Origin of the sequence: Poseidonibacter lekithochrous, from assembly GCF_018861145.1 — a bacterium.
Taxonomy (GTDB): Bacteria; Campylobacterota; Campylobacteria; order Campylobacterales; family Arcobacteraceae; genus Poseidonibacter; species Poseidonibacter lekithochrous_A.
The window spans coordinates 37,093-134,119 of record NZ_JAHKQT010000001.1; the positions used below are offsets into that span (position 1 = coordinate 37,093).

Below are 97,027 nucleotides of genomic sequence, written 5' to 3' on the forward strand. Positions count from 1 at the left end.
AATTACTTTTATAAGAATAAATTTGATCAAAAAAAAGCTATAAAACTCTCTTTGATCTAATTTATTTATAGATAGTTAAAATACTAACTATATTTTTTAATTTCGCCTGAGTCAACTCTAGCAATAAAAGATTTTAATTCATCTTTAACAATTGGCATAAGATAGTATAAACCAATAATATTAAAAATAGACATAGCAAACATTGCAGCATCTGAGAAGTCAATTACTGCACTAAAGCTAATACTTGTACCAACAATCACAAATAAACAAAAAATTCCTTTATAAGCTAATTCAGTAGTTTTACCTTCACCAAATAGATAAGTCCAAGCTTTAAGTCCATAATATGACCATGAAATCATAGTTGAAAATGCAAACATAATTACAGCAAGTGCTAAAATATATTCAAAAATAAATGAAGTTTCTGAGAAAGCAGCAGCTGTTAATGTAACACCACTTAATTCACCTGTGTTCATACCTGAAATGATAATAACTAAAGCTGTCATTGTACAAATTACAACTGTATCAATAAATGGTTCTAATAATGAAACAAAACCTTCTGTTATAGGTTCTTTAGTTTTTACAGCTGAGTGAGCAATTGCTGCTGATCCAACTCCTGCTTCATTTGAGAATGTTGCTCTTTTTAAACCTTGGATTAATGCTCCAATAAAACCACCAGCAACTCCAGCACCTGTAAATGCTCCAACAAATATTTGTTCAAAAGCAGCACCAATTTGATCATAATGAGAAATTAATACAATAAGAGCCATACCTAGATATAAAGTAGCCATAAATGGAACTAATTTTGAAGTTACGGAACCAATTGATGGCATACCACCTATAATAACACCCGCAACAAGTACAGCAAAGATAATACCAGTAACCCATCCATAACCAGCATCAACACCAAATGTCTGTACAATCATTGCATTTGCTTGATTACCTTGGAACATATTTCCTGCACCTAGAGCTGCAAATATTGTCATTATAGCAAAACCAACAGCTAAAACTCTACCAATTTTTGCATGACCTTTTTCTTTAAATGCTTTTGATAAATAGTACATTGGACCACCAGATACTGTTCCATCTGGATTTTCATTTCTATATTTCACACCTAATGTACATTCAGTAAATTTTGATGCCATTCCAAATAAACCACAAACAATCATCCAAAAAGTTGCACCCGCACCACCAATTGCAATAGCAACTCCAACTCCCGCAATATTTCCAAGTCCAACAGTTCCTGATAAGGCAGTTGTTAATGCTTGAAAGTGTGAAACTTCACCTGGTTCTTTTTTATCTGGATTTGAAAATTTCCCTCGAACAATATCAAGTGCTAAACCTACTTTTCTAAATTGTATAAACCCAAAATAAAAAGTAAATACAATTGCTGCAACAAGCAACCATCCTACAATTAATGGAAATGTTACACCATCCTCAATTTTTATACCATAAAAAATTGTACTTGCAAACCAACCAAAATAAGTAGTAAAAAATTGATCTATTTTTTGATCAATTCCTATAATCTCTTCAGCAAAACTAATACTTGGTATACTTAACATTGTTATGTAAAACAGCATATTCTTAAACATTTTCATAAGTCTTTCCCCTTTTTTGTATAATGTAGTACGATATTACATTATTATTTTTAATCACGTAGCTAACTAAACCTTTGTTTAATTACTAAAATAATCATTAATTAATTTAGTAATTAAACATTTTTAAACTAAAGAAAGAGAGAACTCTTTCTTTAAAATTTATCCTTGAAAAAATGAAGAGAATAATAAAATATCAGCATTTGTTTCATTTTTCTTATCAATTGTAATTACATCACTTATAATTTTTCCAATTGAAGGAGCAAATGTGATTCCAAGCCAACCTAAACCAGTAGCATGAACTAAATTGTTATAATTTTCATCATATCCTAAAATAGGAATGTCATTTGGAGTAAGGGGTCTAAATCCTGCCCATTCAACAACATCTCTTCTTTCAAAGTCATTTGTATATTGTGCTAAGTTTTTATTCATACTATCAATTTGTTTTTTAACAATTGAAGGGTTAGTAGTCCCTAGTTCAAGTTTTGAAGTCATTCTTAAAGTATCTCTTCTTGGAGTCATTGCAATAAATAAATCAGCAAATAAAGATGTAGTTTTAGGCATTAGTTCTTCATTCATTTTAAATGTAAGACTATAACCTTTTGCAGGAGTCATCATAAATTTGTTTTTAGCTTGTCTTGCTAATTTATCATCAGCTCCAGTTGAAAGAATAAATGTTTCAGCTTCATAAACATCTTTTGATGTTCTAATTTTACTAACTTTTGAACCTTCAAATTCTAATCTTTCAACTTCTTCATTTAAAAGAAACTCTACACCTTTTTCTTCTAAATATTTTTTCACTGTAAGCATCATTTCACCTGGATCAATATGCCCATTTTCTTTTAAAAGAATTGAGCCAATTACTTTATCATTTAAAATTGGCATATATTCTTTAGTTTTTTCTTTTGAAAGAATTTCATAAGCTTTTGGATCATTACAATGAGCAGCTTTTGCATCAAATGTAGCTTGTTCTGTATAAATCATTAATAAACCATCTTTTCTAAAATGGAAATCTATCCCATCATCATTAACCATAGATTCATACATATCTAAACTAACTTGTCCATATCTTTCAAATAAAGCTAATGTTCTTTTTAATCTAGCTTCAGTTGAACTTGCTGCAAATTTTAAAAGCCATTTATATAAATGTAGATTTAATGTAGGATGAACACTTGCAGGTGATTCTCCTTTTAGCATTAATTTAAGCGTATCAGGAATTGCTCCAGGTGCACTTAAAGGAGCTTTTTTAAAAGCAGATAATAATCCTGCATTACCAAAAGACGTTCCATTAGTAATATCATTTTTTTCTATTACAGTAACACTTCTACCACTTTTTTGTAAACAATATGCCGACATAAGTCCAATACAACCACCACCTACAATTACAACATCTTTTTTCATCTTACTTCTCCATTAATATATAATAAATTTATTTTACTTTACTTTTTTGCAATAGATTCTATTTCAATTAAAGCATCTTTTGGTAATCTTGCAACTTCATATGTTGCTCGTGCTGGAAATGGTGCTTGAAAATATTCTCCATAAATTTCATTTACTACTGCAAAACTTTCAATATCTTTTAACAAGATTGTAGTTTTGATAATATCATTCATATCTAAACCAGCTTCTTCTAAAACATATTTTGTATTTTCTAAAGATTGTTTAGCTTGTGATGCAATATCACTTCCTGGAAATTCTCCTGTAGTTTGATCAATTGGTAATTGACCTGATACATATATAAATCCATCTTTTTCAATAGCTTGTGAATATGGTCCAATTGCACCAGGTGCTTTATTTGAATTAATTGCTTTTTTAGAGTTCATTTTTTTCCTTTTTTGTAATAATTTTTTTTCATTAAAAGCAGTATATAATAAAATTTTATCAATGTAAAGAGTTTTCTGTATATTTTTAATACAAATTTATTACTATGAGAATAATTTATTATTAATTGACAATTATTTATTATTATTCTATAATAATTTACTTATCAAATTATTTAAGGATTTTCTTGAATCAATATATTAAAAAGTTCATATCAATTGCCGATTTTCTAGGAGAAATTCTAGGAACAAATACCGAAATAATACTTCATGATTTAACAAACTATAAGCACTCAATTGTTCATATTATAAATGGACATATAAGTAATAGAAAGATTGGAGATTCAATAACTGACCTTGTTTTAGAGTTTATGCTAACTGAATCAAAAGGGAATAAACAATATATATGTAATTATAATTCAAAAAACATACAAGGAAGACTTCTTTATTCTTCTACTTATTTTATTAGAGATGATTCAAATAAGATAGTAGGAGCCTTATGTTTAAATTCTGATTATCATGATGTAAAAAAATCTTTATCATTTTTAACATCTTTATTACCAAATTATGTTGATGATAAAATCATCTCATTAAATAATATAAAAGAAAACCTAAGCTCTGACCCACAAGAATTAACACTTAATAAAATTGATACAATTGTAAATCAATTTAATGTTATTCCAAATAGAATGACAACAGAAGAAAAAACGGAAGTAATTGCAGCACTTGATTCTTGTGGAATTTTTAATATAAGAGGTTCTGTTCAAGAAGTAGCAAAAAAGTTACAAATGTCAGAACCTTCAATTTATAGATATATTAAAAAAATCAAAAGCTAACTTTTCAGTTATACTAAAATAAAAAGGAAAGCAAATGTCTGGAAAAATAGAAAACTTACTTATATCACAAAATCCAAATAGTAATATGCAAGAGGTAACTCAAATCATTTTAGAAGAAGGAAAAGGTATTTATGGAGATAGATATTACTCGCAAGAAGGAACTTTTTCAAAAAAAGATGAAATACAAGCAGATAGAGATGTTACTTTAATAGAAATAGAAAAGATAACTGCTTTTAATACTGAATATTCTCAAAATTTAACTGCCTTAGATTTAAGACGAAATATTGTAGTTTCAAATTGTAATTTAAATGATTTAGTAGGTAAAGAATTTCAAATAGGAAATGTAATATTAAAAGGTATTAGACTTTGTGAACCTTGTAAATATTTATCTGAAAAATTAGAAAATCCAAAAGTATTAAGTGAACTTGTTAATAAAGCTGGATTGAGAGCACAAATTATTAAAGGTGGAAGTATAGATAAAACTTCACAAATAGAAATATAAAAGTTAACCTAAAAAGGTTAGCTTTTACCCTATTCTATTTTTTATTTCTCTTTTTTGAAGCTTTTGCCATTTTAGCTTTTTTCTTAGCTTTTGCTTTTGCTAAAGCTACATTTGCACCTTTTCTAGCATTTATTACTTGTTCATCTGCTTTTTTATGGTCAAAACTTACAGGAATAGCATTTTTTATTTCCCTAGATTTTCTTGCGATTTTATCGCCTTCTGTTGTGTCTACACTTGAAGTATTTTTTCTTGACATATTTTACCTTAGTTTATAATTCCCGTATTCTATAAAAATTTTAATTATAAAGACTTAATTCTAGTAGTAATTTCATTTTCTTTTGGAAATCTCTTATGAATCTCTAACTTATCGAAGATAATAAAGCCATCTACAATCACTTTAAAGATACCACCTGAACCTTTATTTAATTTTATCTTTACATTTGAAAAATTACCTGTTAATTCATCTTCTAACCTAGAAGCTTCTGGTAAATAGTTTCATTCTCCGCAATAGTGTATTTCTATATTCATTTTAAATCCTTATATATTTACATATAAATGATTATATAGTATTTATTTTTAGATAACAAGTTTTATTTTTTTCTATACTCTATTAATAAATCTAATGTTCTCAAGTCCTTGGTAGTTCCTCTTTGTTTTAAGTGCTCACATACACGAGTGAATCTTTCTTCATTATAATCTTGTCCTAAATGAAACTTTGCACTTCTTAGTCTAGGAACTAGTTTATACAAAAATGTTGCGTTTATTATCTTTTTATACATTTCATCATTTAAAGGTTTATATCCACCCTCTTTTTGATACTTTTGCATTAGAAATTCTAAAGCATTTGCTTTTTCTTTGTAATCTTCCACAAACTCTATAGTCCCATCTATTATCAAAGATTTAAACATATGAGTTGCAGGTGAAGCATTTCCAGTGTCCGTACTAAAATATGAAGGAAGTTGGGAATAAGACTCAACCACTGAAAAACTAGCATGGTTATTATTCTTCATAATATCTATTTTTTTACCTTTTTTTGCTCCATGGAAGAAAATCTCTTTATTTATTGATACAAAGTTTAAAGGCAAGGAATAAGGTATATTATCATTACAAATTGCTAATGTTCCATATTCAACATCTTCTAAAATATTTTCTATTAAATTTTCATCTTTTATTTCATAAACTTTTCTCATTTTAACTATTTTCACTCCAATCAAATTGCATTTGTTTTGCTAACTTATAATTTTCAAGTTTTGAAACCATAGGATGATTATTGAAAGTATTAAATTTTTTATCCTCATTTAAAAACCTTGAAGCAACAGAAAAATCTAAAACTTCCGCATCATCATAAATATAAATTCCAACATTCATTAGTCTTTCCTTTTAATCTTTTTTTAGTACTATATCAAATATCTGACATTGTCACAAGTGCCAATTTTTGAAAATATTATAAGGACAATTATGTATCATATAAATCAAAATAGTAAAATAGCACTTCATAAACAACTTTTTGAAGCTTTAAAACAAGATATTATAGATAACTATAAAATAGATGAAAAGTTGCCATCTATAAGAAAAGTTATGTCTATGTATAATCTTAGTAAAAATACTGTTGAGTCTGCCTATTCACAACTAGTTGCAGAAGGTTATATAGATAGTATTCCTAAAAGTGGTTATATCGTAATTGAAAATAACTTTACAAATTTCAAGGATACTTTTACAAATAAAAAAGTAAAAAAAGATGAAGATATTTTATATGATTTTTTTCCAGCAAGACTTCAAAAAGAAAGTTTTCCTTTAAAGATATGGAAAAGACTGTCTTCTAAAGTTATTGATGACTCCTTAGATTTAGGAAGATATTCTGATAAACAAGGAGAAATTGATTTAAGAATAGAGATTGCAAAGTATCTAAATACATCAAGAGCTGTAAAATGTTCTGAAAATCAAATAATTATAGGTAATGGATTTATAAACTCTCTTAGTCTGTTAGCTTTAATTTTAAATAAAGAGCATGATACCTTAGCTATAGAAGAACCAGGTTATCATGTGGCTAGAAAAGTATATGAAAACCATAAATATAAAATAGAAAGAATTGAAGTAAATGAAAATGGAATAAATATAGAAAAATTAGAAAAAAGTAAAGTAAGACTAGTTTATCTAACACCTTCTCACCAATATCCAACAGGTGTTTCAATACCTATTTCAAATAGACTTAAACTAATACAATGGGCAAATAGAAACGATGGAATTATTATAGAAGATGATTATGATAGTGAGCTAAATTATGTAAATAAACCTATTCCTTCCTTGCAAGGGCTCGATACAGATAAAAGAGTTGTTTATATAGGAACATTTTCAAAAGCTCTCTCCCCAGCTTTAAGAGTTAGTTATATGGTATTACCAAGCAACATACTTAATATCTACCAAAAAAACTATTCTTATTATGATTCAGGAGTATCACTTCTTACTCAAAAAACTCTTCATAGTTTTATAAAAGAAGGATATTGGGATAAACATTTAAGAAAGATACGAACCCAAAATAAAAAGAAACATAATCTTTTAAAATTCCTATTAAAAGACAAACTTAATTCTAGTATGAAAATAGTAAGTCAAGGTGGAGGATTAGCTATTTTAATACAGCCTACAGCTAGTTTTAATTGGAAAATGCTTGAAGATCTAGCACTTGAAAAAAAGATAAAAGTTTATTTTACAAAACCTAGATGTGGCGGAATATATCAAGCTGTGATGATGGGATTTGGTGGTATAAAAGAAGAAGAATTGGAAGATGCTATAAATATTTTTTCAAAGATTTGGTTTAAATGTTTTATAAAAGAGAAAGAAAAGTCTGATTAACTCTTTTCTTTTCTACTCTTTTTAAATATTATATAGCAGTGGTAAAAGCCATGAAAAAGTAATCCACATGATAAAAGTCAAAGGAATACCTACTTTTAAGAAATCTCCAAAAGTATATCCACCTGCTGTCATAACTAGTAAATTTGTTTTATATGCCATTGGTGTCGCATAACTCATATTTGCTCCAAAAAGAACAGCTAAAACAAAAGGTTCTGCTGGCAAGTTTAATTGTTGAGCAATTCCTATTGCTATTGGAGTTCCAATTACAGCTGCTGCATTATTTGACACGATATTTGTCATAATTGCCATTAAAAGCATTAAGCCACTTAACATAAAAGTCGTAGACATTCCATCCATAGATATTACAAAAAGATTTGCTATATATGAAGCTGCCCCTGTTTTTAAAAGTGCACCTCCAAGTGCTAAAGAAGCTACAACTATCAATATAACTTGTGTATTTAAAGCAGCTGAAGCGTCTTTCCAATTTATACAATTAGTTAAAAACATCAGAAAAACTCCAAGTGTTGCACTAATAGCAATAGGAAGTATTCCTAAAGCTGCAACAGCAACTATTCCAAACATAATAAAAAATGCTATTGGCGCTTGTTTTGTATGTGTTAAATCAGAAGTTGCATCTAAAACTAATAGTTCTCTACTTTGTTTTAATTCTAATATATGTTCATTTTTTCCTTGAATTAATAAAACATCACCAATTTTTAGACTAATTTGGGCTATATCTTTTAAAATTGTTTCTGTTTTCTTTCCCGAACGATGTAAAGCTAGGGCTATTAAATTATGTCTTTGTAAAAATCTACTTTGTGAAAGAGTTGTATTATTTAGTTTTGAGCCTTGAGAAATTATCACCTCAGCTATTTGCTGTTCTTCAGCAAGTAAAGGATGATCATCATCAACAGCACCTAAACTTGAGTATAAAACTGCATCAAGAATTTTCTCATAACTTTTTAAATTTTCAGGTGTATCTTCAACAACTAACATATCTTCTGCTTTTATAATTGTCTTAGAATTTGGTAAAACATACATATCATTACTATTTCTATGTATTCTTAAAACCTTCATCATTCCATCTGTTTTTAAAATAAGTTCATCCAAAGGTTGATCTTTGGAAGCTGATTCTTCTGTAATCATAAGTTTAGCAGTAAATACTCTTGGTGAAGTATCTGAAAAAGGAGCTTGTCTTTCTTTAATAAAATATGGTACAACTAACCATAAATAAAGCATAGCAAAAGCCCCAGCAATTAAAACAGGTAAAAAGAAATCAAACATCCCAAAATCTTTCATACCCATATCAACTGCAACAGAAACAACAAGTAAGTTTGTAGAAGTTCCTATTGTAGTACTCATTCCACCTATTAGTGTTGCAAAGCCCATTGGCATTAAAACTTTTGAAGCAGATGTTTTTGTTTTAATTGAAACTGCTGTTAATATTGGCAATAGTAAAATCACAATTGGCACATTATTAACAAAAGCACTCAAAACAGCACCTACTATTAAAGTAAGAAGAAGTGATAATTTTGGATAACTACCCCAAATTTTCGATAAAACCCTACCAACTGGTTCTAGTGCACCTGTTCGCACCAATCCTTGTCCTGCAATCATTAAAGCACAAACAGCAATTAAAGCTTCATGTCCAAATCCTGAGAAGAAATCTATTGCATGAAGTTCTTTGTTTTCATACTCATAAGGAAATATTGTAAAACCCACTGTTAAAGCTACAATAATAAAAAGACTTGAAGTTTCTAATGGAATTTTTTCTCTTGTAAAAAGGAAAAGTGCTAAAACAGTCAAAAGCATCACTGCTATTGAATGATTATTAACAGTTGTGATTAATTGCATAAAATACCTTTTTTATTTATTACTTTGATTATATCAAATATAGATATAAATAGAAATATTTGTTATAATCATTTTTTTAAATATATACTCAAGGATATAAATGAAAATAGCTATTTTATCTGATATCAAATCTAATGTTTATGCTCTACAAGCTGTACTAGAAGATATAAAAACTAAACAAATTGATGTTATGTTAAACCTTGGTGATTCTTTTTATGGACCAATAGAACCTAAAGCTACCTATGATTTAATAAGATAAAATCAATTTATCAATCTTTTAGGAGATGAAGATAGAAAGATTTTAGAATCAACACTTGCTCAACTTGAAGAAAATGAGACATTAAGATATGCCTACAATAATTTAGGAGATGATGTTTTATATTGGATTCAAGATTTACCTTTTGAAAAACTAGTTGGATCAGATTATTATATGATTCATGGAACATATTTAGATGATAGTGTTTATATGATAGAAGATATTACAAGTGGAAAAGCAATTCTAAGAGATGACAAAAAAATATTAGAAATCATAGATGATATAAGCTCGACATTTGTACTGTGTGGAAATTCATGCCTACCTAGATGTATAACTTTAAGTTCAGGTCAAGTTGTAATAAATCCAGGTTCAGTTGGACTTCAAGCTTTTAAAGCTGAAAATCCAAATGAGTATTCAATAGAAAATAACACTCCTCATGCTTCTTATGTTATTTTAACAGTTGAGGATAATACATATGCAGTTGAACCTGTACGAGTCGCTTATGACTATGAGAAGGCAGCTTTAAAGGCAGAAGAAAATAACAGACCTGATTGGGCATATAGTTTAAGAACAGGAAAAGTTTTAAACAAATAGTTAGTTAATTATTTAATAAGTAAATGAAGTCTCTTTGGCTATCATACAAAAAAGTAATCTGATAATAGGAATTTTAAATATAATGCAAAATATAAGTGAATTAGTAGAACAAGTAATAAATGAAGAAAATATAATATCTGCAGTTTTTAGTGGTATTCAAAAAAAAGCTATTAAAACTTTTAACAAAGTTACAATAAAAAAAGTAACAATCCAAAATGAAGTAAAATATCAATTTGAGTATTTTTATGATAAAAATGTTGAGCATAAAAACTTAGAAGACAATGAAACAAAAGCTGAAATAAGTAATTTACTTGAAACATATTTTAAACAAGCACTTATAAATACTACTCATTCAGATTATCACATACTAATAAATAAAAAAGGTGAGGCAAAAATAAATAAAAAAGCACCTACAAAAAAGTTTGAAGAAGTATCTCACAATAGAAAAAAAAAGTATATTCTAAATGAAGGTGAACTATCGCCCTTTTTAATTGAACTTGGAATCATGACTAGTGAGGGTAAAATTGTAAACTCAAAATATGATAAGTTTAAACAAATAAATCGTTACTTAGAGTTAGTATCTGACTGTATTCCTTACTTAGATAAAAATAAAACTATTAGAATTATTGATTTTGGATGTGGAAAAGCATACCTTACTTTTGCACTTTATGATTATCTTGTACTAAAAATGGGATATAACGTAGAAATTGTTGGATTAGATTTAAAAGAAAATGTTATCAAGTTCTGCTCAAACTTAGCTAAAAAATTAAATTATGATGATTTAAGATTTGAACAAGGCGATATTAAAGGCTTTGATCAATTTGGTGATGTTGATATGGTTATTTCACTACATGCTTGTAATACAGCAACAGATGAAGCACTAGCAAAAGCAGTTAACTGGGGTGCTAAAGTAATCTTAGCAGTTCCATGTTGTCAACATGAATTCTTAAAGAAAATCAAAAATGATAAAATGATTCCTATGATGAAATTTGGAATCATAAAAGAAAAATTAGCTTCATTACTAACAGATAGTGTTAGAGCAAATGTGTTAGAAATTATGGGTTATCGTACTCAAGTTCTTGAATTTATAGACATGGAACATACCCCTAAAAATATAATGATAAGAGCTTTTTTTGAAGAAACTTCTAATATTGACAAAGTTGTTAATCAATATAAAGAGTTTAAAAATGAATGGAGTATTTCTCCATATATAGAAGAAGCTTTTGGAAAAAGTTTAACAGATAAATTATAAACCCAAGTTATTTAATTAATAACTTGGAAATATATTTAACTTACACTACATGTACCATCAGAACATTTTTTCTCTGTATCATCATCCCAACTAGATAATGCTGTTCTTGCTACAACACCAGCATTAGTTAGTGCAACAAGATCTGTTAACTCTATAAGTTCTTCTTTTGTAATACCATCTTCTAATGCATCTTTAAATCTTCTATTTGAACAAACTGTACATCCTACTGTAAGAGTTACAGCTAAACCTATTAAGTGTTTTTCTCTTTTTGAAAGAGATAAACTCTCACTTGTTTCATTTAATGCTTTTACTGTTTTTAAATCTTGTCCTGTCATTTTATAGCCTTTTATATAATATTTTTTAGATTGTAGAATAAATATTCTACAATGTCAAGACTTTAATTAGCTATTTTTATAAAATAGAAAATACTTACTTACAAATGTCCTGAGTGATTACTACGCTGTTATTATCATCGATTAAAGTTAGTTCATTATCAAGTATATTGCACTGAATCTTCATAGAGCGATTATATAGTAATTCAATATCACCATCAATATTTAAATGTATTATGTGAAGATTTTTAAAACGAAAAAGTGAGTTTTCTATTTGTTTAAACCATATACTAGCTAGACTCTCTTTGAAAGTATATATTATTACTTTTTCAGAACGTCCACATGCTTTTTTAATTCGTTTTTCATCAGGTTGACCTAAATCTATCCACATTTCAATATCATCACCAAATGATTTTTGCCATAAATCAGGCTCATCATCAGTAGATATCCCTTTACAGAACATCAGTGTATCATTTGCATTTAATACAAAAGCCACTAATCTAATCATTAGTCGTAAATCATTTTCTGATGGATGCTGAGCTATTGTTAAATGATGTTCTTCATAATAGTTTTCATCCATATTTGATATATTTAGTAAAGCTTTGTTAATAGTTGCGTTTGCAGCCATTGATATCCTTTTTCATATCTAGTTTGACTGATTATAGCCAAATAGCTTAGATATTACTGAAACTTTGTAAGAGATTTCCATGTTCCTGCATTATGAACATTGTCAAATCCTATTGCTTTTAAGTTACGTTTTGCAGCGGCACTTCTACTTCCACTTGCACAACAAAGAATTATAGGTTTTGTATTATCAAACTCTTTCATTCTTTTTTCTAGTGAGCCTAATGGAATATTAATACTTCCATCTTTATGTGCACTTGCAAACTCATCTTCAGTTCGAACATCAATAATTTGTCCACCTTGTTTAAGTAGAGAAGGAACAAGCTTCAATACTTTATAGGTAGTGTATTTTCTATATCCTATAAAAACTGCCAATGCTAAAACTGCATAAATTATATTTTCGTTCATAAACTTTTCCTTATTCTATTTCATCTTTGTAAACTATAGAGTTATATTCTTTTGAATAAAAAAGCTCACCTGAATTTAACTGATTAACATATTCTTTAAACCATTGAGAAAAACTCATAGCTACTATTTCTCTTTGCTCAACTTCATACCATAAAGTAATAACTTGACCTTTTGTTCCAGAAGAATTTGGGTCTAAATCAAGACAATAGTGATCTCCACAACCATCACTTGTAAAGGGAATCCAACATTTATTCCACCAGTCATTCTTTACACCCTCATCGGGTATTGATACTTTATTTATACGGTCATTTTCAAGTAAGTTTTTCCAAATATTAAATTCTTCAATAATACGATGCGTTGACAAAAATTCCTGAGAATCAAAAAGCCAAGCAGCCTTTCCTTTTTGACCATTATGTATTTTTAATATTTCAAGAAAGTCATCTGGTAAATCTACACCAATTGTAAATGTAAGTTCTTCTATCTCAGCAGTTGTAGCTGGTGGATTTAAATCTAATAAACCATCACTATAATTGAAAGAAAGCCATTGTTTAAACTTGTCAAATTCTTTATTCATTTAAATCCTTATTTTTTAAAACTTGTTTTATTTTTCCCAGAATTTTTTGAATTATAAAGTAAATCATCAAGTCTCTTTAAAATATTTTCTGTTAAATCTTCATCATTTTTTTGTACTACAGAAAGACTTATTGTCATATGCCCTACTGTTTTAAATACATTTTTATCTATTAATAATCTTAATTTTTCTGCTAGTTTCAATGCATTATCTAAATCTGTTTCAGGAGCAAGTATTAAAAATTCTTCTCCACCCCAACGTATAAGATAATCATTTTCTCTTATGCTTTTATTTATTAATTCACACATTGATACAAGAACATCATCTCCAACTAAATGTCCATAATTATCATTAATCTTTTTAAAAGAATCAATATCAAGCATAATCATAGAAAAGGGCCTATTATATCTATCACATCTTTTTGTTTCAAGATCATAAATATATTGAAAACCATTTCTATTATATGTTTTAGTTAAATTATCATACATATGTTTCTTTTCCATTTTTCTCATAAAAAAAGTTACTACTAGAGATATAACACAAGCTAAAACTATCAAATATAAAAGAATTTTATAAATTTTTAATATATTTTCATATTTAGTTTGATCAAAAAGTATTGAATACATTATTTTTGCATTTGAAGAAATTGGACTCTCTTCAATAATAAAAACTTCTCTAAATACATTATTCTCTTTTTTTATAATCTTTGAAATAGAATTATTAAAATCTAATTTAGAGAGTCTATTCCCTTCTAAAATTCTATGTTTTAATTCTTCAAGAGAGGGCTTTAATCCTTTATATTTTTTAAAATAAAAATCTGCCGTAAACTTTTCATCTTCAAGATATAAATAAACTTTTAATCCTTTTATATATTTATACTTATCTACATTCGCATGCAATTTTTCTAAAACATTATCAAAGCCTTCATAAGTATAACTTACTTGCAATATTTTTTTATCATTAGGAGAATTAAGATATGAGTCAGAAAAACTAAAAAATCTATTAGTGCTAGATTCGATAGTAGGAGCAGAAACACCTATCTTTTTATCTTTTTTATGTTTTTTAAAAGTATCTTTTGCAAATGATATATCAAATCCTATATCATTTTTAAATGTAGTATTTCTTATTATTAAATTATCATCCGAAATGTAAATATTGTATCTGTTATTATTATCATTGATTTTATTGTAGATTTCTTGTAAATCAATATTTAATGGATCTTTTTGTTTATTAATATAATCTAATACAATTTGATGTTTTTGTTTCAATAATTGTTTTTGCTTTTCATATTTATATAAAACTTTTGCAAATATATTTGAAGTGTCTCTTTGTATTGTATTAAATACAATTTCTTGTTCTAACTTATTTGATACAATTAAATTACTTCTTAGAAAAAATATACTAATAAATGAGATAACAGCAAATAAGAGAAGAAACAATCCAAGATATGTTGATAAATTTAGTTTATTTAATCTTTTAACCATAATATATATTCTATCTTGTTTTCACTGATTTAATTCGAAGTTATTACTGAAGCTAATTTTTTTTCAACAAATTTTATAAAAGTATCAAATAATAAACTTGAAGTTTTATTTTTATTATAAATAAGTGAAAACTCTCTTTTAAAAGATATATTTGTTAATTTAATTTCAAAAAGTTTTTTTTCTTCCAATTCTTTTTTTACAGCAAGTTTAGATATTGCAGTTATAGTATTTGGATTATCTAAAATAATTGTTTTAATCTCTTGAAAACTGTGTAATTGCATAAATATATTTATATTTTTTGCATACTCACCTAAGGAATCTATAAAAATTTCTTTTGTTCCAGACCCACTCTCTCTTAAAATCCATTTTTTATCTATAGTATCTATATATTTCTCTTTTTCATAATTTTTGTCTGATGTAACTATAATAAGTTCGTCATCACAAAGATATTTTTTTATGATACTTGAATGAGTAAGATTTGTTTCAATAAGTCCAATATCTAAATCTCCATCAACAATTTTTTCGATAGTTTCTGTTGAATTAATTGAATCTATTTTAAATGATACTTCAGGATATATACTTAAAAATTCAAAATATATATCTGGCATGACATAGTTTGAAATTGTTTTACTTGCTGAAATTTTTAAAGTACCTGCTAATTTGTTCTTTTGGAAAATAGTTTGTGCATCTTTAAGTGCTATATAGTGTTGATAAGTTTGTGCTTTAAAATATCTTCCTCTTTCATTTAAAAGAAGTTTTTTTCCTATTCTATCGAAAAGCTTTTCATTGAGTTTCTCTTCTAATGATTTAATAGCTATAGAGATTGCTGATTGGCTTATGTCTAATTCTTGTGCTAGTTTAGTTACTTGTGGATTGTCACACAAGTGATAGAAAAAATTCAATTCTTTAAATGTCATATCTATCCTTATATAAAATATATATTATTATATTAAATTTAATATATTTTACATATTAATTTAAAAGAGTTATACTTCAAAAAATAAAGGAAGATTATGAAAATAGAAAAAAACTTACTCTATGGCTTACTAATAATAGGCTTAGGTACAGGTATTTCAATTTTAATTGCAAATATAGAAGTAATCAGAGTTTTAAGTATTAGTCCACTTATAATTGCTATTTTTTTAGGAGCAATACTAACACATATTTTAAATCAAAAAACAATGGATTATCTAGAAAGTGCTATTGGTTTTAGTACAAAAAGAGTTTTACGATTTGGTATTATCTTATATGGTTTTAGGCTAACTCTACAAAATCTTGAAGAAGTAGGATTAGAAGGTTTTATATTTGCTGTTTTTATTGTAGCTAGTACTTTTATCATTGGTTATTTTATAGGGACTAAAATACTTAAAATGGATAAAGAAATCACTATTTTAACAAGTATAGGAAGCTCAATTTGTGGTGCAGCTGCAGTCTTAGCAACTGAATCAGTTATAAAAACACCTGCATATAAAAGTGCAGTTGCTGTATCAACGGTTGTAATATTTGGAACATTTGCAATGTTGTTGTATCCATTTTTGTATAAATTAGGTATTTTTGATTTAAGTCCACAAGACTTTGGAATCTATTTAGGTGGAACATTACATGAAGTTGCACATGTGGTAGCTGCCGGTAATGCTGTTGATAATGAAGTTGCAAGTTATGCTGTTATTGAAAAGATGATAAGAGTGATGATGCTTGCACCTTTTTTAATCATACTTGGCTTTTTTTGGATAAAAAAAGAAACTAATAAAATAAAACAAAAAGTAGTTATTCCATGGTTTGCAGTTTTATTTTGCGTAGTTATTGTATTTAATTCTTTTGAGTTTATCTCTGCAGAAAATATTATTTTGATAAATGATTTTGATACTTTTTTATTGGCTATGGCAATGTTTGCCTTGGGATTACAAACACATATCTCAAAATTCAAGAAAGTAGGTGCTAAACCATTTTATTTAGCATCTATTTTATTTATTTGGCTTATTGTTGGGGGATTGAATGGTTTAGAGTTTATAGTAAATGTTATGCATTAAAGGGCTTGAGTACATCATCAAAATTAGGAAGAGGAACAACATCACCAGGAATCATACTATCAATATGGATATTACCAATCCTAATTCTTACAAGTCTTAAGGTAGGAAAACCAACAGCAGCTGTCATTTTTCTTATCTGACGTTTTTTCCCTTCACTAAGAGTGATAGATATCCAAGAAGTAGGACCATGTCTTGCATCACGAATATTACGACCGCGAGAGGGAAGATTTGGTTCATCTTCAAGAGCGAATGCTTTACAAGGGAGTGTTTGATATTTAGTACTATTAACAGTAATTTCAACACCATTTTGTAGTGCTAAGATAGCATCTTCTGTAATCTCTCCATCAACTTGAACATAGTACTCTTTTTCTATACCTTTATCTCTTATTTGAAAGCTTTTCATACCATCAGTTGTAAGTAATAATAAGCCTTCAGAGTCATGATCTAAGCGTCCTATAGCCATAGTCTTTTCTGGAAAATCAGATAAATCACCTAATAGTTTTTTCTTTCTTTTAGCTTCTTGTACAAACTGACTTAAAAAACCATGAGGTTTAAATATTTTGAAATGATAGTGATTTCCAACCTTTGACTTGGCCATTGATATTAACTCTGAACTTTGGGATTCATAGAATATGTCCCTACCCAAGAATTTTCTGCAAGGATATGACCTTCCATAGCTTTGATTAGATCATTTGCATCAAATATCTCATTTAGTTCTAGACTAACTTCATCTAAAGCATAAACAGTAAAATGATAATGATGAACTATAGAGTCATTCCAAGGAGGACATGGACCATCATAATCAGCATAATATCCTCCCATATCCAAATCACCTTCAAACCATTGTGTATAGTTATTTAGACCTGCCAAACCATATTCTTTTTTACCTGGTGATTTACCTTTAGCAGTTACACCAGAAGAAGCTTCACCTTCAGTTAAACTTGTGATATGTACAGGAATATCTGCTAATACCCAGTGATAAAAATCAACTCTAGGTAAATCAGAAGGAATAACTTTCCCTTCTTGGTTAACATCATCACCAATAGAAGGTACATCAGGATCATGACAAATAATAGCAAATGATTTTGTTTCCTTTGGTGCATTCTCCCATGATATAGAGGGACTTATATTCCCACCAAGTTCAAAGTGTCCAGTTTTTGGAATTTGACCAAAAGCATATTTAGAGGGTATTTGCTCACCATTTTTCCAACTATCAATTGATACAATAAAAGATTCTTTCATTATGATTTCCTTCGTTAATATATTTTTTAGTTAACTAGATAATAGTAATATTTTACAAAATTCAGACTTAATTAAAACTTGCCATATTTTTAGTCAAAGGATGTTATCTTACGCTTAATATAAATATCATTTAGAATATGATTATAAGGAAAATATATGAAGAAATCTATTGGAATGAAAAGTTCTTATGTTTTAACACAAAAAAGTGTAGATTATGAAATCACAAAAATATCAGCTGGTAACTTTGCTTTAGGATATGAAACTAAAAGTGGATTATTTGTAGTTCAAAATTTTGGTCGTTCTGACACAGATTTAAATTCAGAAATTAAAAATTGGATTGGTAGATATGAAAGATTTAAATTCTTTTATGCAACAAGTCCCAAAAGTGCTTTTATAAAAGAGTGCAAAAATTATCATGCTTTTGATAAAAATAAAATAGATAATAAAACACACCCTATAAAACCTGAAAATACGGATTATACCTGTCCTTATTGTTAATAATGAACTTTCTTAAATAAAAAACAGTAAATTCCGGAGATTCCGGAATTTTATTAATCAAACCAAATTTTTGAAATTAGTTCATAAGATTTTATTTTATCTTCTGGATTATGTATCATGGCATTTATCATAACTTCATTTGTTTGAGTTCTCTCAATTAGTTTTTCAAGTCTTTCTTTAACAACTTCAGGTGTTCCCCATATTGACTCTCTTGCCTTATGTCTTATACTTTTTTCTTCCCACTCTTCCCATAAACCACTCATATTTTTTATAGGTTTTGGTAATTGCCTATTATCACCTCTTTGCAAATAAAGAAATTTCTGAAGTTCTGTAGTAGCTAAATATTGAGCTTCTTCATTTGTTTTCGAGCATACAATATTTATACAAACTATTACATATGGCTCTTTTAACTGATTAGAAGGCTTAAAATTAGCATGATATATTTTAATAGCATCATCCATTGAATCAGGTGCAAAGTGTGAAGCAAAAACAAAAGGTAAACCTTTTTGTGCAGCTAATTGTGCACTAAAAGTACTAGAACCAAGTAGCCAAATAGGTATATCTAATCCATATCCAGGTACTGCTTTTATATCTTTATCACTAGCTTCATTAGATAAATAGTATTGTAATTCTTGAAGCATCATAGGAAACTCTGAACCATCATTATATATATCGCGTCTTAAGGCTAGCATTGTTTTTCTATCCGTACCAGGAGCTCTTCCTAAACCTAAATCTATTCTATTTGGGTATAAAGATTCTAAAGTTCCAAATTGTTCAGCAATAATCAATGGTGCATGATTAGGCAACATAATTCCACCAGAACCTATTCTAATTTTTTTAGTTTTCGCTCCAATATAACTTAATATTACAGATGTAGCAGCACTTGCTATTCCACTAAAATTATGGTGTTCTGCTACCCAGTAACGCTTATAACCAAACTCTTCAACAGCTTGGGCTAGTTTTGTACTATTTTCTATTGCTTGAGGTATCGTAAATCCCTCTGCAATTGGAATTAAATCTAATACAGATAATGGTATTTTTTTATTCATATTTTTTCCATTTATATAAAGAATATTAACTCAATTTTTTATTAAAAAACTCAATAGTTCTTTGCCATGCGAGTTGCGCATTTGCTTTATCATATCGACCTGTTGAGTCATTATGAAAACCATGATTAGCATTTTTATACATATGCATTGTATACTCGACATTATTCGCTTTTAAATCTTCTTCATATTCAGGCCATGTAGCATTAACACGTTTATCGAGTTCACCTAATTGAATCATAAGAGGTGCTTTAATATTTTTACGTAAGTTCTGGCTTGCTGGAGTACCATAAAAAGGAACACCTGCATTAATAAGCTTAGAATCAACAGCAGCTAAATAATTTACAATATAACCACCAAAACAAAAACCAACAGCACCTAAGTTACCATTACTATTTGGATGTGATTTTAAAAACTGTGCCGCTGCTACAAAATCATTTTGGATTTTAGCTCTATCCATAGTTTTTTGCATAGCACGACCTTCATCATCGTTTCCAGGATAACCACCTAAAGGAAATAATGCATCAGGAGCAAATGCAATAAAACCTTCTTTTGCAAGTCGTCTTGCAACATCTTTAATATATGGATTTAAACCACGATTTTCATGTACAACTAATACAACAGGAAGTTTCTCATCTAAATTTTTAGGAACTACAAGATAACCTCTTCCTTTGCCATAACCTTCAGGAGAATTAAACTCTTCGTATGTAGCTTTTATACCTTCGTCATTAAACGATACTTGTTCTGCTAAAAGATAATTAGGTAATAAAGCAGAAGTTAATACACTCATAGAAAAACCAAGAGCAGTTAATCCGCCAAGTTTTTTCATAAAAGTACGTCTATCAATTATTCCATGTGCGTATTCATCATACCAATCAAAGGCTTCTTGAGGAATATTATCTGTTTGTTTAGTATTCATATTTAATCCTTTATTTTTTATATTATAGTATATCAAAAATATCTAATTATTTCTTTTTAGAGAAATAATTAAAAAAAAAGCTAACAAAATAAATTGTTAGCTTTTAAATAAAGGAGAGGGTTAGAAAGTTTAAATTGTTAACTACTTAACAGCTAGATTGAACTCTAGTATCAAGACCTTCTTCAGGATAGAATGAAGCTAATGAACAATGAGAAATTCCAGATGCAGCTAAAATAGCAGTACTAGCTTTTGATGTTTGTGTATTATTATAAGCTAAATAATCTGGAGAATCGTTATTCTCAGCAGGATAAAAAGATGCAAATACTTTGTTATCTGATGTTGCTACTGCTAAAGTTTGATATGTACTTGAATCACTCTTAAGAGATGAAAGATAACTTGGTGTATCATCATTTTCAGCTGGGTAAAAACTTGTAAATGTATCTTGTGCTGATAATGCACTTCCTGCTAATAAACTTAATCCGATAATTGTTGTTGATAATTTTTTCATTGTGTAAATCCTATTTTTTATTAATTTTTTAATTGTTCGTTTGTTTTGTAGTTGAATTATAGGATTTTACTGTGTATCTTGTATAAAGGGTTCGTTTATTGTTTGTGTAGTGAAGATTTTTAAGTGAATAAAGAAAATCGTCATTTTTCTTTATTCTCTTTTTTATTTTAAGTAAGTCAAAATCTCTTCATTGATATTAAAAGATTTTGGTTTAATATCTTTCATTAAATTCTTAAAATTTAATTCTATTTCATCTTTATTTTGCAAAGTTACTTTTTGATTAGATTTAATTAAATAAATAGTAAAGTCACTTAGGAATAAATTGATAAAAGACATCCATTGGGCTATTAGTCCTTTAAAATCTAAAGATTTAATATTTACATTTGGAACATCATTATTAGCAATGATAGCTTGATATTCTTCTAATTTATAGTAAGTTCTTAAAAAACTTGAAGCTCTATTTTTAAGTTTATTTTTTAAATCCTTGTTATTTGAAACATCTGCTAAAAGTAAAAAGTAACCCATATGGTAAAGAGGAGTTAGAAATGAAACTAGACGTGAAGGCTCTTCTTCCCATTGATTAAATATATTTTCAATAGAACTCTTTTGAAAGTATAATTCTTTCATTTTGTCAAAATAAGAAACTATATTCATAGAATCACCTTTGTGAACTATTTCTGGCATATATCTTGTTGTTTGTGAAATAAGTACAAATTTCTCTGCCGATTCTTTCATCACACTTTCTTTAAATTCAGAAGATTTAAATAAAACACTATTGTTGATTTCTAGATGATTTTTTTTTGAATAACTTGTTTCCATTTTAATATTTCCTTGGTATTTGTATTACTAACTTTTTTATTCTCCATAATGAGACCACATTCTATGTATTCTTATCTTCTTATCTTCTTCTCTTACTTCGTAGACTAATCTATGTTGAATATTTATTCTTCTTGAGTATACACCTGTTAAGTTACCAACTAGTTTCTCGTAAGGTGGTGGATTTTCAAATGGATTTTTCTTAAGGATTTCTAGTAAAACTTTTGCTTTTTCACTAAGATTAGAACTAGATAGTTTTTTAGCATCTTTTAAAGCTAATTTACTATAAAGAATTTTATATTCTACCATTCGATAGTTTCACTAAATTCACTATCATCCTCATTCATTGAATCTTTTATTGAAGATACCATATTAGGTATAGAATTTAAATATAGTGTTTCTTCTATTGCCTTCCAATCTTCTTCTGAAAGCATCACTGCATTATTTCTTTTTCCAGTAATAAGAATAGGTTCATGAGTTAAAGCTGTTTCATCCATCACATTATAAATATTTGCTCGAACTTGACTTACGGACATTGTTTTTGTCATTTTTAACCTTTGTATTCATTTTTTTAAATTGTACTTAATATCGTACGTTTTGTCAAGATTGAATATTTTTATGTTTTTGAAAGTGGAAATTCATGACCTGACCCCTATTTTCATAGATTTTTCATTTACAGGTTCAACATCCGCTTCTGTATCAATATCTTCTAAATTTGTATTCATTGACTTCCTTTTTTATTATTTCAATTGAAACATAACGCATGAAGTGAGGGACGATGTAACCCTAGTGACATTTTAAATTACTTTCTCACTAACTTTTATAAAGATAGCTTGACCCTACTTAAAAGCCGATGGGTTACTCGTTCCTCTCCTCTGTTTTGTTGTACTTTTAATTATGTGATAGTTCATCTTTTACAATATATGGTGTTATTGTTTCTACTGCTTCTTCAATATTTTCTCTTGAAAATGCCCTAAAGTCAGAAGCACCATTAAATCCAGACAAATTTATATTTTCACCTAATCTTAATATTTTTGTTTCTAAATCAGAAGCTTTACAAGTTACTTGTGAAATTATTATTATTTCAACTTCAATTTTCGCTTCATTTGCAACAAAGTGTATTCTTTCTTCACCTAGTCTTGCTGATGTTTTTCCAATTTTATAAATATCTTTATCATTCCATTGTCCTAAGCCAATTGCTTTCCATATATAAATAACATTGTTATCTGTTTTTGCCTTATCGACCATGTGATTACAGATTTCATCTAAATAGCCATTTCTGTATGCGAAGCAATATGCTCCACAAGAATTTCTTTCAAAGTCTTTTCTTGATTCATATTTTATTGCTTCTTTTTGAGCAAGGGATATAGTCCAAAAACCATATCCTATTACCATATGTGAACATACTTCGTCAAGTATTCCTTTATTTAAAGCATAGCTATATGCTCCGTTAGGAGCATTTTGAAAATCTACTTTTCTTGTATATTTTAATGCCTCTTCATGTGTAAGTAATAAATTCCATTTACCTCTTCCTGATTCCATATGAGAACAAATATCATTAATTATATTTTTACTATGTGAATAAAAATATTCACGAGGGCTTCCATTTTCAAATTCTTTTTTTGTTTTATATTTTAGTGCTTCTTGTGTTACTATTTCTATAGTTAAATCAGTATATCCTGATTTCATATGAGAACAAGCACTATCAATGATATTATTTCTGTGACACCATGTATATGCACCACATGAATATTTTCTAAAATCTTTTTTGTATTGATATTTTAAAGCTTCTGCAGTTGCTGATTCTACATTCCAGTCTTTATTTATTATTATCATGTGTGAACAAATAATATCGATAACATTATTTCTATGTCCCCATGAATAGGCACTATAATTATTTTTTCTAAAGTCTTTTTTATATTTATATTTTAAGGCTTCGTTATGAGCTTCGTTTAATGTCATTTATTATTCGCATCCATTTTAATTATTTTAAGACTGTAGTACAACGTTTGAGTTGAGAAATATTTGAGCCGCAGGGTCAAATATTTCTCTCCAAAGTTTTGTTATATTTGTAAATTACTAAAAAATATATGATAACTCTTTTTTAGTAATTTTTTCTGAATAATGTTTTTCAATTTGCTCTTTAACAAAATTTGCGTCCTTTGAAGCTATATCTATATATTTATTTAATGCCCATTTTGCTTTTTTTATTTTACTAAGCTTTAGATATGCAATTATTGCAAGAAAATATGCATTTTTAGCATATGTAGTATCTTTAAAAAGATATTTTGCATACTTTAAACCTTTATTATACTCACTATTGTGAACAATTGCATTACTCATAATTGAGCTTGCAACAGAATAGTTATGTGAAAAATTATCTACAAGATATGCATGAAGTGTATGATATATTAGGTGAAGTTGATAAAATTTGTTCGAATGTTCTGAAATATCCATATCCTGATAAGGATGTATTACACCATACCTTGTAACGGGAGGAGTTGTGTTATATTCAATCAACCAACGGTCAAACATTTGCTTATTTTCAATACTAGAAATTATATTAATAAGTTTTGGATCTAAAAAAACTATAATAGCCATCAATCCTTCTACTGAAGCATTAATTTTACGCATACAATTCGCTACTGTTTCGCCAACGATTCCTGTATGTGATGGTATTGGACTTTTGTAAAATACATTTTTCATATTATTTTTGATAATTTCTTCCGATAAAATGCTAAATTTGATTTTTGTTTGAGGAATACGATTAAGTGTTGATTTTTGAATTATATGAATATGATTTGATAAAATAGAATTTATTAATGAAATAACACGTTCTTCAAGTGCTTTTGTTTGATTATACTGCGAACGCTGAGATATGGAATTTAAAAATAGACCAATGAGGACTATTCCTAATACCGCTTCCGAGGCAGAAGTTAATTGTGAAATTGCATTATTTGGACTAATGTCTCCATAGCCTAAAGTTGTAATAGTTACAGCACTAAAATATATAGATTGATAAAAATTTAATAAAGTTTTTCCATCATTTAATGTTAAAGTATTATATATGTCAGGGATATACTGATATATAAGTGCATATATAGGAATTAGCAGTAGATAAAATACTCCAAAGAATAAAGGTGACCGCATTATTTTTTTTATCGTATTCAATATTCCATTAAGTTTTCTTAAAATAGCACTACTTATTTATCACAGATATAATTTAGCCAGTTAGAATTGTGATTTTAGATAAATACTCTCGTTAACTTCTAAGAGCATCCTTTAAATTTATTAGCTATAATTCTGCTTAATTAAGCAAGTATGAATTATTAAATCATTAAAATAGTAAAATTTATTTTACCAAATATAATAATATGCAATTTTTGCATATTAAGTATTTATAATGTTTTATAGTACATAAATTAGAATTATCTATATTATTCTAAAAATAGTAAAATCTATATTACCAAATTTAATTTTATAAAAAGGCAGAGAATGAAAAAAAGTTTATTTCTAATAACATGTATTAGTGCTAATGTATTATTAGCAGATAATGTATTTACTTTAGGAGAGATATCAGTTGTAGACAAGAAAAATGAATACCTTGACATTAAAAAGATTGAATCTAAAGATTTAGAGTCAAATTCTAAAAAAGATATAGCATCTGTTTTAGATGAAGTCTCTGGTTTATCTATTATCAATCGTGGAGGTAGAGGAGAAAAAGCAATTGGTATAAGAGGTTTTGCAACTGGAAAAACTGGAGTTTTTTTAGATGGCATACCAATTTATGTTCCTTTTGATGGACAGTTTGATTATTCAAGAATATTAACAACAAACCTTTCTTCTATTGATGTTGCAAAAGGTTTTAGTTCAACTTTATATGGCCCAAATACAGGGGCTGGAGTTATTAATTTAATATCAAAAAAACCTGAAAAAGAGTTTGAAGGAAGTTTCTCATCTCAAGTTAATCTTGATAATGATGCCGATTATGCAAGTACAATTAATACATTAAGTCTTGGTTCTAAAAAAAAGAATTATTATCTTCAACTTGATGCAACAATCAAAGATAGAGATCATTGGAATTTATCAAATGATTACAATCCAACTGTAACACAAGATAGTGGAGAAAGAAACAATAGTGACTCTCAAAGTAAATCTATAAGTTTAAAGGTAGGATTAACACCTGATGATTCAAGTGAATATGTATTTGGATATTCTTATTTAGATTCAGAAAAGAGTCAAGCTATTATTACTGATAGTACAAAGAATACAGAAAAGTTTTGGGAATGGCCACAATGGGATAAACAAACTATGTATTTTATAGCAAATAAATTATATGACTCAGGAGATATAAAATTTAGATTATATAGAGATGATTATAATAATATTACTGAAATGTATGAAGATTCTACTTTTACAGGAACACCTTCTTTTACAGACTATGATGAGCATACAATAGGATCAAGTTTAGAATATACAAATTTTTCTTGGATAGAAGATAATATAATTAAAATGAGTCTAAATTTCAAACAAGATTCTCATAAAGGATATGAAGAAAAAGTTGGGAAGAAAAGTACAACTAAAAGTAATGACGAATATAAAGACAATATTTATTCTATTGCAATAGAAGATACTATTTTTGTTTCAGATGAGTTTAAAATTGTTACAGGTGCAAGTTATGATAAGATGAAACCTTCTGATGCGGTAACATCTGGAAATGTTATTTCAACAGATAGCCAATCAGCTTTTAATCCACAAATTGGTTTATTCTATGACTTTTTTGAAAACCAAACGACAAGATTAACTTACTCTAAAAAGACAAATTTTCCTACAATGAAAGAAAGATTTTCTGATAAAAGAGGAAAAGCTATAACTAATCCTTATTTAGAACCAGAAGAAGTTACTCACTATGAATTAGGTCATACAATTACAAAAAATAATTTTATTATTGATTCTTCTATTTTTTACTCAAAAGTTAAAGATCCAATTGTAAGTGTATCTGTTGGGTCAAAAGATCAAGAACAAAATACAGGAAATGAAAGATATAAAGGATTTGAATCAAATATTAAATATGAAAAGAATCGAATAAAAACTGGTTTTAACTATACATATTTAGATATAAATAAAGATTCAGAAGAAACTGTAATTGAAATTCCTGAAAATGAATTTATGTTTTATATAGATTATAAGGTAAGTGAAAATACATCTATTGGAGCTAACTATATTATTAAACATGGTGTTATACTACAAAATAATACAACTGAGGCATATGAAAAACAAAGTAACATAACAATTGCAAATATAGATTTAAACTATGATTATTCTAAAAATACAAAACTTGGTTTTGGAATTGATAATTTATTTGATGAAAATTATGAATATGACTTAGGATATCCAGAGCCTGGTAGAGAATATTATTTTAAATTAAAATATACTTTTTAAATAAAACAAATCCTATCTAAGGATTTGTTTTATACATACAAGTAAAACTAACTTGAGTCCATCGTCTATAAAGACAATTGTAACAGGAGTTTTTTTTAGTGCTTGTAATACATTCATCATCATCTTTATCTAAAATAAAATTTTTACATAAAGCTGCTGATTCTATTGCTTTTGAATAGTTTTCTTTTCCATATTTGAATAATCTGTTTTCTTTTTCAAAATACATCACTAATACTTTTTTAAATTTTCTCTGGAAATATTTTTATAAATATCATTATCTTTTTCTATAAGTAATACATAGTTATTATTCAAATATACCATTTTTAAGTCACTCCTTGTTTCTACGATTAAATCATTTTTAGCTATAGAACCATCTTCAAATTGTACAATATCAATCTCTTTATACTGAAGTAACTCGGAAACAGTATAAGAATCTTTTTGAGTTTTTATTTTACCTTTTACTCTTCCATCATTTCCATATATTCTTAAAGCAACTCCTGCCAGTGCACCAATTATACCCTGTCCATCATTTTTATGTTCACTTAAATGTAAGTTTTGTAACTCAGCCATTTTATAAGCATTTTCTTTTGTAAGTACTTTTTGTTTTGCATCTAATCCATATTGAATTAAAGTTTCTTTGTCTTTAATATCCTTATCAAAACCAATACACAATCCAGGCTGAGAACTTGGAGCACAAACAGTATTTAAATGTTTTATAATAAATTCTATTACCTCATCTTTTTGTTCTTCATTTAAATGTGTTATAAAACACATTGAACTATTATGAGAAGTGTAGGGAATACTTTCATGAATAAAAAGTTGGTGTCTTGTAACAAAAGAACAAGGTGCAAATTTTTCTTCTATGTACTTTTTTATCTCTTCAGCAATTTCACCTGTTGATTTTTCATATGCAATTTCATCTGTATCATCGATACAAACATATGTTTTAAATGTACTCATATATTTTCCTTATTTAAAAATAGAGTAAAAAAGATTTCTTCTTCTTTTTTCATATCATAACTATAATACTTAGGATAAAGTGAGGAACCTAACCATAAAGCACCCAGTGATTTAAAAAAAGAAGGAGGATTATCCATCCAATTTATTGGTGTATTTGGAATCATAAATACCTTTTTTTCTTTTACTGCTTTTAAGAATTTATATTTTTTACTTTTATATACTTTTTTATAAAATCCTTTATTATCAGTAATGATTACATCAGGATTTTGAATTAACAGTTCTTCAAAGTTTAATTTAATTCTTTGCTTTTTCATCTTATTACATATAATAGGATTCTTAGCACCTACAAACTCTATTAGTTCACTATGAGGTGAATTTTTACAGTTTGTTAATAAGCCATCTTCTCCTTTTGCATGGTAAAGTGTTACTCTCTTATTTTCTGGTATTATTTTTCTTATTTTATTAACTAATTCTACTTTTTCTTTTATATAATTTGATAATTTTGAAGCTCTCACTTCTTTATTCATCAATCTTCCTAATATCTTATATGATTCAACATAATTTGAAATCGTATCTAAATTTAAACTACAAGTATTAATTCCAATAGTATTTAACTTATTAGAAATATTTAATAAGTCTCCTTTTGAATTCCATAACACAACTAAGTCTATATTATTTCTTGCTAAAACTTCAATACTTGGCATTTTTGCAAAAAGTGAATTATTTTTGTTAATTTTAAAGGGAAAATTTGTTCCGTCTAAACTTTTAATCATTAAGTTCATAGATCTTGTCTGTCCAATTAAATTTTTACTTTTTCCAAAATAATCTTTACACTCTATTACTTGAGATGAAAACAAATAGGTTGAGAGAACAATTAGTATTAAAAAAAACTTCATACGTTATACCTTATTATTAAATTTTGGAATACAAATATTAAATCCATATTCAGTTTTATCAATATTTACATCAATATTATAAAGTTTTTGAATACTTTGGTTTGTAATAACTTCATTAGCTTTACCTTGAGCTAAAATCTCACCCTCTTTTAATAAAATCACTTCATTAGAGACTAAAAAAGCATGGTCTGGATAATGGGTTGTTTTTAAAAATGTCAAACCCTGTTGTGATAGACTTTGAATAGTTTCTAAAAGTCTTATTTGATTACCATAATCTAAGCCTGTTACAGGTTCATCCATTATAAAGAACTCTGCTTCTTGAGTTAATGCTCTTGCAATTAATACAAGTTGTTGTTCTCCCCCACTTAGTTGATTAAATAATCTATCTTTTAAATGAGCAATACCTAGTTTTTCTAAACTATTGATTGCAATTTCTTCATCTTTTTTAGTATATTTTGAAAAAATTCCTTGATATGATATTCTGCCCATTATCACAATATCTATAACATCATAAGCAAAAGGCAAAGAGCTTCCTTGAGAAACATATGCAACTTTTTTTGCTAAATCTTTTTTAGAATAACTTTGAATACATTTATCTTCTAAAAGAACTTTTCCACTATCAGGTTTAATCAATCCTAATAAAATTTTAATCAAAGTACTTTTACCTGTACCATTAGGACCTAATAAAGAAAGAATATCTCCTCTTTTTATACTCAAAGATATATCATTTAAAATGATTTTCTTTCCATAAGAGAAAGAAATATTTTTTGCTTCAATCACTAATGTAAACCTTTCTTTGAATTTTTAAGAGCAATTATAAAAATTGGAATTCCAATTAAAGAAGTTAATATACCAATTGGAATTTCTACATCTAAGATTAATCTTGAAGCATTATCTACAATTAATAAAAACAATGCTCCCATCAAAGCAGATACTATTAATAAAATACTATTATTAGGCCCTACTATTAACCTTGCAAAATGAGGGATTATTAAACCTATCCAACCTATCATTCCTCCTATAGATACACTTAAAGCACAAACAAATGTTGCTAAAACTATAACAATTACTCGAATAAGTTTAGTATTAACACCTAAACTTTGAGCTTCTTGGTCTCCAAAACTTAGAACATTTAAGTATTTTGACATTAATATTAATCCTGAAATACTTAATAACATTGGAATTATAAAAAGTAAAATTTCATCAATTTCTACAAAAGATAAACTCCCCATTAACCAATATACAATTGATGGTAATTTATCATAAGGATCAGCTGTATATTTTACAATTGATAATAGTGTAGAAAAAAAAGAGCCACTTATAATTCCCCCTAATATTAAAATCAAAGTAGAATTACTTTTATCTTTATAAATATAGGTAATGGAAATAGAAAAAAGTACAGCAATAACTCCAAAGCTAAATGACAGAACTTGGGTAATATACCAATTGTCAAAAAATGCAATTGATAAAGCAGCACCAAATGCAGCTCCGGATAAAACACCCAAAATTCCAGGAGAAACTAAGGGGTTTATAAACATAGCTTGAAAAGAAGCTCCAGATATTGCATATGAAGCACCAATTAATATAGCAGCAATAATTCTAGGTAATCTTATGTTTATAAGTATATTGTCTATTAGTATTGTTTTATCCATATCAAGAGAATCAATACTGAATAATTTATATAATCCGTATTCATATAAATCAAATAGTGTAATAGGATATTTACCAAGTGTTAGAGAAACTATAAATAAAACAATTAAAGATAAACAAAGGAATATTATAATTTTTTTCATCATTAGCCTCGTAAATATCTAATAGAAAAAACTATTGTTTGTATTCTTTTTAATAATCACTCTTTAAATCCAACAAACACAAGAGGTATCAATATTCACATTTATTTTATCGCCAGGAAGCAGTGTTTGTTTGTGCATTTCTTCTCTTGTGATTTTACTGGTAAAGCAAATACCTCCTATTGTAAATTCTATTAGAAGCTCACTTGTTGAGGGTTGTTGTCTTATTGTATCAATCACACCTATTAGAGTGTTTTCATTTTTCATATCATCACAGTTTTCTCTACAGATTTCTATATGATCTGATTTTATCATCATTACTGAATCTCTTTTTTTATCAAAACTATTTTGGATTATTAGTCTTTGATTATCTAAGAATACTTTTACAAGGTTTCCATTTGTATCTTTTTCCCATGGTGCAAAAAGTAGGTTTACACTTCCACTTTCTACTAAGTTTCCTTGAAATAATGCTACTTTTCTATCACAGATATGATTTAACCAGTTGTGGTCATGGCTTGAGATAAATATTGTTGTATTATAATTTTGCTTTGCGTAGAGTATTGCTTCTTTTATTAGCTGTGCTGAGTTTGTATCAACTCCTGAAGTTGGTTCATCTAATATTAGAACCTTTGGTCGTAGGATTAATCTTGCTGCTAGGGCAACTCTTTGTGCTTCTCCACCTGATAATTGACTCCATTTTCTTTGAGCGAAACTACTATCAAGACCTACGATATTTAGTGCTTCAGATACTCTTTCTTCTAGATTATCAAATTGTTTTCTTAGTTTCAAACCAAATGTTATATTATCAAATACAGTTCTTTTTAAAAGGTATGGATTTTGAGGAACAATTACTACACTTTGTTTTGTTTCATGATCTATTTTTTTATTACTAATTCCATTAAATTCTATCTCTCCGTGTGAAGGTTTATCAATAAAAGACAATAGTGAGAAAAGTGTTGATTTTCCACTTCCATTTGGACCAAAGAATCCAACTATTTGATTAGCTTCTATTACTAGATTATCAATATCTAATACTTTTCTTCCATCATAGTATTGTTCAATATTATGTAGTTCATATAAACTTTTCACTGTGTCCATTTCCTTTTTAACTGTGATAATGCAATATTAACTATAAGTGCAACAGCAAATAATACAAGCCCTAGTGCAATACCCGTTACAAACTCACCTTTACCAGTTTCAAGTGCAATTGCCGTTGTTACTGTTCTTGTGTGATATTTAATATTACCACCAACCATCATAGAAATACCAATCTCAGTGATAATTCTTCCATATGCAGTCATAGCAGCTGTCATAAGTCCAAATCTAGCTTCGACTAAAGTTGCTACTAAAACTTGGTACTGAGTAGCTCCTAAACCTTTTAAAGATGTATATAATCTTTTATCTACAGACTCAACTTGAGTCGCTGTTAAAGCAATAATAATAGGTAATCCAAGAACTATTTGACCTATTATTATTGCTTGTTGCGTGAAGAGCAAATTATGCTCTCCAAAAGGCCCTGCTTGTGAAAGCATAGTATACGCAATAAGTCCAATTACAACAGTGGGAAGAGCTAATAGCGTATCAACTATAGTTCTAATAACTGCCTTACCAAAGAAGTTATAATAACCAAGAGCAAATCCCAAAGGAAGCCCTATAGCTAAACTAATTAATAAAGACCAAGAAGAAACTGTTAATGTTGTACTAATGGCAGAATAAACACTTTCGTTCCCTGTCATTAGCAAATCTATTGCTTCATTAAAACCATCTGTAAAAAGATTCATTCTATATACTAACCTTCAAATTTAATTATTTACTTAATTTACTTATTTTCCAGCGTTAGGAATAAATAATGCTTGACCTAATAATCTAAAGTCAGCAATTGTTTTTTGTGTAGCATCAGATACAACCCAGTTAGTAAACTTTTTAGCTAATTCTGGTTTTACATTTGAACATTTATCTTTGTTGATAGTAACAACTGAATATTGGTTAAATAGTGTTTTATCACCTTCAACTACAACTTTTAATTTATTATCATCACCTTTTTGTGACATATACTTAATCCAAGTACCTCTATCTGTCATTGTATAACCATCTTTTTCAGCAGCCATATTAATAGTAACTAGCATTCCTTGACCTGTTTGAACATACCAAGAAGAAGCAGATTTTGCATCTACATTTGCATTTTTCCATAAAGATAATTCTTTTTTATTAGTCCCTGAGTTATCTCCTCTTGAGAAAAAATTAGCTTTGTTATCTCTAATTTTTTGTAAAGCTGCACTTGGAGTTAATCCATTTACAGTTGCAGGGTCTTTTTTAGGACCTACAATAATAAAATCATTGTACATTACTTGTTGTCTATCAACACCAAAACCAGTATCAATAAACTTTTTCTCAGATGCAGGTGCATGAACAAATAAAATATCAACATCACAATTTCCACCCATTTTAAGAGCTTTACCAGTTCCAGTTGCTACCCATTTTAAAGTAGTTCCAGTATCTTTTTCAAACTTAGGAGCTAAGTAATCTAATAATCCTGTATTATCTGTACTTGTAGTTGTAGCCATCATTAAAGAATCTTTTGCAAATAATGAAGATGCTAATACAGCACTTAGTCCTAGCGTTAATAATGTTTTTTTGATCATTTTTATTTCCCTTTAAATTAAATATATTTGTCTGTTTATTTATTAATTTGTTATTAATCTTAATAACATAAACCTCTGCTTATACATCAATACTAGATGTTAACTCTTTTTTTACTTTAAAACCTCCATCTTTAAGTTTAATTTTTAATAATAGAAGCATCACCTGCTATAAGTGGTGGATTTATTACACCTTGACCATGTTTAGTCATAATAGATTGACCTTCATTTGACAATACAAAATTCACGAACTTAATAGCACCTTCTTTATTAGCAGGAGATTTTGTATTTTGTGGAATTGTAATACCATATACCATAGCACCACCCTTTTTATTAATCAATTCACCTGCTTTTTTTCCATTAATACTAAATGATGCTGTTTTATAAAAATCTGCATTTTCATTATCTTTTAAAGAAACTTCTTTAGGTAATGTAATATAATTTAGACCATGTTGTTCTGCAACTGATTTATAAATATATAAATAGTCATATACATTTGATTCAATTAGCTCAAGTAACTCAGTCTCTTTTCCTCTTACGATTACTTTTTCTTTATTCTCTTCTCCAGCTTTATATGATTCACCATAATTAAATAGTTTATTAAATAAACCAGGCATTTTATAATGTGTTTCAGCAAGTTTAGTAACAAGTATTGATCTATATCCACATGGGTCTAAATTAGGATTTGAATGTCCAATTTTCACACCATCTCTTAAAAAAATCTCTGGCCAATTTTGTGCATTTATTTCATTAGCAAATTTTGCTTTAGGAGTATATGCAATTGCCATTTCATTTGTAGCAAAGTGTGCATTAAATTTTGCATCTTTAGGAATTAATAGATTATCAATTACTTTATAGTCAGCACTAGCCATTACATCTGCAACTTTTCCAAGTTCAGATATTTTTCTTGCAGCAGCTATAGAACCAGAAGCTTCTCTTTGAATATCATATTGAGGATATTTAGCTTCAAAAACTTTTTCAATTTCTAAAAAAGGTACAGCTAAACTTCCTGCATGAAATACTGTTATAACTTCTTTTGCCATAATTGAACTTGATGCCATTGTTGTAATTAATGCAGATGATAATAATCTTTTTTTCATTTATATTTACCTTTTAATTAAATATGTTTATTTGTGTTTTTAAGAATTTATTATTAAATTTAACAAGCTTAACCATCTGCTCTTTTTCAATACTTGAAGTATTTTCTTGTGTTACTAAAATGCAATTACTTTCATATAAAGCAGTAATCATTCCTGAACCATATTTATTGTTTCTAGTAACACTAAATTCAGCATTTTCACAATTTCCAAGGACAAGATTAACTCGTCCTTTTTTTGTTTTAAAAGTTTCTTTATTTTCTGCAATTATTACATCATGATAAAAGCCACTATTTCCTTGTATTTTATTTAATACAGGTATTGCAAATAGTTGCATATTAACCATTGCAGTTAATGGATTTCCAGGTAAACACATTACAAATGTTTGTTTATTTTTATCTTGAATACTTCCCATCATAATAGGACGACCTGGTTTTACATTTACTCCATGAAAAGCAGTTTCCAAACCATTTTTCACAAAAGCTTCACCCATGAAATCAGCATCTCCCATAGAAATACCACCTGTTGTAATAATCACATCATATGTTTTTAGATTACTTATAAAGTTTATTGATTCATCTAAGTTATCTGGAACAACTCCACTATAAGTAGCTGCAAATCCTGCTTCTTCTAAAAGTGAAACTAATGCATATGAATTACAGTTATATATCTCTTCTTCATTTGCATTTTCCCATGGCTCTTTTAGTTCATTACCAGTTGATACAACAGCAATTGAGATTTGCTTGAAAACTTCAATCATCATAAGACCTTGTGAAGCTAAAAGAGTTATATGAGAGGAGTTAATAACTTCACCTTTTTTGAACAATACATTGCCCTCTTTTTGTTCTTCACCTTTTAATCTTAAGTTACTTCCAACTTTTACATCTTCTGGAATTCTTACACTTGAATCACTTACATCAAAACAGTTTTCAATAGGAACAATAGTATTAGCATCACTAGGAACTTTTGCACCTGTCATAATCTTATAACATTCACCTTCTTCTAGAATAGCTTGAACATCATCACCTTTATCACCTGCAAATATCACTTTTTTGATTTTTAATACTTTTCCACAATCAGTTGATTTAAAAGCAAAACCATCCATTGCTGAGTTATTAAAAGATGGAAGATTTTTCTTACAAATCACATCAGATGAAACTACTCTTCCTAATGCTTTTGAAATAGGAACAATCTCTTTTAATGTTGTAGTTTTTGCTAAGTCTAGACTTATTTTCACAGCTTCCTCAAAGTCTAGAAAGTTTAATTTAAAGCTCATTTAAAACCCTTATTTGTCTATATTTTTTTGAAAATGTATTTACTATTTTTTCTATTTCTTCAACTTCAAAACTTTGCGTAAATGTCAAAGATATTGCATTTCTTGAAATTAATTCTTCATAGCCCATAGCTTGAATAACTCTTGAAGGCATTGATAATCCTAAAGAACAACCTTCACCATTTGTAATAAGTATAGAGTTTAAAGCTAGTGTTCGTATAATTTCTCTTGCTTTTATATTTTTTAACGCAAAATGAAGTGAGTATTCTAAAGTATCTTTTGAGTCAACAAAGAAATATATATCATCAGCAAAAGCATTTATTAGTTTTTCTTTAAATAACTCTTTTTGGCTTGTTTCAAAGTTTTGTATCTTTAATGATTCATTAATAGAATTTACAGCAACAACATCTTTAAAACCAATAACTTGTTCTTCAAATAATTCATTGTTAAACAATAAACAAGAAGATAAAGCAAAACCTGTTAGCTTATAAGTATCAAAATATATAGCATCACTACTTTTTGAGAAATCTGCACTTGCATTTGAAATAATTTTTGCAGAACTTAATTTTTTAACTTCAGCTAAATCAGTTTTAACAAAAGTATCAATTACATAAGAAGAGATAAATATAAAATCTACATTTGCATTTTCTAATTGTTTTTTATTTACTTGTCCATTTTTTTCTAAGTCAATCCATACAAGAGGAAAACCTAAATCTTCATAAGCTTTTGCAGCTTGAATAATTGCATATGATTCACCAACACAAACGGCTATTTTCCCTTTCTTTTTTAGTTCTAAGAATAAACCTAAAAATCCACTTTTACAAAAAGAAAATGTCACTAAATCTGAAAAAGAATATTTAGCTTTTAGCTCATTTTCTACTTTTAGAAAATCATCATTATTTTTTAATATATCAAGTGAAAGCTCATTAGTTATATGCAAATCTTGCACATTTGGGTATTGTAAAGAATTTAATTTAATCACTTCTGAGTATCCTTTGTACTTAGTATCTCTTTGTTATCTTTCAAAAATAGCTCTTTGAATCTTTCATCTGCATATTTTTTAATATCATACTGCAAGATTTTATAAGTTTGAATAACTTCTCTTGCTTTTGGAGTAAGAGAACTACCACTTAGTTCTCCTTGTCCTTTGTTTGTATGTACTAAAGCATCTTCAATATTATTCTCTAATATTTTAATATGACTCCATGCTTTTTTATAATTCATCCCAACTCTTTGGGCTGCTTTTGAAATAGAACCTGTTTCATCAATTAATTCTAAAACTTCAGTTTTCCCACCACCAAATATAAGATTTTTATTATCATCTTCTATCCAGATTTTAACTTTAACTTTCATGATGTCCCTTTTTTTCTCTAAAACATCCAAGTTGACAATGTACAACATCAAGGTCAGTACCCTTAATCGTAGAACCTACTGTATTTAAAGAAGTTTTTTTAGCTTCTTCCCAAAGAATCTCACATTCAAGCTTTTTTTTGCCATTGTAATTTTCTTCTAATTTGTTATAAACTGACATATTAGGTTCTTGAAATTTGATTTTTCCAAATACTCCTAACTCACAATTTGTAATTTTCAATCCTAAGCTTTTTGTAATTCCTGACATTTCTTTAGGCTCTCGACCTATTAAACGTGCAACTTTAAACGCTTTTAGACAAGATAGTTTCCCATCTTCATCTAAATTCGTCATTATTAACTCTTTTTGAATATCATCTATTTTAGAATCAATTTTATCATCAATACTAGACATCTATTCTTCCTTGATGTGTATATAAATTCATTTTCTTTCCTCTTGCAAAACCTATCATTGTAATACCATGTTTATGTGCTACTTGCACACCTAAATACGTTGGTGCAGTTCTTGATACAATAACAGGTATTCTATGCATTACAGCTTTTGTAACCATTTCAGAACTAAGTCTACCTGAAACAAATAAAACAGATTTTGTAGTATCTAAACCTTGTAATTTACATTTACCAACAACTTTATCAATTGCATTATGACGTCCTATATCTTCAGCAGTAATAGTCGAACCATCAAGTAAATAAATCATAGCTTTATGTACACATCCTGTTAAATTATAAAGTTCACTCTCTCTATAAAATATTTTTACTTCACTAGAAATTGTTTCAGGTTTAATTTTAAATGCCGTTTGGTTAAATGGTATTTCTAATGAACCTTCAATATTACCAGTAACTCCACCACCACAACCACTTACAAGTGTTTTTTCTTTGTATAGATTTTGTAAAGAATCTTCATCAATATTAGCTTTTATATCAACTCTTAATCCATCTTCACTTACAGTTAATTCTTCAATATCATCTACACTTGAAATTACATTTTCACTCATAAGAAAACCAATTGCATGGGCATCTTGATCTTTTGGAATACACATCATAGATATAGTTTTTTCACCATTTAAATACAAGTTCAGACGTGATTCATCAATAGTCACATCTTCAAATTCAGTTGCTTCATTTTCTATAAGTTTGTCAATAATTACTGTTTTTAAATATTTAGCGTTTTCTATATTTTCCATGTTTTTCCTTAATATGCAAATATAGCATATTTATATATAATAAAAAAGAAAAGTTGCTTTACTCCCTAAAGAGTAAAACTACTTAATCTATTTCTTTAAATCTTCATATTCTAAAATTTCAGGTCTAAATTGTTCTAAATATTCAACCGGTAATTTTCCTGTAATTACACCAGGAATATAACCTTTTACTGAAACAAAATACGAATATATTGTTTCAAATGTAAAGAACGAAATAATCGCACTTCCCATAAAGTGAACAAATAAAATCAATCTTTTAAACTGAATAGTTTCAGAATGTGTTGCTGCATCAGGGTACATAAACCAAATGATAAAACCACTTAATACAAGTAAGAACCCAAAGGCTACATACGCATAATAGTTAACTCTATTCATAGGTTCATATTTTCCTCGCAAAAAGATCTTATTCCAAATTTTAATACTTGGTCTGAAGAAGAATTTATGATCTTTAAAAGCAATAATAGTCATGATGAACCAAACTGGAATCCAGCCTACTCCAACAATTTCATGTGTTGCTCTCATAAATCTTGCAATATTTCCACCACCAGTCCAGTTTCCAAATGTAATTGAGAAACCAGTGATAAATAAATATATCATAATGATAATATTTAATAAAAGTACTATTCTTTGAAAAATAGAATATACTTGAACAGTATCTTGTGCTCTAGTAATTTTTGCTTGTTTTCTACCCTTTGCAACAATGAACATAGTTAAAAATAAAAAGAATTCAACAAGAAATACTATAGGTAATAAATGCTGTCTCTCTTCAAATGCTCTAATAACTTCTGGTGCAATTGCATGATAATCTGGTCCAAAAAGTCCCACTTCTTTTTGCTGATAATGAGTTAAACTATCAAAGGGAACAATTTGCCCAGTGAAGTTTCCTTGCATCATCTGTAAAATGAATTCATATACATATGAAATATCTGCAATAGTTGCTAACCAAAAGTACCAATATGTTAAAAGGCCGAATATAAAACCTATAACTAAATAGACTTTATATTCACTTAGAAAACTTTTATTTTCCATACGCTTTATCCCAACCATAAGGTGCAGATTGAACGCCATGTCCTGAAGACATTACTCTTTCTCTAAAAATATTTGATACAGATTCTGCATCACCTACTAATAGAGCTTTAGTAGAACACATAGCAGCACATACAGGAACTCTACCTTCAGAAATTCTGTTCTGACCGTATAATTCTCTTTCATGTTCACTATTTGTTTCTAATGGTCCACCTGCACACATAGTACATTTATCCATAACACCTTTTGTTCCAAATGCTCCATTTTTAGGGAACTGTGGAGCTCCAAATGGACAAGCATATAAACAATATGAACAACCAATACATTTATTTTTATCATGTAAAACGATTCCATCTTGTCTAATATAAAAACAATCTACTGGACATACTTGTTCACAAGGTGCATCAGTACAATGCATACAAGCAACAGATAGAGAAAACTCTAATCCTTGCTTACCTTCATTTACCGTTACAACTTTTCTTCTAGAGATTTCAACAGGTAGCTCATGAGCTTCGGCACAAGCAACTGAACAACCATCACAATGAATACATCTGTTTTCATCACAGTAAAATCTCATACTTGCGTAATCTACATTATTATTACTCATTTTGCTCTCCTATGCTCTTGCTACCTGACATAATCCACCCTTAGTTTCAGGAATTTGAGTAACAATGTCATAACCGTAGTTACTAACAGTATTTGCACTCTCACCTATTGCATAAGGAGCAGTTCCATCAGGATACTTATGTAGTAAACTCTCACCTTCCAATACACCAGCAAAGTGGAAAGGAATAAATATTCTATCAGGTGTTACTGAATATGAATAATGTGCTTTTACTTTAATTTTAGTTCCTTGAGGTGAATGAATCCACATCATTGAACCATCTCTAATTCCATGTTTACCAGCTAAATCTGGATTAATATCACAGAACATTTCTGGTGTTAATTTTGCTAAATACTTAGATGCTCTATTTTCCATACCAGCACCATTCATATTAACAAGTCTTCCTGTAACTAAGTTAATAGGGAAGTCTTTTGCCCAATCTTGTTTAGATTGTTCAGAAATATATCTCGTATCAACTCTCCAGTGATTTGGCTTATCAGCAAAACTTGGATAGTCTTTTGTTAAATCTGTTCGAGGTGTGTGTAATGGTTCCCTATGTTTAGGAATCTCATCTTCCCATCCCCATACTTTTGCTCTTGCTTTTGCATTTCCATAAGGAGCTATTCCAGCTTCCATACATTTTTCAGCAATAATATCAGATGTATCAACTTTCCAGTTTTTACCAATTTTTGACTTTTCATCTTCTGTTAAAGTTATTCCTAAAACAGCTTCAATATTGTCTTTATTTATCTCAGGATATCCATCTTTGTTATTTGAACCTATTGGTGCACTACCTTTAGCAGCTAATAAATCTTCACCATCACGTTCCATACCAAATCTATTTCTGAATCCCATACCACCTTCTTTAACAGGTCTATTAATGTTATATAACACTGGGCTTCCTGAATGAGATTCTGTCCAACAAGGCCATGGTAAACCATAGTACTCACCAGCCATTTCTCCATATCCTCTTAAAGATACTTCATCAAACATATGCCAGTTTTTCTGATGTTTCTTTAATCTTTCAGCTGTCCAACCTGTTAATCCAATAGTTTTGATGATTCTAGCCATCTCATCTGTTGCATCTTCTGGCCAAGTGAAGTCTTTTTTATTTTCCTTCATTTTCATACCAGCTGTAAATTCATCATAAAAACCTAGTCTTTTTGCTAATTCAAACATGATATCTTGATCTGTTTTACATTCATACATTGGCTCTACAACTTTCTCTCTCCATTGAGCAGATCTGTTTGTAGCCGTTACTGAACCACTAGTTTCAAACTGAGTAGTTGCTGGTAAAATATAAACATCATTTTGTTTATCAGTTAAAATAGCACCCTCATTAACAAATGGATCACAGAATACTGCAAGATCTAAGTTATCTAAAGCTTCTTTTACTTTTTTAGTTTGAGCAGTTGATGTAATACCATTACCCATTACTAATAGAGCTTTTAATCTAGTCCCAGCATTGTGAATAGCATCTTCACCTGGATTTTCACCAAGTACTCCAGCCCACCATCTAGCTAATGTAAAACCTTTTTTACCCATCCATGATGGATCTTTAAATCTTCCTTGAAGCCAATCAAAATCAACTCCCCATGAAGAAGCAAAGTACTTCCAAGAACCTTCACTTAAACCATAATATCCAGGTAAAGAATCAGCTAAACAACCGAAATCTGTAGCACCTTGAACATTATCGTGACCTCTAAGAATATTAGTTCCACCACCTTCAACACCCATATTACCAAGTGCTAACTGTAAAATTGGAGCCATTCTAGTATTAGATGTCCCATTTGAATGTTGCGTTAATCCCATAGCCCAAATTAATGTACCTGGTGTATTTTGTGCATAATGCTTAGTAATTTGTACAATTAAATCAGCATCAACACCTGTTACATCTGCAACTCTTTCAATCGGCCAGTTCTTAGCCTCTTCCATAATATCTTTCATTCCGAAAACTCTATCATTGATAAAGTTTTTATCATGCCACCCATTTTCAAAAATGATTTTTAACATTCCATACATAAATGGAATATCAGTACCAGGTCTGATTTGTGCATAATAGTCTGCTTTTGCAGCAGTTTTAGTAAATCTAGGATCTACTACAATTATTTTAGTGTTATTTCTTTCTTTTGCTTTTAAGAAATGTTGGAACCCTACTGGATGATTTACTGCTGGATTTGCTCCAAAAATAATTATCGCTTTAGAATTTTGTATATCTCCTAAAGAATTTGTCATAGCACCATAACCCCATGTGTTTGCCACCCCGGCAACTGTTGAGCTATGTCAAATTCTAGCTTGGTGATCTATATTATTAGTTCCAAACATTGCAGCAAATTTTCTGTAATAATATGATTGCTCATTACTGAATTTTGCTGATCCTAAAAACATTGTTGAATCTGGACCATCTTTTTGTCTAAGGTCTTCAAGTTTAGAAGCAATACCGTCTAAGGCTTCATCCCAAGAAATTCTTTTCCATTGACCATCTTTTTTCACCATCGGATGTTTAAGACGTACTTCAGATCTAACCATATCAATCATATCAGCACCTTTACAACAGTGCCCTCCAAGTGATACAGGATGATCTTGAGCAACTTCTTGTCTTACCCACACACCATTTTGTACTTCTGCTATTACACCACAACCTACAGAACAAGCTGTACAAACAGTTTTAACTGTTTTTGAACCAGGGAATGGATTTTTAATCTCTTCCTCTGTAGCTTTTCTAGTTGCTTCTGTACTAGCAAAAGAAGATGTTACTCCAAATGCAGTAGCTACTGCAGCCATTTTCATAAATGACCGACGTCCAACTTTTGCATTTAGAGTTTCATATGTATTTGCTGACATACATTACTCCTTTTTATTTTGCTTTCTTGTAATATTCTTCCCAAGTAGCACTTTTTTTGTATAAAATCTCTTTTTTAGTAGAGCTTCCTACAACAACACCATTATTTTCATCACCTTGAACTGATGAACTACCAGTTGCAGCCAATACACTAGTACCTGCAACCGCGGCAGCACCTGCTGCGACAATTGCTGTTTTCTTCGCAAAATTTCTTCTACTTTCTTGCACGACTGACCTCCTTATAGAAATTAAGCCCCTGAATTAGAGACTTTAATAAAAAAACAATTATTCTTTTATTAAAGCCTCTATAGGACTTTTAATCAATTAAATATCAGTTTCCATTGCAGTAACTGTATCAACTGGACCGTGATAGATTTCTTCTTTCTTAGGTCCTTGTTCTCTTAAAGCTTTATTTTTAGCTCTTCGTTCTAATTCTTCATCAGAAATTGTCTCTGCTTTCACTACTTTTTCAATTTTTTCTTTAGGTTTTGGTTTAGATACTTCTAAATATAACCTTTCAAATTCAGCAAAAGAGTGTAAAACAATCATTAACTGAGTATATATTTTAGCACTTTTATGTTCATAAATTTCTTTGGCAAATTCATCAACAAAATCATTTAAAATTTGAGAGAAGATGCAATGAACAGTATTTTCATACTCCTTCTCACCATTTGCTATTTTATCACATAATTCCGCCATAAAAGAAAAAATAAAACCAACTGAATCCTCATAATCAAAGAATTTTTTTTCATCACGTCTAAGTTTTGTTTTTGCAACAAATTGAATCATCTCAACTCTTTTTTTACCAGATTCAACTCCTTCATCATAATATGAAGCAGTAAGTCTTATCTTTTTATGAAGAGGACTATGAAATAAATCATCAAATTCTTGAACTAAAACAACATTTGAACTTGGATCTAATATATTTGAAATTTCTGATAAAGCTTTTCCTGATTCAACATCAAGAGGACTTTCTTTTAAAATATTAATTAATCTTACTAATTCAAAATAGTTCTCACTTTTAGATGAAACAATAAAAAAGTTAGCAAATAAATTATAGTAAAGAGCTCTTGCTTTGTTTATTGAATTATTATCTTTCATTAGGCAGTTCCTTTATTTTTTTGGTCATAATAGTTTTGCATCATAATTTTTGGTTTACAATCAGCACAGCAGTATAAAGATCTTTCTTTCACTGGATCATGTGCAAAAATTGGACCCATCATATTAGCTATTTTTGTAACAGCTTTTGTAGTTGCAAACTCAACTCCACACTCAACACATGCAAATAACTCATCCTGTGCAAGAATACTTTCTTTAAACCAAGTTGGCTCTAATTTTATAACATCTCGCTCAATTGTTAAACAATCAGTTTCCGGACATGAAACCTCACAATAACCACATGATGTACATAAACTTGGATTTAATCTTAAAGTATTATCACTTGCATCTGCTTGTAAGGCATCCACGTTACATGCCCCTACACAAACAAGACATAAGGTACATTTGTCTTCATTTACTTTTACAAGTCCATAATGTACATGTTCACCAGTTTTAACCTCACCTAAATCCTCATCCCCTACAATTTTTTGTAATCTATGAGAAAAAATTTCTCTTTTTTTAAGAGTATCTTGATTGAAATTAAACTGTGAGCCTTCAATAAATGAAACTTCATCTAGTGCTTTAATTAATTCTTCTTCAGTCATTGCAACTAAAATTGCATCTTTACCATATTTAGCTTGGTAAATATCATTTACTATTCGAATAGCATCTCCAGAACCTTTTGAAATAAAGTCTGAATAGAAAATCACTTGAGAACCTGAAATTTGAAGTAAAGTTAAAAATGAAGCTTCATGTAAAAATTTTTCACCTTCAATTGCGAAAGGTAAAACATTTTCTTTTAATGGAACCTCTAAAGAACTCATATTCATTTTCTCTGGAACTATTAAAGGATGAGTTTCTTCATAAAACTTACTCATCTCAAATAAAGATTCTTTATTTGATGGAGCATAATCTATTGCACCACTTGGACATACTGAAACACATCCTCCACAGCCATGACAGTCAATTTGAGAGAAACCTAAAGTTTTTGTTTCATCATCTTTTGTAATAGCAACTGTGGGACAAACTTCTTCACACTTAGAACAAATTTCCTCTCTTCTTTCATGATACTGACAAATACTATGGTCGTAAGTAGTAAATTTTTTATATGAATAAGAATTTATATTTTCTTTTAAAGTCTTTACAACTTCTTCTACACTTGATAAGTTAGGATCAAATGTTCCACTTTGATTTAATCCAATTTGCTTAGCATCAAACCAAACAATTTGAGATACATTTAAAGTAACATCTTTACCTTCATCATCAACAATTACAGATAAATTTCCAATATGTCCAGAAATTTCTTTTATTATCTCTTCTTTAACAGAAAACAATTCAAAATCATCTGCTTGTATTTCATTTGTAAAAGCTTCATACTCTTCTTGTGAGTTAGCAACAAGTAATAATTGTTTTGATACTTCTTCTTCATATGAGATATCTTGTGCAAAATCATATTTAGTTGCTGCAATTTCATAAAGTTTTAATACATTTTCAATTTTTGCAGAAACTGAATCATTTGAATTTTTAATATAAAAATCAATTTCATCAGCATTTAACTCTGATTCTACTTCTTTTGTATTTGAAATTAAAAAGTTTTTTTCTTTTGTCTCATTAATATCAGTAGTAACTAAAATCTCTTCACTAATTGGGAAGTCTAGTCCTTTTTGATTATAATATATAAATTCTTGCATATAACATGCCTTTTTGGTCAATAATATTTTACCTAATAATATATGTATAAAAGTTAAACAAGGCTTAAAGGTTACAAAGTATTTTAACAAGTATTTAAGAACTGTTACTTTTAACCTCTATAAAAAAATTAAATTTTTTTATAAGTAAAATATTAAAGCCATTTATTGATGATTTTTTAGTAAACTACATTATGATTAAACGTATACCAATATTACTTTTTATTTTTGCATTAATTTATATTTACTTTAAAGATGAAACTTTTACTAGTAATAAGATAACTATAGGTGCATCTATTCCCCAAACAGGAATTATAAAAACGTGGGGTGACTCAGTAACTGCTGGTGCAAACTCTTATTTTAAATATGCAAATGAAAATAATATCTTAGATAGAAAGAAAATAAACTTTTTGATTTATGATGATAAGTATGAACCAGAACTAGCAAGTGATAATGCAGAAAAACTTGTATTTCAAGATAAAGCATTTGCACTTTTTGGTTTTGTGGGAACTCCTACAGTAAAAAGTGTTTTGCCTTTATTATATGATGAAAACATTCCTTTTTTTGGTGCTTTTACAGGAGCCTCTTTCTTAAGAAATACCAACAATAAAAATTTTGTAAATTTTAGAAGTTCCTATGAAGAAGAAATTGAAGCTATAGTTAAACATTTATATAAAAATAACGGTCTTACTAGAATTGCAGTATTTTATCAAAATGATGATTATGGAGAAGAAGGTTATATATCATTAATCAACTCTTTAAAAAAAAGAGAGCTATCTTTAGTTGCAGAAGGCTCATATAAAAGAAATACATTTTCTATAAACCATGCTTTTAATGAGATAAAAGATGCAAGTCCTGAAGCTATTATAATGGTTGGAGCTTATAAAACGAATTCCTTATTTATCAAAAAAGCAAAAGAAAATGAGAAGTTAAAAAATACTATATTTTGTAATCTTTCTTTTGGAGATGCAAATTCTATGATTAAAGAATTAAAAAAACAAAAAACGAATACGGATAACCTTTTATTTTCACAAGTTGTACCTAATTATATAAATACTGATATCCCAGCGATACAAGAATATCAAACATTAATGAAAAAGTATTATCCTAAGCAAGAATTAGGTTTTATATCACTTGAGGCATTTTTATCTGCAAAAGTTTTAGTAAAAGCTATTCAAAGAATACAAGGTGATATGACAAGAGAAAAGCTTCTTAAAAGTTTGAAAAATCTTCCATATAATACTTTAAAAGGATTTTATATAAACTTTAGAAATACACAACTTCTAAACAAAGTTTATTTATTTCATTATAAAAACCCTAGATTTGAAAAGATAGAAGACTAAAATGAGTTTAAAAAAAATATTTGCTATCTTTGATAATTTAAGTTTCAAGTATAAAACATCTTTTTTAATATTTATTATTGCTGGTGGAATGATTTGTATTGTTGTATTATCTCAAGTTTTTACTTTTACAATAAAAGAAGATTTCGATGTTTTATTCGATAATAGAACAAAAACATTAATCAAATTAGAAAATATGAAAGATACATATAATGTAAATATTCAAGATACTATAAAAGATTTAAAAGAAAAAAACATCACTTATGATCAAGCCAAAGAAGTTTTAGATTTAGCTCAACAGCTAATTGAAAGAAACTGGAATGAATATAATGAAAATATAAAGAATAAATCAACTCCTTTATTTATCAATACTTTTATTAAAAAGTTTTTTATTAAAGAAGAAAAATATCATGAAAACAAGTTATTAAAAGAAGCTATAATAAAAAATATTAATAAAAAGTTATTTGAAATAAAAGACACCTTGATTAATTGTAAACTAGGAGAAGAATATCCTCGTTACACTGATTTAAATTTTAGTATAAATGCTATTTCTATTTATATAACAAGTTTGATTAACTATGATTTATCTCTTGCAATTAATGAAAAAAGAAATACTCAAAAAGTTTTTAATACAATTATGATGTTCTCATTTATTTCAATATTTTTAGTATTTTTATTCTCTATTATTCTTACAGTTCTAATAATCAATAACGTTAAAAATCTACATAATACTTTAGAGCAAAAAGTAGAAGAAAAAACAAAAGAATTAAAAGAACTAAATAAATATCTTGAAACAAAAGTTTCAAAAGAAGTAACGCAAAATAGAAAGAAAGATATTATTATGTTTCAGCAAGCAAGACTTGCATCTTTAGGTGAAATGTTAAATAATATTGCTCATCAGTGGAGACAACCTTTGGGTTCTTTAACTATGATAGTACAAAGTTTTCAGACAAAGATGCTAGTGGGAAAATTAACAAAAGAATTAGTAGATAGAAAAGTTGAAGACGCCCTATTTTTAGCACAAAACATGTCAAATACTCTTGATGATTTTAAAAACTTTTTTAGTCCCGATAAAACTAGAAGTAAATTTTGTATCAAAAATTGTATTGAACACTCTATGCAACTATCTAAATATTTATTAGAACAAGAAAATATAAAAATAAACTTGATAATAAAAGAAGATGTTGAAATAAATACTTTTTATAATGAACTATCACATGTATTCTTAAATATTATTTCTAATTCTAAAGATGCTTTATGTTCTAATGTTGATAAAGATGATAGAATTATTAAAATAATAATACATAAATATAAACAACATGTTATTATAAATATAATTGATAATGGTGGTGGAATTCCAGAAGAGATAAGCACTAAAATTTTTGAGCCTTATTATACGACAAAATATAAAAGTGCAGGAACAGGAATTGGTCTTTACATGTCAAAACAAATTGTTGAAAAACATATGAATGGAACAATTTTATATAAAACTGTTACACATAAAATAAAAGATAGAAGAAATTTTAATTGTTCCTTATTTACAATTAAAATTCCAATAATAAACGAAGAGGTTATAAATGCAAAATAATGATTTAAATATTCTACATGACTTTAATATTTTATATCTAGAAGATGATGAAAACTTATTAAAACATACACATGATGTACTTGAAGATTTTGTTAATAATATATATGCTGTTAAAACTTCAACAGAAGCAATGGAAATATTACTTAATAAAAAAGTAGATGTAATAATCTCAGATATATTACTTGAAAATGAAAATGGAATTGATTTTTTAAAACACATAAGAGAAAAGAATATCTATATTCCTACAATTTTAACAACTGCACATACTGATACAAAATACTTACTTGATGCTATTAAACTAAAAGTTGAAAACTATATTGTAAAACCTATTAATATAAAAGAATTACTAAATACTTTACATGACATTTTACTTCCCGTTGTTCAAAAAAAAGAGATTCAAAAAAATATTCATCTAATTAAAACAATATCTGCTATCACAGATAGTAAGCAAGTAGATATCATAAAATATATAATCAATACTTTAGATAATGAAAACCTTTTTACAGCTTCATATACAGATATTATGGAAGATTTTTCTATTTCTAAACCAACTCTTATAAAACTGTTTAAAGAATTAGCAGAAAAGGATATATTAGTAAAAGTAGCTCATAAAACTTATAAGTTTAATGAAGCTACTTTAGATAGTATTTAACTTGAAATAAACACAGTTAAATTATATGTAAACTATTTTTGAAACTCTTTTATTAAAACTAAAAGTTCTGATTCATTTATAGTTACTTCTAAACCATCTTTTTTGATTTTTCCACTTTTCAATTCTTCTAGTGAATTCATAGCATCTAGAATTCTATTATTTAAGTCGCTTTCTTTAGTGGATATTGATTCATTAGCATTTTCTTCTTTAATCAAAGAATCACTCTGCTTTGCTTCAATAATTACTTGTCCTAAGAGCCTTTGTTTTAAAGCTTGAATACTCTTTTCTATACCACTTAACATTTCTTCTATTTCTTTTTCTGAATATTCACCTTCTTTAATCTTCTCTTTTAATTCTCTTAAAAGTTTTTGTAAGGATTCAACTTCATCTTCAGTCATTCCTGTTTTTAATAAAGATATAATATCAGCAAGTAATTCTTCTGAAGTTTTATTTATCTCAGAAGTAGCACTCTTATCTTCTTTTTTATTATCATAATCATCCATTGTCTCTTGAAATGAAGCAGCGTTATTATTCTCTTCTACTTGACTTGTATTTTTATTATTAACTAAAGTAGAATACTCTGCTGTATTATTAGATGTAATTTCCAAAATAAATCCTTTAAATTACAGGTTTATCTATTCCAAACTTCTTATACCAATCATATGATAATACTATATGATGATTAGCTTCATTGTCCAGACTTTTAAGATATTCGTCATTAGGGTATGTTTTTGATAGTTTTAACCAGATATTAACAGCAAATAATAGATGAGCTTTTATATCTTTTGGAACTGGAATATATGGTCTAAAATCTGTAATACCTTCTTTTTCTAATTCAGCTAACTTTTCATCTGAAATATAATCTATTGGTGTATTTGTTCTTGGATTTCTAACTATTTTAGCTTCCATATCTTTTTGATATTGAGCATAATCAAATACTTGAACTGGTTCGTAATCTTTATTTATAACTTCATTCATTTTAAAACTTCTCTTATGTAATTTTTGCGTATTATAACAATATAATATTTAAAGGAAGAAAATGGCTTATAAAGAATATAAAGTTATCCATATAATGGAAGGTGGTTTAGGCACTATTATTTTAGGAGCTTCGGGAATTCCAATAAAAGAGATGGAAATAAGATTGAATAGAGAAGCTCAATCAGGATGGCAAGTAGTTTTTCAAATTGTTGAACAAAAAAGATTTTTATTATTTTGGACAAGAGAAGCTGTTGTCGTAACATTAGGAAGATAAATATGAATAAAGATGATATAGAACAGCAAGAAGAGTTTTTAAGAGAAGAAATAAATAAATTAGATGATGAAAAGAAAAAACTTTTTTTTACAAAAGTAGAAAAAGAGATAAAAGACCCAGATACTTATGCCTCATTAAATTTCTTATTTTTAACTGGAGTACATCATTTTTATTTAGAGAAATGGTTAAAAGGAAGTATTAATCTACTTTTATTTATTTTTGGGCTAGTTTTATTATTTGGAAGTACATTTTCATATGGATTTGGATTAGGGATCATCTTAACTATTGTTATTATAGAGTTAAATGAACTATTTAAATCTCAAATTATTGTACAAGATTATAATAATAAGGTTTTAGAAAAAAACCTTAAATTACTTAAGTAAAAATTAGTAGTTATTTACTTGGCTGTTGTGTTGATTTAATAGTCTCATTTGTAGTTTTAATAGTCTGATATCTATCTAATAAAATTGATCCCATGTAGCCAAGACCGGCAACTACAAGTATAATAATTAATATATTTTTCATGCTTTTCCTCAAATTTTTAATTTATTATAGAATAATTTATTTTAAAGAACATCCACATGAAGAAAAACTATTATCAGCTCTTAAATATGCTCTAGCTTTTTTAGAGATTAAATCAACAATAATATTTAAAAAAGCAGTCACAAGTAGTAGTAAAAACATTTTATCAAGTCTAAAATCAGCAATTGCAGAATCTATAAAGAATCCTAAAGTAGCAATTCCTAATATTCCTAAGATTGCACTTTCTCGCATAATAATTTCCCATCTATAAAATAAAAATGCTAAGAACTGATTGTAAACTCTTGGTAGTATTTCATAAAAATATTTTTCAGTTCTCTTTTTTGTAACATCAGGACGAAGTTCTAGTAAATTTGCTTCATGTCCTATTAGATGTCCAATAATTGAACCATTATGAAGCATTAAAGCTAAGGCTGCTGGAAGCATTGAGGGTCCAAATAATTGTAGGAATATATAAGCTAAAATATATTCAGGAGTTGATCTTAAGATTACTAAAAATACATGAGATGTCACTCTTGTAGGTTTTGAGAAAAACTTTTTTGAAACTAAAGGAAATAAAATCAAAGCTAAAAGTGCAGTCAAAAAAAGTGATAGTTGAGTTAAAATAATAGTATTAAAAACTCCTGGAAGTATCTCATTTGAAAAGATGTTATCAAACCAAGCTAGCGTTTTATCAAAGCCTAAATCATTTCTTATTGGATGTGGAACAATATCACTTGTTACAAACCTTACTAAATTATTCCAGTTAAAACCTGAGAAATCATCTAGATAAAAAAATGAAGCAATAGTTAAAGGAATAAAAGTATACTTGTTAAACCACCATTTAATAGTAGCAACTACAATATAAAATAAAATCAATATCATCCAAACTTCATTATAATAACCTTGCATAAAAGAACTAGAAAGGTAATATCCTAAAGTAGTAATTCCAACAAATCCTAAAATTGCAGTTGAACGAAGCGCGCACTCAAATCTATATAAAGTATATGAAACTAAGTGAGGAAAAGCATCTGGAATTTTAGTGAATATAAAATATGATATCTTACTTTTACCACGTAAAACTTCAGGAAAAGTGTCATGTTCTTCTAGTATTTCAGCATAAACTTTTGCAAGTATTGCACTATAAGGAATTATGATTGCAAGAATTGCTGTTAGTGTATTTAGTCCAAATATTTGTAAAAATATTAATGCCCAAAAAAGCTCATGAATTGCACGTGTAAAAGATAAGGATATTCGTACTAGCATATTAGAGAAAAATAATGATAAGAAAAAACCAATAATACAAGAGAGGAAAATAGATAAAATTGCAATTGAAATAGTATTTAAAAAAGCTTCAAATAAAACAGAATAATCACTAAAAGAAAGCTTTATAATTGAGAAAAAGAAATCTTCAACTAATAAAGAAGTATCAACTGTAGAAATAGATAAATCAGCAATAAAAAAACTGATTACTCCTACAATAAAAATTACAAAGCTTACTCTTAAATTTTTAGTCACAAACATAATACAACTTTTGTCTATCATCATCTGTTAAATCACTACATGCTTTATCAACTAAAACTTTTCCATTTTTAAGTCCAATTACTCTATGGAAATTTTTAATTGCTAAATCTACATTGTGTAGCGCACAAATTGAAGTTTCAAACTTCTGTGTTAATAGTTTTAAAGTTTTATCACTTAAATACTCATCAAGTGCAGAAATTGGTTCATCTGCTAATAAAATAGACTTCTCATCAAAAATTGCACGAGAAATTGCACATCTTTGTTTTTGTCCACCTGATAGGTTTGCTATTTTAGCATGAAGTTTATCTTCTAATTCTACTTCTTCTAATACTTTTAAGATTTTATCTTTATATAGTTTTGAAGGAAGAATTAGATTTCTTAAGTTTTTAAAAAGTGAGTTTTCATCAAGTTTAGAAATATAAACATTATGAAAAACTGACAAATTATTTACTAGACCTAACTCTTGTGGAATATAAGTTGAGTTTTCTTTTTGTAAATCAAAAAGATGTTTTAACAAAGTAGATTTTCCACTACCACTTTTACCTAGAAGGGCTACTTTTTCGCCCTTCTTTATAGATAAATCAAAATCAATTAAAACATCAAAATCTCCATAAGAGATAGTTTCTTCTTGTAAATTAAATGCCATATTTTAATTAGTCAATAAGACCAATTTCCTTAGCAGTTTCTAAAATTGGTTCAAAGTCAGAATTTTTAGCTTTAATAAATGCACTTCTTGGGAATGCATCTAAAATTGCTTTATCTTTTACATTTAATAATGCATTTGTAAGTTTTTCAGTAAATCCAGCTCCATAAACCTCATCTAAGTTACCATGTGCAGTAAATTGATAATCAGGGTAAGCAGGAGTTGTCCATAAAATTTCTACTTTAGAAGTATCAATGTTTCCAGCAGCTAATTCTCTATCCCAAACTTTAAAGTTAACAGCACCAGTTTGGTAAGCTCCACTTTCAACTAAAGAAATAGTTTTAGTATGACTTCCTGAGAAACCAACTTTTGTAAAGATATCTGTAGGAGCTTTTTTAAAGTTTTCTCTAATAAAATACTCAGGCATTAATCTACCACTTGTACTACCTTTAGAACCAAAAGTAAATGTTTTATCAGCAATTTCTTTTGGGAAAGCTTCATTCTTTTCTAAACCAAGTGCAGTATTTGCAATGATGTAAGATCTAAATTGTGTATCTTCAACACCTTGAGCAATTGCAATTGAACCTGGAACAACAAGTCTTGCTTTAACACCAGATAATCCACCAAACCATGCAAGTTGAACTTGATTGTTTCTAAATGCTGCAATAGATGCAGAATAAGATTTAACAGGGATAAACTTAACATCAACATCTAATTCTTTAGTTAAGTAAACAGCTAACTTAGAGAATCTTTCTTTTAATTGTGTTTCATCTTGATCTGGAATTGCAGTAAATGTAAAAGATTTTGCATATACAAAACCAACAATCATGATTAACATTAGTAATATTTTTTTCATAGGGTAATAACCTCAATAAGTTGAAGCATAAATAAAGATATAAAGTAAGATTGCAAATAATCATTCTCTTTATGTCAAACCTAAACCTTAGGTCTAAATGCTATTTAATTCGAAATCATACAATATCAAAAATAAACAAAAGATTAAATGGTAAATTTTTTTTTACTATTTATATACTATTAATATCAATTTAAAATAAAAAGATGTAAAATCATTTTATACTATTTTATTTAAAATAAAAAAGAGGTTATATGAATAACGAATATAAATTAACTAAATTCGTTCAAGCAGCAGGGTGCGCAGCAAAGATGGGTCCGGGGGATCTAAAACAAACTCTTTGTAATTTGTCACCAAGCGATGATAGAATTTTAGTAGGATTTGATACAGCAGAAGATGCTAGTGTATTTCAAATAAATGAAGAACAAGCTATTGTGCAAACATTAGATTTTATCACACCAGTTGTAGATGATCCATATATCTATGGACAAATTGCAGCAGCAAATGCTTTATCAGATGTCTTTGCTATGGGCGCAGAGGTAAAAACTGCTTTAAACATAGTAGGATTTGATAAAAAGAATTTACCATATGAAGCTTTAGCGGAAATTCTAAAAGGTGGAAATGAAAAAATTAAAGAGTGTGGTGGACTTTTATTAGGTGGTCATACTATTGAATCACCTGAAATGTATTATGGCTTATCAGTTACAGGAATGATTCATCCAAATGAAGTTGTAAGAAATAACACATCAAAAGTTGGACATGTTTTAGTTTTAACAAAACCTCTTGGAATGGGTATTTTAACAACTGCAATCAAAAGAGATTTATTAGCACTTGATAGAATGAAATATTGTGCGAATATTATGGCTGAATTAAACTATATTCCATCAAGAATTATGAAAAAATATGATGTGAGTTCTTGTACAGATATTACAGGATTTGGATTATTAGGACATAGTTTAGAATCAGTAAATGAAAATACATCATTTGTAATTCACGCAAATGATGTACCTGTTGTAAAAGACGCGATACAATTAGCACTAGATAAAGTAGTTCCAGGCGGAACAAGAAAAAATATGAAATATCTTGAAGATAAAGTTTTATATATGGATGGCTTAGATCCTATAGTTAAAACACTATTATGTGATGCTCAAACATCTGGTGGATTATTAATAGCAATGGATCCAAATGATGCTAAAGAATACATAAAAGAAATCCAAGATTTAAGTTTTGGATATGCTTCAATTATTGGAGAAGTTATTCCAAAAGGTGTAAAAGATATAATAGTACACTAATTAAAACTAGTCATAAAATGACTAGTTTTATCTTTCTTAAATTGATAAAATCATTTAAAACATTTTAGTTAAACCATTGTGTTACTGTATCAACACTTTGTCTTACTTTTTCTCTTGATGGCTCAACTTTTCTATAACCAAAAGGAACCATAACAGATGCACCAAACTCTTCGGTGTCTATATTTAATTCGTCTCTTAAAAATTCTTCAGTCTTTAAAGCATCGAAACCTTCTGTTGGACAAGAATCTATTCCCATATAAGCAGCACCTGTCATCATATTAGCTAATGCAATATAGTTTTGCTTAGTTGCCCAATCAAATAAATATCTCTCATCTTTTAATAAATCAAAATCTACTTTTTGGAATTGCTCATAAAATCCTAAATACATTTTTTGTACATCTTCAGGCATTTTTTTTACATCATTCATCATATGTTTAATATAATCACTATTATAAATCATACCTTTTTTCTTTCTTGCTAAAATTATTACAAAATGACTTGCTGTTGGAAGTGTTCCTTGAGCTCCCCAAGAGAATTCTTTTAATTTTTCTCGTAATGCTTCATTTTGAATAACTACAAATTTCCATGGTTCAAAACCAAAAGAACTTGGGCTTAATGTTCCTATTTCTAATATAGTATTAAAATCTTTTTCACTGATTTTTTTATCAGCATCAAACTCTTTTGTTGCATGTCTAAACTTCATAGCATCTAAAAACTTATTTTCCATAATAACTCCATTTTTATTTTAATTTGTATATAAATTTACTTTACAGTAATTTAAGTAAGTATTGGAATATTAACTATTTTGAACTTAATTTATCCTTGCAGTAATTAAAGTAAGTAAAGGAAATTAATATACTTTATGATATAGTTAGAAACAAAGGATTTAAATGTATAAAATCAATGATAAAGAATATCCTTGCTCAGTTGCATTAACAGTAGATATTTTTAATGATAAATGGAAACTATCAATTATATGGAATTTATTAAGTGAAGAAAAAAGATTTAAAGATCTACATAAAAGTATTTCAAAAATAACTCAAAAAACTTTAACTGTGAAATTAAAAGAATTAGAAGAAAAAAACATTATACATAGAGAAGTTTTTGCTCAAGTTCCACCAAAAGTAGTTTACTCATTAACACCAGCAGGAGAAAGACTAAGACCAGTATTTAAAGATATGTATAATTGGGGTATCTCATATGTTGAAGAACATGGTGAAATTACAGAAGATCATGAATGTTGTGAAATTGAAATATCTAAAAAAATAGGATTAAGAAAGTAACTTGTTAAGGGTTTGTTGAATTAGTTTTTGATACAATCCATCAAAATAAAAGTTAATAAAACTAAATAAGTGGCGAGAAGGTGTAGGAATCGAACCTACCGCGGCGTACACACGTAAACCGCCGATCAGGGTTGAAACCTGCGGTGCCCACCAGGGTCACATACCCCCCACTTAAGTTTGGAAGTTTACATTATTTAGTTTTAAAAACATCTGAAAGAGAAAAATGAGTTTATTAAAAAACATTCCCAAGATTGATAAGTTTATCAAACACAAAGAATTTGAGGGGTTTTCAACATCTCTAATCACCCAAATATCAAAAGATATAATCACAAAACTAAGAGCTGATATTCTTAAAGAAAAGATTGATAGCATTAATGAAGTTGAATTAATACAAGCTGTCAAAAATGAGTATAAAAATTTAACTTCACCATCACTACAAAGTGTTATAAATGCTACAGGAATTATTGTCCATACCAATTTAGGACGCTCACTAATAAATGAAGAAAGTTTTAACAAAGCAATGAAAGTAGCCACTTCTTATAATAACCTTGAGTATGATTTAGAACAAGGTAAAAGAGGTGAAAGGTATTCGCATATTGTAAAAACTCTACAAGCACTAACTGCTTGTGAAGATGCGATAGTTGTAAATAATAATGCAAGTGCAGTTTTTTTAATCCTTAATACTTTTTGTAAAAACAAAGAAGCAGTTGTAAGTCGTGGTGAACTTGTAGAAATTGGTGGAAGTTTTAGAGTTCCTGAAGTAATGGCACAAAGTGGTGCGATACTTAAAGAAATAGGAACTACAAACAAAACTCATCCAAGAGATTATCAAAATGCTGTAAATGAAAATACTGCAATGCTTATGAAAGTACATAAATCAAACTATACAATTGAAGGTTTTACTTCAGAAGTAGGATACGAAGAGATTGTGCAAATTGCAAAAGAAAAAGATGTGATTGATTACTATGATATGGGAAGTGGCCATATGATTGACTTACCATATAATTTAGACCAAGTGGAACCATCTATTTTAAAAATCATGCAATATAATCCAAGTTTATTGAGTTTTTCAGGAGATAAGCTTTTAGGTTCTGTTCAAGCTGGTGTTATTATTGGTAAAAAAGAGTTAATTGGAAAAATTAAAAAGAATCAACTCTTAAGAATGTTAAGAGTTGATAAAATTACCCTAGCCTTACTTGAAGATAATCTAACTTCATATTTAGAAAATAAACTTGATGATATCCCTACATTAAAAATGTTACATACTTCAATTATAGAATTAGAAGAACGCGCAAACTTACTAAAAGAATCAATTGAAGATTTATGTACTTGTGAAGTAATACAAACGCAAACTTTAATAGGTGGTGGGACTACTCCTAATAAAAAAATACCAACTATTGCACTTAGTATTACTTACAAAGATTATAAAGCAAATAGAATTGAAAAACTTTTAAGACGTGAAAACTTAATTACAAGAATAGAAAATGAAAAAGTTCTAATTGATTTTAGAAGTATAAAAGAGAATCAAATATTACAAATTGCAAATATTATAAAAAAGGTGTTTAACTAATGTCAAATATTATTATAGGAACAGCAGGACATATTGACCATGGTAAAACAGCTTTAATTAAAGCATTAAATGGTTATGAGGGTGATAGTACAAACGAAGAGAAACAAAGAGGTATTACTATTGATTTATCTTTCTCAAATTTGAGTAAGGGTCAGCAAAATATCGCTTTTATTGATGTACCAGGACATGAAAAACTAGTTAAGAATATGATTGCTGGGGCTTTTGGTTTTGATTATGTAATGCTTGTTGTTTCTGCGGTTGAGGGTATTATGCCTCAAACAATTGAGCATATTGAGATTATTAATTTACTTGGAATTAAAGATATTATTCTGACTATAACAAAAAGTGATTTAGTAACACCAGAAGAACTTGAAATACAAAAGAAAAAAACATTAGAGTTTTTGGGTACTTTTGATTTTAGTATTAAATTTGTTCAAGAAGTATCTATTTTTGATCCTAAATCTATTGAGGCTTTAAAAAACAATTTATTTACAATTAAAAACTCTTCAAAACAAGAAGAAAATTTCTTTAGATATTATGTTGATAGAGTATTTTCACCAAAAGGAATTGGAACAATTGTAACAGGAACAGTTCTTGGGAAAAAGCTTGAGTTAAATGAAAAAGTATTTGTTTGTGAAGCAGGAAAAGAATCAGTAGTAAAAAATATTCAAGTACATAATGAAAATACAATAGAAGCAAATATTTCAAATAGAGCAGCTTTAAATCTACAAGGAATAAACAGTACAAATATTAAAAGAGGTGATTTAATTACAAAGAAAGGCTTTATTAGAGGTTTTGATGAAATCGATATCTCTTTTAAAGCTCTAAAAGGTAAAAAACTACATCATAATAAAGCATATACAGTATTTATAGGAGCTAAGAAACTTGAAGCAAAAGTTTTATTATTTAACTCAACTGAAGAACTAGAATCTGGTTTTGCAACGATAAAAGCAAATGAAAAGCTATTTACTATTTTTGGTGAAAAACTTATTATTAGACAAGGGAATCAAACTATTTCGGGAGGAAAAGTTTTAAATCCAATAATTGACCCAATGAAGAAAAATCAAAAGAAAAAATTATTAGAATTTTTAAATGAAAATAATTTCGAAGAAGCTTATTATCAATTACTTCAAGCACATAAAAAAGGGCTAGGAATAATCTCTTCAGCACAAAGATTTGCACTATCTCATGCCCAAGCTATATCTTTTGCAAGAAATTTAAAGAATGTTTTTATTGATGAAAAAGAACTTATTATTTATCCCATAGCAACAAAAGATTTTATTATTAATTCTGTTAAAGATATTTATACAAAAAATACTTATGCCCTACTTTCAAATGCCTCTATTGGTTTACGATTAAAATGGGCAAGTACTTCTTTTATTCAAACAGCTTTAGATGAATTAGAGAAAGAAGGCTTTTTACAAAAAGATAACAACTTATATAAAAATGCAAATATAAAAGAAGACTTTGCAAAAAATCTTGAAGACTCATTCTTAGATAGACTAAAAAAAGAAGATATCACTCCAACAGCTCCTTACAATATCTATGATGAACTAGATTTAGATAGAAAACTTGGCGATGATATTTTAAAATCTTTAACAGCAAAGAAACAAGTTGTGAGGCTTCAACATAATCTTTTTATTCATGCAGAGAGTTTAAATAATATCATTACTAAAATGAAAGAAATCATAAAAGAAGAAGGATATATTGATATTATAAACTTTAAAGAAAAATATCCAATGAGCAGAAAATATTTAATTACATATCTAGATTATCTTGATAATTTTTCAAATATTAAAAAGCAAGAGAACAAAAGAGTTTTTGTTTGAGTTACTTATGGATTTAACCCAAGAACAAGAAAATATAATCAATGCAAAAGAGGATTCTTTTAAAATAAATGCTGTAGCAGGTAGTGGTAAGACAACTACTTTGCTAGAATATGCAAGGAAAAACTCTCATTTAAAAATTTTATATTTAGCATATAATAAATCATTACAAACTTCTTTACAAAAAAAACTACAAGAATATAAACTTTCACATATGCATGTAAGTACGATTCATTCACTTGCATATCAAAAAATTGGAGCTTATGAATATAACTTAGCCCACGACTTAAAAGTACAAGTTATTGAAAAACTTTTAAACGGCTACGAACAAACTTTTAATCAAAAAAATAATTACTATCCAGTTGCTGAGTATATTGCGTTGATAAAAGACTTAGTGAACTTTTACTGTAACTCTTCACTAATAGCACTGGATATGAAACTTCTAGAAACTTATAAAAAACAAGCTGATTTAAGTGCTAAGATTCTTGAACTACTAAACAAAGACGAACAAAAAGCACTAAATCATTTAAAACATATTTTATCAGCAATGAAAAATAAACTTGTAGATGCAACTCATGACTTCTACTTAAAAATGTTTTATTTAAATAAAAAAGTATCTACTAACCTTCCATATGATTTAATCTTAGTAGATGAAGCACAAGATATTTCAGATGTAATGATTGGAATTGTAGAAGCACAAAATTGTAGACGAATTTATGTAGGAGATTCTTTTCAACAAATATACTCTTTTAGATATGCAATAAATGCCTTAAATAAGTTGGAACTTCCAGAGTATGAGCTTAGTAAAAGTTTTAGGTTTAGTGACTCATATGCAAAACTATTGGAAAAAAACCTAAACTCATTATATGAGAAAAATAGCTCAAGAGTTTTAAAAATATCTGGGGTTGAAATGAAAACAGAAGTAGGAGAGAAAGCAATTGATTATGATAAACAAATCTGTGTAATAGCCAGATCTACTTTTGGTTTAATTCAACAAATTGTTCATTTTATTCAAGATGATAAAAAAATATATTTTGAAGGAAACTATAACTCTTACTCATTTATGAATCAAACTGTTTATTCTATTTTTTATTTAAAAGAGAAAAAAAACGACAAAATCACAATGGATGAAATTAAAGATTTTGAAACAATCCAAGAGTTAGAACAATTTGCAAAAGATACAAAAAATCAAGACTATTTAAATATCATAAAATTTATCAACACTTATGGGGACAATATTTTTGAGATAAATAAAAAAATAAAATCTAAAATAACTACAAAAAAAGATGAAGCAGATATTATCTTTACAACAACTCATAAGTCAAAAGGTTTAGAATATGAGCAAGTTATAATGGCAGATGATTTTATTACAAAAAAAGAACTTTCAAATCCTAAAAATAAAGTCTCATTTTTAAAACTTCAAGAAGAGTTAAATATATATTATGTTGCAGCAACTAGAGTAAAAAATGCTATCTGGCAAGCTTCTTTAGATTTAAATTATGTTTACAAAGAAGGTGATGAAAACAACTATACTAAATCTAATTATTCAACAAAGAAAACAAGTAGTAAAAAAATGAAACAAATGCAAGAAGAGTGGTTAAAACAAAATAGAGTTAATAAAGTAAATGCTTTTTAGATTATGAAAAAAATACTATTTATTCTTCTTAGTTTTACTATAATAATTTCTCTAATATTACTTTTCCTACCAAAGAAGAAAAATTTAAATTACTCTTTTTATCATTGGAGTAATACTTATAATCAAAAAGATATAAAAGATAAACTATATATAAAAATACTTGATATTGATTACTCTACAAAACTTGAACTTGTAAATACATACTTTAAACAAAAACCTAAAGAAGATTTTGTTCCTGTTGTTTATATTACAAATGAAACTATGAAAAATGTAGATTATAAAAACATCTCAAAAGCTATAAGATTAAGAATAGCAGCTTTAGGTTTTAGCTATGAAGAGATACAAATAGATTGTGATTGGTCTAATCAATCAAGAAGTAACTACTTTAACCTACTTCAAGATTTAAAAAAGAAGTTAAATAAAACTCTAAGTGCGACTATAAGATTACATCAAATAAAATATTATGATAAAACAGGAATTCCTCCTGTTGATTATGGTTTATTGATGTATTATAATATGTCTGATATTACGAAAAAAGAGACTAAAAATTCTATTTTAGATACTAGTACTGCAAGAAAATATCATTATAATTTTGATAAATATAAATTAAAATTAAAACTAGCACTTCCTTTATATTCACAAGCTGTACAGTTTAGATATGATAAAGCTTTAGATATTTTTGAAGGTGTTATTTTAAGTGATTTTAATGAGAATTTTAAAATGATAAGTCCCAATATTTATAAAGCTTTAAAAAGTAGCTACTTTAAAGGTAGATATATTTATAAAAATGATATTTTTAGATTTGAAGACTCTAAAGAAGAAGATATTAAACTTGCAATAAAAGATTTTTTCTCTCTTTCAAAAAATAGTTTTGAAGAAATTATTTTTTATACAATAAAATATAAAAATAAATATAATCTAGACGAGTTAATAAAGGAAATATAATTATGATAAAAATTTTATCTTTTATTCTAATATTTAATATTGCACTATTTTCATGTGCAACAAGTTGGGATGAAAATGATAAATCATTTTTATTCTTAGAAAAAAGAGAACAAGCCTTTTCAAATACTCCCAAAAATTTAAAACATCCAAGTGTTTATAATGAACTTAAATATAAGTATGAAAAAAAGTCAAAAGAAGAAAACTTAAAAGAATGGCAAAAGCACTTAAAAACAAGTATTGATATAAAAACTATAGAACAAATTGTTTATAAAAGAGAAAATCTTGAATTAATTAAAAATCAAGAAATACTTGAATATTTAAACTTTGTTCAAAAGCAAGAACAACATGTAATAAATCACTACTATTCAAAAAAACAAGTAAAAATCAAAAAAGAAGTTTTAATAAAAAATGCCTTAGAAAAAATAAATACTGTAAAATCATCTTGGTTAAAACTTAGATATTTTTATTTAGGATTACGACTTGCACATTATTCAAAGTTAAATAGTTTAGAAATATATGATAAATACAAATACCTACTTGATATTGTTGATAAAACTATAGTTAAAGACTGGATTCATGCTATTTATGCAGGAGCACTAATACAAAATAGAAATGTGGAATTAGGTGTTTATGAGTTTTCTAAACTCTTTGATAAAAGTAACATCAATTGGTATTTATCTTACTACAATTTTAATTATATAAAAACAGATGCTCAATGGCAAAAGCTTTTATCTTTAGCTAAAAACAATGATGAAAAAACAAAATTATATGCAATAAGAGCCTTGAATAAAAATAGTAATAAGATTGAAGAATTAAAAAATATTTATAAAATAGATAAAAACTCTAAATGGTTTGATTTTGTATTATATAAAGCCTTACTAAACTCTCAACACTATTTTGATACTTTTGATATCTATGTACGTAATTTTCAAACAAAAGAGTTTTTAGAGTATCTAAAAGATGTGAAAAAAGACGATATGTACATGATTAATCTCTCTTTAGCATATTTTAATTTATATGAAAGAAACTTGAAAGAAGCCTTTATTATTGGTAAAAAACTTGATAATGATTATCCAAATAATCATGAAATTGAAACCTTAAATTATATTATATATTTAAATTCCTTAGAAAAAATTGACTTAAAAACTGAAGATATCATCTATGAAAAGTTAGAAAAAGTAACTACATGTAAAGATCATCATTCATCTGCTATTCATAATTATACTTTTGTAATATTAGAAAAATTATATAAAAAACAAAATAATAAATTCAAAGAATTTCTTAGTCAAAAAGTAAATTATTTAAATGAAAGCTCTTTTACTTTGGACTTATTAAATCAATTTAAAACTTTTATACAAACAAAAAGTAAATCAAAAATAGAAAAACATTTTAAAAATAAATTTCTAGAACAAAATAAAATCAAGCTGAACAACAAAACTTTTAGTTTAGCCCATAGCTTGTTATCTACTGAAACTGCCCTACTTATTAATAATTTAAATTTTAAAGAGGCAAGAGAAATAGAAAGTGAATATCTTGATAAATATATAAAATTTAATCCTTTTAATTCTTTTATAAAAGGGAACAATAGATCTGGAAATAAAGACACATATACTATAAGAAAATTCTTAGATAAGATATTGATTATTGAAAAGGAATTAAAGAAAAACCCTAATAGTGTAATGGATAACTATTTATATGCAAGTGCCCTATTTAACTTAAGCTATTTTGGAAACTCAAATAATATTACAACTATTTATAGAAGTAACTACTCTTTTGTAAATAAAAAAGTAGAACTATTAAAAATCAATAAATCTATTAAGTTTTATGAAAAAGCACTAAAATATGCAAAAAATAAAGAATTTAAAGCAAAAATCACATATATGCTTGCAAAATCAGAACTTTCATTATTTGATATAAATTTTGCAAAAAAGAATTCTTATTATAATCCAAGCTTTCAAGATTCATATAATGCTTCTAGAAAATGGGGTTACACAAAAAATAAAATATATCTTGAATATATAGACAATAATTATGGTAAATATTTTGATAAGCTAAAAAAAGATTATAAAAACACTAAATACTATGAAGAAGTTATAAAAGAGTGTGCAAATTTAAGGATATATCAAAAAAGGAAAGATAAATAATATAAGCAAACTATATAGTAAGATTAGATAATATCTACCTAGAAATAATGAAGGAATTTTATGCAGTATTTTGGAACAATTGAAACTAAATATGAAGAAATCTTTGTAACATCAAGTTACATGTACTTTGGTGCAGAAGACGAAACAATAACACCTAAAGAATTAAAAGCAAAAATTAAATCAGCAAAAGAAAGAAAGAAAAATATTATAGGTACTCTTTTTTTATATAATCCAGTAGTAACACCTGTAGGATATGATTCAAACAACTATTTATTAGATCAAGATTTTGATAGTTTTGGAGATATGGTTGAATTAAAAGCAGAAACATATATTACTATTTTTAAACAGGCAATGAAAGAATCATGTGCTGGAAAAATAGTGGAGATTAGAAATTTATTTAATCTAAATGAAGAACATATTGATGCACAGTCACTACTGCTTAAATTTAATGAAGATTTAGAAATTTATAATTCAGCTCAAAATACTGAGTTTGAAAGAGAAATTATGTATTTAGATGCAGCAAACTTAATTCCAAGTGGAAAGTTTGTATTTTTTGCATGGGGAGATAAAATCAACTCTAAAGAGTTCCCAAATATTAGTGAATATGCAAAAACACTTTATGACAATAGTATTAAACTTGGTAAAAAAATTGCTTTTGTATACAAAAGAGAAAAAACAGAACAAGGTGCAATTGATTATTTCCAATTTTCTCACCCCTTACAAAATCCAAAAGTAAAAAGAACAATTAGTGCTGCTATAAAAAAATCATTTGAGCAGTTTCCACCTGTTCCAACACCATACGAATAGAAAAGGAATATTTATGAAACTTATTAAAACACTTGGGGCAATTACAATATTAAGTACACTTAGTTTAAATGCAGCAGATTCTAATTCAATTAAACACTTTGGGTTTTCTGCAATTTTTGGAGTTGCTAGTGAAACACTTTTACATAAAAACTATCAACAGTTTGATGATATTGAAAAAATATCATACGCGACTGCAATAGCTTCATTACCTGGACTTGCAAAAGAACTAACAGATGATGACTTTTCTAATGAAGATATGGTTTTTAATATACTAGGGGCTTTAAGTGGAGCAGTTTTTTCAAACTACTTAAATAACAATACAAGTATATTTATAGCTCATAGCAAAGAAAATAAATCATCTCAAATCAAGCTTGCCTATAAATTTTAAATTTTTTATTTAAGTAGGCAGAAATTTTAGCTAACTTTAAAGATAAAGTAACTATAATTCTGCCACTTAAACGATTGGGGTATCGCCAAGTGGTAAGGCACTAGCTTTTGGTGCTAGCATTCGAAGGTTCGAATCCTTCTACCCCATCCATTAAGTATTTTTCAACGGGAAGGTTGGAGAGTGGTCAAATCCTGCGGATTGTAAATCCGCCGCCTACGGCTTCGAAGGTTCGAGTCCTTCTCTTCCCACCACTTTATGTGTGGCGCGATAGCTCAGTCGGTAGAGCAAAGGATTGAAAATCCTTGTGTCGACAGTTCGATTCTGTCTCGAGCCACCATTTTTATTATTAATAACACATATGAATTAACTACCAAAAGTGCGAGTGTGGCGGAATAGGTAGACGCGTTGGACTTAAAATCCAATTCCGGTTTCGGAGTGTCGGTTCGATTCCGACCATTCGCACCACTGTGTTGTTAATCTTAAATCTACTATCAAAATCAAACATTTTCAATATTTCTTTTTTATTACTATTTATTACTGACAAACTCAAGTATTGCTTGGATATAATTACAAAATTATATATTATATTAAGGAATAAATTAATGTCAAAAATTGGAATATTAGTAGCAAGTTCAAACAATAATCAAAAATTAGGATTAAGACTTGAAGAACTAGCTAAAGAACAAAATTGTGAAGTAGAATTAATTAATTTAGTAGATTTAAGATTACCATTATACAGTACAATTGAAGAAGAAGAAAATGGTATACCTGAGGTAGTATTAGACTTAGCAACAAAAATACTTGACTTAAAAGCATTTATCATTGTTGCACCTGAATACAATGGTGTTATGCCACCTGTTTTAAATAATGCAATGGCATGGACTTCAAGAGCTACAAAAGACTGGAGAGATGCATTTAATGATAAAATCGTTGGTCTTGCAACTCATAGTGGTGGTGGAGGAGCTAAAGGTCTTCAAGCAATGAGAATTCAATTTCAACATTTAGGAGCTAATATCTTAGCTAGAGAGCTTTTAACTACTTATGAAAAACAGTTAAATGAAGAAGCAGCTGTTGGAATGATTAAGCAATTAATGAAATTATCTAAATAATTACTGATCTAAACGTAAGGAAAACACTCCTTGCGTTTAATTACCTCGCCCTAATAATTCTGAAGCATCTGTAATAACTAAAAAAGATTCAGGGTCGTACTCTTTTATAATATCTTTTAATACTTGTATTTTTGAAATTTCAACTACAATTAAAATCATTGTTTTATTTTCTTCTTTATGTAAACCAGAACCATTTAAAATAGTTCCATCATCACCTAATCTTTTAATGATTTGTTCTGAAACTTTTTCAACTTCATTACTTACAATATAAACAACTTTTTTAGATACTCGACCTGTTAAAATCACATCAATAACTCTTGATGTAATATAAATACTTAAAATACTCCATAAAGCTTTTTCAATATCATTAAAAACATAAATAGATAAAGCAATAATAATAGCATCTATTAAAAGTATGATTTCTGATGCTTTATAGTGAGTTTTTGATGCAACTATTGAAGCTATGATTGTACTACCACCTGCAGAGGATTTTCCTTTTATTACAAATCCTAATCCAAGTCCTATACAAATACCCCCAAAGATTGCTGCTAATATTGTTTCATCTGTAGCTGCATTTAAATTTAAGAACTCATTTGCAATATCAATAAAAACAGATATTAAAATAATAGTTATTATTGTTTTAATTGCATAATTTTTTCCAAAATATTTTACACTTAAAAGTATTAATGGTAAATTTATCATAATCATTAAAGAACCAATGGTAAATGATGACAAATGATGTAAAAGTAATGAAAGTCCTGCTGATCCACCTGTGATAATGTTATTTGGCAGTAAAAAAGAAACTACCCCAATTGCTAAAAGTATTGAACCTAATAATATATATAAATAATCTTTCATTTCTTTCCTATGTATTTATTTAACGAAGTATATCTGCAATTGTATAATTATTAAATAATTTGTCATCAATTTGTAACCACTTTTTGTTACAATTTTTTATGAAAGATAAAATATACGTAGTAGATACAAATATCATCTTACAAAACTTACAAAATCTCTATAAGATTTCTCAAAATAAAACTAACCATATTGTAGTACCTGAGACTGTTTTACTTGAATTAGAGGACAAGAAAAAACTTTCAAATGAATTAGGATATTACGCAAGAGAATTTGCAAGACTTTTAGCTTTGATGAAAATAAAAGAAGTAGATTATAAATTAGGATTTAAAGTTGTAAAACTTTATAATGAAGAGCTGAATCTAGATATTATCTCCAAAGACAAATATGATACACAAATAGAACAACTTCATTTATCAGAAAGTAATGATAAAAGAATTATTGAAACTGCTTGTATTGCTAGAGATTACTATAAGGGTTCTCAAACTATTTTTTTATCACTTGATGTTTATGCGAGAACTTTTGCTTTATTTGAAAGTATAAAAACTGAAACATTACATGATGACAAATCAACAGTACCCAAATTTGCATTTGTGAAAAAGTTTGAATTAGATTCTTCAATTTTTAATTCACTTGATAAAAAAAATATTAAAGAGATAGATGTTGATTATGAAAAAGAGAATTTCTCTTATATTTTCCAAAGCCTAGATGGAAATAGCGAACATGCCGTTATTTACAATGATAAAATTGATACTTTAAAAGAAACAGACTTTAAAGCTTTAAGTATAAAACCTGTAAACTTAAAACAAAAACTCTTTACAAAAGCAATTATTTCAAATATGTATGAATTGCTTGTTATTGATGCAAAAGCAGGAAGTGGTAAAACACTTATGTCAGTAGTCTGCGCAATGAGATTAATTGATTTAGGATTTTATGACAAAATTATATATGTAAGAAACTCCATTGAATCTTTAGATAAAGGTGAAGATATTGGATATTTATCAGGAAATGATGAAAAATTTAGAATTTATAATATGGCTATTCAAGATACTTTAGAGTTTATTGCAAAAAAACAGTTGAAAAAAAGTGAAAATAGAGATAACCCGCAATCAATTGAAACGAAAATTTCAGACTTACAAAATAAATACTGTATAGAAACTTTATGGCCCGGAGAAGCTAGAGGAAGAACTATATCAGGTGCAATTGTAATAATGGATGAATGGCAAAACTCTAGTGAAAAAACAACTCAACTTATTCTCTCAAGGTTAGATGAATCATGTATGGCAATTGTTATTGGCTCAAATAGACAAATTGATAATTTATATCTAAACAAATATAATAATGGTCTAACAACTCTTTTAAAACAAACTAATGAAACTCATCCAGAATTAAAGATGTTTGCAATAGAATTAGATAAAGCAGTACGTGGTAAGTTTGCTCAATTTACAGAACGTATTTTTGAAAAGAAAAGTGATTAACTAAGGATATACAATACAAAATAGACTAATAAACGATACGATATATAATCATATAGAGTATACAAAATTAGAAGATAAGATTCTTCAAACAAAAATAGTAAATAGATTACAGTTTATAACACAAAATGCTTTAGCATATTTTTCATACCCATCAATTACGACAAGAAGATTTATTCATTCTTTGGGAACTATGCACTTAGCTTCTTTTATGTTTAAAAACTCCCTTTTAAATGCTGATAAAAGTACAAAGAATAACTTCTTATCAGGATTAAGATATGCAATTAAAGACATAATAAAAACAGAAAAACTAGATATTGATTTAAATGATATTGATTATTTTGAAAATAAAGCTTTATACCAATTTACAATACCTACAAAATCAAAATCGCATAGAATTGCATATACAGTAATTCTTCAAACTATTAGAATAGTAGGACTTTTACATGATGTAGGACACCTACCCTTCTCTCATCAAGTTGAAAATGCACTAAAAAAGATTTATTTAGACATAAAAGAAAAAGAAGAGAATGAAGAAGTATTAGTAGAAAAAGAGATTGAATTTAAAGATATGTATGAAAAAACAACAAATAACGCTAGTGAAGTTTTACATGAAGCTATAGGAAAAGAGTTATTGAGTTTATTGTTTAAATACGAACTAAATGATTTACTAAAAAAATCTATTGATAAAAAATATATAAAACTAATTGAGAAACTTTGTTTGTATATTTTAGAAGAAAAAACAGTACATAATTTTGACTTTTCTGTTTTACATAAATTAATAGATGGTACAGTTGATGCTGACAGATTAGATTATGTAAATAGAGATATGCTAGCAAGTGGATATATAACAGGTCCTAGTGATCATATAAGAATCACTAAACAAGCTGTTCTTGTAAAACAAAATGATAAGTTCCATCTTAGTTTTTTTGATATGTCATTAATTGATATTGAACATATGCTAGAAATGAGATTTAATCTTTATAAAAAAGTTATCTATAATCATGGTATTGCAAAAACAGATACTCTTTTAGAAAATGTAGTGCAATATTTAGCAAAAAAATATTTTGAAAATCCTAAAATGGGTGAAAAAACATCTGAAAATATTTCAATGCTTTGGAACTTTGATAATAAAGACACAGAAAAAAAGCTAGATACTATCTCAATGCTTGATGAAAACTGGCTAATCTCACTATTTAAAAATGAATATTTTTTAATAAAAGAAAAAGAAGTATTAAGTACAGAAGATATAAAATATCTTTATTCTTTTGAAGAAGTATTATTTGGAAAAAGAAAGTTTAGAAGTCCTTGGAAAAACTTAAATGAGTTTTATAAAGTGCTAGGATTTACAACTTTAGAAAGATATAAGTTTAGAGAAAGTTTTGGTTATATATCAAGAAATAATGCAAAACAATTACAAGATACTCTAAATAATTTTATCCAAAAATGGGAAGATAAAGAAGAAGATTTATATTTTGCATATCAAATAGTATCTTTTAATATAGGGATAGCAAAGGACTTTTCATTTTATGATGGAGGAGAACTTATAAATATTGATGAAATTTCAACTTTAAGAAAAAGATTAAAACAATCTATGTTAAATACAGTTCCATTTTATATATATTCAAATAAAAAAATTTTAAATGAAGAGATGAAAAAAGAGTTAAAAGATATTTTATTTGATATCTTTGATGATTAATAAAAAGAAGGATGAGTTTTGGATATAACGCATATTAGAGGTAAGTATACTACAAAAAGTTTGGATATTCCAGATTTGAATAAAGACCCAATTAAACAATTTGAAAAGTGGTTTCAAGATGCAATTGATGAGCAAATGTCCGAACCAAATGCAATGATGCTTGCAACCGTTGGAAAAGACATGATGCCAAGTGTACGAGCAGTATTATTAAAAACTTTTGATGAAGCAGGCTTTGTATTTTTTACAAATTATAAAAGCAAAAAAGCAAAACAAATAGAAGAAAACCCAAATGCAGCGTCACTATTTTCATGGATTCCAATGGAGCGACAAATAAAAGTTGAAGGTACAATTGAAAAAATATCAACAAAAGATTCTTTAAAGTACTTTTTATCACGTCCAAAAGGTAGTCAAATAGGTGCTTGGGTTTCACATCAAAGTAGTATTATTACTTCAAGAAGTTTACTTGAACAGAAATTTGATGAGATTAAAAGAAAATTTGTAAAAGGAGAAGTTCCATTTCCAGACTTTTGGGGTGGTTATATAATTAAACCTGTAAGAATAGAGTTTTGGCAAGGTGGACAAGATAGACTTCATGATAGATTTCTTTATGAAAAAGATGAAAAAGGTTCATGGAGTATAAAAAGACTAGCTCCATAATATTTCATTTTGTAATATTTTTTTAAAAATTACAAAATTGTTGATAAAATACTCTAAATAAAATAAAGGAGTATTATTATGATTTTAGGGAAATGCCCATATTGTGAAGGTAGCGTAATCGCTAGAAAGTTTGAAACACAAGGCAAAAAAATAAAATTATATACTTGTGAAAATGCTAATAAACAGTATGATGAAAGTGAAGCTTTTGTTTTTACAGCTGAATCTACTTGTACTTTTAGAGTTTACTCAAATGCTTTTTTAAAATGGAATAAAAGAAGTTTTAGTCAATATGAGATGAAAAAGTTACTTCAAGATGGACAAACAATAATAAGATTACATGGAAGAAAAGGTACAGGTGAGTATTTTAAATATGTGATTACAGATAAAGAGTATGGAGTTTCTATTCTTTGGGATGAAGAAGTTCCAGAAAATGGGGAAGAAGAAGAGCTAATATAATAAGTTTCTTCACCCTTAGTTTAATTACACTCTACATTTTTTAAAATAGCTTCTTCTTTTTTTAAATGAATACAATCTTCTTTTTTTACAATACTGTCTGTAAATTTAGCATTCCAAAATATTGCATCTTTTATATTTAAATCACTTAAATCAACATCTGTAAAACTAGCATATGCTCCACCAGCATTTTCAAAATCTGTATTTTCGAATGTTGTTTCTAAAAATCTAGCAGACCAAATAGAAAGATTTGTACATTTTACATTTTCAAAAGTAGCATTTGCAAAGGTAACCCCTTTAAATGTTGTATTATTACATTTTATATTAATAATATCTGCTCCTGTTAAATTTGATGCTCTGACATTTGTATTAATTAAGTTTGTATTTGTAAGATTTACTCCCCACATATTGGATTTTACAAAAATACTATTTTTTAAATTAGCATTTGTTAAGTCACTTCCGCTTAAATTTGCATTTGTAAAATCTTTATTACTTAAATCAGCTCCACTTAAATCACACTCTTGGCAATCTTTTGTCTTTAAAAACTTATCTAAGTCTGCTTGTTCATAAGCAAAAGAAGAGGAAGAAAAAATAAGGGTAAGTGTTAGAATAAAGAAATATTTCATACTAACCTCCTACTTAATATTTTTGATAATTTCTAGAAATTGTTTTTCTCTAGTTCCACCAATTCTTTGCGCAAGTAGTTTCATATTTGAAGCATCTGAGAAATAAAAAGTAGGAATCCCAATAAATTTATATGGTAAGATTTTTTCATCTTCATTAATATCCATAATTACAGATACAAAGTTTTCATTTACAAAAGATACTATTTCTTTATCTTTTAATACCTTCTTTTTCATATAATTACACTCTGGGCAAGTAGGAGTTGAGTACATGATCATGAGTTTTTTATCTGTTTTTATTGCTTTTTCTTTTGCTGTTTGTAAATCTTTTTCAAAATTTATTGAAGAAGCAAATAAACTAAGAGTTACTGTTAAAATTAATAGTAATAATTTCATATTATTCCTTTTACTTAAATTATTCTATATTATATAGCAATCAAGTAAAAGAAATATTAAATATTAAATTAGTCGTTTCTTGAAGTAGTTTCTAGTAAGTGATATCCAAACTGAGTTTTAACTGGTCCATGTACTACATTAATAGCATCATTAAATACAACTTTATCAAACTCAGGAACCATTTGTCCTTGCATAAAGTTACCTAAATTTCCACCATCTTTTCCAGAGGGACATTGAGAATATTCTTTTGCAAGATCTTCAAACTTTTCTCCATTTGCAATTTTTTGCTTTAATTCATTACATAATTCTTCACTTTCAACTAATAAGTGTCTAGCAGATGCTGATTTCATTTTATACCTTTTATTAAATTTTTGGAATTCTATCATAATTCACAATTATTGCACATTAATTTAAGTATAATCAAAAATATTATTAAAACAAAGGATTAAAATATGGACGAACTAAATATGGAAGAATATGCATCAACTGCAATTAACCAAACACTAGAATATGCCCCAAAACTTGCACTTGCAATTGTTACACTAATTATTGGACTTTGGATTATTTCAGTTGTTACAAATATCTTAGGAAAAGCACTAATCGCTTCAAAAACGGATAAAACATTAATACCATTCTTAAGAAGTTTAACTTCTTGGGGATTAAAAGTTTTACTTTTCATTTCAGTTGCTTCTATGGTTGGAATTGCAACAACTTCATTTGTTGCAGTACTTGGTGCGGCAGGGTTAGCAATTGGTTTAGCATTACAAGGTTCACTTGCAAACTTTGCAGGAGGAGTATTGCTATTAGTATTTAGACCATATAAAATTGGAGACTTAATTGAATCTCAAGGTAATTTAGGAATCGTTAAAGAAATTCAAATTTTTAATACTATATTAACAACTTTCCAAAATAAAACTGTTGTTTTACCAAATTCAGCTGTTTCATCAAATGCCATTACAAATGTAACTGCTAATGGAACAATAAGAGTTGATATGGAAGTTGGGATTTCTTATGATAGTAATATTGATGAAGCTAAAAAAGTTATCCTAGATACAATTGCTAAAAATGACAAAGTATTAAAAGATCCAGCTTGTGCAGTTGGAGTAAATGCTTTAGCTGATTCTTCAGTAAACTTACTTGTTATGCCTTGGTGTAATACAGAAGATTATTGGGATGTATATTTTGGAGTAAGAGAAGATATTAAAAAAGCACTAGATGCAAACAATATTTCTATACCATTCCCTCAAAGAGATGTTCATATTATAAATCAAGAATCATAAACTTTAAATTACTTAAGCCTAAATGCTTAAGTAATTAAGTTCTACTACTTCTCATAAATTTTAAAGTATTTACCTTTTATTCTACCGTTACTTAAACCATCTAAAGCTTTTTTTACTACTTCTTTTTTTACTGCAACATATGAGCAAAAGTCTAAAGAATTAATTTTACCAATATCATCTTTAGCAAGTCCAACACCTGCTGTTAAAGCTCCAAGAATATCTCCCGCACGTACTTTTTGTTTTTTACCACCATTAATAAACAGTGTTCTATAATCACTATCAATTTTATATTCTAAATCATCACTAACATATTCTGCACGCTCGAACTTAACATCATCAAAAGAAGCTTTAATATCTTCAATTTTATCTTCATCTTCATAGTTGCTATATAAAGATATAGCTAATCCACCCTTACCAGCACGTGCAGTTCGACCAATTCTATGAGTATGTGTTTCTACATCTCTTGCAATATCGTAATTGATTACCAAATCAATATCATCAATATGTAAACCTCTTGAAGCTACATCTGTTGCTATTAAAATAGGATAAGATTTATTTGAGAAAAAGATAATTGTTTCATCTCTTTGTTTTTGTTCTAAATCTGAATGAAGAGTTAAAACATCAAGTCCTAAATCAAGTAAATTATCAGTTAGTTCATCACATTGAATTTTTGTATTACAAAAGATTAAAACTGATTTTGCTTTATTTGTTGAAATTAGAGAAGGAATTAATGCCGTTTTAGCAGAACTTTCAACTTCATAAAGTTTTTGCTCGATTATTGTTTTTTCTTCATTTTCATTTTTAACACTAATTGGATCACGAGTTACAAAAGAAGCTAAATTATCAATATTTTCTTGGTAAGTTGCAGAGAACAATAATGATTGTCTATTTTTAGGTAATACATTAATTATTTTTGTAATATCTTCTGTAAAACCCATATCTAACATTTTATCAGCTTCATCTAGAACTAAAGTATCAACTTCATTTAGATTAATATTCTCTTCAGTAATATGCTTTAAAATTCTTCCTGGTGTTCCTACTATAATATGTGCTCCATGAAATAAAGATGCTACTTGAGGTCTATATGCAACTCCACCACAAAGTGTAAGAACTTTTACATTATGAATATGTCGTGAAAGTTTTCTAATTTCTATTGCAATTTGATTAGCTAATTCACGTGTTGGTGCTAAAACAATTGATTGAATTCTAAATCTTTTAACATCAAGTTTATGAACTATTGGAATAGAAAAAGCTACAGTTTTTCCAGAACCTGTTTTTGCTTGTGCAATCACATCTTTTTTTTCTAGAAGTGCTGGTAATGCTTTTTCTTGAATCTCTGTCATTTTATCAAAACCTAAAGAATCAAGGTTTGATAAGAACTCTTTTGAAAGGTTTAATTTTGAGAATTTTTCATTTGAATTTATATTAGTAGAAATGGAATAGCCTTTATAATTTTTAAAGTATTATACCTAAAATTAAGCTTTTAATATTTTAATTGTTTAAAACTTTTATACCAATTTTCAAACTCAATATTATCCATAGGTTTCGCATAAAAATATCCTTGTACTTTAGTACATAAATTTTTCTTTATAATTTCGTCTTGTTCTGGGAATTCAATACCTTCTGCAATTACAGATAATCCCATATTAATACCTAAATCAATTATAGATTTAATAATAACTTCATCAGATTTTTCATCAAGTAAAGAATCAATATAAGATTTATCAATCTTAATTTTTGAAATAGAACACTCTCGTAAGTAATTAAAAGAAGAGAAACCTTTTCCAAAGTTATCAATTGATAGTCCAATTCCTAGTAAAGATAAAGTGTTTAGAGTAAAAAGTGTTTTTGTAGATATTTTCATCACATCTGATTCTCTAAATTCTAATTCTAAGTATTTTGCTTCTAAATTTGATATTCTTAGTGCAGCTTTTATAGACCCATATAAATCTCCATGTTCTAAATGCTTTCCACTTATATTTACAGAAATGATTCCATTATAGATTCCATTATCATGCCAATTCTTTAATTGAACACAAGCTTTTTTTAATATAAGTTTTTCAAACTCTATAATTTGATTAGAATCATCTAAATCTGGAATAAAATTATCAGGCATTAGTAATTTTGTATTTCCTTTATCCCATCTTGCTAATACTTCAAGACTAAAAACTTCATTAGTTTGTAAATCAATTTCTGGATGAAAGTGAATTATAAATTCATCCTTTTTAATAGCATTCTTTAATTTTTCCTCTTTTTTTGTTTTGTAATCAAGGTTTTGCGTCATTTCAGAGGAAAAAAACTCAAAATGATTCTTACCCTTATATTTTGCATGATACATGGCAGAATCCGCATTATGAATAAGTGTTTTAACTTCATCTGCATCATTTGGATAAATTGCCACTCCAATACTAACACCTAAATTGAAGCTTGTATTATCAATTTCAAAAGGCTTATTAACTAATGTTAATATTTTTTCACAGACTCTTTCAATAAATAAATAATTAGAAATATCACTCAAAACTACAATAAATTCATCTCCACCAACACGTGCTATCATATCATTAGTTCTTATTATACTTTTAAATTTTTTTGCAAAAGAAATTAATACTTCATCTCCACTTGCATGACCTAAAGTGTCATTAATGACTTTAAAATCATCTAAATCTAGAAATAAAATAGCAAATTGAAGATCATTTCTTTTTGAATTATTTAAAACATATTCTAATTGTGCTTCTAATTTAAGTTTGTTAGGCAGAGTAGTTAAAGAATCATGATATGCTAGATGTAGTAAATTAGTATTAGATTCTTTTTGAGATGAGATATCTGTAAAAATAGCAAAATAGTTTTGTTTTTTCGTTTTTTCGTTAAAAAACTTATGAATTTTTATAATAAGAGGATAAACATTTCCATCTTTATGCCTATTTAAAAGTTCTCCCTTCCAAAAACCAGATTTTCTAAGTTGCTTTCTAAGATCATGATAGATTGTTTTGTTTAAATTACCTGAAGAAAAAACTTTTGGATGTTTATAAGCTACTTCTTCAAAAGAATATCCTGTAATATCTTCACATGCTTTATTTATCTCTATAATTCTACTATTATCATCAACGATAATAATACCTTCACTAATATTGTTAAGAATAGAATTATAAAGACCTTTGTTATAAAAATCAGGGAAAGGATTTAGCAAGATAGGAAACTCCAATTATAAATAAACCAATTATAACAAAGATAATATGATTTGTTACTAAATCCTTTTAAATATTTAATATTATAAGAAAAAGTATTTTGTCTACTTTTTGTCAATTCTTTTGAACATATAAGAAATAACTAATGCAATAACAAGTACAAGACCAATTCCTACATATTTAAAATCATCTGCAACACTTAAAATATATTCACCTGCGGTATAAGAACCATATCCAACAACAACTGCCCAAACAATAGTTGCAAATATATTAAAAATAGTAAATTTAATAGATGAATATTTTGTTAATCCCATTGCAAGAGGAATTAAGGTTTTAATACCATATACATATTTTTGAATAAATACAACCAAAGAACCATACTTTCTCATCATAAGATGTGCTAAGGCTATTTTTCTTCCATAATTTTTCATCATATCTTTAGCATAAGATTTATTCTTTCTAGCAAGGAAAAATAAAAATTGATCTCCTAAAAAGTTTGAAGTTGCAGCAACTGCAATAGAAATATATATGTTTAAATCTCCTGCAAAAGATAAAACTCCTGCAACAATTAAACCTACAAAACCTCCACCAAAAGAGTATGCGAATAAAGCTATATATCCCCAATCCTTAATCAATTCTTCCATTATTTAGCAGCCTCAAAATCAAAAAACTCTAATGCTTCAATCACATCGTCATCATCTAATTCAATCAGACCTTCTGCAATATTTTGTTTAGTTTTTTCAATAATAAACTCTTTAACTTGAGCTCTTGCATCTTCTATATTATCAATTAAGGCAAAGCCATTAAATTGTATCTCATTATCATAACAAAGAAGAGTTCCTTCACAGTTTTCTTCTATAAAATCACTAATAGTTCTATAATTTATTTCTAATACACTAGCATGCCAACCATAGTCTTCTAAAATAGAATCTTCAAAGATTTCAACTCCATCACTTTGATGATCAAAATAAAGCATATTTTGTGCGTTCATACCAATGATTTTTTGCCAATTAGTTAAAGGCTTAATTTTACATATTGTTCCAGAAATAACTGGTTTATATTTTGCAAAGATATCTTTAGCTAGTTCTTTAATATCATTAATATTTTCTTTTCTTTCATAGCTCTCATCTATATAGATAATTGCTTTGTTTTTTGGCACTTCTTCATTTATGTATTTAGTACCATTAATATCTATAATAATTTTATATTTTCCTTCTTTTAATTCTAATAGTGATATCATATCAATATTAAGTTCTATATCTTTTATATTTATTTTTTTCATTTTAGTTTAATCCTGGATATAATTTAAGCGATTTTATCGAAAATAGTATTAAATAAGGAATTTTACTACACTTTTTTGAACAAATATCCAAAATTCTCAAAAAATAATCTTTATTTTACAATTCTTAAAGTTTAATTATATATAATCTTTGTATTCAAACTATTTATACAAAGGTTTTATATTGTTATTCCAAAATTACATCTATAAATTTTTTAATAAAAATAATATGAAAACACTTTTTTTAATAGATATCTTAAATATGAAAGATATAAATGCTATTTACAGTTTTGAAAATGGCGATTGGGTTATTAAACAATTAAAAAAACTACTTGAAACTGAAATAATTAGATTAATTAGAAAAAAAATAAATAAAAAAGTTCTAATAGAATTAACAAATACTCATGCAGATGTTTTTCAATTATTGATTTATGATGATTTTAAAATAGATGAAGTTCTTGAGATTAAAAATCTGATTTTTGAACATGTAATTAACAATCCATTTAAAATACAAAATAATAAAGCTTCAATAAATATTGATATAACAATTGGTTGTTCAAAAAGTGATGATCAATTAATCGTAATTTATGCTGAAAAAGCTCTTCATAAAGCAAAAGTAAACTTTGTACATTATATGTATTATGATGCCTATCTTTATAAAAATGAAGCAATAAGTGAAGATTTACTAGAGATATTAAATTATAATATTGAAAATAATTTAGTTGAGCCATATTTTCAAGCAATAAGAGATAATAAAACTGATGTTATTGTTAAATATGAAGCGCTCATGAGATTGTATGATAAAGAAGGCAATATATTATTACCTAATATTTTTATTCATAAATCAAAGAAATGCCGTCTATACACAAAATTAATGGAACTTTTAATAGATAAAATAGTTAACTATATAAATAAATATAAACTACATATTAGTATTAATCTTGATTATACAGATATCTTAAACCCAAATATTAAAAGATCTTTAGTATCAAAGATTAGAAAAAACAATATTGGACCTTATTTAACAATTGAAATTTTAGAGAGTGAAAAGATTGCTAACTACAATATCGTAAATGATTTTATTAGTGAAGTAAAAAAATATGATGTAAAAATTGCAATTGATGATTTTGGTACTGGTTTTTCAAACTATGAATATATTCTTAATTTAAATGTTGATTATATAAAAATTGATGGTTCTTTAATTAAAAAAATTGATGAAGAAATTTATTTAAACCTAATTAAAAGTATTGTTCAATTTTGTAAACAACAGGAGATTTTAATAGTTGCAGAATTTGTTAGTGATTTAAAAATATTAAGATATGTTAAAGCTATTGGCATTGATTACTCACAAGGATACTATATTAGTAAACCTTTAAAAATTGAAGATATTTTAGGAGAGCAAAAATGAAAAATCAACTTAAAAAAGTTACAGATATCACAATAAATGAACTTTTAAATAAAGATGTAATCATGCCATCTATTTATTTTGAAAAATTTAATAAAAATGCTAGAACTGTAAATATAAATTTACATGATACATCATTTTCAAATGAACTAAATAATATGTTAATTGAAGATTTTAATATTATTGAAAAATATATGAATGAAATTGAAAAGAATGCTTCACTAATAAAAAACACTATTAAAAATACACAAACAGCACTACTAAATAAAGATATCGATACTCTAACAGATATTTATTCCCAAATGATAAAACTAGAAAAAGAAGTAGAAGTTTTAAATCATCAATTATTTATTGACGACTTAACCTCAAGTAATAATAGAAAATGGATTTATAACAAGTTCTTAGATAAAAAAGCAAAGTTTAAAAAAAGTGGTATTTGTGTATTAATCGATATCGTAGACTTTAAATATATTAATATTGAATATGGAACTTTACTTGCTAATAATTTAATCATATTTATCTATAATTTTTTACAAGAAAATTTAAAAGATGAAAATATTAATTCCAAAATTGCAAGATTTTTTGATAGTCAATTTCTTATTTTTATTGAAGATAAGAAAGAGAAAGAAGTATCTGATTTAATTTTTAATATAAAACAATTATTAGCAAATACTACATTAAAAAGTAAATCGGGATTAATCTTAAAAGCTGATTATAAATATTCAATTAGTAAATATAAAGAAAGTGAAGACTCTAAAGAAATATTTGAGCAGTTATTTCATCTTATAAAATAAGAATAAAATAACTTTATTATAAAACTTTTCTAAGTAACTTTATAAATTCTAAGATATTTTCTCTATTGTTATCAATACAAATACTATTTACTTCTAAAAAAAGTTTTTCTTGATTTATACTTTCTATATACCCTTTATCTTTTAATATCATAATTCTCTGAGCAACTTCAAGTTCATCTTCAATCATTGCATTTGCATGTGCTTGAGAAACTAAAGTTCCATTATCATTATAGTTTCGCTGTGCAAATACCTCAAAAATCAAGTTTATTCCATAAAGTAAAGCGGTATGTTTATTTGCTTCATTATTAAGAGTTGACAAAACCATAAGTTTAATATTTTTGTCAAAAGAAGAAATTGCATTTAAAACTGCTTTAAAAATATTTTCATCTTTCATCATATCTGAATACAAAGCTCCATGAGGTTTTACATAAGAAATAGAAGTACCATGAGATTTACAAAAAGCACTTAATGCTCCTAATTGATATAGAACTATTGATTTAATTTCTTCGAGTGAACAAAGTATAGAACGTCTACCAAAACCTACTAAATCTTGATAAGAAGGATGGGCACCTATTGTTATATTATGTTCTTTTGCTAAAGCTACAGATCTATTCATAGTTACAGAATCACTTGCATGAAATCCGCAAGCTAAATTAGCCATATCAATAAAAGATATAACTTCTTTATCTTGTCCTCTTTTCCAAATACCAAAACTTTCACCAATATCACAGTTTAATTTAATATTCATCTTTTTACCTTGCATAAAATATAATTTTATTTTACCATATATTATATAGAATATTAAACTTTCATTTTAATGCAATTAAGTCTATAATATGTAAAAGGAATATAAATGTATAAAAATGAAATAATTTATAACGAAAAGATTATAAAAGACTTTAAATATAGTAAAAAAATATTAAAAAATTTAAAAAAAAATGTGACTATATTTGGAAGTGCTCGAGTTGAAGAAGATGACAAATATGCAATTCTCGCTAAAAAATTAGCGAAGAAACTTGCAAAAAAAGAAATAAATATTATTACAGGTGGAGGTGGTGGAATTATGAGTGCTGCTAATAAAGGTGCTTATGAAGCTAAAAAAGCTGAATCAATTGGACTAAATATTCTACTTCCAAAAGAACAACACCCAAATCCATACACAACAAAAAGTTTAACTTTAAATTACTTTTTTGCAAGAAAATATATGCTTGTTAAATATTCTAAAGCTATTGTTGTTTTTCCTGGTGGTTTTGGAACATTGGATGAATTATTTGAAGTAATAACTTTAATTCAAACAAAAAAATTAAATGGAATAAAAATATTTCTTATAGGAAGTAATTACTGGAATCACTTAATCAAATTTTTAAAAAAATCATTATGTCAAAACAAGATGATTGAAAAAGAAGATTTAGATATTTTTACACTAACAGATGATATTAAATTAATAGAAAAACAGATACATAAACTATTTAAATAGTTTATGTATCTTCTCTTTTTAATTTTGATACATATGGTATTTTTGATTCTCTTTTGCTTGTCTTTGCTGAACTATTTTATAAGTATCAAGTGCTTTTATTTTTTCCACTTCATTAATCACTGATGTTTTATACTCTTTAATTATTGAATTAAGAACTAAAGTATAAACAATACTATTTAGTTTTAAAGAGTCCTCATTTCTCATTAATTTATCTAAATCAATTGCATAAATAGCCTCTTGAAAAGTGTAAAACAATCTTTGTTTATTATCATCTAATCTATATGTGTAACCTAAGATAGTAAAAAAGTTATCTTCGTAATCTTTTTTTAAACCCTTTTCTTCTAAATAAATAGAATACTTTGAGATTTCTTCTTCACAAGTTTTAACTATCATATCTGCTTCTAAAACTTTATTTTTAAAACTATATAAATAATCAGAAATTTTATTAATCATTTTTAATATTACCTTTTCACAATTGTTTCATTATTTCATTATATAATGTTAAAATAAAACAAAAATATAAATAGGAATAATTATGAAAAAAAGTACAATAGTTGCATCTTTGATATTAACTTCAAGTTTAACATACGCATTTGATTTAGGAAGTATTGCAAAAGGTGTTATGGATACTGTTACAAATTCAACAGAAAAGATAAAGACAAATACTAATACAAACCTTAGTGATTCAACAGTAACAAATGGCCTAAAAGAAGCTTTAAAAGTTGGAGTAAACTATGCTGTAAAAGAGTTAGGGTCAAGCAATGGATATTTAAGTAATTCACTAGTAAAAATTCCATTACCAGATAACTTAGCAAAAGTAGAAACACTTTTAAGAAGTGCAGGAGGAGATGAAATGGCTGATAATTTAATCAATTCTATGAATAAAGCAGCAACAACAGCAGCTCCTAAAACAGCAGAGATCTTTGTAGATGCAATTGATAAAATGTCATTAGAAGATGCTCAAAATATATTAGCTGGAGATAAAGATGCAGCTACAAATTACTTTAAAACAAATACAACAGACTCTTTAAAGAAAATGATTGCACCTATTATTCAAGATACAATGAAAGAAAATCAAGTAGCTTCATATTATGATATGGCAAATAATTTTTATAAAAATAATGCAAAAAGTATAGTTGATAATTCTGGTGTTATGGATATAGCAAAAAACTTTGGTGTTGATTCTTATTTACCAGGAAGTTCAGATCAATCAATAGATGATTATGTAACAGATAAAGCAATTGGTGGATTATTTACAATGATTGCGCAAAAAGAAGCTGAAATTAGAACAAATCCTGTAGCTCAAACTACTTCACTTTTAAAACAAGTATTTGGAGACTAATTTCGAACTTTTAATTACTAAAACTTAAATCTAAAATTTTAGAATTAAGTTTTAGCGTCAATATTATCTTTACCTTCAAATTCTTTTTCATTTGCACTTGAAACAATAGAAACTGCAATAGAAGATGTTTGAGTTGCTATATCTTTAGTTTTACTTGCAACTACTGCATTCTTTTGTGTTTGTTGATCTAAAGAATTAATTGCATCATTAATTTGTATTATTCCTAGTTGTTGTTCTCTTGAAGAATTCTTAACATCAGAAATAAGTTCAATTGTTTTATTAATATTCTCATTTAAACTTGTATATCCTTTAATCATATTATCAGAGATAATTTTACCTTCATTTGCTTTTGTATTTGCATTTCCTACAAGTTCTTTTATCTCATTTGCAGCATCTGCACTTCTATTTGCTAGATTTCTTACCTCTGCTGCAACTACAGCAAAACCTTTGCCTGCTTCTCCAGCAGTTGCAGCTTCAACTGCAGCATTTAATGAAAGAATATTTGTCTGAAATGCAATTTGGTCTATTATTGTAATTGCTTCATTAATTGAAGTTACTTGAGCATTTATTTCATCCATTGCTAAAGTAGTTTTGCTAGCTAATTTTGCGCCCTCTGAAGCTGAATGTGTTACATGAGAAGCAAAACTAGACATTTCTGCAATCTTTTCTGTTGTTGATGTTATATTACCTGTAATTTCTTCAAGAGCAGCAGCTGTTTCTTCTAATGAAGCTGCGGCATCATTTGATGATTTATTTAACATATCTACATTTGATAATAAAATATCAGATGAATCATTAATCACTAAACCATTTTTCTTGTTAACCGTAAGCATTTGAGTAATAGCTGCTCTTAAATTATTGATATCACTTACAAGTTGATCAAATACTTCACCTTTTTCAATATTTTCAACTTTTAACTCATTAAGATAGTTATAATTAGAATATTCTTTTAAAATTATATTAACTATATTAAAGTTTTCACTTGTTACTTTAATCATATCATTTACATCATTTTTAAGACTTTCTAAACTCTCATTTGATGTTGATTTTTCAATTTGTTTTGAGTAAGATCCTTTTTTAACCATAGTTAAAACTTCTTTTGCATTTATTAATAATTCATTATCAACTACGATGCCTTCTTTAATATTATCAATGTTTTCATTAATAACATTACTCATAATACCAATTTCATCATTCGCTCGAACTTCTATAGCCTTAATATGATTTGTTTCTCTATTAAGATATTTAAAAAATGACAATAAACCATCTTGTAATGCATTAAGTGGAGTAACTATACTTTTATTAATAACATAAATTGCAATTAATGTTATTAAAACAAGCATTATTATTGAAATTAGAATTGTAATATTACGAATATTATGTGGAACTATTAAAATCTCTGATTCATCAATTTCAGAAATTAATGCCCATTTAATAGAGTCATCAATATTAATAGATGTATAAGAAGACAGCACAGGATTTCCATTATAATCTATAATAATCTCTGTATTTGACTTACCTTTTAGTGCATTTAGGGAAGCTTTTGTTTCAACTTTTCCTAAACTAGGATTTGCAAAAGATGCTTTTAAAGAATGATTTTTAGTATCTAAAAAGCTATCACTTCTCATCAGCTTATCAGAACCTACTAAATAATCTTCTTGACTTACTCCATAGCCTTTTCTAAATTGCATAATATCATTTATTGCTTTATCCGATATTTGAAAAACTAATATTGATTTTATATTGCCATCAATATATATAGGTGTTCCAACAAATATTGCTGGTGCATTTGCACTTGGAGCATATGGTTTCATATCTACGAATGATACTTTTTTATTTTTCTTAACTTTATTAAAAACTTCAGCTAATCCACTATCTTTTAATTGACCATATAAAAGATTCTCTCCATAATCAGACTCTTTTGCAACTGAATACATCACATGGCCATAATCATTGTTAATTAAAAAGATATCATAATAACCATAGTTTTTTAAGTAGTTATTGAAATATTCTTCATGTGATTTTATTTTGTTTATGAATTGTTTGTTCTTTACAGGAAATTTATCTCTAGCTTTTATAGATAATTCATCGTAAGTATTATTTAGTTTTTTAACAAAACTTTTTGTATCGATACTTAAAGCAAGAGTTTCGATATCTGCTCTTCTTTCTTCAAAAAATTTACTCAATTGTTTGTGTTTTGAATCTCTTACATTAGTTAAGGAATCAAAACTATTTTCTACTAAAGTATCTTTAATTATATATGAAGAAAAACTTGAAAGTGATATTGCTAAAAAAAGCACAGAAACTAATAATAATAGTATTAACTTTAATTTTATAGTTATATTTTTAAACATTCTAAACCTTAGTTTTTTATTTTTATTACTTTTTAGTTATTTTATTACTTATTGCCTTATTTTAAGGTAAAATAATTATTATCATTTATAATATTATTAGAAGTTTTTTTAAACAAGACTTATTTGGTATAATTTGAAAAAACAATGGAATAAATATATGGATATAAATAAATACTTCTCAAAAGTAACTATAATAAATAATCTAGCAAAATATGAAACATATTATCAAGTAGCTCTTGGTATCTTAGTAAGTGCTACAAATACAAAAAAAATTGACTCTGATATTAAACTTGAATATGCACTAGGTTCTATTTATGAATTAATAAAAGATTTAGAAAATGAAAAAAATTTAGAATCAATTTTTAATATAGAACTACAAAAACAAAGTGCAATGGATGCTGTACAATACTTTGCAAATGAAAATATTCAAGCTGTAAAAAATAAAGAGCTTGATATAGAGAATACTATAAATAAGATAAATGATAATTTGTTTTTCAATGACTTAGTACTTGATATTTGTAAAGAAAATGAAAAAAATCAAATAACAAAATGGGAAAATATAATAACAAACGAAATTGCAGATGCTATAATGAATTCTTTATTAGACTTAGAAAAAAAATAAATTATTCTATTTATTATTTAGATATTCGTTAATAAGTCTTTTGATTTTAATTTTGTCAGAGTTAAGTATTAAAAAGTGGGCATTCATAGAATCTTCAGAGATATCACCTTGAAGTATTTTATCTAAAGGATTAATAAAAGCATTAATTCCAGAGCCAGATATTCCACCAATAGATATAAGAAGTGATGATTTATTAAGTTTCTTCAAATATCGTGAACCACGAGAAAAACCAATATAAACTTTAGCACTTGGAATATCAAAATTCTTATTTGTCATATTTGAATCAACAGTTTTAAAAGTATAGGAAACTAATAAATCGGTGATTGATTTATTAATCTCTTCATGCTGAAGAGGAAGACCTGAAGATTGATTTCCTTTTATATAAACAATATCGCAATCATACATTTAAAACTTTCATATTTTATTTATCTTTTCTTTTTATGATAACTTTATAAAGTAATATTCCTTAAATATTCATGAATCTTAGGCAAGTAATCTTTTCTACATACAAGATGAGTATCTAAATAATTCTCGATAGAAGTTATTTCTACAGAGTCTGAATATCCAAACTTTTCTATTACTTTAGGAGAAAGAAGAGTTACACCATATCCAGCTTTTACACATCCTAAAATTAACTCATAGTTTTCAAGAGCAACAGTTTTGTAACTTTCTTCTCTATTTTCTTTAATATATTTTTCTAAAAAAATAGCATTTGCACAAGTTTTCTTAAAAACAAAAACACTATTTCCAATTTGTTTCTTCTTTGGCTCAACAAGTACCATTTTCTCATCAAAGATATTTAAAATTTCTAAATATTTATTGTGAGGATTTCCATTTATAAAAGCAATATCTATTTTATAATCTAATAATTTATCTATTAAATTCAAACTACTATCTACATTGAATTCTAATTTCATTTCTTTAAAGTCTTCACTTAATTGCTCAATAAATGGTATTAGATTACTTGTAGTAAAAGTTTGAGTAGAACCTATTTTTAGTACTTCTTGATAATTTATATTTCTTAACTGAAGGGTAGCTTCTTCAACTTTCTTTATAATATCAATCGCATAAGGATATAGCTTTTCACCTTCACTACTTAGAACTACCCCTCTGTTTGTACGGTGGAATAAAAAATAATCTAGATTTTTTTCAAGTTGTTTGATTCTTAATGTCACATTTGATTGTGTAAACTCTAACTCTTTAGCAGCAGCAGAAATACTCTTGCTCTTAGCAACAGTAATAAAAACCTTTAATAAATTTGTATCCAAAATATATCCTTTTTAAACTAAATAGTATCAATAACTAAAATACAAGCTATTATAAAAAGTAAAACTTTTAATATTTTCACATAAAACCTTGCATCAATTTTCTTCTTAATTATAAGACCAAAGTATAAGCCAATACCTACAATTATAAAACTAATAGCTGATAATTCAACAGCCGTGGATGTAAATACACCAAAATAAACAAATACAATTATCTGCCCTACTTTTGAAAATAAAAAACAAAGATTAGATAACTGTATCGTATCTTTTTTAGAGTACTTTAACTCTAAAGTATAAATAATAGTAAGAGGTGCTACAACATTTGTAAGACCTGATATAATACCTCCAATAATTCCTAGACCATAAGTAGAAGACTTTGGATAATTATGAATAAAACTTGCTCGCAATTTCACAATAGATTGGAGAAGATACATAAAAATAATAAGCGCTAAAAGAAGTTTAAAATACTCAGATTTAAAATAAATAAGTAGTACTGTACCAAGACAAGAACCAATAACCATTAGTAAAATTATAAACCAAAACTTTTTTAAAGCCTCAAAAAACCTACCTTCACTTAAAATACTAACAAGATTTACAATCATAGTTGGAACAAGAATATAAGTAATTGTAGTTTGAATATCAGTAAACATTGCAATTGTAGGAGTACTAATAAGTCCAAAACCAAAACCAATACTTCCATGAATTAAAGAGGAAATAAAAACAACAAGTGAGAAAACTATTAAAAAATCTGTTTCCATATGACTACCTTTAATATTACATATAACTATGTGTAATACCCAAAGGCATTACTAAAGATTATAGCAGAAAGATTATAAAATATATAATATACTCTTCTTTATTTAATAAAAAAGATAATTAAGATATGATACTTTTAGTTCCTATATGGGTAAAATATATTAAAAGGCAATAATATGAAAAAAGTTTTAATTTTTATAATAATGATGAGTAGTTTTTTATTTGCAGCTCAAATAAATCAATGTAAAGAAACAAAATTAACTGAAAAAACAAGTATTTTAGCTTGTCCAAGTGGAGATTATGAAGCGAAATTTGAATTAAGAAGTAAAAAAAGAGATATGACTGAAGCACCAATATTAAAACTACTTGCTAAAAGAGAACCTAATATTATAAATAATTATAATCAAAAATAAATTTAATAAAAAACTATTTGCAACGCTGAAGATGCGTGCAAATAGTTAATTTATTTTATAAAGCTTTTGCAGTTATTCTATTTAATCTCTGTGCAAATGCTACTGCATCAGTAATTTCCATACCTTCAGATAATTTTGCTTGATCTAATAGTACCCATGAAACATCTGATACTAATGAGTCATCAGCTAAACCGTTTAATTTTGTAACGATTTCATGATCAGGGTTAATTTCTAAAATAGGTGCAGAATCAGGCATCGCTTGTCCCATTGCTTTCATCATTTGTGCCATTTGAGCCATTTGTGCATCACCTGCGTCTTTAACAACACAAGATGGAGATTCACTTAACCTATTTGTAACTCTAACATCTGAAACTGATTCACCTAAAATTTCTTTGATTTTTTTAGTGATATCTTCAAACTTAGCTTCTACTTCTTTTTTATCTTCATCACTTTGTTCTACCTTTGGAGCTTCACAAGAAGTAATATCTTTGAATTCCCACTCTTGGTAAGCACCATACATAGGAGTAATAATTTCATCAATTTCTTTATCATCTAGGATAAGAACTTCGATATCATTTTTCTTATATGCTTCTAATAATGGAGAATTTTTAAGAACATTTTCATTTTCACCAACGATGTAGTAAATAGCTTTTTGTTCTGTATCTGCAGCTTCTTTATAAGCTTTTAATGAAGTCATTTTTCCTGCTTCTGCTTTTGAGGATTTAAATCTAATTAATTCTAAAATAGCTTCTTTATTAGTAAAATCTTGGTAAGCACCTTCTTTTAACGCTCTATTATATTGTTCAACAAAGGCAGCATATTTTTCTTCATCTTTTGACATTTTTTTGATTTCATTTAAAATCTTTTTTACAGATGCTTGTTTAATATTTGCCATAACTCTGTTTTCTTGTAAAATTTCACGAGAAACGTTTAATGGTAAATCTTCAGAATCAATAATACCTCTAACAAATCTTAAGTAAGTTGGTAATAATTCTTTTTCAGAATCTGTAATAAATACTCTCTTAACATAAAGTTTAACACCTGGTTGGTAATCAGCTCTATACATATCCATTGGAGCAGTTGTAGGGATATAGAAAAGCGTAGTATATTCATTAACACCTTCAGCTTTTGTATGAATTACAGCCATTGGATCTTGAGAATCATGAGAGATTGATTTATAGAAATCATTATACTCATCATCTTTTAATTTAGCTTTTGGTTGCATCCATAAAGCAGTTGCTTCATTGATTTTTTCATTTCTATCTTCAATAGTTTTTTTAGCTTCTTTTCCAGCTTTTTCATCTTCTTCGCTTAAAGTTTCAGTAACTTCTTCTTTGTAAGAAAGAAAAATTGGGTAGGCAATATGGTTAGAATATTTTCCAACAATATTTTTGATTCTTTCTTTACTTGCAAACTCTTCAGCTTCTTCATCTTTTAATTTGATGTAAATCACTGTTCCTGAAGATTCTTTAATACAAGGTGCTAATTCAAATTCACCTGTACCATCACTTGACCACTTATATCCTGTATCTTCACCAGCTTTTTTTGAAATTACATCAACATGAGATGCAACCATAAATACTGAATAGAATCCAACTCCAAATTGACCAATTAAATTTGAATCTTTTTTAGCATCACCTGTCATTGCTTCAACAAATGATTTAGTTCCTGATTTTGCAATTGTACCAATAGAAGCAATTAAATCTTCTTCATTCATACCAATACCATTATCAATAATAGTTAATGATTTATCTTCTTCATCAAAAGTAATTGTAACTTGCCCAGCCCAATCTTCAGGTAATGCTGCTTTGATTTTTTCGTCTGTTAGTTTTAAGTAATTTAATTTATCAATTGCATCACTTGCATTTGATACTAATTCTCTAATAAAAATTTCTTTATTTGAATATAATGAGTGAGTCATTAATTGTAAAAGTTGACCTACTTCTGTTTGAAATTGATGTTTTGCCATAAAAATCTCCTGTATTTTTTAATATTATTTATTGTAATTTTATCACAACTTTATAAAAGGAAGCTAAAGTTTAGATAATGATTAGCACTTTTGTACTTCAAGTGCTAATTTTATACTTTAAAAGCTTTAATTAAAATAAAAAAGTACACAAGGAGTAAACAAAAAAATATTATAATCTATTTATATATTAAGGATTTAACATGATTAAAAAACTATTTAACAAAAAGATTTATTTTCTTTTAACAACAGGATTTATTGCAATATTTGTAGGAATCATTGGTGGTGTAGTTGATATTATTCAACCTCAAAATGTTATTGATACAGCTTTACATCTAGGTTATCCTTTGTATTTCTTTACTTTACTAGGAGTCTTTAAAATATTAGGTGCAATTGGATTATTTTTACCAAAAGCATATAATAAACTAAAGGATGTAGTTTATGCTGGTTTTACAATTGATTTTATTTTTGCATCTTTTTCTCATTTTAGTGTAAATGATGAATTTGTAAAAATAATTGTTCCATTAGTTATGTTAGGGATATTATCTATTTCATATAAATTAAAAGAATAGAGTATAAAATCTATCTTTTAAAGTCTAAGTTACATACTTTCTACGTCTGTAACTTCTTTTCCAGATAGTTTTTCTAGTTTTATTTCAACTAAATCTAAGAAATCTCTTCTATTTTTTTCATCCATATTATTGTTTAGCATTTCAATAATATACTTTATACCATTTGCATTTATTTTTTTTACACTTGCTAAATAATGCACAAATGAAATTATTTGTATATCATCAATAGAGTATAGTTTTTTAGTCTCTTTTTTTAAAGGAAGTAAGCCTTTTTCTTCATACATTTTAAGTGTTCGAACCTTTGAAGTTAAAAGTTCTGCAATACTACTTAAAGGGATTACATCTTTTGTGTTATCTAATAAAGCCAATTTTTTCCTTTTAAATGTTTTTTTAATTTACTAATCTACTTTTAAAACAATCTTTCCAACATGTTTTTTACTTAAAAATTCTTTTTGAGCTTCAACAATATTTTTAAGTTCAAATGTTTTAGCAACTAAAGGTTTAATCTCTTTTTCTTCAATTCTTTTTATTAAGTTTAAGAATACTTCATTTTCAAGTATTGTACATCCAAAAAATGATAAATCTTTTAAATATAATGTTCTAATATCAAGCTCAACAATAGCTCCTGCAATTGCACCTGAAACTGCATATCTTCCAGAAGGTTTTAAAACTTCTAAAAATTCATTCCATTTTTTACCTGCAACTAAATCAATTACAACTGTAACACTATTTTTACCTAAAACTTCTATTAAATCATCATTTCTAGAAACTACCTTTGTAGCACCTAAAGCTTTTATAGCTTCAAATTTAGAAGGTGATGTTATAGCAATAACTTTAGCGCCTCTTGCACATGCTAATTGAACTGCAGCGCTTCCAACACCACCTGAAGCTCCTGAAACTAATACAATATCATTTTCATTTACATTTGAACGTGTTAGTAAGTTTTCAGCTGTTGAATAAGAGCAAGGGAATGATGCCAATTCAATATCACTATAATCACTCTTTATTTCATAAGCATGTTCATTTGATACAACAGTAAACTGACTAAATCCACCATCACATTCACTACCAAAATACCATGGATTTTCTAATTGCACGGCATTTACCTTTTGTATGCATGGTTCAACTATTACTCTTTGTCCAATTCTTGAGGAATTGACACTTTTCCCAACCCCCACAATATATCCACAAACATCAGCACCTTGAATCATAGGGAACTTTAAACTCTCTCCCGACCAAGAGGCATCATCTGAACTATTATCTTTTTTTGAATACCAAGCAATTCTTGTATTAATATCCGTATTATTAACACCTGCTGCTTTTACTTGAATTAAGACTTCATTATCTTTTGGAATTGGAGTTTTATAGTCTTTAACAAATTCAAGTTGATCATAGTCACCATTTGCTTTTAGAATTATAGCGTTCATTTTATTAGGAATTGTTTTCATCTTTGCTCTTTAGAAGTTTTTATTTAAGAATTTATATTGTAAGTATAAAACAAGAGTTTATAAAAACTCTTGTTTTATGAAGTAATTATTTAGCTGCGTTTGCTGCTTTGATCCAAGAATCAACTTTAGTTTTATTTGTTTCTAGCCATTTTTGAACATGTCTTTTAATATCTTTTTGTTTATTTTGACCATTTGTCATAAGCATATTTTGACCACTAATATCATTTACATCAATTTCAACAATATCAAATAATTTTGCAATATCTTTATGTTTTGTTTTTACACTCATATTTGTTGCAATTTTTTGATTATTAATATTAAATCCATAATCTGCACCATTTGCTAACTTTGTAGAAGTAGTGCTTGGATTAGCTGAATGTGTTACTTGTAAAAATGTCACATCTTTTCCAGGAACTAATTTACCACTTACCCAATAAGGAGTCCATGTATAATAAAGAATTGGTTTTCCAGTTTTATAATTTGCAAGAGTATTTGCGATTAATGCAGAATATTCACCTTGAATATGTTCAACAGAATCTCTCATACCATATGCATCTAATTGATGTTCAATAACTTTTTCACATCCCCAACCTGCATTACATCCAGTTAAGTCAGCTTTTCCATTTCCATTTAAATCAAATAATTTTGCTATTTCTGGTTTTTTTAAATCATTGTAATATTTAATATTATATTTATCTGCAGTTTTTTTATCTATTAAATATCCTTGAGCACAATTTGAGATAAAGTTAGAAGATATAAGAATTTTTTTATCTCCTCCTAGAGCAGCAATTTTTTCTTTATGTAAAGGATCCCATACAGAAGCTAAAAAGTATACATCTTCACTATCCGCATTACTTGCTATTGTTTGGTATGCAATATCATAATTTACATCTTTAACACCCTCAATTTCATGTCCCATTTTTTTCAATAATTCATTAACAACTAATGTTTGAAACATTTCTTCTGCAATACCACTAGTTAGTGCTGTAACTTTTGCACCAAATACACTTGTAGTTAGTGCTAGTGACGCAACTATACTTAATATACTTTTTTTATTTAACATTTTTTCTCCTTGAATTTGTAATAAAACCTATAGGTCCTTTTTCATACCATTTAGTTTTATCATTTTTATCTTTTTTACCCATTTCTTGCGTTAATCTATCTAAAACAATAGCAAGTAAAACTATTCCTAATCCACCAACAGCTGCTAAGCCAATGTCAAGTCTCCCAATTCCTCGAAGAACCATTTGCCCTAATCCACCTACTGCAATCATTGAAGCAATAACAACCATTGAAAGTGACAGCATTAATGTCTGATTCACACCTGCCATAATTGTAGGCATAGCTACAGGAATTTGAACTTTCCATAACATTTGAGAAGAACTAGCTCCAAATGATCTTGATGCTTCAATTAAATCTTCAGGTACTTGTCTAATTCCTAAATTTGTAAGTCTAATAAGTGGAGGAAGTGCAAAAATAATAGTTACAATAACTCCTGGAACATTTCCAATACCAAATAACATAACAATAGGAATTAAATATACAAAAGCTGGTGTTGTTTGCATACCATCAAGAATCGGTCTTAATATTTTATCAGCTGTATCGCTCTTCGCACTCCAAATACCAAGAGGTAGACCTATTATAATTGAAAATAGAACAGCTGTAATAACCAAGGATAAAGTAATCATTGATTCTTCCCATGCCCCTATAAATCCAATAATAAAGAATGAAATCAATGTTCCAAAAGCTAGTTTTTTACTTGAAAACTGAAGGGCTAATAAAACAAAAAATAAAATCACTACATAAGGATTTAAATACAATAAAAAACTCTCAATTGATTTTAAAACAATATCAATTGGCGCCTTTGCAGCTAAAAATACATCTCTGAAGTTTTCAACTAACCAATCAATTCCCGTATTTGTCCAAGAATCAAAAGGAATAAGTACATTTTCAAAAGGATTTAATATATCAAATTCTTTTACTTCTTCAACGTGAACAGTTGCTGCTTCTTGCGTCCAATCTACTGTTGATTCTTTATTTTCTTGTGCAGTTGATGCATTTCCCCAAGGATCATTACTCATTATCAACTCCTTCATCAAATACTTTTAATAATCTACTTTTCGAGATTGTACCTTTATACTTACCATCATCATCTACAACAGCTGTAGGATAAATATGATTTGCAATATCAGAAATAAAATCACCAATTTGCAAATTATCATTAATTGGCTGCTCATCAATAATTGCATTATGTATTGAGCCACCTAATTTTTTCTGTTCTTTTAAAGATTCTAAAGTTAATATTCCTAAATATTTACCATTCTTCTCTATAAAATATGCATAATCTTGATCAAAATCTGAAATATATTGAAGTGCTGATTTGATACCAGTACTTTCTTTATTTATAATAGTAGAGTGAACTTTTTTTACAATATGAGAAGCATTTAATACAGAAGTTACATCCACTCCTTTAAAAAATGATTTTACATAATCATTTGCAGGCTCATTAATAATCTCTTCAGGAGTTCCAATTTGAACTACTTCACCATTTTGCATAATTGCAATTCTATCCCCTATTCTAATTGCTTCATCTAAATCATGAGAAATAAAAACAATAGTTCTTTTTTCTTTTTCTTGAAGTTGAACTAGTTCATCTTGCATTTCAGTTCTAATTAACGGATCTAATGCGGAGAATGCTTCATCCATTAACATAATATCAGGATCATTAGCTAGAGCACGTGCTAAACCAACTCTTTGCTGCATACCACCACTTAATTCATCAGGATATGATTTTGCGTGATGCTCAAGGCCTACTTGTTCTAATGCTTTTTGTGCAGCTTCATATCTTTTAGCTTTTTCTATTCCACTTAATTCTAATCCAAAAGATACATTATCAATGATATTCATATGTGGCATTAACGCAAAAGATTGGAAAACCATTGATATTTTTTTTCTTCTAATTTCAATAAGTTCTTTATCACTTAAAGTAGTTACATCTGTTTGATCGATAAATATTTGTCCAGTTGTTGGTTCGATTAGTCTATTTAAAAGTCTTACTAGCGTTGATTTACCAGAACCGGATAAGCCCATAATTACAAATATTTCACCTTCATTGATTTCAAAACTAGCATCTTGAACACCAATAGTCATACCTGTTTTAGTAAAAATTTCTTCTTTACTTTCTCCATTCTTTAACATTTTTAAAGCCTTCTTTGGATTCTCTCCAAATACTTTAAAAACATTTTTTACTATAAGTTTTTTATTTACAATATCGATTTTTGACTCCATTTTTTTCTTAAATTACATATATTATTACATATAAGACTTAATTTTATATTAAATCTTATATATTTAATGAAATATTTTACATAAAAGATGTAA

The 97,027-nt window shown here is 27.3% G+C and carries 106 protein-coding genes, 5 tRNA genes and 1 pseudogene; 40 read left to right on the forward strand and 72 right to left on the reverse strand.

Annotation, left to right across the window (positions count from 1 at the left end):
- Positions 1-83 precede the first annotated feature (83 nt).
- From KO488_RS00180 to KO488_RS00190, 3 genes are all read right to left on the reverse strand, one after another.
- On the reverse strand, positions 84-1,595 hold the full coding sequence (locus KO488_RS00180; RefSeq protein WP_228318924.1) for an alanine/glycine:cation symporter family protein: 1,512 nt from the start codon (positions 1,593-1,595) through the stop codon (positions 84-86).
- Between the two features lie 159 nt (positions 1,596-1,754).
- Complete coding sequence (locus KO488_RS00185) at positions 1,755-2,993, reverse strand: NAD(P)/FAD-dependent oxidoreductase (RefSeq protein ID WP_216056756.1); 1,239 nt, start codon at positions 2,991-2,993, stop codon at positions 1,755-1,757.
- Between the two features lie 38 nt (positions 2,994-3,031).
- The gene (locus tag KO488_RS00190) at positions 3,032-3,415 is read right to left on the reverse strand and encodes a RidA family protein (protein WP_216056757.1); all 384 of its coding nucleotides are present in this window, start codon (positions 3,413-3,415) and stop codon (positions 3,032-3,034) included.
- A 185-nt stretch (positions 3,416-3,600) separates the two neighbouring features.
- Between KO488_RS00190 and KO488_RS00195 the strand changes: the two genes are divergently transcribed.
- Positions 3,601-4,248 (forward strand): helix-turn-helix transcriptional regulator, encoded by a 648-nt coding sequence (locus KO488_RS00195; RefSeq protein ID WP_216056758.1) that lies wholly within the window; start codon positions 3,601-3,603, stop codon positions 4,246-4,248.
- A gap of 34 nt (positions 4,249-4,282) precedes the next feature.
- Complete coding sequence (locus tag KO488_RS00200; protein WP_216056759.1) at positions 4,283-4,750, forward strand: MOSC domain-containing protein; 468 nt, start codon at positions 4,283-4,285, stop codon at positions 4,748-4,750.
- Between the two features lie 34 nt (positions 4,751-4,784).
- Here KO488_RS00200 and KO488_RS00205 read toward each other — a convergent pair whose 3' ends face one another.
- The 4 genes and pseudogenes from KO488_RS00205 to KO488_RS00220 form a co-directional block, all read right to left on the reverse strand.
- The gene (locus KO488_RS00205; protein ID WP_216056760.1) at positions 4,785-5,006 is read right to left on the reverse strand and encodes a hypothetical protein; all 222 of its coding nucleotides are present in this window, start codon (positions 5,004-5,006) and stop codon (positions 4,785-4,787) included.
- A 44-nt stretch (positions 5,007-5,050) separates the two neighbouring features.
- Positions 5,051-5,233: pseudogene (locus tag KO488_RS15475) on the reverse strand (Rdx family protein); the annotation flags it as partial.
- A 107-nt stretch (positions 5,234-5,340) separates the two neighbouring features.
- Positions 5,341-5,940, reverse strand: a complete 600-nt coding sequence (locus tag KO488_RS00215) for a pyridoxamine 5'-phosphate oxidase family protein (protein WP_216056761.1) — start codon at positions 5,938-5,940, stop codon at positions 5,341-5,343.
- Between the two features lies 1 nt (position 5,941).
- Positions 5,942-6,118 (reverse strand): hypothetical protein, encoded by a 177-nt coding sequence (locus KO488_RS00220; RefSeq protein ID WP_216056762.1) that lies wholly within the window; start codon positions 6,116-6,118, stop codon positions 5,942-5,944.
- 90 nt (positions 6,119-6,208) lie between these two features.
- On the opposite strand from KO488_RS00220, the gene KO488_RS00225 reads away from it, so the two are divergent.
- Positions 6,209-7,600: a PLP-dependent aminotransferase family protein gene (locus KO488_RS00225; RefSeq protein WP_216056763.1), complete on the forward strand. Its 1,392-nt coding sequence runs from the start codon at positions 6,209-6,211 to the stop codon at positions 7,598-7,600.
- A gap of 21 nt (positions 7,601-7,621) precedes the next feature.
- On the opposite strand, the gene KO488_RS00230 is transcribed toward KO488_RS00225, so the two are convergent.
- The gene (locus tag KO488_RS00230; RefSeq protein ID WP_216056764.1) at positions 7,622-9,454 is read right to left on the reverse strand and encodes an SLC13 family permease; all 1,833 of its coding nucleotides are present in this window, start codon (positions 9,452-9,454) and stop codon (positions 7,622-7,624) included.
- A 100-nt stretch (positions 9,455-9,554) separates the two neighbouring features.
- On the opposite strand from KO488_RS00230, the gene KO488_RS00235 reads away from it, so the two are divergent.
- The 3 genes from KO488_RS00235 (at position 9,555) to KO488_RS00245 (ending at position 11,556) form a co-directional block, all read left to right on the forward strand.
- Positions 9,555-9,713 (forward strand): metallophosphoesterase family protein, encoded by a 159-nt coding sequence (locus KO488_RS00235; RefSeq protein WP_216056765.1) that lies wholly within the window; start codon positions 9,555-9,557, stop codon positions 9,711-9,713.
- Positions 9,714-9,884: 171 nt separating this feature from the next.
- Positions 9,885-10,304 (forward strand): metallophosphoesterase family protein, encoded by a 420-nt coding sequence (locus KO488_RS00240; RefSeq protein WP_216056766.1) that lies wholly within the window; start codon positions 9,885-9,887, stop codon positions 10,302-10,304.
- 82 nt (positions 10,305-10,386) lie between these two features.
- The gene (locus tag KO488_RS00245) at positions 10,387-11,556 is read left to right on the forward strand and encodes a class I SAM-dependent methyltransferase (RefSeq protein ID WP_216056767.1); all 1,170 of its coding nucleotides are present in this window, start codon (positions 10,387-10,389) and stop codon (positions 11,554-11,556) included.
- A gap of 35 nt (positions 11,557-11,591) precedes the next feature.
- Here KO488_RS00245 and KO488_RS00250 read toward each other — a convergent pair whose 3' ends face one another.
- The 6 genes from KO488_RS00250 to KO488_RS00275 all read right to left on the reverse strand — a co-directional run bounded on the left by KO488_RS00250 (position 11,592) and on the right by KO488_RS00275 (position 15,892).
- Positions 11,592-11,891, reverse strand: coding sequence for a carboxymuconolactone decarboxylase family protein (locus tag KO488_RS00250; RefSeq protein WP_216056768.1), 300 nt, complete (start codon positions 11,889-11,891; stop codon positions 11,592-11,594).
- Between the two features lie 94 nt (positions 11,892-11,985).
- Positions 11,986-12,516 (reverse strand): YaeQ family protein, encoded by a 531-nt coding sequence (locus KO488_RS00255; RefSeq protein ID WP_216056769.1) that lies wholly within the window; start codon positions 12,514-12,516, stop codon positions 11,986-11,988.
- A gap of 53 nt (positions 12,517-12,569) precedes the next feature.
- The gene (locus KO488_RS00260; RefSeq protein WP_216056770.1) at positions 12,570-12,920 is read right to left on the reverse strand and encodes a rhodanese-like domain-containing protein; all 351 of its coding nucleotides are present in this window, start codon (positions 12,918-12,920) and stop codon (positions 12,570-12,572) included.
- Positions 12,921-12,930: 10 nt separating this feature from the next.
- Entirely contained in the window at positions 12,931-13,494 is a 564-nt protein-coding gene (locus tag KO488_RS00265) for an SMI1/KNR4 family protein (RefSeq protein ID WP_216056771.1), read from the reverse strand.
- Positions 13,495-13,502: 8 nt separating this feature from the next.
- Positions 13,503-14,975, reverse strand: coding sequence for a GGDEF domain-containing protein (locus KO488_RS00270; protein WP_216056772.1), 1,473 nt, complete (start codon positions 14,973-14,975; stop codon positions 13,503-13,505).
- A gap of 29 nt (positions 14,976-15,004) precedes the next feature.
- Positions 15,005-15,892, reverse strand: coding sequence for a LysR substrate-binding domain-containing protein (locus KO488_RS00275; RefSeq protein ID WP_216056773.1), 888 nt, complete (start codon positions 15,890-15,892; stop codon positions 15,005-15,007).
- 96 nt (positions 15,893-15,988) lie between these two features.
- Between KO488_RS00275 and KO488_RS00280 the strand changes: the two genes are divergently transcribed.
- Positions 15,989-17,005, forward strand: coding sequence for a YeiH family protein (locus KO488_RS00280; protein WP_216056774.1), 1,017 nt, complete (start codon positions 15,989-15,991; stop codon positions 17,003-17,005).
- Here the strand turns inward: KO488_RS00280 and KO488_RS00285 are convergent.
- Both KO488_RS00285 and KO488_RS00290 read right to left on the reverse strand, forming a co-directional pair.
- Entirely contained in the window at positions 16,995-17,603 is a 609-nt protein-coding gene (locus tag KO488_RS00285) for a pseudouridine synthase (protein ID WP_216056775.1), read from the reverse strand. The two genes, KO488_RS00280 and KO488_RS00285, sit on opposite strands and share 11 nt — an antisense overlap.
- Before the next feature lie 5 nt (positions 17,604-17,608).
- On the reverse strand, positions 17,609-18,247 hold the full coding sequence (locus KO488_RS00290; protein WP_216056776.1) for a YbhB/YbcL family Raf kinase inhibitor-like protein: 639 nt from the start codon (positions 18,245-18,247) through the stop codon (positions 17,609-17,611).
- A 156-nt stretch (positions 18,248-18,403) separates the two neighbouring features.
- Here KO488_RS00290 and KO488_RS00295 point away from each other — a divergent pair, with 156 nt between their 5' ends.
- A complete protein-coding gene (locus KO488_RS00295; protein WP_216056777.1) occupies positions 18,404-18,745 on the forward strand; it encodes a hypothetical protein in 342 nt (113 codons plus the stop codon).
- Positions 18,746-18,798: 53 nt separating this feature from the next.
- On the opposite strand, the gene KO488_RS00300 is transcribed toward KO488_RS00295, so the two are convergent.
- From KO488_RS00300 to KO488_RS00335, 8 genes are all read right to left on the reverse strand, one after another.
- Positions 18,799-19,794 (reverse strand): LLM class flavin-dependent oxidoreductase, encoded by a 996-nt coding sequence (locus KO488_RS00300; protein WP_216056778.1) that lies wholly within the window; start codon positions 19,792-19,794, stop codon positions 18,799-18,801.
- A gap of 25 nt (positions 19,795-19,819) precedes the next feature.
- Positions 19,820-20,710: a dienelactone hydrolase family protein gene (locus KO488_RS00305; protein WP_216056779.1), complete on the reverse strand. Its 891-nt coding sequence runs from the start codon at positions 20,708-20,710 to the stop codon at positions 19,820-19,822.
- A gap of 145 nt (positions 20,711-20,855) precedes the next feature.
- On the reverse strand, positions 20,856-21,218 hold the full coding sequence (locus KO488_RS00310; protein WP_216056780.1) for a hypothetical protein: 363 nt from the start codon (positions 21,216-21,218) through the stop codon (positions 20,856-20,858).
- Between the two features lie 162 nt (positions 21,219-21,380).
- Positions 21,381-22,037 (reverse strand): hypothetical protein, encoded by a 657-nt coding sequence (locus KO488_RS00315; RefSeq protein ID WP_216056781.1) that lies wholly within the window; start codon positions 22,035-22,037, stop codon positions 21,381-21,383.
- A 36-nt stretch (positions 22,038-22,073) separates the two neighbouring features.
- On the reverse strand, positions 22,074-22,343 hold the full coding sequence (locus KO488_RS00320) for a Txe/YoeB family addiction module toxin (protein ID WP_216056782.1): 270 nt from the start codon (positions 22,341-22,343) through the stop codon (positions 22,074-22,076).
- The gene (locus KO488_RS00325; RefSeq protein ID WP_216056783.1) at positions 22,337-22,582 is read right to left on the reverse strand and encodes a type II toxin-antitoxin system Phd/YefM family antitoxin; all 246 of its coding nucleotides are present in this window, start codon (positions 22,580-22,582) and stop codon (positions 22,337-22,339) included. Before KO488_RS00325 ends, KO488_RS00320 begins: the two co-directional genes overlap by 7 nt.
- A gap of 343 nt (positions 22,583-22,925) precedes the next feature.
- A complete protein-coding gene (locus tag KO488_RS00330; RefSeq protein WP_216056784.1) occupies positions 22,926-23,996 on the reverse strand; it encodes a hypothetical protein in 1,071 nt (356 codons plus the stop codon).
- Between the two features lie 117 nt (positions 23,997-24,113).
- Positions 24,114-25,241 (reverse strand): potassium channel family protein, encoded by a 1,128-nt coding sequence (locus KO488_RS00335; protein ID WP_323134163.1) that lies wholly within the window; start codon positions 25,239-25,241, stop codon positions 24,114-24,116.
- Positions 25,242-25,529: 288 nt separating this feature from the next.
- Between KO488_RS00335 and KO488_RS00340 the strand changes: the two genes are divergently transcribed.
- On the forward strand, positions 25,530-27,476 hold the full coding sequence (locus KO488_RS00340) for a TonB-dependent receptor plug domain-containing protein (protein ID WP_216056786.1): 1,947 nt from the start codon (positions 25,530-25,532) through the stop codon (positions 27,474-27,476).
- A gap of 16 nt (positions 27,477-27,492) precedes the next feature.
- Here KO488_RS00340 and KO488_RS00345 read toward each other — a convergent pair whose 3' ends face one another.
- From KO488_RS00345 to KO488_RS00440, 20 genes are all read right to left on the reverse strand, one after another.
- The gene (locus tag KO488_RS00345) at positions 27,493-27,702 is read right to left on the reverse strand and encodes a molybdopterin biosynthesis protein MoeB (protein WP_216056787.1); all 210 of its coding nucleotides are present in this window, start codon (positions 27,700-27,702) and stop codon (positions 27,493-27,495) included.
- A gap of 2 nt (positions 27,703-27,704) precedes the next feature.
- A complete protein-coding gene (locus tag KO488_RS00350) occupies positions 27,705-28,436 on the reverse strand; it encodes a hypothetical protein (protein WP_216056788.1) in 732 nt (243 codons plus the stop codon).
- Positions 28,433-29,332, reverse strand: coding sequence for an ABC transporter substrate-binding protein (locus KO488_RS00355; RefSeq protein WP_216056789.1), 900 nt, complete (start codon positions 29,330-29,332; stop codon positions 28,433-28,435). Before KO488_RS00355 ends, KO488_RS00350 begins: the two co-directional genes overlap by 4 nt.
- Positions 29,333-29,335: 3 nt before the next feature.
- A complete protein-coding gene (locus KO488_RS00360; protein ID WP_216056790.1) occupies positions 29,336-30,112 on the reverse strand; it encodes an ABC transporter ATP-binding protein in 777 nt (258 codons plus the stop codon).
- Positions 30,112-31,125, reverse strand: a complete 1,014-nt coding sequence (locus tag KO488_RS00365; protein WP_216056791.1) for a FecCD family ABC transporter permease — start codon at positions 31,123-31,125, stop codon at positions 30,112-30,114. Before KO488_RS00365 ends, KO488_RS00360 begins: the two co-directional genes overlap by 1 nt.
- Positions 31,126-31,188: 63 nt before the next feature.
- Positions 31,189-32,211: an ATP-binding cassette domain-containing protein gene (locus KO488_RS00370; RefSeq protein WP_216056792.1), complete on the reverse strand. Its 1,023-nt coding sequence runs from the start codon at positions 32,209-32,211 to the stop codon at positions 31,189-31,191.
- On the reverse strand, positions 32,208-32,903 hold the full coding sequence (locus KO488_RS00375; protein ID WP_216056793.1) for an ABC transporter permease: 696 nt from the start codon (positions 32,901-32,903) through the stop codon (positions 32,208-32,210). The genes KO488_RS00370 and KO488_RS00375 overlap by 4 nt, the downstream gene beginning before the upstream one ends.
- Positions 32,904-32,945: 42 nt before the next feature.
- Positions 32,946-33,764, reverse strand: a complete 819-nt coding sequence (locus KO488_RS00380) for a substrate-binding domain-containing protein (RefSeq protein ID WP_228318928.1) — start codon at positions 33,762-33,764, stop codon at positions 32,946-32,948.
- Between the two features lie 137 nt (positions 33,765-33,901).
- Positions 33,902-34,861: a tungstate ABC transporter substrate-binding protein WtpA gene (wtpA, locus tag KO488_RS00385; RefSeq protein ID WP_216056794.1), complete on the reverse strand. Its 960-nt coding sequence runs from the start codon at positions 34,859-34,861 to the stop codon at positions 33,902-33,904.
- 13 nt (positions 34,862-34,874) lie between these two features.
- Positions 34,875-36,134 (reverse strand): molybdopterin molybdotransferase MoeA, encoded by a 1,260-nt coding sequence (locus KO488_RS00390; RefSeq protein ID WP_216056795.1) that lies wholly within the window; start codon positions 36,132-36,134, stop codon positions 34,875-34,877.
- Entirely contained in the window at positions 36,124-37,113 is a 990-nt protein-coding gene (locus tag KO488_RS00395) for a cysteine desulfurase (protein ID WP_216056796.1), read from the reverse strand. The genes KO488_RS00390 and KO488_RS00395 overlap by 11 nt, the downstream gene beginning before the upstream one ends.
- Positions 37,110-37,484 (reverse strand): winged helix-turn-helix domain-containing protein, encoded by a 375-nt coding sequence (locus KO488_RS00400; RefSeq protein ID WP_216056797.1) that lies wholly within the window; start codon positions 37,482-37,484, stop codon positions 37,110-37,112. The genes KO488_RS00395 and KO488_RS00400 overlap by 4 nt, the downstream gene beginning before the upstream one ends.
- Positions 37,474-37,893: a ModE family transcriptional regulator gene (locus tag KO488_RS00405; protein WP_216056798.1), complete on the reverse strand. Its 420-nt coding sequence runs from the start codon at positions 37,891-37,893 to the stop codon at positions 37,474-37,476. Before KO488_RS00405 ends, KO488_RS00400 begins: the two co-directional genes overlap by 11 nt.
- Positions 37,886-38,683, reverse strand: a complete 798-nt coding sequence (fdhD, locus tag KO488_RS00410) for a formate dehydrogenase accessory sulfurtransferase FdhD (RefSeq protein WP_228318930.1) — start codon at positions 38,681-38,683, stop codon at positions 37,886-37,888. The genes KO488_RS00405 and fdhD overlap by 8 nt, the downstream gene beginning before the upstream one ends.
- Before the next feature lie 87 nt (positions 38,684-38,770).
- On the reverse strand, positions 38,771-39,730 hold the full coding sequence (locus tag KO488_RS00415) for a cytochrome b/b6 domain-containing protein (RefSeq protein ID WP_228318931.1): 960 nt from the start codon (positions 39,728-39,730) through the stop codon (positions 38,771-38,773).
- Positions 39,720-40,334, reverse strand: coding sequence for a formate dehydrogenase FDH3 subunit beta (gene fdh3B / locus KO488_RS00420; RefSeq protein WP_216056799.1), 615 nt, complete (start codon positions 40,332-40,334; stop codon positions 39,720-39,722). Before fdh3B ends, KO488_RS00415 begins: the two co-directional genes overlap by 11 nt.
- 9 nt (positions 40,335-40,343) lie before the next feature.
- Positions 40,344-43,175, reverse strand: coding sequence for a formate dehydrogenase subunit alpha (locus tag KO488_RS00425; RefSeq protein ID WP_216056800.1), 2,832 nt, complete (start codon positions 43,173-43,175; stop codon positions 40,344-40,346).
- Positions 43,176-43,188: 13 nt separating this feature from the next.
- Positions 43,189-43,401 (reverse strand): Tat pathway signal protein, encoded by a 213-nt coding sequence (locus KO488_RS15360; RefSeq protein ID WP_216056801.1) that lies wholly within the window; start codon positions 43,399-43,401, stop codon positions 43,189-43,191.
- A 96-nt stretch (positions 43,402-43,497) separates the two neighbouring features.
- Positions 43,498-44,274, reverse strand: a complete 777-nt coding sequence (locus tag KO488_RS00435; protein WP_216056802.1) for a TorD/DmsD family molecular chaperone — start codon at positions 44,272-44,274, stop codon at positions 43,498-43,500.
- The gene (locus tag KO488_RS00440) at positions 44,274-45,962 is read right to left on the reverse strand and encodes a 4Fe-4S binding protein (protein ID WP_216056803.1); all 1,689 of its coding nucleotides are present in this window, start codon (positions 45,960-45,962) and stop codon (positions 44,274-44,276) included. The genes KO488_RS00435 and KO488_RS00440 overlap by 1 nt, the downstream gene beginning before the upstream one ends.
- Before the next feature lie 191 nt (positions 45,963-46,153).
- Between KO488_RS00440 and KO488_RS00445 the strand changes: the two genes are divergently transcribed.
- Genes KO488_RS00445 through KO488_RS00455 form a run of 3 tightly spaced genes read left to right on the forward strand, consistent with a single transcriptional unit; the run spans position 46,154 to position 49,539 of the window.
- Positions 46,154-47,302, forward strand: a complete 1,149-nt coding sequence (locus KO488_RS00445) for an ABC transporter substrate-binding protein (protein ID WP_216056804.1) — start codon at positions 46,154-46,156, stop codon at positions 47,300-47,302.
- Between the two features lies 1 nt (position 47,303).
- The gene (locus KO488_RS00450) at positions 47,304-48,887 is read left to right on the forward strand and encodes a sensor histidine kinase (protein ID WP_228318933.1); all 1,584 of its coding nucleotides are present in this window, start codon (positions 47,304-47,306) and stop codon (positions 48,885-48,887) included.
- Entirely contained in the window at positions 48,877-49,539 is a 663-nt protein-coding gene (locus KO488_RS00455) for a response regulator (protein ID WP_216056805.1), read from the forward strand. Before KO488_RS00450 ends, KO488_RS00455 begins: the two co-directional genes overlap by 11 nt.
- A 32-nt stretch (positions 49,540-49,571) precedes the next feature.
- Here KO488_RS00455 and KO488_RS00460 read toward each other — a convergent pair whose 3' ends face one another.
- Together KO488_RS00460 and KO488_RS00465 are read right to left on the reverse strand one after the other, a co-directional pair.
- Positions 49,572-50,147, reverse strand: a complete 576-nt coding sequence (locus tag KO488_RS00460) for a hypothetical protein (RefSeq protein WP_216056806.1) — start codon at positions 50,145-50,147, stop codon at positions 49,572-49,574.
- Between the two features lie 10 nt (positions 50,148-50,157).
- Positions 50,158-50,517 carry a hypothetical protein gene (locus tag KO488_RS00465; protein WP_216056807.1) on the reverse strand — a complete coding sequence of 120 codons (360 nt, stop codon included), beginning with the start codon at positions 50,515-50,517 and terminating at the stop codon, positions 50,158-50,160.
- 61 nt (positions 50,518-50,578) lie between these two features.
- Here KO488_RS00465 and KO488_RS00470 point away from each other — a divergent pair, with 61 nt between their 5' ends.
- Together KO488_RS00470 and KO488_RS00475 are read left to right on the forward strand one after the other, a co-directional pair.
- Positions 50,579-50,791 (forward strand): DUF4177 domain-containing protein, encoded by a 213-nt coding sequence (locus KO488_RS00470; RefSeq protein WP_216056808.1) that lies wholly within the window; start codon positions 50,579-50,581, stop codon positions 50,789-50,791.
- 2 nt (positions 50,792-50,793) lie between these two features.
- On the forward strand, positions 50,794-51,174 hold the full coding sequence (locus KO488_RS00475; protein ID WP_216056809.1) for a hypothetical protein: 381 nt from the start codon (positions 50,794-50,796) through the stop codon (positions 51,172-51,174).
- 10 nt (positions 51,175-51,184) lie between these two features.
- Here KO488_RS00475 and KO488_RS15280 read toward each other — a convergent pair whose 3' ends face one another.
- The 4 genes from KO488_RS15280 to KO488_RS00490 are packed head-to-tail and all read right to left on the reverse strand — an operon-like array spanning position 51,185 to position 54,333.
- Positions 51,185-51,316, reverse strand: a complete 132-nt coding sequence (locus KO488_RS15280) for a hypothetical protein (RefSeq protein ID WP_266099282.1) — start codon at positions 51,314-51,316, stop codon at positions 51,185-51,187.
- Positions 51,317-51,352: 36 nt separating this feature from the next.
- Positions 51,353-52,828: a PhnE/PtxC family ABC transporter permease gene (locus KO488_RS00480; protein WP_216056810.1), complete on the reverse strand. Its 1,476-nt coding sequence runs from the start codon at positions 52,826-52,828 to the stop codon at positions 51,353-51,355.
- Positions 52,821-53,480, reverse strand: a complete 660-nt coding sequence (locus KO488_RS00485) for an ATP-binding cassette domain-containing protein (protein ID WP_216056811.1) — start codon at positions 53,478-53,480, stop codon at positions 52,821-52,823. Before KO488_RS00485 ends, KO488_RS00480 begins: the two co-directional genes overlap by 8 nt.
- Before the next feature lie 7 nt (positions 53,481-53,487).
- Positions 53,488-54,333, reverse strand: coding sequence for a putative selenate ABC transporter substrate-binding protein (locus tag KO488_RS00490; protein WP_216056812.1), 846 nt, complete (start codon positions 54,331-54,333; stop codon positions 53,488-53,490).
- A gap of 251 nt (positions 54,334-54,584) precedes the next feature.
- On the opposite strand from KO488_RS00490, the gene selD reads away from it, so the two are divergent.
- Positions 54,585-55,622, forward strand: a complete 1,038-nt coding sequence (selD, locus tag KO488_RS00495) for a selenide, water dikinase SelD (RefSeq protein WP_216056813.1) — start codon at positions 54,585-54,587, stop codon at positions 55,620-55,622.
- Positions 55,623-55,686: 64 nt separating this feature from the next.
- Here the strand turns inward: selD and KO488_RS00500 are convergent, their stop codons facing one another.
- Positions 55,687-56,349, reverse strand: a complete 663-nt coding sequence (locus KO488_RS00500; protein ID WP_216056814.1) for an NAD(P)H-dependent oxidoreductase — start codon at positions 56,347-56,349, stop codon at positions 55,687-55,689.
- 163 nt (positions 56,350-56,512) lie between these two features.
- Between KO488_RS00500 and KO488_RS00505 the strand changes: the two genes are divergently transcribed.
- Positions 56,513-56,905, forward strand: coding sequence for a winged helix-turn-helix transcriptional regulator (locus tag KO488_RS00505; RefSeq protein ID WP_216056815.1), 393 nt, complete (start codon positions 56,513-56,515; stop codon positions 56,903-56,905).
- 70 nt (positions 56,906-56,975) lie between these two features.
- On the opposite strand, the gene KO488_RS00510 is transcribed toward KO488_RS00505, so the two are convergent.
- Positions 56,976-57,074, reverse strand: a tRNA-Sec gene (locus KO488_RS00510).
- A gap of 54 nt (positions 57,075-57,128) precedes the next feature.
- On the opposite strand from KO488_RS00510, the gene selA reads away from it, so the two are divergent.
- The 12 genes from selA (at position 57,129) to KO488_RS00570 (ending at position 67,330) form a co-directional block, all read left to right on the forward strand.
- Positions 57,129-58,475 carry an L-seryl-tRNA(Sec) selenium transferase gene (gene selA / locus KO488_RS00515; protein ID WP_216056816.1) on the forward strand — a complete coding sequence of 449 codons (1,347 nt, stop codon included), beginning with the start codon at positions 57,129-57,131 and terminating at the stop codon, positions 58,473-58,475.
- On the forward strand, positions 58,475-60,304 hold the full coding sequence (gene selB / locus KO488_RS00520; RefSeq protein ID WP_216056817.1) for a selenocysteine-specific translation elongation factor: 1,830 nt from the start codon (positions 58,475-58,477) through the stop codon (positions 60,302-60,304). Before selA ends, selB begins: the two co-directional genes overlap by 1 nt.
- On the forward strand, positions 60,297-61,937 hold the full coding sequence (locus KO488_RS00525; protein ID WP_216056818.1) for a UvrD-helicase domain-containing protein: 1,641 nt from the start codon (positions 60,297-60,299) through the stop codon (positions 61,935-61,937). Before selB ends, KO488_RS00525 begins: the two co-directional genes overlap by 8 nt.
- A 3-nt stretch (positions 61,938-61,940) precedes the next feature.
- Positions 61,941-62,882 carry a hypothetical protein gene (locus KO488_RS00530; RefSeq protein WP_216056819.1) on the forward strand — a complete coding sequence of 314 codons (942 nt, stop codon included), beginning with the start codon at positions 61,941-61,943 and terminating at the stop codon, positions 62,880-62,882.
- 2 nt (positions 62,883-62,884) lie between these two features.
- The gene (locus tag KO488_RS00535; protein ID WP_228318935.1) at positions 62,885-65,026 is read left to right on the forward strand and encodes a hypothetical protein; all 2,142 of its coding nucleotides are present in this window, start codon (positions 62,885-62,887) and stop codon (positions 65,024-65,026) included.
- 60 nt (positions 65,027-65,086) lie between these two features.
- A complete protein-coding gene (locus tag KO488_RS00540; protein ID WP_216056820.1) occupies positions 65,087-65,833 on the forward strand; it encodes a hypothetical protein in 747 nt (248 codons plus the stop codon).
- Positions 65,834-65,846: 13 nt separating this feature from the next.
- Complete coding sequence (locus KO488_RS00545) at positions 65,847-66,221, forward strand: hypothetical protein (RefSeq protein ID WP_216056821.1); 375 nt, start codon at positions 65,847-65,849, stop codon at positions 66,219-66,221.
- A gap of 75 nt (positions 66,222-66,296) precedes the next feature.
- A tRNA-Gln gene (locus tag KO488_RS00550) sits at positions 66,297-66,371 on the forward strand.
- A gap of 16 nt (positions 66,372-66,387) precedes the next feature.
- Positions 66,388-66,472: transfer RNA gene (locus KO488_RS00555), tRNA-Tyr, on the forward strand.
- A 10-nt stretch (positions 66,473-66,482) separates the two neighbouring features.
- A tRNA-Phe gene (locus KO488_RS00560) sits at positions 66,483-66,558 on the forward strand.
- Positions 66,559-66,599: 41 nt separating this feature from the next.
- Positions 66,600-66,686, forward strand: a tRNA-Leu gene (locus KO488_RS00565).
- Positions 66,687-66,823: 137 nt separating this feature from the next.
- Positions 66,824-67,330, forward strand: coding sequence for an NADPH-dependent FMN reductase (locus tag KO488_RS00570; RefSeq protein ID WP_216056822.1), 507 nt, complete (start codon positions 66,824-66,826; stop codon positions 67,328-67,330).
- Between the two features lie 36 nt (positions 67,331-67,366).
- Here the strand turns inward: KO488_RS00570 and KO488_RS00575 are convergent, their stop codons facing one another.
- On the reverse strand, positions 67,367-68,188 hold the full coding sequence (locus KO488_RS00575) for a YitT family protein (RefSeq protein WP_228318936.1): 822 nt from the start codon (positions 68,186-68,188) through the stop codon (positions 67,367-67,369).
- Positions 68,189-68,286: 98 nt separating this feature from the next.
- Here KO488_RS00575 and KO488_RS00580 point away from each other — a divergent pair, with 98 nt between their 5' ends.
- The 4 genes from KO488_RS00580 (at position 68,287) to KO488_RS00595 (ending at position 72,472) form a co-directional block, all read left to right on the forward strand.
- Positions 68,287-69,663, forward strand: a complete 1,377-nt coding sequence (locus KO488_RS00580) for a PhoH family protein (RefSeq protein WP_216056823.1) — start codon at positions 68,287-68,289, stop codon at positions 69,661-69,663.
- 208 nt (positions 69,664-69,871) lie between these two features.
- On the forward strand, positions 69,872-71,359 hold the full coding sequence (locus KO488_RS00585) for a hypothetical protein (protein WP_228318938.1): 1,488 nt from the start codon (positions 69,872-69,874) through the stop codon (positions 71,357-71,359).
- Between the two features lie 18 nt (positions 71,360-71,377).
- Positions 71,378-72,016, forward strand: a complete 639-nt coding sequence (pdxH, locus tag KO488_RS00590; RefSeq protein WP_216056824.1) for a pyridoxamine 5'-phosphate oxidase — start codon at positions 71,378-71,380, stop codon at positions 72,014-72,016.
- A gap of 78 nt (positions 72,017-72,094) precedes the next feature.
- Positions 72,095-72,472, forward strand: a complete 378-nt coding sequence (locus KO488_RS00595) for a hypothetical protein (RefSeq protein ID WP_216056825.1) — start codon at positions 72,095-72,097, stop codon at positions 72,470-72,472.
- A 20-nt stretch (positions 72,473-72,492) separates the two neighbouring features.
- Here KO488_RS00595 and KO488_RS00600 read toward each other — a convergent pair whose 3' ends face one another.
- From KO488_RS00600 to KO488_RS00610, 3 genes are all read right to left on the reverse strand, one after another.
- Positions 72,493-73,095: a pentapeptide repeat-containing protein gene (locus KO488_RS00600; protein ID WP_216056826.1), complete on the reverse strand. Its 603-nt coding sequence runs from the start codon at positions 73,093-73,095 to the stop codon at positions 72,493-72,495.
- 9 nt (positions 73,096-73,104) lie between these two features.
- On the reverse strand, positions 73,105-73,488 hold the full coding sequence (locus tag KO488_RS00605; protein WP_216056827.1) for a thioredoxin family protein: 384 nt from the start codon (positions 73,486-73,488) through the stop codon (positions 73,105-73,107).
- A gap of 68 nt (positions 73,489-73,556) precedes the next feature.
- Positions 73,557-73,874, reverse strand: coding sequence for a peptidylprolyl isomerase (locus KO488_RS00610; RefSeq protein ID WP_416276515.1), 318 nt, complete (start codon positions 73,872-73,874; stop codon positions 73,557-73,559).
- A 66-nt stretch (positions 73,875-73,940) separates the two neighbouring features.
- Here KO488_RS00610 and KO488_RS00615 point away from each other — a divergent pair, with 66 nt between their 5' ends.
- Entirely contained in the window at positions 73,941-74,768 is an 828-nt protein-coding gene (locus tag KO488_RS00615) for a mechanosensitive ion channel family protein (RefSeq protein WP_216056829.1), read from the forward strand.
- Positions 74,769-74,812: 44 nt separating this feature from the next.
- On the opposite strand, the gene dbpA is transcribed toward KO488_RS00615, so the two are convergent.
- From dbpA to KO488_RS00635, 4 genes are all read right to left on the reverse strand, one after another.
- Positions 74,813-76,204 (reverse strand): ATP-dependent RNA helicase DbpA, encoded by a 1,392-nt coding sequence (gene dbpA / locus KO488_RS00620; protein ID WP_323134164.1) that lies wholly within the window; start codon positions 76,202-76,204, stop codon positions 74,813-74,815.
- 47 nt (positions 76,205-76,251) lie between these two features.
- Positions 76,252-77,955, reverse strand: a complete 1,704-nt coding sequence (locus KO488_RS00625) for an EAL domain-containing protein (RefSeq protein WP_216056830.1) — start codon at positions 77,953-77,955, stop codon at positions 76,252-76,254.
- Between the two features lie 102 nt (positions 77,956-78,057).
- Complete coding sequence (locus KO488_RS00630; RefSeq protein WP_216056831.1) at positions 78,058-78,597, reverse strand: DedA family protein; 540 nt, start codon at positions 78,595-78,597, stop codon at positions 78,058-78,060.
- Complete coding sequence (locus KO488_RS00635) at positions 78,597-79,235, reverse strand: hypothetical protein (RefSeq protein WP_216056832.1); 639 nt, start codon at positions 79,233-79,235, stop codon at positions 78,597-78,599. The genes KO488_RS00630 and KO488_RS00635 overlap by 1 nt, the downstream gene beginning before the upstream one ends.
- Positions 79,236-79,494: 259 nt before the next feature.
- Between KO488_RS00635 and KO488_RS00640 the strand changes: the two genes are divergently transcribed.
- Together KO488_RS00640 and KO488_RS00645 are read left to right on the forward strand one after the other, a co-directional pair.
- Positions 79,495-80,640 carry an EAL domain-containing protein gene (locus KO488_RS00640; RefSeq protein WP_216056833.1) on the forward strand — a complete coding sequence of 382 codons (1,146 nt, stop codon included), beginning with the start codon at positions 79,495-79,497 and terminating at the stop codon, positions 80,638-80,640.
- A complete protein-coding gene (locus tag KO488_RS00645) occupies positions 80,637-81,431 on the forward strand; it encodes a GGDEF domain-containing protein (protein ID WP_216056834.1) in 795 nt (264 codons plus the stop codon). Before KO488_RS00640 ends, KO488_RS00645 begins: the two co-directional genes overlap by 4 nt.
- A gap of 16 nt (positions 81,432-81,447) precedes the next feature.
- Here the strand turns inward: KO488_RS00645 and KO488_RS00650 are convergent, their stop codons facing one another.
- Entirely contained in the window at positions 81,448-82,179 is a 732-nt protein-coding gene (locus KO488_RS00650) for a 5-oxoprolinase subunit PxpA (protein WP_266099283.1), read from the reverse strand.
- A 105-nt stretch (positions 82,180-82,284) separates the two neighbouring features.
- Here KO488_RS00650 and KO488_RS00655 point away from each other — a divergent pair, with 105 nt between their 5' ends.
- Positions 82,285-82,908, forward strand: coding sequence for a TIGR00730 family Rossman fold protein (locus KO488_RS00655; RefSeq protein ID WP_216056836.1), 624 nt, complete (start codon positions 82,285-82,287; stop codon positions 82,906-82,908).
- Between the two features lie 18 nt (positions 82,909-82,926).
- On the opposite strand, the gene KO488_RS00660 is transcribed toward KO488_RS00655, so the two are convergent.
- Positions 82,927-83,361: a hypothetical protein gene (locus KO488_RS00660; protein ID WP_216056837.1), complete on the reverse strand. Its 435-nt coding sequence runs from the start codon at positions 83,359-83,361 to the stop codon at positions 82,927-82,929.
- Positions 83,362-83,443: 82 nt separating this feature from the next.
- Between KO488_RS00660 and KO488_RS00665 the strand changes: the two genes are divergently transcribed.
- On the forward strand, positions 83,444-84,250 hold the full coding sequence (locus KO488_RS00665; protein ID WP_216056838.1) for a DUF4197 domain-containing protein: 807 nt from the start codon (positions 83,444-83,446) through the stop codon (positions 84,248-84,250).
- Between the two features lie 44 nt (positions 84,251-84,294).
- Here the strand turns inward: KO488_RS00665 and KO488_RS00670 are convergent, their stop codons facing one another.
- Positions 84,295-86,604: a methyl-accepting chemotaxis protein gene (locus KO488_RS00670; RefSeq protein WP_216056839.1), complete on the reverse strand. Its 2,310-nt coding sequence runs from the start codon at positions 86,602-86,604 to the stop codon at positions 84,295-84,297.
- Positions 86,605-86,761: 157 nt separating this feature from the next.
- Here KO488_RS00670 and KO488_RS00675 point away from each other — a divergent pair, with 157 nt between their 5' ends.
- On the forward strand, positions 86,762-87,226 hold the full coding sequence (locus tag KO488_RS00675; RefSeq protein ID WP_216056840.1) for a hypothetical protein: 465 nt from the start codon (positions 86,762-86,764) through the stop codon (positions 87,224-87,226).
- A gap of 6 nt (positions 87,227-87,232) precedes the next feature.
- Here KO488_RS00675 and KO488_RS00680 read toward each other — a convergent pair whose 3' ends face one another.
- The 3 genes from KO488_RS00680 to KO488_RS00690 are packed head-to-tail and all read right to left on the reverse strand — an operon-like array spanning position 87,233 to position 89,249.
- The gene (locus tag KO488_RS00680; RefSeq protein ID WP_216056841.1) at positions 87,233-87,631 is read right to left on the reverse strand and encodes a hypothetical protein; all 399 of its coding nucleotides are present in this window, start codon (positions 87,629-87,631) and stop codon (positions 87,233-87,235) included.
- A 44-nt stretch (positions 87,632-87,675) separates the two neighbouring features.
- Positions 87,676-88,494 carry a LysR family transcriptional regulator gene (locus KO488_RS00685; protein WP_216056842.1) on the reverse strand — a complete coding sequence of 273 codons (819 nt, stop codon included), beginning with the start codon at positions 88,492-88,494 and terminating at the stop codon, positions 87,676-87,678.
- 17 nt (positions 88,495-88,511) lie between these two features.
- The gene (locus tag KO488_RS00690) at positions 88,512-89,249 is read right to left on the reverse strand and encodes a sulfite exporter TauE/SafE family protein (protein ID WP_216056843.1); all 738 of its coding nucleotides are present in this window, start codon (positions 89,247-89,249) and stop codon (positions 88,512-88,514) included.
- Between the two features lie 174 nt (positions 89,250-89,423).
- Here KO488_RS00690 and KO488_RS00695 point away from each other — a divergent pair, with 174 nt between their 5' ends.
- Positions 89,424-89,660, forward strand: a complete 237-nt coding sequence (locus tag KO488_RS00695; RefSeq protein ID WP_216056844.1) for a hypothetical protein — start codon at positions 89,424-89,426, stop codon at positions 89,658-89,660.
- 55 nt (positions 89,661-89,715) lie between these two features.
- On the opposite strand, the gene htpG is transcribed toward KO488_RS00695, so the two are convergent.
- A complete protein-coding gene (htpG, locus tag KO488_RS00700) occupies positions 89,716-91,629 on the reverse strand; it encodes a molecular chaperone HtpG (protein ID WP_216056845.1) in 1,914 nt (637 codons plus the stop codon).
- Positions 91,630-91,829: 200 nt separating this feature from the next.
- On the opposite strand from htpG, the gene KO488_RS00705 reads away from it, so the two are divergent.
- Entirely contained in the window at positions 91,830-92,198 is a 369-nt protein-coding gene (locus KO488_RS00705; protein ID WP_216056846.1) for a DoxX family protein, read from the forward strand.
- A 29-nt stretch (positions 92,199-92,227) separates the two neighbouring features.
- Here KO488_RS00705 and KO488_RS00710 read toward each other — a convergent pair whose 3' ends face one another.
- The 5 genes from KO488_RS00710 to proV all read right to left on the reverse strand — a co-directional run bounded on the left by KO488_RS00710 (position 92,228) and on the right by proV (position 96,934).
- A complete protein-coding gene (locus KO488_RS00710) occupies positions 92,228-92,566 on the reverse strand; it encodes a MerR family transcriptional regulator (protein WP_216056847.1) in 339 nt (112 codons plus the stop codon).
- Between the two features lie 30 nt (positions 92,567-92,596).
- Entirely contained in the window at positions 92,597-93,646 is a 1,050-nt protein-coding gene (locus KO488_RS00715; RefSeq protein WP_216056848.1) for an alcohol dehydrogenase family protein, read from the reverse strand.
- Positions 93,647-93,731: 85 nt separating this feature from the next.
- Positions 93,732-94,709, reverse strand: a complete 978-nt coding sequence (gene proX / locus KO488_RS00720; RefSeq protein WP_216056849.1) for a glycine betaine/L-proline ABC transporter substrate-binding protein ProX — start codon at positions 94,707-94,709, stop codon at positions 93,732-93,734.
- Complete coding sequence (proW, locus tag KO488_RS00725) at positions 94,699-95,727, reverse strand: glycine betaine/L-proline ABC transporter permease ProW (RefSeq protein WP_216056850.1); 1,029 nt, start codon at positions 95,725-95,727, stop codon at positions 94,699-94,701. The genes proX and proW overlap by 11 nt, the downstream gene beginning before the upstream one ends.
- Positions 95,720-96,934 (reverse strand): glycine betaine/L-proline ABC transporter ATP-binding protein ProV, encoded by a 1,215-nt coding sequence (proV, locus tag KO488_RS00730; protein ID WP_216056851.1) that lies wholly within the window; start codon positions 96,932-96,934, stop codon positions 95,720-95,722. The genes proW and proV overlap by 8 nt, the downstream gene beginning before the upstream one ends.
- Positions 96,935-97,027 lie beyond the last annotated feature (93 nt).

Excerpts from the sequence above, each read along its gene's own strand:
- KO488_RS00190 (WP_216056757.1), bottom strand. The coding sequence starts at position 3,415 with ATGAACTCTAAAAAAGCAATTAATTCAAATAAAGCACCTGGTGCAATT.
- KO488_RS00275 (WP_216056773.1), bottom strand. The coding sequence starts at position 15,892 with ATGACATTTAAAGAATTGAATTTTTTCTATCACTTGTGTGACAATCCA.
- KO488_RS00610 (WP_416276515.1), bottom strand. The coding sequence starts at position 73,874 with ATGATAGAATTCCAAAAATTTAATAAAAGGTATAAAATGAAATCAGCA.
- KO488_RS00575 (WP_228318936.1), bottom strand. The coding sequence starts at position 68,188 with ATGAAAGATTATTTATATATATTATTAGGTTCAATACTTTTAGCAATT.
- KO488_RS00540 (WP_216056820.1), top strand. The coding sequence starts at position 65,087 with ATGCAGTATTTTGGAACAATTGAAACTAAATATGAAGAAATCTTTGTA.
- KO488_RS15280 (WP_266099282.1), bottom strand. The coding sequence starts at position 51,316 with ATGAAAAATATATTAATTATTATACTTGTAGTTGCCGGTCTTGGCTAC.
- KO488_RS00545 (WP_216056821.1), top strand. The coding sequence starts at position 65,847 with ATGAAACTTATTAAAACACTTGGGGCAATTACAATATTAAGTACACTT.
- wtpA (WP_216056794.1), bottom strand. The coding sequence starts at position 34,861 with ATGAAAAAAAGATTATTATCATCTGCATTAATTACAACAATGGCATCA.
- KO488_RS00650 (WP_266099283.1), bottom strand. The coding sequence starts at position 82,179 with ATGAATATTAAATTAAACTGTGATATTGGTGAAAGTTTTGGTATTTGG.
- KO488_RS00435 (WP_216056802.1), bottom strand. The coding sequence starts at position 44,274 with ATGAAAGATAATAATTCAATAAACAAAGCAAGAGCTCTTTACTATAAT.
- KO488_RS00305 (WP_216056779.1), bottom strand. The coding sequence starts at position 20,710 with ATGAATACTAAACAAACAGATAATATTCCTCAAGAAGCCTTTGATTGG.
- KO488_RS00345 (WP_216056787.1), bottom strand. The coding sequence starts at position 27,702 with ATGTATTTTGAAAAAGAAAACAGATTATTCAAATATGGAAAAGAAAAC.
- KO488_RS00600 (WP_216056826.1), bottom strand. The coding sequence starts at position 73,095 with ATGAAATATTTCTTTATTCTAACACTTACCCTTATTTTTTCTTCCTCT.
- KO488_RS00270 (WP_216056772.1), bottom strand. The coding sequence starts at position 14,975 with ATGGTTAAAAGATTAAATAAACTAAATTTATCAACATATCTTGGATTG.
- KO488_RS00375 (WP_216056793.1), bottom strand. The coding sequence starts at position 32,903 with ATGAATCTTTTTACAGATGGTTTTAATGAAGCAATAGATTTGCTAATG.
- KO488_RS00615 (WP_216056829.1), top strand. The coding sequence starts at position 73,941 with ATGGACGAACTAAATATGGAAGAATATGCATCAACTGCAATTAACCAA.
- KO488_RS00220 (WP_216056762.1), bottom strand. The coding sequence starts at position 6,118 with ATGAATGTTGGAATTTATATTTATGATGATGCGGAAGTTTTAGATTTT.
- KO488_RS00240 (WP_216056766.1), top strand. The coding sequence starts at position 9,885 with ATGATTCATGGAACATATTTAGATGATAGTGTTTATATGATAGAAGAT.
- KO488_RS00390 (WP_216056795.1), bottom strand. The coding sequence starts at position 36,134 with ATGAGCTTTAAATTAAACTTTCTAGACTTTGAGGAAGCTGTGAAAATA.
- KO488_RS00715 (WP_216056848.1), bottom strand. The coding sequence starts at position 93,646 with ATGAAAACAATTCCTAATAAAATGAACGCTATAATTCTAAAAGCAAAT.
- KO488_RS00365 (WP_216056791.1), bottom strand. The coding sequence starts at position 31,125 with ATGAAAAAAATTATAATATTCCTTTGTTTATCTTTAATTGTTTTATTT.
- KO488_RS00695 (WP_216056844.1), top strand. The coding sequence starts at position 89,424 with ATGAAAAAAGTTTTAATTTTTATAATAATGATGAGTAGTTTTTTATTT.
- KO488_RS00640 (WP_216056833.1), top strand. The coding sequence starts at position 79,495 with ATGAAAGATATAAATGCTATTTACAGTTTTGAAAATGGCGATTGGGTT.
- KO488_RS00470 (WP_216056808.1), top strand. The coding sequence starts at position 50,579 with ATGGCTTATAAAGAATATAAAGTTATCCATATAATGGAAGGTGGTTTA.
- KO488_RS00185 (WP_216056756.1), bottom strand. The coding sequence starts at position 2,993 with ATGAAAAAAGATGTTGTAATTGTAGGTGGTGGTTGTATTGGACTTATG.
- KO488_RS00330 (WP_216056784.1), bottom strand. The coding sequence starts at position 23,996 with ATGACATTAAACGAAGCTCATAACGAAGCCTTAAAATATAAATATAAA.
- KO488_RS00655 (WP_216056836.1), top strand. The coding sequence starts at position 82,285 with ATGTATAAAAATGAAATAATTTATAACGAAAAGATTATAAAAGACTTT.
- KO488_RS00355 (WP_216056789.1), bottom strand. The coding sequence starts at position 29,332 with ATGAAGTTTTTTTTAATACTAATTGTTCTCTCAACCTATTTGTTTTCA.
- KO488_RS00660 (WP_216056837.1), bottom strand. The coding sequence starts at position 83,361 with ATGATTAATAAAATTTCTGATTATTTATATAGTTTTAAAAATAAAGTT.
- KO488_RS00290 (WP_216056776.1), bottom strand. The coding sequence starts at position 18,247 with ATGAAAGAATCTTTTATTGTATCAATTGATAGTTGGAAAAATGGTGAG.
- KO488_RS00235 (WP_216056765.1), top strand. The coding sequence starts at position 9,555 with ATGAAAATAGCTATTTTATCTGATATCAAATCTAATGTTTATGCTCTA.
- KO488_RS00325 (WP_216056783.1), bottom strand. The coding sequence starts at position 22,582 with ATGACAAAAACAATGTCCGTAAGTCAAGTTCGAGCAAATATTTATAAT.
- KO488_RS00300 (WP_216056778.1), bottom strand. The coding sequence starts at position 19,794 with ATGAATAAAAAAATACCATTATCTGTATTAGATTTAATTCCAATTGCA.
- selA (WP_216056816.1), top strand. The coding sequence starts at position 57,129 with ATGAGTTTATTAAAAAACATTCCCAAGATTGATAAGTTTATCAAACAC.
- fdh3B (WP_216056799.1), bottom strand. The coding sequence starts at position 40,334 with ATGAGTAATAATAATGTAGATTACGCAAGTATGAGATTTTACTGTGAT.
- KO488_RS00630 (WP_216056831.1), bottom strand. The coding sequence starts at position 78,597 with ATGGAAGAATTGATTAAGGATTGGGGATATATAGCTTTATTCGCATAC.
- KO488_RS00465 (WP_216056807.1), bottom strand. The coding sequence starts at position 50,517 with ATGAATGAAGTTATAAATAAAGATTACGAACCAGTTCAAGTATTTGAT.
- KO488_RS00265 (WP_216056771.1), bottom strand. The coding sequence starts at position 13,494 with ATGAATAAAGAATTTGACAAGTTTAAACAATGGCTTTCTTTCAATTAT.
- KO488_RS00485 (WP_216056811.1), bottom strand. The coding sequence starts at position 53,480 with ATGGCATTTAATTTACAAGAAGAAACTATCTCTTATGGAGATTTTGAT.
- KO488_RS00505 (WP_216056815.1), top strand. The coding sequence starts at position 56,513 with ATGTATAAAATCAATGATAAAGAATATCCTTGCTCAGTTGCATTAACA.
- proW (WP_216056850.1), bottom strand. The coding sequence starts at position 95,727 with ATGAGTAATGATCCTTGGGGAAATGCATCAACTGCACAAGAAAATAAA.
- KO488_RS00605 (WP_216056827.1), bottom strand. The coding sequence starts at position 73,488 with ATGAAATTATTACTATTAATTTTAACAGTAACTCTTAGTTTATTTGCT.
- KO488_RS00690 (WP_216056843.1), bottom strand. The coding sequence starts at position 89,249 with ATGGAAACAGATTTTTTAATAGTTTTCTCACTTGTTGTTTTTATTTCC.
- KO488_RS00585 (WP_228318938.1), top strand. The coding sequence starts at position 69,872 with ATGTTTAAAAACTCCCTTTTAAATGCTGATAAAAGTACAAAGAATAAC.
- KO488_RS00295 (WP_216056777.1), top strand. The coding sequence starts at position 18,404 with ATGAAGAAATCTATTGGAATGAAAAGTTCTTATGTTTTAACACAAAAA.
- KO488_RS00260 (WP_216056770.1), bottom strand. The coding sequence starts at position 12,920 with ATGAACGAAAATATAATTTATGCAGTTTTAGCATTGGCAGTTTTTATA.
- KO488_RS00230 (WP_216056764.1), bottom strand. The coding sequence starts at position 9,454 with ATGCAATTAATCACAACTGTTAATAATCATTCAATAGCAGTGATGCTT.
- selB (WP_216056817.1), top strand. The coding sequence starts at position 58,475 with ATGTCAAATATTATTATAGGAACAGCAGGACATATTGACCATGGTAAA.
- proV (WP_216056851.1), bottom strand. The coding sequence starts at position 96,934 with ATGGAGTCAAAAATCGATATTGTAAATAAAAAACTTATAGTAAAAAAT.
- KO488_RS00415 (WP_228318931.1), bottom strand. The coding sequence starts at position 39,730 with ATGGAAAATAAAAGTTTTCTAAGTGAATATAAAGTCTATTTAGTTATA.
- KO488_RS00530 (WP_216056819.1), top strand. The coding sequence starts at position 61,941 with ATGAAAAAAATACTATTTATTCTTCTTAGTTTTACTATAATAATTTCT.
- KO488_RS00400 (WP_216056797.1), bottom strand. The coding sequence starts at position 37,484 with ATGAAAGTTAAAGTTAAAATCTGGATAGAAGATGATAATAAAAATCTT.
- KO488_RS00350 (WP_216056788.1), bottom strand. The coding sequence starts at position 28,436 with ATGAGTACATTTAAAACATATGTTTGTATCGATGATACAGATGAAATT.
- KO488_RS00180 (WP_228318924.1), bottom strand. The coding sequence starts at position 1,595 with ATGAAAATGTTTAAGAATATGCTGTTTTACATAACAATGTTAAGTATA.
- selD (WP_216056813.1), top strand. The coding sequence starts at position 54,585 with ATGAATAACGAATATAAATTAACTAAATTCGTTCAAGCAGCAGGGTGC.
- KO488_RS00500 (WP_216056814.1), bottom strand. The coding sequence starts at position 56,349 with ATGGAAAATAAGTTTTTAGATGCTATGAAGTTTAGACATGCAACAAAA.
- htpG (WP_216056845.1), bottom strand. The coding sequence starts at position 91,629 with ATGGCAAAACATCAATTTCAAACAGAAGTAGGTCAACTTTTACAATTA.
- KO488_RS00705 (WP_216056846.1), top strand. The coding sequence starts at position 91,830 with ATGATTAAAAAACTATTTAACAAAAAGATTTATTTTCTTTTAACAACA.
- KO488_RS00320 (WP_216056782.1), bottom strand. The coding sequence starts at position 22,343 with ATGGTAGAATATAAAATTCTTTATAGTAAATTAGCTTTAAAAGATGCT.
- KO488_RS00440 (WP_216056803.1), bottom strand. The coding sequence starts at position 45,962 with ATGCAAGAATTTATATATTATAATCAAAAAGGACTAGACTTCCCAATT.
- KO488_RS00680 (WP_216056841.1), bottom strand. The coding sequence starts at position 87,631 with ATGTATGATTGCGATATTGTTTATATAAAAGGAAATCAATCTTCAGGT.
- KO488_RS00635 (WP_216056832.1), bottom strand. The coding sequence starts at position 79,235 with ATGAAAAAAATAAATATAAAAGATATAGAACTTAATATTGATATGATA.
- KO488_RS00475 (WP_216056809.1), top strand. The coding sequence starts at position 50,794 with ATGAATAAAGATGATATAGAACAGCAAGAAGAGTTTTTAAGAGAAGAA.
- KO488_RS00245 (WP_216056767.1), top strand. The coding sequence starts at position 10,387 with ATGCAAAATATAAGTGAATTAGTAGAACAAGTAATAAATGAAGAAAAT.
- KO488_RS00225 (WP_216056763.1), top strand. The coding sequence starts at position 6,209 with ATGTATCATATAAATCAAAATAGTAAAATAGCACTTCATAAACAACTT.
- KO488_RS00200 (WP_216056759.1), top strand. The coding sequence starts at position 4,283 with ATGTCTGGAAAAATAGAAAACTTACTTATATCACAAAATCCAAATAGT.
- KO488_RS00595 (WP_216056825.1), top strand. The coding sequence starts at position 72,095 with ATGATTTTAGGGAAATGCCCATATTGTGAAGGTAGCGTAATCGCTAGA.
- KO488_RS00205 (WP_216056760.1), bottom strand. The coding sequence starts at position 5,006 with ATGTCAAGAAAAAATACTTCAAGTGTAGACACAACAGAAGGCGATAAA.
- KO488_RS00280 (WP_216056774.1), top strand. The coding sequence starts at position 15,989 with ATGAAAATAGAAAAAAACTTACTCTATGGCTTACTAATAATAGGCTTA.
- KO488_RS00405 (WP_216056798.1), bottom strand. The coding sequence starts at position 37,893 with ATGTCTAGTATTGATGATAAAATTGATTCTAAAATAGATGATATTCAA.
- KO488_RS00340 (WP_216056786.1), top strand. The coding sequence starts at position 25,530 with ATGAAAAAAAGTTTATTTCTAATAACATGTATTAGTGCTAATGTATTA.
- proX (WP_216056849.1), bottom strand. The coding sequence starts at position 94,709 with ATGTTAAATAAAAAAAGTATATTAAGTATAGTTGCGTCACTAGCACTA.
- KO488_RS00455 (WP_216056805.1), top strand. The coding sequence starts at position 48,877 with ATGCAAAATAATGATTTAAATATTCTACATGACTTTAATATTTTATAT.
- KO488_RS00665 (WP_216056838.1), top strand. The coding sequence starts at position 83,444 with ATGAAAAAAAGTACAATAGTTGCATCTTTGATATTAACTTCAAGTTTA.
- KO488_RS00580 (WP_216056823.1), top strand. The coding sequence starts at position 68,287 with ATGAAAGATAAAATATACGTAGTAGATACAAATATCATCTTACAAAAC.
- KO488_RS00670 (WP_216056839.1), bottom strand. The coding sequence starts at position 86,604 with ATGTTTAAAAATATAACTATAAAATTAAAGTTAATACTATTATTATTA.
- KO488_RS00255 (WP_216056769.1), bottom strand. The coding sequence starts at position 12,516 with ATGGCTGCAAACGCAACTATTAACAAAGCTTTACTAAATATATCAAAT.
- KO488_RS00490 (WP_216056812.1), bottom strand. The coding sequence starts at position 54,333 with ATGAAAAAAATATTACTAATGTTAATCATGATTGTTGGTTTTGTATAT.
- KO488_RS00250 (WP_216056768.1), bottom strand. The coding sequence starts at position 11,891 with ATGACAGGACAAGATTTAAAAACAGTAAAAGCATTAAATGAAACAAGT.
- fdhD (WP_228318930.1), bottom strand. The coding sequence starts at position 38,683 with ATGGAAAATATAGAAAACGCTAAATATTTAAAAACAGTAATTATTGAC.
- KO488_RS00285 (WP_216056775.1), bottom strand. The coding sequence starts at position 17,603 with ATGGCCAAGTCAAAGGTTGGAAATCACTATCATTTCAAAATATTTAAA.
- KO488_RS00450 (WP_228318933.1), top strand. The coding sequence starts at position 47,304 with ATGAGTTTAAAAAAAATATTTGCTATCTTTGATAATTTAAGTTTCAAG.
- KO488_RS00380 (WP_228318928.1), bottom strand. The coding sequence starts at position 33,764 with ATGATCAAAAAAACATTATTAACGCTAGGACTAAGTGCTGTATTAGCA.
- KO488_RS00215 (WP_216056761.1), bottom strand. The coding sequence starts at position 5,940 with ATGAGAAAAGTTTATGAAATAAAAGATGAAAATTTAATAGAAAATATT.
- KO488_RS00535 (WP_228318935.1), top strand. The coding sequence starts at position 62,885 with ATGATAAAAATTTTATCTTTTATTCTAATATTTAATATTGCACTATTT.
- KO488_RS00315 (WP_216056781.1), bottom strand. The coding sequence starts at position 22,037 with ATGGAAACAAGTTATTCAAAAAAAAATCATCTAGAAATCAACAATAGT.
- KO488_RS00310 (WP_216056780.1), bottom strand. The coding sequence starts at position 21,218 with ATGAAAAAATTATCAACAACAATTATCGGATTAAGTTTATTAGCAGGA.
- KO488_RS00570 (WP_216056822.1), top strand. The coding sequence starts at position 66,824 with ATGTCAAAAATTGGAATATTAGTAGCAAGTTCAAACAATAATCAAAAA.
- KO488_RS00645 (WP_216056834.1), top strand. The coding sequence starts at position 80,637 with ATGAAAAATCAACTTAAAAAAGTTACAGATATCACAATAAATGAACTT.
- KO488_RS00445 (WP_216056804.1), top strand. The coding sequence starts at position 46,154 with ATGATTAAACGTATACCAATATTACTTTTTATTTTTGCATTAATTTAT.
- KO488_RS00675 (WP_216056840.1), top strand. The coding sequence starts at position 86,762 with ATGGATATAAATAAATACTTCTCAAAAGTAACTATAATAAATAATCTA.